Source organism: Streptomyces tatrensis, from assembly GCF_049310065.1.
Lineage (GTDB): Bacteria > Actinomycetota > Actinomycetes > Streptomycetales > Streptomycetaceae > Streptomyces.
On the sequence record NZ_JBMDLB010000003.1, the window covers coordinates 1 to 94,914 of the forward strand.

The following is a 94,914-nucleotide window of genomic DNA, read 5'->3' on the forward strand; positions in this document are numbered from 1 at the left end:
TCGCGCAGACCGCCCAGGCATGGCGGCTCGTCGGCCACCGCACCCCCATGGTCGCCGTCTGCTCCCTGGAAAACGACCCAGTCCTGAACGAGCTGGGCGTGCGCACGACGACCAACCCGATCCAGCTCGCCCTGTGGGCCGCCACCGGACCCATCATCGTCCTCGCCACATACGCCTCCCTCACCGACCGCGAAGACCCCGACGGACCCCAGGGACAACAGAAGACGCGCGGGCCCCTGGAAGCCGCCCTGACCGGCGGAGAACGCCTCTACGGACAGCAGATGACCCCATTCGACCTCGCCATCGTGGATGAGGCGCACGGTACCGCTGGTGATCTTGGGCGTCCGTGGGCGGCGATCCACGACAACACCCGCATCCCAGCGGACTACCGGCTCTACCTCACCGCGACACCCCGCATCCTCGCCGCAGCCCGCCCGCAGCGGGGCGCGGACGGCCAGGAGGCGGAGATCGCGTCGATGGCAGACGACCCGGAGGGCACATACGGGGCCTGGATCGCAGAGCTCGGGCTCTCTGAGGCGATCGAGAGGGAGATCCTGGCCGGGTTCGAGATCGACGTACTGGAGATCCGGGACCCCTCGCCCGTCCTCGGGGAGTCTGAGGAGGCGCGGCGGGGCCGGCGCTTGGCGCTCCTGCAGACCGCACTTCTGGAGCACGCCTCGGCGTACAACCTGCGTACGGTCATGACCTTCCACCAGAAGGTCGAGGAAGCCAGCGCGTTCGCGGACAAGCTCCCCGAGACCGCGGCCGAGCTGTACATGAACGACGCGTCCGACGCCGACCTAGCCGCCGCCGGCAAGCTCCCCACGTCGTCGATCGACGCGGAGTTCTACGAACTGGAGGCCGGCCGTCACGTACCCCCGGACCGGGTGTGGTCGGCCTGGCTGTGCGGCGACCACCTCGTCTCCGAGCGGCGCGAGGTCCTGCGGCAGTTCGCCAACGGCATCGACGCGAACAACCGGCGCGTACACCGGGCGTTCCTCGCCTCTGTCCGCGTCCTGGGCGAAGGCGTCGACATCACGGGCGAGCGGGGCGTCGAGGCGATCTGCTTCGCGGACACCCGCGGCTCCCAGGTCGAGATCGTCCAGAACATCGGCCGCGCGCTCCGGCTGAACCGCGACGGCAGTACGAAGGTCGCCAGGATCATCGTGCCGGTGTTCCTGGAAGCCGGGGAGGACCCGAAAGACATGGTCGCCTCCGCCAGCTACAAGCCCCTCGTCGCCGTGCTCCAGGGCCTGCGCTCCCACGACGAGCGCCTCGTCGAGCAGCTCGCCTCCCGAGCCCTCACCAGCGGGAAGCACACGGTCCACATCCAGCGGGACCATGACGGGCGGATCGTCAGCGCCGGCAGCGAGGCCGACGTGGACCAGGACGGGACCGACGCCGCCGCCGAGTCCGCGCTGCTCCACTTCTCCAGCCCGCGCGACACGGCCACCATCGCGGCGTTCCTGCGCACCCGGGTCTACCGGCCCGAGTCGCTGGTGTGGCTGGAGGGCTATCAGGCCCTGCTGCGGTGGCGGGCGGCGAACGAGATCACGGCCCTCTACGCCGTGCCGTACGACACCGAGACCGCGGTCGGCATCACCAAGGACTTCCCCCTCGGCCGATGGGTCCACCAGCAGCGCAAAGCCCTGCGCGCCGGCGAACTCGAGGAGCGGCGCAAGACCCTGCTCGACGCGCCGCAGGCCGGGATGGTCTGGGAGCCGGGCGAGGAGGCGTGGGAGGCCAAGCTCGCCGCGCTCCGGTCCTTCCGGCGGGCCACCGGGCACCTCGCACCCCGCCAGGACGCCGTCTGGGGCGAAGGTGAGGCGATGGTGCCCATCGGCCAGCACATGGCCAACCTCCGCCGCAAGGGTGCCAAGAACGGCCTCGGCAAGAACGAGGACACCGCAATGACCCGCGCGGCGCAGCTGACCGCGATCGACAAGGACTGGGACTGCCCGTGGCCGCTGGACTGGCAGCGGCACTACCGCGTGCTGGCGGACCTGGTCGACGCCGACGGCGTCCTGCCCCACATCGCTCCGGGCGTCGTCTTCGACGGCGACGACGTCGGCAAGTGGCTCCAGCATCAGAAGCAGCCGGCCACCTGGGCGCGGCTCCTGCCCGAGCAGCAGGAACGGCTGACCAAGCTCGGCGTACAGCCCGACCAGGCGCCCCCTCCCGCCCCCGCGGCCAGTCGCGGGGCTGAGGGGCCGAGCAAGGCGCAGCAGGCGTTCCAGCGGGGCCTGGCAGCCCTCACGCAGTGGGTCGAGCGCGAAGGCGCCCACCGGCCGGTCCCGAGGGCCCACGGCGAGGAGATCGCGGTCGAGGGCGAGGCGGAGCCAGTGATCGTGAAGCTCGGCGTGTGGGTCTCCAACACCAAGACCCGACGCGACAAGCTCACCGCCGACCAGCTCGCCTCGCTCGCGACGCTGGGCGTGGACTGGGCCTAGCCTGCGGCGTCGGCCTGGGCCACAGGTCCAGGCCGACACTGTCTGATGGCTTTGCTTTGAGTCAGCGGGGGCTGACGCTGAAACGCTGGGCAAGGCCCTGTGCCAGGAGGCGGTGAGCTCCATACTGCTCGCCCACGGCCTCCGGGTCGCTCCAGCTGCCCGCGTCGGCGAGCGCCTGCGTCGCCTTGCGTACAGCTTCGCTCAGTTTGGCCATGGTCTCGGTGGTGATGATGCGTGTGCCGGGAGGAGCCGCAGCGTTGTACTCCAGCGTGTTCACTCGGTGCAGAATCACAGGGGTGGCGCTGCAGGACTGGTCGTAAGTCTGCTGGAACCAGCTCATGGAGTGGGCGAGCTGCGCGACGTCGCTGCGCCAGATCTTGTCCGTGGTTGCGCCTGACTTGGCTTCCAGTACGAGGTACTTCAGGTCACCGATCGCCCACAGGACGTCCGGGCCGTTGCCCGTGGCGCGCTCGGGGCGCTGCGCTTCGAAGCCGAGGAGGTGCCCCAGGCGCTCCAGAGCCCGCTCGAAGACGGGCACCTTCTTCTGGCTCGGGTGGTAGATGAGCTCGTCGAGTAGGACGTCGATGCCGACCAGGAGCTCGTTGCGGTCTGCGTAGGCGTTGGCCAGGTAGCCGGCGGCCAGGACCGCCTGGGTGTCCGTGGGCTTGATCCGGGTGGGCTTGACTCCCCCGATGGGCCGCAGGATCGCGGGGTTGTGCACGAGTGCCTTGACCAGGGTCTGCTGAGCTTTGGGCTCGTCAGTGAAGTGCTGGTAGGCGGCGAGCTGCTCTTGGAGGAACCCGCGCTCGGTCGGGTCCTTGGCCGCGGCAACGGCCGCGCTCATGTGCGTGACGGCCTGGGCGTACTGGCCAAGCGAGGCTTGATCGAAGGCTCGGCGGACGGGAGCGGCAACCGCAGAGATGGCGCTCGTGGGGTAGGTGGCCTCGGCCAGTGCGCCGCGTGCGGCAGCGACCCAGCCCGGATCCCGGTCCAAGACCTGCGCGATCACGCCCTCGATCTTCTCGAGCGGCTGGTCAGTCAGCGTCGCAGCAACTTTGCGGGAGAACTCGATCTGGGCGCGCGTGGCAGGGCTGAAGCGAGAGCGGTACTTCGGCGCCGTGATCAGCTGTGACAGGCGGGCCCCCATCAGCAGGACCACGCAGTAGTCGTTGACCGAACGGACCCCGCGGCCCATGCCCTGCTCGATGCGCTGTAGCTGCCGGTTGACCATCTCGTCCGAGTCGCCGAGTACGACGGCTTCACGCCGGGTCTGGCCGCCGTAGGACTGGGGCAGCCCGTCCAGGACCAGCACCTCGCAGGCGGTGTGGGGCAGGTCGATTCCGTCGTACTTGTTGACCAGCACCACCAGGCCGACGTGCCGTTTGCGGAGCGCGTCGACCGCGGCCCCGATCTGTTGGGAGTCCGAGGCGGTGATCTGGGCGTGCTGCTCCCAGGTCTTGGCCCTGCGGTGGGAGGGGACCAGGACGACGACGTTGACCCGCTCGGCGAGCTTGGCCGCCATGTCGCGTACGGCGGCATCCGTGATCGAGGGGTTGATGTCCTGGGGTGCGAGGATGAGCCGGTCTCCCAGGTACCCGGCGGTCGCCGGCGTGATGGCAGTCCCGACCGTGTCCGAGTCGGCCGCGAAGTCGGTCACCAGGACGCTGTCGTCGGCCAGGGTGGCCGTCAGGTGCACGCGGCGCCGCGCTCGGGCGAGGCTGGCGATCTTGTTGATCGGCGGGCACGGCGGCTGAAGCTCCAGCGTGTCGCTGGTGAACACGGCGCGGCAGATCGGAAGGACGTCCTTGATCAGCGGCCACGACCATTTCAGTTCGTCGTCGTCCCGGAGCGTGTTCAGGATCGCGCCGACGTCCGTGATGCGGCGGGTCCATGCCCAGAAGGGCACGGGTGCCACAGCGGAGTAGTCGTTGGTCGTGAGGCCCAGGTAGGTCATCTCCGACTGCTGAGACAGGTCGGCGGCGAACAAGTCCAGCAGCTCGCCGAACTCCTTCTCGTGCTGGCTTCGGGTGAGTTTCAGGGTGAACTTCTCGCGCACCGTGGCCAGGGCCGCGTGGGCGTCGTCAACCACCAGGGTGCCGACGTCGACGACAGGCCGCCCGTCGCCCTGGAGTCCGAAGACGCTCTTTCCGTTGACGAACCGGTGGAGGCTGAGCACGCAGATCGCCTCGCCGCTCACAAAACGGCCGGATCGGGGGTCGTCAGTCACTTCCAAGCCGAGCTCGACGGCCTGCTCCATCGCCTGCGAGGCCAAGAACGGATCGGGTGCCAAGTACAGCGCCGGCCCCTCGCCCTCGTTGAGGCTCGATTGGCAGATCAGCAGGCCCACCACCGTCTTGCCGCCACCGGTGTTGAGCTTGATGACCAGGTCCTTCTCGGAGCGCCGGTCGTACCACGCCTGCAGGACCTGCCCCTGCGGATCACGAAGGAACTCATACTGCGCGGCCCGTCCGGGCAGCGCATCGAACAGCACCCGCGGGTCGATGGGTGTCGGGGCAGGCCCCGAGCCGAAGGTGGAGAAGTCGATGACCATAGAAAGGCCCCCCTGGAACTGACGCGTCGTGGGGCTCCTCGTGGCGCCGCCGCAGCCGACGCTAGCGGACCGATCATCACGCTTTCATCTGACTTGAAGTGATCTGGTGCAACCTGCTAGTACACCCGGCCCGAGGTGTCCCAACCATCGTGGAAGCGGCGACGGCGCGGTGTTGACGAGATGCTGGGCGCCGAGTCCATCGTCGACATGAAAGTCGCGGGTCGGCCCCTCGCGATCTGCAAGTTCGATCCAGGGACAGTGTCAACCCCGTACGCTCGACCACGGGCAGATCAAGGTCGGCCGCACGCACGGTTTCCTGCGGTGGGGACACGACCCATGCGAAGAGGATCACTAGTGCCGCATCAGGCAACGTTCGCCCTGCTGTGATGTGACGTGCCCTTGATCGATAGCCTTCGAGAACCTGTTCAGGCTGGTGATCTTGGAGGTGCCCTCATGGCCGTCGAGTGGGTTCGGCTCAAGCTCGACCTGGATGCGTTCGAAGATGCCCGATTCAAGCCGTACCTCCGACGCTGCCAGCAGGCTGGTATCGAGTTCACGACCATGGCAGCTGTCGGCGACACGGTTGAACATCGGCGTGCGCTTTACGACCTGAACAAGACGTGCTCCGCCGACATCCCGGAGCGAGGGGAGTTCTACACGTTCGACGAGTACCTCGCCCAGCGCATCGAGACTCCGACCTACGATCCCCAAGGTGTCGTCCTTGCCCTGGACGGTGGGTCATGGGTCGGCATGGCAACCACGTCGCTCCAACCCGAAGGGCACGCGCTCAGCGAGATGACCGGGCTGCTGGCCAGCCATCGGGGAAGGGGAATCTCGCTGGCCATGAAGCTCCTGGCCATCGGCTTCGCGCGTTCTCACGGAATGCACTGGCTGCGGACCTTCCACCACCCTGACAACGCCTCGGCCATCGGCATGAACCGACGGCTCGGCTTCGTCAACGCCGAGCCACGAGTTGCAACCACGTGATGGTCTTGCACGTCAGGCGACATTCGCCCTGCGCACAACTCTCCGCAGACGCTCGTCGGTGGCGTGCTTGTTCCGCCAGATGATGTAACGGCGGATCATGCTGCCCTGCTCCTTGTGGTCGGCGTGGTCCGTGCCGTCGAGGGTGAAGTAGCGCAGGGCCGTGAACTGGGCCTCGATGCGGTTGAGCCAGGAGCTGTTGGTCGGGGTGTAGGCCATCTCGACGTTGTTCGCCGCGGCCCAGGTGCCGACGCGCTGGCACCTTTTCGTGGTCAGGTGCGGGGAGAAGTTGTCACTGACGATCGCGATCCGGACCTCTCGCGGGTAGAGCGTGCGCAGGTAGCGGCAGAACTCCAGGAACTGTGTCCGCCTCTTGATCGGCTTGATGTGGCCGTAGAGCTTGTCCTTGGCCAGGTCGAGTGCGGCGAACAGGTGTCGTACTCCGCCGTAGCGGTTGTAGGTCGCCCGGCGCCGCCGGCGGGGCTCACGGTCGGGATCCTTGCGGTTGCCTCCGCGTTCGGCCCACTGCCGGCCCGGGTGCGGCATCAGGTTGAGGGGTCCGAACTCATCCATGCAGAAGATGACGTCGGGCTCGCCGTCCTCGGGTATGACCTCACCGTCGGCGATCGCGTAGAGGTGCTCGACGCGGGCCTTCTTGGCCGCGTAGTCCGGATCGCGGGAGGTCTTCCAGGTCTTCAGCCGTTGAAAGGAGACGCCTTCCTCGCGGAGCAGGATGCGCAGGCCCTCGTGGCTGATGTCGTCGACCACCCCCTCGGCGACCAGGAAGTCCGCCAATTTGGTCAGACTCCAGGTCGAGAACGGCAGGTCGTGTTCGGTGGGCTTGGACTTGGCGATCTTCTTGATCTCGCGGCGTTCAGGCAGTGTGAACGTCTTCGGCCGGCCGCCCTTGTACTTCGGATACAGCGAGTCGAAGCCGTCCGTGTTGAAGTTGTGGATCACGTCGCGGACCCGGTCGTCGCTGGTGAACGACACCTCGGCGATCCTCGCCACCGGCATGCCCTGCGCGGACAGCAGCACCATCTGGGCCCGCCGCCAGGTCACCACCGACCCGGTGCCCCTGCGGATGATCCGCAGCAGCCGCCGGCCCTCATCATCATCGATCTCACGGACCTGCACACGTATCGCCACCCGGACAGGGTGACCGTCACAAGCCATCCGGCACGGCACCCGGACGGCGCGTCACATCACAACAGGGCAAACGTTGCCTGATCCGGCACTAGCGCACACGGCCTTCCGGGACACTCCTCCCGGAAGGCCGCTGGTCTGCGCCGGCGCCGCACGGGTGCTCAGGAGGATGTGCTGAGCACCCTGAAGAGGTTCTCGAACCGGTCCAGCGTCTCGTCGTCGACCTGTGCGAAGAATGCATCGCGGTCGCTGGTGAGCTGGTGCGCGGCCCCGACGTGGTCGAATTTCCCGGGCTGGTTGCGCTTCTCACGCGTGATCTTCAGCCGCATCAGGATCGCGGTGGGCACCTTGGTGTCGACCAGGTCCGATTCCAGGAGGTTGCTGCTCGTGGCTTTGTTGTAGAGCCAGAGGTAGTCCTTCGTGGTGAACAGGTCCTCGATGTCGGCTGTGTCCGGTAGGCCGTCGACCCGGCCAAGGACGGTGATGTGGGCCGGGTCGACGCCGACGGCCTCCGCGGCCGCGAAGACCTTGGAGGTGAACTTGGTGCCCTCCGCCCCGTCGATGAGGGCACGGACCCCCAGGCGCCGGCCGAAAACCGCGACGAAGGCGGGCATGGTGCCGATGCCGCCGACCGGAATGATGGAGAGCCGGGGGTCGAGGCCGGTACGCCCCTGGCTGATCAAGTACTCGGACACTCGGAGCAGGAAGACGTAGTCGCTGCTGCCCTCCACCATGAGGTGCGGACCGGAGCCCAGGAAGAGGTGCTGGGCGACGGAGTAGCCGAGCGCCGCCTCGACCGGGAGGATCGTCTTGGGGTCGGCGGACAGGCTGACGGGGGTAATGACGACGCCCAGGGTCGGGTCCTCGCGGGTGGCCTGGTCGTGGATGGCGCGCATGGTCTCGTACCGGGTGGGATCGATCATGTGCTGGGAGTGCGTGGTGTAGAGGACTTGCTGCTTGGTTCCGAGCTCGCCGTAGATGTAGCGCAGGAAGTCGCCCTGTGCCTCGCCGTGAAGGCTGGTGCCGGGCTCGTCGAGCAGCACGATGACCCGCTCGGGCTTGTCCCGGTAGGCGCTGAACGCGGCGAGAAACGAGAAGAACCACTGGAAGCCGGTCGAGCGGGTGGAGAAGTTCGTCTCCACCCCGTGCCGTTCGTCGCGCAGTTCGACCTTGAGGAGTCGGTGATGGTCCACAGGCTGGCCGGTGCTCGGGTCCGGCGGCATGGGGACCAAGTCGGTGTCGAAGACCACGGTGAGCGCGTCGTTCTGCTTCCAGTACTCGAAGACCTGCTCGCTCAGGTCCATGCTGGCCGCCTGGAGCTCGGCCTTGCGGCTGTCGTAGTCGTCGTCCAGGAAGTCCTGGGGGCCTTCGCCGGCGATCCGCAGGAGCGAGAGCATGGTCTCGTCGCCCTTGACCAGCGCGCCGCTCTCCTTGCGGACAGCCAGTGCGTGGAGGTCGCACTGGCCGGGGAGCAGCTCGTAGGTGGAGAAGTAGAAGAACTTCGGCAGCAGGCTGATGACCGCCTCGTTCTGGTCGCGGTCCAGGTGGCCCTCCACGAACACCTTGTACCTGTTGAGCTCCACGGCGATCTTCTCGACCGCCTTGGCCCGCGCGGTGCTCTTCTCGTCCTTCAATTCCTTGGCGTGGGCCTTCGCCGCGGCAACTGCGGCGGCGACGGACTCGTGCTTCTCCGTCAGAGCGGTTCTGTCACCCGGGTCGTTGATCCCCGCGTCGTCGAGGACCTGGTCCAGGACGACGTCGAGGTCACACCCGAGCTGGGTAAACAGCAAGCCGCCGTAGGTACGAAGCGCCGTCACCCGGGTAGACGTCGGCGGCCGGACGCCGAGTGCGGTCTCCAGGGCGTCGAGATCTGCCTCTTCCAGTGCGAAGGTGGCCTGCACCGGCACCGCGTCCTCCAGGTCCTTCTCCCGCTTGTCCCTCGCGAGTCGACGCCTCGGGTAGTCGGTGGTCACCTGAAAGCGGTCCGGGTTGTTCGCCGGGTTCAGCCGGTGGAGGGCGGTGAGGATGGTCGTCTTGCCCGACTCGTTCTTGCCGATCAGGCACGTGACACCGGGCTCCACCGGCATGGTCTGCTTGGTGGTGAAGTTCCGGAACGTCTCGATCTCCACGGACAGCAACAGCATCGGCGCGTTCCTCTCCAAGGGCGACACTGCCCTCGGCGCTCACGACGGACCTGACCCGGACGAGGCGAGATCCCGCCGCTCGTGATGGCTTGATCCACCCAGTATGAGATCCCTCGGCAGCGGACACATCCGCTTTTCACACACCCGTCGGAACAAGACGAAACGGCTGTATCCGACTCACTCACTCACGGGTAATCGACCAGGTCAGAGGCGCAGTGCAAGGTGTGTTGCGTCCCGTATAGAAAGCCATCTTGCAGCCGATGCTCAGGCGGAGGCTCCGCTGCTGGGACCCCGACCCTCGAGTAAACCGGCCAGGGCGCGGTGCTGTTCGTCCTCGCGGGCGATCTGCCGGGCGATGATGCCGCGGCTGATGTCCGGATCGACGGCGGCGAGGACCAGGCGCTGGTGCCCGGCCTTGCTGGCCAGCCGAGATTCCAGGAGGCCACGCGGATCACCGGCCGACGTGGCTGCCGGAGTGTCGTTTCACCGGTGAATCCTGCTCCTCAATCGGGTGATCCACTCCCACGATCGGTCCGCCGGCCGGACACCTGCCGGTACAACCAGGCCCGTGATGATCACCGTGATGCGCGCGGCCGCGGCCCTGGCCCTGACCGCGCTCCCCCTTACCCTGCCCTCCTCCGCCCACGCGGCGGCGGCCGTCCCCGAGGTCCTACCGATCGGGGTCGCCGTCTCCGCGCTCCACGTCGCCGCAGAGTCCCGCGAGGGCTACCAGCGCGACGCGTTCAAGCACTGGAACTCCGGCGAGAACAAGACCGACGGCTGCGACACCCGCAAGGAAGTCCTCATCGCCGAGGCCGTTGAGGCCCCGGTCGTCGGGCCGAAGTGCACGCTGACCGGCGGGATCTGGTGGTCGTACTACGACGAGCAGACCGTCAATTCGGCCACCAGTCTGGACATCGACCACATGGTCCCCCTGGCCGAAGCCTGGGACTCCGGAGCGGCCGCCTGGACGGCGGCGCGACGGGAGGCGTACGCCAACGACCAACAGCAGGCATCCTCCCTGGTCGCCGTCACCGCCCGCTCCAACCGCCAGAAGTCCGACCAGGACCCGTTCGAGTGGCTGCCGCCGGCGTCGGAGGCCCTGTGCCGGTACGCCTCGGAGTGGACGGCTACCAAGCTCCGCTGGCAGCTCGCCGTCGACCAGGACGAGCAGGACCGCCTCTTCGACATCTCCGCCGGCTGCGGCGGCAACACCGTCACCTACACACCCGCCGCATAGCCCCTCCCCTGCCCGCTGGGTGCAACGCTCCTACCGGAAAGCCTCTGCCTCGCGGGTGAATGCGCCGGTCAGAGATGTGACACGGCGCGTTGCACCCCTTGTGCTGGAGAGCCGCGTTGCAGGCGCCGCCACTCAGGCGGTTGGGCCCCATCCCCGGCGTCGCTCTCCAGGGTGACGTTCCGGGCTCTGCGCGAGTGGCGCCACTGGCACGGGACACCACCGTGATTGGCTTCCTCCTGGACGACACTGGGCCACGCTGGTAGTCGTCTGGGATCTGAGGGATGGCGGTTTCACAGCCGCAGCGCGAAGAGCCGGTAGGCGGCCGAATCCCGGGAGTTGTGACCTGGGAGAAGCGGCAGTGTGTCCCCAAGCCCCCATAGTGCGTCACGCTCACCCGGTCGTTCAGCAGACGACCGAGACAAAGACAAGCAGGTGGTGAGCCCCGGTGCCGCGCGCGAACGGCCAGCTAGCCGCCAGCGCGTAGGAGCCGCGAAGCCCATGTGGCGGTCTTCGGCTACACGTACGAGCCGGGTCCGGTTCCTCCGATCCGTCGGGGACCGGGCCCGTGCCGTGTGCCGATTTGCTCGGCTGGTCTTCCCTCAAGTCTGCTCCGCCGCTGATCGCGAAGCAGCAGAATCAGGACGTCGATGCAGCAGGCGTACGGGAGGGCAGGGACTCATGGGAATGCAGGACGTGTGGGTGAGGGCGCAGAGCATCATCTCCGGCAGCCGGGTGGTCCGGGCCGACACCATCGTGCAGGTCAAATGGGAACGCCAGTCGTCCCAGTACCTCACGCTCGTCGTCAAAGGCGGCGACGAGGTCCACCATCAGGCGCGCCCGTACAGTTCGGACGCCCAGCCGCTCACCGAAAGGGACGGCACCGCGCTGGCCGACGGCCTGCTGTCCGCCATGACGGCGACAGCGGCTCTTCCCGGCAGCCATCTCCTTGTGCTCCAGCAGGTGGGGGACATCTCGCCGAACGGAACTGGACTCCAGTGGGCCCGTGCCGCGATGAACAGCACCGATTCGAGCTCCGCTCCATGAAAGCGCCCGCGCAGCGTTAGGCCGACGCCCCGCCCGCCCCACCCCAGCCTCGAACGAAGGAGGCCAGGGCACGGCGCTGTTCTTCCTGCCGGGTAACCTGCCGGGCCAGGATGTCGCGGTCGACGTACGGGTCGACGGCGGCGAGGACCAGGCGCCGGAGTTCCTCCGGCTCCAGCGCCTCGACCTCCCACTGCACGGGGCGCTCGATGTCGAATCCGTAGCGGCGTGCGAAGGCCGGCCACCGGGGATCGCCGCGCTTACCCTCGGTGGCGGGGAGCTCGTAGTCGTGGACGACCTGGTCGTAGGTGAGCAGCACCCGCTCGGTGTGGCTCCAGCAGGCTGTGCGCGCCGTCCAATCGCGTTCGACATCCTCACCACTACAGTCGAAATCACCGATCGACCTTGAGCACCGCTTCTCTCGTGTCGGCCGCGACGCGGTTGCGGACAACGTCGACGTAGGACTGGGAGCCGAAGCCGCGGACCACCAGGACCGGGATGCCGTACGGCGCGAGCCAGCCGGTGAGGAGCTGGCGGAGGGTGTCCTTTTCGGCGGCGACGTACAGCGCGTGCGACTGGCCAGCAGTGAGGTCCAGGCCGAACCATTCGGGGATCTCGCGCAGGAAGGCGGCGGCGTCCGGCCAGGCCGGAGGGACGTGGACTTCGCGCAGGGTGTCGATCAGGTCGGGGAAGCGGCCTTCGCGGCGGGCATGGGCGAGGTGGGAGGACAGGTGCCGGTACATCGACGGGGTGTGCGGCAGCACGCCTTCGGAGGCGAGGCGGTACATCTCCTGGCGCAGCGTGACGCCGCCCTCGTAGCTCTCCACGATCTCCCGGGCCCGGTCCACGACGGCCGGCCACCGGATCCGCTTGCGCGTCATACCGGTACATGTACCCGTTCGGAGCTGAGGATCCTCTTGGTAGAGGTCAGGAGCTGGTCTGGGCTACGGCTGCGCGGAACTCCTGCGTCATCAACGGGACCGATCCGCGCTGTACGGGGGCGGGGCCCGGCTCGCCCCACACCTTGTGCAGGGCGGCCCGCATCTTGTCGTCCATCACGGCCTCGACCACAGCTCTGTGCTCTTCGGGGAGCTCCCGGTTGTCCGAGACGACGACCATGGTGCCGTGGCGGGTCCCGATCATCCCGAGCGTGACCGCCTTCCACCCCAGCTGCCGGGCCGCCTTGCGCATCGCGGCCCGGATCAGTTCCACCCCGCCGAGCCCGATGGCCTCTTCATCGCCCAGGTTCACCTGGTATGAGCCGCCGTAGCCGCCCGCATTCTCGGGGCAGGACCGGCGCAGCAGCGGCACCAGGGCCTCGGCCATGGCGATGCATCGGGGGTCTTTCGCGTATGAAGCCACCCGGGCATCGTAGGTGCCACGGCGGGGGCGGGTGTCCGTCATTCGCGGTCGAAGCAACCGTTCGGGCGCCTTCGTCAGGCCCCCGGGCCGGACAGCCTCCGCGAAAGCCCTCGCCAACGCCGCACTCAGTGCCGTCGAGGCATGACGGCCTCGGCCACGAGGGCCGTCGAACATCGCCTAGACCCGAGCCACAGCAACGCCCGCTATGCGCAGGGCCGCATCGGCTGTCGCCTGTGCCAGCTCTGCGGTCGACCGGGTTGGATCGCAGCGACGCGTCAGGACTGCCCCTTCGACGAGGGTGAATAGGAGATCCCTGCGCATCCTGAGGGAGGCTTCGTCTGCTCCGAGTTCGCGGCCAGCTGCGGTGTCGTTCAACAGCTCAAGGTAGGCCTCGCGTAGATGATTTCGCAGGGTGTGGAAGCGCGCGTAGCGTTCGAAATTGGCTTCGGGCAGTAGGTACAGGGCACCTGGGCAGGGGTCGGCACACAGGGCGAGCACCTCCATGTGGGACAGCTCCCACAGGCGCTCCTCGGCGGACCGTTCACGCTCGCCGAGGAGCCGTCGGGCCCGGGTCAGGGAGGCGGCCGCCGTGTCTTCCAGGAGTGCTGCGAAGATCTCGTCCTTGCCGCTGAAGTAGTAGTACATGGTCGCCTGGCGTAGGCCGGCCCGCTCAGCGACATTGCGGGTGGTGGTCACTCCGTACCCCTGGGCGGTGAACAGTTCTGCCGCTACCTGCAGGAGTACCTCGCGGGGCGGACGGTCGCCGTACGGCTGGTCCTGGGCGGTGCGCGGGCGGCCGACTCTGGCATGGACAACGGGCACTTCGCCTGATCCGCGACTCATGCCGCCGATCGTCGCATAGTTCGAACAGATCAGGCCAGGCTTGAGCAGTTTCGAGCCAGCGGCTCACCTGTCTTGCTTTCTGTCCGAACCCTCCGTACGCGTCCTCGGCGAAGGCGTCGACATCACCGGCGACTGCGGCGCGGCGTCGAAGCCATCTGCTTCGCGGATACCCGCGGCTCCCAAGTCGTGATCGTCCAGGACATCGGCCGGGCGCTGAGGCTCAACCGCGACGGCGGCATCAAGGTCGCCCGCATCATCGTGCCGGGCTTCCTGGAGGCCTGCGAGGACCCCAATAGACATGCCTTACCGCGCGTCGCGGGGGCGCACGACGGCGGTCCAGTAGTCCAGGGTCGGAGGGTCCTGCCGCAGCAGGTCGATGAATCGTGCTCGGCGCTCCTCTGCGGGGAAGACAAGGCGTGCTCCGACGTCCCGTAGGAAGGCGCAGTGCGAGGAGGACTGCGGCAGCGGGTCGAAGACTCCGAGGAGGCTTCCGTCCGTGGCCACGAGCGGTATGCCGGCGGCGTATCGGCTGTCGCCGACGCTGTCGCCGATCCTGACGGCGACGCCGTGCTCCCGGGTGAGGCGGGCTATGGCCTCGCGGATGCCAGGTAGGCGGGTGGAGTGCCGGACCAGGGCTTGGCGGGTGTGATCGTTCCTCGCCAGGAGTTCCGTGAGGCGTATGTCGTCACGGGCCCCGTGGCGGCGGTCTTCGGCGGCCTGCTGCTCCTGTTCCTCGCGCTGGCGTTCCTTCTCGTCCTTCCGGTACGCCGCGCGCAGCTGTTGCAGTTCGAGGTCACGGCCTTTCCCACGCGCCCGCTCGATCGCCGCTTGTCTCTCCAGTTCCCTGCGGTCGGCTGCCTCCCGCTTCTCCTGTTCCTGGCGCTCGGCACAGGAGCGCTCGGCGGTGATGTGCGCGGTGGTCGTGAAGACCGTGGCCAGGGCGCGCGCCGGTGTAGCCATGGGGAACGTCGGCCGGTGCGGGCTGAGCTCACCAGTGCGAAGACGGGTCATGAAGCGGGTGAGCGGGATTGGTGGTGACGGTGTCCAGGTGGAGTCGGCGAAGACTCCCAGGCCTTCGACGACGGCCAGGCCCGCCGCGGCGGGCGCCAGCCGCACCGACGGGACGACTCCCAGCCAGGGAGGTCTCGGGCGGTCGGAGAACCACACTGCGGGCACTGCGTCTGCAGCCATCCGCTCCGTTCGGCCCAGTATGTGGTCGGGTGTGATGGGGGCGAGTTGTGCCTCCAACGCGACCCGGCGGTCGCCAGCGGCGGCCAAGACGTCGGCTCGCCACACGCCGCCCGGGCCGCTGACTTCCAGCTCTGCCTCCCACCCGGCATGGCGCGCCGAGGTCGCCAGCTCCAGCTTGAGGAGGTGGTGTGCCATCGACTCCTCGGCCAGGGCGCACAGGTCAGCCCCGGGGAAGTGAGCGAAGTAGCGCAGCTTGAGCGGGGAAAGTTTGGCCTGGACACGGTGCCCGCACTCGGGGCAAGTCAGCGCAGCTGGCGGTCGGCTTCGATGGATCGCCTCCCAGTGCCAGGCGCATCCTAGGTCTGGAAGGGTCGCGTCCAGACGGCCTCGATCAGGGTGCACGGCTGTCAGTCCCATCAAGGCCCCCTTCCACCGCGGCTGCCAACTCACACCCGTTCGGTCCAAGTGCCGTGGGAGAGTCCGCGCATGGACACCGCGCTGGACTTCTCGGGGATCTACGCTCCCGGGCAACCCGACGGCGCAGCGGCACTCCGCCCGTACGCAAAAGCGCGGGCCCGGCACTCCGTCATCGGAGTGCCGGGCCCGAGGGGCGGCCCGGTCGTACTGCCCCAGAGCGCGCTGGGCACCGGTCCTAACCCGCGCACCCATGTCGGCGCGGACTGAACACGACCCTAGCCCGGCCAGCACTCCCCTGATGCCCGAAGGACAGAAAGGCGACGTCGGCCGCCGGCTCCAGTCAACGACCAGTCGCCAGCACCCTGGCGTCCGCACCACCTGCAACACCGACCGGTCAGGCCGTGGTGGGTGATCGTCGCCTATGATGCGCCTCTCCGGAATCGCGGTAACAGACAGGGAGGCCAAGCCGAGGCCCCGCTGTGAACGGGCGCCCTGCGGCGGGTCCGGCGACATCCAAGCAAGCCGCCACGGTCGACACGAAGCTGTCCCCCACACGCATTTCGAGCTTGTCAGTGGCCGCCGCTACGATCCTTCTTCGCTTCCAGCAGGTCCCGACGGCCGTTCCGGGGCACGGTTGCCCGGCGGCCCTTGGGAGTACGGCCACAGAACGCGCACCGGGCACGGCCTGGCCTTTGGACACGGTTCGGCCACTCGAGACAGGGAAGAGCACTCGTTCGAGGAAGAGCCGAACGGGGGATGCGAGGTGCCTCGGGCAACGAGCACGGCCGGAGTCAGCTACGAAGTGCTGAAGCCTACGGAGCACCGCTTGAGGTATGCGGCGAGGGTCAGAACCCCTGCGCCGACGAGCTGAGTCCAGTTCGAGACTGCGTTCACTGCATCCTCCTCGAATCACAGCGACCCGGCCGGCGGCCGGTCATCGCGAGAGCATCCAGATCCTGACTACGGTGCCGTGTTGTGGCGGGCCGCGAAGGCGGTCCAGGTCAGCGTTTCCATGACGCGCCCGGGGATGGCCGTGGGTTCGCCGTCGAAGCCGGCGCCGACTTGCCGGCCTTCGAAGACGATGACCGTGTCGGTGGGTTCGGGTGCCGGGCGGGGACCGCTGAAGTAGCCGAGGAGTTCCGCGGGGGTGTCACAGCAGGAGTAGCCCCGAACGCAGTCGTCCCAACCGTCCTCGCAGTCTGGGCACTCCTCGTTGTCGGATCGGCCGGTCCCGTCACAGGTCCGGCATTCAGTGCGGGAACCGTCGTCGCTGCGCGTGGCCCCCCAGGGGGCCGACCAGGCGTTGTTGGCATTGAAGGTAGGGCAGTCGGCCCACTGCACCCGGTAGAAGACGCGGTCCACGGCTCAACCGGCCTGGGTGTCCGCGGTCAGGATGCGGTCGATCGTGGTGCGTGCCACGCCCGTGAGCCCGCTGATCTTGGCTTTGCTGACGTCCGACGCCAGGGCGAGGCGGACCACGCTGTCTCGGCTGACCGCCGGCTGGGTCATCTTCCAGGCCTCCAGCAGCCGGACGGCGGTGAAGTACCTCAGGCTGGTAGGCAGGCCCGCGGCATGGAACCGCCGTGCCCACGCGGACTCCCACTCCGCAGCGATCGGCGCCCGACTCCCCGGGTCCGGCATTGCGGCCAGCGCGGCCGTCAGCTCGCGGCCGTTCTCCACCCGGAGAGCTTCCAGGCGCTCCGCGGCCGCGGCGAACAGGTTCACGTCGTCCGCCGGCGCGGCATCGCCCAACCACCCTTTGAGGGACTGCTCGGCTTCCTTGCGGCGCTCGCGCCCCCACTGCAAGGGCTCGTCGCACGCGTCGTCGTACTCGACTACCAGGTACTCGCCCCCGCGCACCCTGGCATCCAGGTACTCGGCACGCGCGAGGTGCTCCAGCGTGCCCCGCCACGGCGCGATGCTCGCCGCTTCCTGCTCCGCGCCGTCTTTGGCGTTTCCCCAGCTAGACGCGGGCAGCTTGAGTGATCCCACCTGATGCCCCACGCAGTGCAGGTCCATCTCCACGCCCCGCTGTACCCACACCCCGCCCCCCGCCTGCGCGTCCCCGAACTGCACCTGGTCCGACAACTCCCACAGCAGGACCGCGCGAGCATCCGGCGCCACATCTTCGATGTGGCTCTCCTCGACAACCTGAATTTCGCCCATAACCCACACGCTACACATAACAGCAATCATTCGCTACGTCTCATGCGTAGCGAGCGAACTTAGCGATACGTATCGGACGCCATAGCGGCACATACTGGTAGATCTGCCCCCGTTCCCGGGGCTCTTCCTGAAGACCCCTCCGTCCCGCGCGACGGGCCTGGGATCGTGGCTGCATGGACACCACCGCCGGCCCCCGGCCGACCACCGCCCCGCGGACCCTGCCGTGGTGAGCGCGGGGCGCTCCCGCGTCTGGCTTCGCGTCGGTCTCATCCGGATCCGGGCCGACAAGGTCACCGCGGTCGCCCCCTCGGACATGGGCCTCAGCCTCCAGGTCACCGGCCACCCCGGCGGCCTGACCCTCCACCTCCCGCCCGGGGCGGAACGCATGGATCGCAGGGGTCGACCAGTCGATTGGACGGACGAGCTACTTCGTGTCATCGAGCAGGCCGCGGCGCTGCCGGTCGGGACGCTCATCACGTTCACGCCCGTCAACGACGTCCGGACCGCCGGCTTCACCGCCCGCGCGCTGAGCGGTGACGACCGGGCCCTGATCGAACCGCCGATGCACCCGGTGCCCGACATCATGCCGCCGCGCCCGATCCCCGACTCGTGGGCCCGACCGATCCCGTCCGCCGGCAGGAAGCCGGGGCCGCGCGCGCCCCACTGAGCGCTCATCAGACGGTCCAACACACACTTCCCGTTCCCGCACCTGATCAACCTCCAGCGAGAGCAGATCCGCATCTACCGGTCGGCTCGCCCTCCAGCCGGCCCTCCACACCGCGGAGCTCCGGCGCACGCTGATCCGCCTGTCCTGCCTGATCAGCGCGCACCCCTACTGGGAGCAGCGCGGCTGGAGCACCGCGGGCCGGCTGGAGCTGCGCCGGGCGGAGGAGGAAGGTCTCGATGCCGTGCGGGATCCGGGCCTCGGGGCGCGATCGGCGTGAACGAGGTGGAGGCTCCGGTGCAACCCCGGCCGGGCCCGTATCCGACCGTGCAGCATGGGGGCGGGCCGCACCGGGGCAAGCCGCCCGGGCCGACCCGCGGCGGGAGACCGGCCGCACAGCGTTGTTGGCTGGCCAGTCTCTTGCGTGTGGGCGCCGTGCTGCCCGACCGTTTGGGGATCTGTCGTGCAGCTCGGGGGGAGTACGGGTTTGGGGAACAACCGGGTGCGGCTCAGCGGCGGTGCGGCGTGGCAGACGGACTTCCGTCGCCGGACCACAGGTCGGGCCCCCAGGACCGCGATGGAGATCGCCACGGTCCGCCGCACGCTGAATCACACCTTGACCGAGCTGAAGCGGGCCGTCGACGGGTACGTGGTCGCGGTCGCCGCCGACCTGTACGCCCTGGCGTGGCAGCAGGCGGCCGGAGCTCCGCCGAGCGAGACCCGCGAGCAGCGGGCCCAGCTGAGGGACCTGAAGGAGATCCTGGGCTCCCGCCGGTGGCAGGAGGAAGAGCGCCGCCAGGCCGCCTCAGCTCCCCCGAAGTCCATTCCGCCACAGCCCCAGCGGGCAGCCGGCGTCGCGCCCAGGGTGCGGCCGGATGCTGCCCCGGCCGGCGCTTCCGTGGTCCGGCCGCCGCGCCGGAAGATCGTGCCCCCTGCGGCACCCCGGCGGTTCTCTGCACCACCCCAGGCCCCCGCCCCGGTATCGGCACCCACATCGATTCCGGCCCCGGACCTGACGCCGGTCGTGGCGCCAGTCGCGAAGGTTCGTCCGCCCCGCAGGGAACAGCCAGCACTCCTGGAGACCGGGCAGCTGTGGGAGATCGCGACCGAGTTGCGGCCGCTGCTGGAACAGACCGCCCGGGCCGGCTCCACCACCACCTGGCCCCAGATCCACAAGCGTCTGCCGGGACTGCCCCGCCTCCACGCCGACGACCAGTGCGTGCTCCTGTGGCTGGTCGACGAAGACGGCCGCAAGGAAGAACCACTCCTGTCCGCCCTCGTCACGGTCGGAGACCGCGAGATGCACCCCCGCTTCCCGGCCGTGGCCGAACAGCTCGGCTGGAGGCCCCCGCCCGGCACCCGCCCGCACAGCGCGTGGAGCTACGAGGTCCTCAAGGTCCACCAGCACTGGCGCCACCGACGCTGACCCGCCGGGCCCCCGGCCCTGAGCAAGCCCGTCGTGCGGCCGGGCTTGCTCAGAGGCCCCTTGGGCTTTCCCAGCCACCGACTCCCGAAGAGGCTGGGCGAGCCCGGGACAGCGCCCACCGGTGCTTGGTCGCCACCCACTTTATCTTCTGCTGTGGCAGCGGCTCTGGCACGTGAGGCAAGTGGTCTGATGCTCACATACCTCACGAGTATCAGATGGGTTTTCAGTGACGTTTGGCATATCTGTCCCCGACCGTTCCTACCGGGCCGAGAGGGCGCGGCTGGCAACTGGGGTGGCCCGCTGGGTCATCATCGACCAGGGCTTCCGGATCCACGAGCACTCGCTCCACTACCTCGATGGTCTCAGGGCGCGTGACTCCTCGATCAACACCGAGCGTAAGTACGCGGGCCATATCGCCCTCTACCTGTCTTACTGCGAGTTCATGGCCATCGACTGGACCCGGCCCACGATCCAGCACCTTGCCGGATACCTGCACTGGCTGGTCGAAGAACAGCTTCCTCCCAAAGGGCGGCGTCCGGATCCCGCTCCACGGCATCGCAGCCGGGCGACAGCGAACGACCATGTGAGCACGATCTGCAAGCTCCTGCAGTGGCTGGCACTCCACCGGCCGGAGGTCGTCCCCGCTTCTGTGGTCAGCCTCCTCGCCGAGCCGAAATTCCTGGTGCACCTGCCCGACGGCTTCGGCTCGGGGCCGGACCGCAGCGAGCGAGACGTGCTGGTCAGGACCATTAAGTTCAGGATCGACGTCCCGGGTTTCGAATGGCTGACCTATGAGCAGGTGGGCGAGATGATCGCCTGCGCGCGGCACGCCCGTGACCGGTTCCTCCTCGCGGTGCTTCGGGACACGGCTATCCGCATCGGCGAGGCTCTGGGGCTGCGGCGTGAGGACATGCACTTGATGCCTGACTCAAGTGCCTTCGGCTGCAGGGTTCCTGGAGCGCACATCCACATCGTCCGGCGGGACAACAACGCCAATGGAGCTCTGTCGAAGTCCCGCAGGTCCAGGTGGATTCCCGTCACCCCGGACACCGCCGGCTTCTACGCCGACTACCGATACGAGCGTGATGAGGTCCCTGCCGCGGGTGTGAGCGACCTGGTGTTCGTCAACCTGTTCGCCGCTCCGTTCGGCCATCCGATGAAGTACCCGAACGCCTACGAGTTGTTCAAGCGGCTCACCAAGCAGGCAGGTCTCCACGGGCATCCGCACATGGTCCGCCACGGCACCATCACCCGTTGGATCAAGGACAAGATGCCGCGTGACACGGCGCAGGATTTCGCCGGGCACGTCTCCGAGCACTCGATGAACAGGTATCTGCACGCGACCAACGAGGAGAAACGCGAGCACGCGCGCCGGGTGCACAACCTCCAGGTAGCGAGGAGGGAATCAGCATGAGCGCGGTCTTCGCGCCCGTACCGATCACTCAGACGCCGAGCGCGTCCTCCATGCTGCCGGGATGGACGCATTGGCTACGCAACGCTGTGGACCCCACTTGGCGTCCCGGCGAGTGGGATCGCGATCGACTGCTCTTCACCGCCGACCCGGATAACCCGCAGAGCCGGGCCTTCCGGTGCAGCACCGCCGCGTGCTCTTCGGTCAGTGCCACGAGGAAGTGTTCGACCTGTGGCATTGCCTTCAGGAAGAGTGGTCTGACCGAGGCAGAGTTCAACGCCAAGTATCAGCCGACGGGCAGAGTCAAGGTCGGCTTTCACAACGGCACCTGCACAGCCTCAGGGGGCCGATGCCGCCGGGAGAAGATATCGACCGGCCTATGCCGGGGGCACTCTGGCCTCTGGAACGAGCACCGACGGCAAGACCCGCGTCTTGTCCTGGAGGAGTGGGCCGAACTCCAGAATTCGTACGCCGAGAGACCAGAATGCCATGTCGCGGGCTGTGGGCACGAAGAGATGAGTTACGGACTCTGCCAGCACCACCGAAGGAAGTATGGAGATTCCGCGGCCGAAGCAGGAAGCCCACCTACTGCGCATCTGGCGAAGATATGGGCTGCCGGCAAGCTGCCCTATCTCGGGTCACACCAGTTCTCCCTGGCGAACCTGACCGAGACGGTACGTCTTGAATTTCTATTCACCCTGCAACAGCGCGACACCCAGGGACGGGTCCTCGAACTCGATCCCGTCCGGTTCGCAGCCATGCAGTACACCGGATGGCCAAGCCTTGCCCTCTTCACCGGAGACTTCACCGAGCACGCCACTAGCACCGCTTTCGGCGGAGCCCGAAGGGATACTCGTGACGCCCTGCTGCGAGCTCTCAAGTACGAGCTGACCCAGGCCTTATGGAAGCACCAAGGCATAGACCAAACGGATCGGCTCCAGTGGGACCTGCGTGCAACAGGCATCCGGTCCAATAACAGCGAGAGCGGGAAGATCGTGCGAGCGAGCACGATCGACTTCGGCGTCATCCGGCAGCCGTGGCTGCGGGACGCCGCGATGGAATGGGCCCGGACAACCAGGCCAACCGCACGTGCCCTCCGTGACCGGGTCAAAGGATGCGAGGTAGCGTCACGCACCCTGAGCTACCGCCCGGGAGGCGGAGCCGACCAGAGCGCGCTCGGGTTCGCCGACATGACCGCAGTTTTCGAGACCTGCACGCAGTACCGCAAGGACGACGGCGAGCTCCACACGCCCGAGGGGCGACGCCAGTTGTTCTCCTCCTTCATCGAGGTGATCGGGTTCGGCCGCCTGGCAGGCCTCCTCGACCCGCTGCCAGCGACCTTCTCCCGGCACCCGAAGCATCACTCAATCAAGAAAGCCATCAAGGACGAAGAGGACAGCGGAAAAGCACTCCCCGAATCCGTCATCACCCAGCTCGACCAGCACCTCGACCACATCGGCACTCACTACCCCTACGGCAGTCTCGGCGCCGAGGATGTACACCTGATGTTCCGGACCGTCTACGTCCTGCTCCGGGACACCGGCCGTCGGCCCCACGAGATCGCCGGCGCACGTTTCGAGTGCCTGGAACGCGACGACGACGAATGGCAGCTCATCTGGGACAACCGCAAAGCCAGAAGACTCGGGCGCAGACTGCCGATCTTCCAGGAAACGGTGGACGAGATCCTGACCTGGCGCCGTCGCCTGACGGAACTCGGCTACCCCACGGGCAAAGGAGCTTATCTGTTCCCTCCAAACCGCGGGAAAACGCACCTCCCCACTCCATACATCGCCAAGAACTTCCGGGCATGGGCGGATGGGATCCCCGAAATCCGTGCCGAGATCCCCGACACCAATGGCGTCCTGCTGCCATTCGACCGAAGCCGCATCTTCCCCTATGCACTCCGGCACACCTACTGCCAGCGGCACGCCGATGCTGGTGTCCCGCCAGAACTGCTCATGGAACTCATGGACCACGACTCCATGGATGTGACCCGCGGATATTACAAAGTGTCCCTCAAACGTCGGCGCGAGGCCGCTGACACCATGCGTCGGCACGTTCTCGACCGCACCGGCCGCGCCCAGGCCGGAGGAACGGCCTTGGGATACCAGCGCAAGTCGGTCGCCGTCCCCTACGGCAACTGCGAAGAGCCCACCAACGTGAAGGCCGGCGGGCAGGCCTGCCACATGAGGTTCCAGTGCGCCGGCTGCTCGTTCTACCGGCCCGACCCGTCCTACCTCCCAGCCATTGAGGATGAAGTTCGCCGACTCAAGGCAGGCCGTGAAATCGCCTCGATGTCTGGCGCCGCCGCCTACATCATCGACGGCATGGATGGCGAGATCGGGGACTACCGCAACGTCATCTCCGATCTCAAGAACCTGCTCACCACGCTGCCCGAGGAAGAGCGGCTCGCCATTGAAGAAGCAGCGAAGGTCCTGCGCAAGGCACGCGCCGGAGCCGGCGTCAGCACTCCCGCAAGCCGGCCGACCCTGCCCGCAGGACGCTCGCTGCTGCCCGTGAGTGTCGTCCGAGGCCAACCCACCGGAGACCCTCAGTGACCGATCCACGAACGCGCGGCGACGTGCTCCGCGCAGCCCGACAACGAGACAGCCGCGAGAAGCGGGCCAAGGTGATAGCCGCCGTCGACGACATGAAGTTCAAGGGCGACCCGATCACCATGCTCGCCGTGGCGCGCGCGGCGGGAGTCTCGAACTGGCTGGTCTACCAACCGGAAATCAAGGAATACATCCAGAACGCCCGCAAGAGCCAGACCCGTAAGGCAGCGCGTGACGCGACCAGCGGGGCACGGGCCAGCGCAGCCAGCCTGGCTGTCGACCTGGAACTCGCCAGGAACGAGCTTCGGGCAGTCCGTCAGGAACGGAACCAACTCAGGGAAGCGATGCAGCGCAACTTGGGACACCAGCTCGACCAAGCTGGCACGGTCGAGCTGACCGCACGGGTGAACGCGCTCCTGGCGGCCAAGCAGGAGCTGGAGGACCAGCTCGCCGGCATGACCGCCGAACGCGACCAGCTGGCCGCAGCCGCGGAATCCGCTGCTGAGGAGGTAGCAACGGTCCGCATGGCCATGGCACAGCTCATGCGAGACACCAACCGCGGACCATAACCTTTGCCATGAACGACTCCTTCTGCCACCGTCGGATGAGGTTGCTGGCCCTCCGCTCGACGGCGCGCAGTGTGTTCCCAGCAGACCGCCAGGCTTATGGTCAGGTCGTGCGATACGAGTCGAGCGACCCAGCGGCTCACAGCGGGGCCGTCAGCTGGGATAACGGAACCGGGCTGATCGGGATAGACAGGCCAGAGGAAGTCGATGCCGCCTTCGGTCGCGGCGAACCGCACGTTGGTGCTGCCGTCATCGGCCTGGCCCTGAACCACCCCGACCCCGAAGTCATCCTGCCGCGCGTTGCCCGCGCGCTCGGCGCGGAATCCCGAGAACTGCGCCGGCAGGGCACGGTGGCCCTCGCCCATGTGGCTCGGCTGCACCACACGGTCGATCAGGAATGCCTGGCGTTGCTGCGCGACCAGCCGCGTGGCAACGAGGCCGACGACGACCTTTGGGCCTTCGTCCCTCACCGGCGCCTGCCCTGGTGGCTCCGGCGCCACCATCTCAAGGAGCAAACGAAGTGGCATCTCTGGGAGCGCTGGCGGTACTGAGCGGACCGTGCTCCCGTCGTGCCTGTCTCAGCCGTAGTGCCTAACGTGCCGCAACCGCTCCTTCAGTGCTGACCTGCTGAGATGGGTTGACAGCACTAGAGAACCCACTCGCCGATGTACCCGCAGTGCACCGCCGGAGCCGGCATCCAGGTAGCCAGGTCTTGCGTGTCCCCCGACGATTGGTCCCTGACCGACGACCAGCCCGTCATCCAGCCCCCACACTTCCTCGTCCCCGACGTCATGCCCCAGCATCCCGTCCCCACCGCCTGGACCACGCCACTTGGTCCGACCCGAGGATCGCGGGCGTGACGGCGCGGGGTGACCTGGTAGACCCTGCGGGCGTTGGTCTTCGCATGGAAGGTCGCCTGGGATCCCACCGGCTCCTGACGTCAGAGACGACCGCGCGCGCTGGCCGCGCGCGGTGGCGGCGGTGAGCGAAAAGGACTGCGAGCCGAGCTTCGGGGGCGGTGCGTTCCGCGGACCCGGGCTTCTAGCAACCTCGGGCGAGCTTTCCGGGCGGAGAGCTCGCCCAGGGTGCCCCTCTGCTAGCCCGCTCAGTTCCGCCGGGCGAGCCCACCATCGGCGCCTGGATCAACAATGGCCTCAGTTTGACGTGCACTCGTCGGCGTGCGCGGGCACGCGGGCCGCGAAGGCCAGGGCACCCGGTCATAGCGCCTCGGCTGGCGTCAATACCGGCTATTCAAAGGGCTCTCCTCCCGCTGGTGGAACGGGTTCCCCGCAGACGATGCACCGCTGTCGTGATCGCTCCGGACTCACAAGCTCCGCCGCGCTACGGGTTCACTCTCTGAGCTTCTCGACTTTCCGGGCCGCCGTCTCCGCCCCTGCCCGCGCCTTGGCTGCCGCGCGGCTGGCGTCACGCAGGTCGGCGGCCGCGTCCGTGCTCGCCGTCCGTGCTGTCTCGAGCCGTTCCTTCGCTGCCTTTACGTCTTCCTCAGCTGCGACCACGGCAGCGGCCGCCTGGTCGGTCAACTCCTGTGCTGCAACCCGCGCCGCCGCCAGGCGGTCCGCCTCCGCCTGCGTCTGGGCCAACTCCGTCTTGGCCGCCTCCGCACGCTCGTGGCGCGCCCGCTCCGCCCGCTTGTCCGTTTCCGGTTCCGAGGCCCGAACGTGGTTCGTCGTGGATCCGGTTGATGCTTCCCGCGTCCGCCGTGGAGAAGTGGCGCCGCGCAGAGGTTCCAGGCCGGCAAACCCCGGCACCGTGTCCGGAGCCTTCGCCAGCCGGCCTCCCACCCACTGCTCAGCGACATCGGCATCGGCAAGGACCGCGTGGAGGATCTGCTCGACCTCGTGCAGCACCGGCTCGCTCACGCTCTGCTCGGCCTCGGTGGCCAGGGCGCGTGCCGTACGCGCGAGCTGACCGATCACTACATGCTGATCATGCGACAACTTCCGTAGCTGCCCAGCGTCCAAAGTCCGGTGCGCCGTACGCAGCGCCTCACCGAGCCGGACCAAGCCCTGCGCCTCCTTCGGCCGGTGGCGGGCCAGCAGGCCGGCTGCCCACGCCGCGACCGTCGGCTTGCGCAACGCACCGATCGCCGCGGCCAGCGGCCTGTCCCCAGCCTCGCGCGCCTTAGCAACGCAGGCGTTCTTGGCCGCGGTGAACTCCGACGGCCGCAACCCGTACAACTCCACCGCCACTGACTCCGCATCCATGGCCAGCAGTCTCCCGCTAACCTCCCGACCCGGCCGACACTCTGCAGGACACCGCGCGTCGGCCGGACGTGCGGCCACCCGTCGGGGACCGGCAACCCTGACGTAGATTGCATAATTGCATTTACTTATGTATGGTTAGGTGAATCGAGTCGGTTGATCCGCCCAGTTCCCCAGCGGGGCACTCCTAGGAGGGGCGGTCCTCGCGAGCCTCGCGTTGTCACCCGGCCTTCTCCCGGGCTCGCTCGGTGCCGTGATCGAGCTCCTTGGGGTTGCCCTGGGACTGCTCTTCATCGACTCCAGCCACGCCGCCCAAGGCCGCCACAACACCCGATAGTGCCCATCGCAGCCCGGCACTCCATCAAGATCTCATGTAGAGGAAAGTCCTGTGCGTAAGCCCCAGCCTCCCAGCGACTCGAAGTGGTCTCTCGTGCTGAAGCGAATCCACCTGATCGTGGTGACGTTTCGACACCTCGCCTTCAACCTCCTGATAGTCCTCCCGCTCTACTGCGTCTTTGCCATAGCGGAGAAGATCGACGAGCGCAGGCAGTGACAGCCCTGGTCCGAGGGTGCTGTCGGTGTCTCCGGACCGTGCATCCTCCCAACCGCCCGGCCCCTGTCAGTCCATGAACACCCGACACCGTAAGGAGACTCCAGCCATGCGCACTCTGCCCCTTTCCGATGGCTCCGGCGTACTCTCCCTCAACAACCGGCCGGCCGACGACGACTTCCTTCCCCTTCCCCATGGGCTCACCCTGGACGACGCCGTGGCCGTCCGCGCCCACGAGGTGCGCGCCGGTGACCTACTGGTCGCCGAGTTCTCCGACGGAACCGGCGTCCGCCCTACCGAGCACGTCCCCGCTCCGTACCCCGCCGATCCGCACGCGGTCCGTGACTGCCCGTGTAGTGGGTGCGAGGAGTGCGAGGGCCTCGAACTCTGGACGCTCGCCGGGCACGGCCGCGTCGCCGACGTCGGCGTGCGCTTCATCTGCCTGGCTCCCTCTGACGACGACGAGCCGTGCACCCTGGTCCTGCGCAATCGGCCAGTAGCCGTCATCCGTGCAGATGTCGTGGCGCGTGCCGAAGCCGCCGCTGAGACGCCGCCGGAGTCTGTCTATTCCGTCACGTGGCACAACGACTTCGAGGCGTCCAGCCCGCTGGCTGCGGCACGGCTCGCCTACGAACAGCTTCGGAGCTACGCCACAGACGCATGGCCGCCCGTACTGGAAGTCGAAGACGAACACGGTGAGCGCCTCACCATCGACCTCAACGTCGGGAACGAGGGGAGCAGGTAGCTCTCGAGCGCAGTGATTCGCTCCCGCGTCCGCCCATCGCATCCGCGCCAAGCGGCGGTGAGCTCATCGCTCACACCGGGTCGCCCATTGACTGCCTGGCCCCGCCGAAGGCGTGCGGGCCCCAGCGGCAGCCCGCAGCCGCACACCACCAACACCCCTGGGAAGGCTCACCTTGACCGCCACGATAGAAGCGTCATCCAGCGTCAGCTGTCATCTCCGGGCCGAGCTGGCTCAGCACGACATCAGGGCGCAGCACTGCGTCGACCGAGCGGACTCCTTCGTCACTCTTCTGCGCGACGACAACGCTAAGATCACGATCAGTGGCCTGACCTCCGCCGGAGACGACGTCTCGGTCTCTCACACCCCAGCAGAGCACGCCGGGTGGCTGGCCACTGTCCGCACACCGGACGGGTACGAAGCCATCTACGACAGTTACGACCAGCAGATGCCGTACGCGGCGGACACCACCACCCTGTTGGTCGCCATCTTGCGTGCCCTCCGGCAGACAGCTGCGTGAACCGCAGCAGTTTGAGGGGCGTCCGGGTCGGCCGCGACGAGGTGGTGCAGGACCATCGCGTAGCCGTCGTCGCCAGCCTCCTCGGCGTCGACCAGTGCGGCGGCCGCTGCCGACGCGCGGCCGGCGGGCATCTGCTCCAGGTCCTCGACGTTCAGGGCGGTGTTCGCTTTGACCAGTTACAGGACGGGGGCTCGCAGGGTCGGAGAGCCTGCGGGCTTCAGGCGGCGCGCTGCGTCCAGCGCCGGGCCCCAGTCCCACACCCGCGGCCAGGGCGCCAACGCCTCGGCAAGGCCGTCCACCTGGTCGGCGTCCTGCTGGAAGAACCTCTCCTCCACAGGGGCGACCGATGGCGGAGCACCGGGCGTGGTGCAGATCGCGTGCGTGAGACGGCGCGCCGCGCCATCGTCTTCGCCGGCTGGGAGGCGCGGCATCTGGTCAGTCCAGGAGACCGGCCGCCCCTGCCCCACCCGCGTGGGCAGGGACCATCGGTCTCATGCCCCTGGGGCCTCGGGCAGCCGCTCGCGCCAGGCACGTAGTTGTTCACCCACGCGGTCCAGGTCGGCCAGAACCCCGTCCAGCTCGGCGCGGGTCCGCACCGGCACGTAGTCCCTGAACAGGTCGTTCCCGTTCTGGTCCTGCACCCCGAAATCAATCCGCGTCCGCCGCCCGTGCCCCTCGAACGTCTCACTCGCGCACGTCGCGAACACCCCCGTGAGTTGCTCGCCGCTGACCAACGGCGGGAATGTCACCGCCGCCGGCCCCGAGAGATGAATGATCGTGTCCAGGCGAGCGTCCTCCCCGCTGTGATCGGCCGTGCACCACGGCGGGCAGTTTTCCCCGGTCACCGACAACTTCCAAGCGTTCGCATCCATGAGCCCAGACCCTGCCATGTGGTCCGTATGCGCCTCACAGCGGGACCAGCGCCTCGTACGGGCCGAGCAGCATTGCGACCATCAGCCGGGGGACGCTGCGGCCGGCTGACTCCGGCGGACAGTCGTTACTCCCCTGAGCTTGGGCCGGCTCACGGAAGGTGGCAGGGCACACCTTCCCCGTGGGCAAGAGGTTGTGATCGTCGTGCTGATTCGTGCGCAATTTCGATCAAGCCTCCCTTCAGGGGGCTGATCCCGTGTGAACGCCCGAGCCCAGGACCAGATGCGGCATTCTGGCCTCATGGAAGACGAGCCGCTGGCGGATTGGGCGCGCAAGCGTGACGAACGGCGGGCCCGGGCCACGGGCCGGCTGCGTGCTGTACCCCTGACCGACGGACCACTCGGCGCAGCCCATGTCGACCCGAACGCGCCTCGCGCCATTCAGGAGTTCGACGGTACGCAGTGGGTGACCTTAAGCATCGCCGTCAACCTGGCCACCGCCAAGACGGTGCTGTATCCGCCGCAGCCCAAGTCGGAACGTCCAGCGGAATGGGACCGCCCTGCGATGACGAAGGGGACAGGCCGGCATCGCCGGACTGCCCCTTCGGATAACCGTGACCGCTGAGGGGCAGGATGTGGACGAAGGTCCAGACGTGGCCACCTGCCACGGGTGTCCCGCAAGGGCACTCGTCCTTCGCGCGGCCGGTCAGCGCTGACGTCTGGACGCTCCGGGTCCGAGCCGCCCTTCATTGACCCGGAGTCCGACCACCGTTGCTGCGGCATTTGCCCGGCCCTGCGGCTGCCGCGCCACGGGTTCGTGGTTGCTGACCGTCCCAGTAGCATCGCATTGCCGTTCAACGAGAAGGACGGACACAGGTACACCCGTAACGAGGTCCCAGTCTGCGTTCACCCGGCCCGGGTGGGCCTGGTTCCGGATCTGCTGGCTCCGCCCCGCGTTCCAGATCCTCCGGCGCTGCGCCCGGCGGCCGGGCATTGGTGGTGGCGCCGGAAGCGGACATGAGGGCGAGGCGTCCGTCAGCCGAAGTCGGAGAAGGCGCGCCCTGTCTGTTCGACGCTCCGCTCAGGGGACGGTCGCAGGCCGCTCCAGTCCAGTGCCTGCCGCGCCTGAAGCTGTGCTTGCTCGGCCGCGTTCCGCGTCTCGGCCAGGACGTCGCCGCGCTCCTTGACCAGACGGTCGTAGATCGGCGGATGCTCAGGTATCTCTCCAGCGTTCATAGCGTCTGATCTTGCCCGCTCGCCGATGATCTGTCAGGTCCGCCCCAGCGGGCCTGCACGGGCCCGTCTGGGCAGCGAGGTGTCGCTTGGCGCCGGCTCGCGCCGACCATCGCCCGCCGGGCCGCTGCCGACGAGTCAGGCTGTGCGGGAGCGGAGTTGGATGACTGTGCGCTGGCCCGTGGCGCGCTCGCCGAGTCGATAGATGGGAGAGTTGGAAAGCTTGTCGACGAACTCCAGCCACCCGTCTTCGACAAGCTGGCCGCGGACGCGGGAGAACAGGCTCGGAGTCCAGCCGAGCCAGTCCTCTGCCAGTTCGCGAGCCGTTTTCCGTACCGCACCGCCCGGCTCTTTCGGCATGATGGCGTACAGCTGCAGCATGAGGCGCTGATTGGGGGTGAGGTCTTCGGAACGACGCAGGACTTCTCGCGCCAGTGCCTGCGGGTCATCGGCGTTCATCACGACACGTCCCCCCTGACAGGCCCGTTCCCGAGGCCTGGGATGTCGGGCGGGTTGTACGCCCGGATGGCTTCGCGCTGCTCGGCGGAGGACCCCTGGCTGGCGAGGTAGGGGGTCACCTTGTAGAACTTCTGGCGGCCGAACTCTTCCGCGAAGAAGAGCAGCCTGCGCTTGACAAGGGTGCGGATGATCCTGCCCAGCGCGTCGCCCGTCATCCCGTTGCGTTTGGCGATGGACGCCGTGGTCTTCATGACGGGCTGGTCGTATCCGGGCGTGGCCCCCACGAACCACTGCAGGATCCGGAACTCACGGTCGGTCAGTCCGCCGTCCTTTTTGGGCACCGCGGCCAGGGCCTCGAGCCGTGCGTTGTCGATGGTGCTGTAGGAGGCGACGTAGCCGAAGCGGGTCTGTGGCTCGCCGCGGCCGTCGTGCCGTTGGTGCGCGGAGCGCGGCATCGGGAGTCTCCGGTCCCTCGACATGTCCCATGAGTACAGGTATCACGTTACCTCGTGCAGGATCCGTGAACTAGCAGGACATGTACTCCTGGGACATCTATGCCGGTCTGGGGGTCCGGATATAGAGACTGGGCGATCTGAACTAACTGTTCGGTGAGTCCGTATGAGCCGGTCCCTCAACCGGCATATCCGATCTTGGAGCCGGTATCGAGAGCGGTAAAATGCCAGGTCAGGAGGCTTCTCGATGCAGCTCTCTCTACATGCACAAAGGACCGGCCTCACCGCTCGCCCATGCGTTCACAAAACTCCCGCGGCGTCCGGCGCGTCGCGCAGCCTTCCCCGGCGCCCAGCCATGGAGGCCCCGCCTGGGACCTCGGCCACAACCCGTGCAGGACCGCAGCGCGGCACGTTCATCTCAACCGGCGGGAGGCCGCCCAGCCGTGAGGCCGGCCACGGCCTCACGGCGATACCCGCACCGACCCCAGCCACTCTTCCGGGTTTTGTCCGTCACGGCCCGAGCCACCCGAGACTCGGCAGCGCTACTGCTGTCCACTAGCCGCACCTTCGTACGACGCCGCACGCGAAGCGAGGCCAGCCCCCTCCCCGCGCCCACAGGCCCGAGCCCGCCCAGACGCGCGGACGCACCCCGCGATCGTTCGACGCACCGATCTGCGCACGCGCCGCCGGGCGGAGCGAGACCGCATTCGTTTGTTGCGTAATTGGATTGCAAGCAGTACAGTTAGACGCATCGGAGAGGTGTACGCCACGTCTCCGAAAGCAGACGCTCCACATCCAAGAGGCCCACCTTGAACAAGAAGCTGAACAAGCAGCAGTTGATTAACGAGATCGCAGCCAACGGCAACATCTCCAAGAAGGACGCCGCCGCAGCCCTGAACGTCGTACTGGACACCCTGATCCGACGGGTCATCAGTGGCGATACCGTCTCGGTCACAGGATTCGGGACCTTCCAGACCGTCAACACCCCCGCGCACCGCGCACGCAACCCCCAGACCGGCAGCGAGATCCGGATCCCGGAGCGCAAGAACGTACGTTTCAGCCCAGGCGTGGCATTCACCGACATGGTGCGCGGCGACCGCGCAACCCCTCCGGCAGGCGAGAGTTCCGCACGCAAGCGGCCCTCGCACGGCCCTCGTGCGACCCTGGCCGCCTGAGCAGCCGACTGCCCGGGCGGGCCGTCCCTCGGCCCGCCCGGGCAGTCAAACCCCACACGTTGCATACGTCATACGTGGATGCAGATCGGCGGCTTGGGTAGTGCGGGCCGCCCCACTCCTCTCCCTTGGGTTGACGCACACCCACCCCAGCTCCCCACGGCATCTCCCACTTCCCGCTCGGACGGACCCAATCCCTCATGCCCGAAATCGATCTCCCCGACGGATCCGGTCCATCACCCCGATTCCGGATCGGTCGCGCCCGGTTCCGTGACGCCTACTCATTCGTTGACCTTCTGTCCCTGGTCAACCCCGGACACCCTCTGCCGCCCGTCGTTCTGGCAGCTCTGGCCCTAAGGCCGGGAAGGCTGACGCACGGGGACTGCCTGTGCCTGATCGCCCGAAGCGGTGACCGCATCGTCGGCGCACTCGCAGCCGGCCCGCCACACTGGACCGAGACTCATCCTCAGCGCTCGTCCCTGGTGGGCAGCGTGCTGTACATCGGGGGCGTGGCAGTGGCTAACAGCCACCGCGGCCACGGCATCGGGACCGCGCTGTTGAATATGGCGGAGCAACACGGCCGCCACGCGGGGATCCGTCTGCTGACTCTGGAACACCCACCCGCGCTGACCCCGTTCTACACGCGGCTCGGCTACACCGCTGGGCAGGAACGTCTCATCGTCGCCCTGCCAGGCCCTGCCTTGCAGGAGCGGAAGATGCCCGGCCACCTGAGCGCCATCAAGCGTCTCGATCTCGGAATCGGACTCGCTACAGTCCCCGGGGCCCCGGCGAGCATCGTCACCGATTTACTCCCCGGCTGCTCGCTGCCGACATCCGCGCGCTACCGCAACGGACGCCTGGTCACATGAACCCAGCAGTCGGCACTGAACGCGGTGGTGGCCCGCAGGCGGGCGTCCTCCGTCACTCCCACCACATCTCGCCCGACTCCGGGCCGCTGACTCCCCGCGTTTTGTAACCAGTCGCTGCCCCTTCGCATGCCGAGCACGCATCCTGCCCCTCCCAGGCCGAAGCCGTCAGCCCGCAACGGGCGGGCTGACGCCCTCTCCATTCGCCCCGGACCGAACCCGGGCCGCTCCCCGCCTCGGCCTCGCACCCCGGGCTCGTTTGGCTAGGCGACTTCCTCACCGGCCGGGTATGCCGTGTCGAACCATCCGTGGAGTTCGTGCAGGTCGAGCGGCAGGTTGGCCAGGAAGTGGAGGAACCGCTCGTTGTCACGGGGCGGCTGCCGAGGGTCCTGGGTCTGGAGCGCGGCCAGATCGGCCCGCCGAAGGGCTTCGATGCCGGAGCGGTGGCGGTCCTCGAAGTCTTGGGTTCCGATGGCACCGTCGGCAGCGGCCAGGTAGCAGGTGACGAAGGGGTCGAATGCGGCGCGGTGCGCGCCGAGGTGGCGGCGGAACTCCACGGTGTCCACAGAGCTGGTGTTCGCCTCCTCGGTGCTGAGCGTGGCGGGTGGCAGGTCTGTCCAGTCGCCGATGGTTCCGGTGAAGCTGTTGGAAAATTCGCCGTGCTCGTCGTTGCTCCAGTGCCCGTCGCTCGCGCCGGCGGTGGAGATCACCTTCCCCCAGAGGTAGGTGAGGGATTCGAGCAAGGGAATGATGCTCAGGACGTCATGTTCGTGGGCGGCGAGGATCAGGTCGGTGGTGGTCGGCGATGCGTTCGCAGCGAGAGGTTCGGGCTGGGCCAGCCGGTTGGTGCAGTCGTGTCGGAGATTCGCGTGCGTGGCCGCAGTCTCGATTGCCGCGTGTGCCTCGGTGATCTGTGTTGCGGCTCGTGCCGCCGCGGCCCTGAGGTTGCTGTCGTCGGTGACAGCCACGAGTCCCGTTGACGGCGTCACGGGCGGTGGGCTCGTTGTCGCCGCCAAGGCCCAGTCCAGCAGGTCGATGTAGGCGCTGGTTCCCCAGGAGTGCGGTACCTCGTAGGCCTCATCGCCCGTCAGTTCCTCGGGTCCCAGCTCCGTGTGGTGGGGGAGGAGAGCTATGTGCCCGAGCTCGACGACGTCGATCTGCGGTGTCATGAGCAGGGCCTCGGTCCCGGGTGGCAGTAGGTCGTCCTCGTGTGCAACGAATCCCTCGCTGCGCCGGCGCCGGCAGTTTCCAGCCCATCCTCCCCCGTCCCACACCGAGGTGTAGGAGCTGTCGGTCAGGACCGACTGGGCGATGGTCAGCGCATGGGCAGCTGCCCTCAGGGACACCTCCGCCGGTTCAAGGCCGGCCAGGTGGCACAGGGCCAGCGCCGGGTCGCTCGCAGGGCGGAGTGGCTGTGCCGCGTTGACTGCTGCGAGCACCGCGGCTCGCGGGTCGATGGTGGTGGGAGCGGGCGGAGACGGCCACAGTTCCAGGGGCAGCGACAGCGCGGACCAGAGCGGTATCACGCTGAGGGTGTGGGCGCCGGGGGATGCGTCCAGGAGGTACGTCGCACCCGCATGTTCTACCAAGAGCAGCTCGACGGTCGAGCATCGCTGGGCGACATCCCACAGCAGACCGACCCGGCGCAGTGTGGCCGACATCTGCCGGGCCAGTGCGTGGTCGAGGGGGATTCGGGCGCGGACTTCGGCAGGCGTGTTCGCTGCGACGTCCCGCCACTGCGCCTCAGAGATCTCCGTGAGTTCGATCCGAGCGCCGCGCACGGTGAGGGCGATCCCGTCGTTCGTGGCTGCCACCGGCAGGCCAGCGGCCCCGGGGAGGTCCAGCGCCGTGGCGAGGGCTCGGGCCCATCGTGGAAGCTGGCTGGTGGCAATCCGGACCGTCAGGCTGTTGGGGTGGGGCGTCACGCTGGTGATGCCGTAGGGACCTGCGGTGGTGAAGGGTCGGTGCATGCCGTACTCGGACATGATGGCGGCCATGATCTGCGCCTCGCCGGCGGCCTGGACAGCGTTGGCGTTCGGTATGAGCGGGCCAGCCGCGGGAACCTCGTTCCGAGCGATGGAGACAGGCTCGCGAGTGGCCCACCGGCGCCATGCGATTCGCTCATCCAGCGAGGGCTCGGTGTCCGACAGCTCGTAGGGGTTGGCGCGTCGGGGCGGTGGTATCAGGTCGTTGGACAACGCATCTCCTCAGTGAACGTGCTGGGTTGCCCATAGAGGTGTCGAAAGGCGAGTCCGTGTGACATACAGCGGACGCCTTTCCCAGAACGACGACTTCAATGATTGCGTAATTGCTTTTATGTCTGTAAGATTGAGTCAACGCTTCGGAGCGGCGCCACAACGCCTCGCCGGGGGCGACCCTCTCCCATACGATTGAGCAATCACCTTGCCTGTTCTGAACTTCAAGCCCCTCAGCCACAACCGCGACGAGTTCGAGCACTACCCCAGCCGTCGCATGCGCGGCGAAAACCGCCGCAACCACAACCGCAAGACCCGTCGGCTTCTCAAGAGGTGGGAGGAGCGCGCCTGGCGCTCCGAGATGGAAGGAGACTGCGTCTGAACTCCACATACCTCTTGAACGACGCAGGCCCCGTCGTCGGAGCAACAGAAGCCAACCCTGACGGAAATGCTCCACCGGGCCGTCACCTACCGCAGCAGCCCCGCGCCGTGGGCGGGGTGCGAGCCCCACGGCGCTCATGCCACCCGATCCCCAGTGACCTTCCGGCCGTTGGGGTGCCGCGCCCATGTCGCGCTGCGCGACGAGAAGCCAGGCCTCCTGGTTGCACCTCCGCCGTGTCGACGCCTGACTCGGCGTCGACTCCCCCTCTCTCCTGTTCCCACTTTCCCGGAGGCTTCCATGCATGCTCGCGCGTTGTCCGCACTCTTCACCCCCTACCGCCCGCTCCGGCCACCGATTCCCCTGACCATGAACTCGGCAGTTGAAGCCGTAGGCCTCCCGAGCCCGCTCTTGGAGACCTACGAGGCTCAGTTCAGCGGCGAGGGTGGCCCGTTCCGTGACGGACGGCCCATGCCGGCAAACGGTGTCCTGGACGTGCTCCGTCTCCATTTGCACGGGACAACTCACGGGTGCTTCGGAACGGCACTCGGACACATCCTGACCCTGCAATGCGGACCGGCGTCAGGATGGCGGATCATCCCGCTCGAGATGACGGAGACAATCGACCGCGGAGCCCACGCACTGCGGCAAGCCGGAATCCACGTACTGCTGGGTGGTGAGCCCGGAACTGGCGTACGTCTCTATGCGGTCCCCGACGACCTCAGCGCCCTTCAGGTCCGTCCTGTCGTCGATGGTGTCGAACGGCTGCCCATGGGCGGACACGCCTTCAACGCACGGCGCAGGCAGTGGGTGGACCTGATGGCCTCGGCCCGAACAGCTCTGAGCGGAAACGGATGGGAGAGCTGCGGCGAGACACCCGACGGACGCAGGTTCGCTGTCAGGCCCGAGCCGTTCGAACTCGTCGGGAACGAGCTCCTTCGGGGAGTCCCCCGCCTTGCTGCGGAGTACGAGTTGGAGACTCGCTGGCCGCATTCGGACTGGGCTACCCAGTCCCGCGTGCCAGCGCTCTCGGTCCTGAAGACCGTCGGGTTCTGTCTGCGGGAGGGCATCGCTTCCGCGGAGACCATCAGCCGAACGATCTATCTGACCAGCACCACAGCCAGCGATGTTGCCCCGTACTCGCGTTACTCCCCCGCGTCGCGTCCCAGCCCGCCCCATGCCGCCTGAGCCAAACGCGTCCCGCCCGAGACATCGGAAGCCATCGCCATGACGGCCGCCGCCTCCCGGGCGGCCCCACCCCCCAGGGGCACCCGGAGCCCACCCCCAGTCGGGCACCACGAGCCCCTGGTGCCCGGCCACCACCCCCAGTCGGCCACCAGAGACGCCACAGCGCCGCCCCATGCGCACCTACGCCCCTCAAACGCTTGAGAGAGCCGACACTTTGTTCTATTTGATGAACTGCCCCTGCTGCGGAAGCCCGACAGTCCTTGACGAACTGGAGCGGCACACCGCTCTGAGCCTCTCGATCGACCCCGAGACTGGCTTGCCGCCCGGGACCTCTCCGGATGGTCACCGCGGGGCCCCGTCGCCAGAGGCCACAGCCAGATCCCGCAGGCAACCCTTGTGCCGGTCGTGTATCGATGGTGTGGAGGCCGGTGGCGCGGTGACCTTCTCCGTACGCCTAAAGGGCGAGCAGACCGCCATGGCTCTCGCCTCCGAAATGCCCCTCTTCGACGACGAGGGACGGATGATGGCCGTTCGCTGTCCGTCCGCCGGGTGCGGCGCGGTCGTCGATCTGATGAACGGCCGACTGGAGCGTCACTCCGTGCGCGGCGTGACGTGCCAGATGTCGGACGTACAGGTGGTGGTCGGTGAGGGTTGAGTTGAACCCTGACCGCGCAGCCGGCGCCCGGACCGAAGGTGAGGCGAACCATGCCGAGTAGCAGCTTCGGCGTGTTCGGCCGTGTGGTTCGGGTCAGCGACTCGAACCACACGGACGAAGCCGTCCGCTCTCTCGTGCCCGACCGTCGATTTCGCACCGGCCTTGCCGACTTCCTGTGTTTCCTCGTTCCCCTGGCTATCGAGGAGCAGAGCCGTCTTTCCAACGCGCGGATCGACAGCATGCGAGAAGAGCTTCTCGACACCATCGCGGCACACGGAGACGATCTGCTGTTCGGTGGTGCCCACCGGAAGCCGGCGCGGGTTGCCCTGGCGAAGGCTCTCGCGCTCTTGGCCACGGCTGAAGGCGGCGTCACCATCCTGGGCGTGCACGCCTGTATAGCGATGCACGAGGGCTGCCCGGGCTTCGAGCCCGGGGAGGCCACGGCGCCCTCGTCCGACAGCGATTCGTTGTAGCTGACCCGTCGGATCCCGAATTCCATTCAACGCTGTGGCCGCCCGCCCAGGCAGTCATCACCAGAGGAGTCATTCCATGCCAGACGCCGAAACCAGCAGGGCCGCCCGCGACCGCTCCGACTCGTCGCCGGGCAGGGCTCGCTTGACGTCGGCCCGAGTCGTGGTGCGCGCCACGCGTAGCCACACCGTCGACCAGGCCCTGACGGGGCTCGGAGTCGTTCGCCTGTCGGCGTACAAGGTGAAGGACCTCCCTGCGGAGGCGCGGCCTGCTGGCTACATGTTGCACGACACACGCCACCCGTCCGGGGCCGTCGTGGCGATCCTCACCGCTTGCGGCCCTGATCGGACCACGTTGATGGCTCGACTGCGTTCCCACCTGGAGCAACCCTCGGTCGGCTACTCGGTGGAGCACCTCGAAGGACTCACCGACGACCAGGCCGTCGTCCGGCGGGCGAACGCAGACGAGCTGCGTCGGCGCAGGGCAGGTGCTCTGGCATCCTCCGCGGAACCCGCTGCAGCGGCCAGGCCCCGACAGCGCCAGAAGCCTGAGGAAGCAGGGCAGAAGGGCTTGTTTTGAAGAGGATGCACATCCATCCTGCCCGAAACATCACGCACGTCCAGCCGTACAGTATTGCTTAATTGCAATTAACGCCGTAGGCTCAGGCTACTGGCTGCGGCACTCGCCGCGCACCTCGGGGGCGCCAAGACGCCCGTCCCCCCGCAACACCACAGGACCGCCCGCATGGCTTCTCGACGCGCTCGCCCCCCGTTCCGCTTCCGCGACGCGGGACACCGCGATCTCGACGCGTTCATGACCCTGATCCGGCAAGCCGATCCCGACGACCCTTCGCCGTTCAACTCGGCCCGGTTCATGCTCGGAATGGAGCACGAACCGCCGCTGTCCCACAACCTCAACCTCTGCCTCATCGCGGAGGACCAGCGAGGCAAGCCCGTCGGCGCACTGCTGGCAGGACCGCCGGACTGGGTTGTGGAACATCCAGGCCTTCTCGGATCCCCGATGACCCTGGCCCTCGTACAGCGCATCACCATGATCCAGGGGGTGGCCGTCGACCCGAAGTACCGCGGGCGAGGTATCGGAAGCGCCCTGATCCGGCGCGCCGAACAGCGCTACCGACATGCCGGCTGGGGACTGTCCATGCTCATCCACGCCCCCGTGCTTGAGCCTTTCTATCGGCAGCTCGGGTACGTCTCCGACCCCGGTCTCCTGATGTACCTTCCGGCGCACCCTCTGATCGGTCAGGATTTCCTGAACATGCGTACGGCGCTGAAGCCGCTCGCCACCGAGGTACGTCTGGCCAACGTGTTGTTCGCGCCATGCCCCGTCATCTCGGGGCTGCTTCCCGGCACACAGGTCCCGCACCACGCATGGTTCGACGGCGCCGCGCTCCGCCACTGACCCAGCCCGCGCCGTCGGGCCGTTTACTCCCACGCCAGAAAGTCATCCATGCCCAACCGCGAAGCAATCGTGCACGTTCTGACCCAGGACGTCCTCGGCAATCAGCGCTGGAACGGCCGGACTCGTCAGTGTGAGTCCATGCCCACCAGCACCTACCACGACATGGTCGACGCCGCGGCAGCGATCGTCGAGCGCGCGGCCGGCGCCGTCGACTGGTCCCGGCTGCTGTTCGAGGCGGCGTCCCGCCACGCGTTGTTGCACCCCGCCCGCCCCGCTGAGGACGACCGGCGGTACCCCTCTCCCGTCGCCGATCTGTGCGGCGAGTGCCTCCGTGAGGCGCTTCTCGCCGACGACACCGGCGCGCAGGATTGGACGGCCCGTCCGGCATCGCCCCGTGCGCACAGCGGCGCGGACTGGCCCGCGATCGTGGCCGCCGTTTTCCCGCACCGCGCCGCGGCCTCCTGGCACCCGTTCCAGAAGTAGCCCGCGCCCGCGCCCCACCCCTCACCTCTTCTTCAGGAGCCCTTCATGCCTGTTGCTCGCTACGCACTTCAGTACGCCGCCCAGCTCGCCCAGTTGCTGGGGCCCGGCTGGAGCACGTCAGGTTGCGACTCCTCGACGGTCGCTGTCCTCGACGGTCCCGGCATCGCACTCGCTGTTTCCACCACGGCGCCGATACGGTCGCGCACCAAGGTCCGCGTGGAGATCCGTTCCCGGGGCGACCTGGTGTGGCGCAGGCGCACGGACTACGACGGGCAGGTGTTGGGAACCATAGGCGACCCGGCAGCGGTCGCCGACGCCATCCGCACGGAGATCCTTCCGGCCTGGAAGAGTCTGGTGGCGGATCTGGAAACCCGCACAGTGCAGGCCCGCTCAGCCATCCGGGAATTCACGCCCCTCGCTGCCGAGGCGGTAGGCGGGGGCGCCTCGGTCGCCTACGGTTCTCGCCCCGGAGTGGCCGACATCCGCTGGGATGGCGGCCACGCGGTGCTATGGGCAGGCGACGACGGCCTCATCTCCTCGCCGGCCATCGAGATCACCAGTGCGCGCGGTGCCGCCGCTGTGCTCGCCTTGCTCCGCACTGCAGTGGGCAATGTGCCGGACCCCAAGCGGTTCAGCGTCAGCGACATCGGGAGCGCCGCCGCCCGGCTGCTCGGCGACGGCTGGTCCTCGACGCCTTGGCAGTGGCACGACGGCGCATCCATCGAGCACCGGAACGGCCCGGCCGGCGGGTACACCCTCGCCGTCCACGACGGCCACCTGTACGTCGCGGCGAACCTCCGCGACGCAAATCGCACCTTCCTGACCGGCGTGTCCACCGCCGACAGCCTGGGGCACCTCGGCGCCGCCGTCGTCGCCGTCGTGCGCAGTATCCACAACGACGGCTGAGCGCCTCCCGGTAGACGACTTCTACACGGCCATCGGCCTGCCGGAGCGCCCCAAGCATCTCGTCCGCGCCGACCGGACACCGGCACCTCCTCCGTCCCGGATCGACGGAGCGCTTCGCGTGCTCGCCCGCGGCTCCGCCATCACCTCGCCGACGCACCGGGCGATCGGCTGGCGAGTCACCGCCGACGAAGTACGCCTCCATGTCGGGGCCGGCGGTGAGGCCCTCGTCCATCGGGAGGTCGCCGAGCTCCAGGCCGCCCTGACGGCGTGGCTCCGCCTCAACCCGGCCCCCGGCACGCCCGCGGTGCCGGCGCCGTCTTCCGGGACGGAGTCGGGCACCCGAGTCCCGTCACCGACAAGGGCTGACCGGGCACGGGTTGGGGGACGTCGGCAGGGTGGCACATCCGGCTGACGGGAGACTGATCCCACTGCCATCATCAGGCGATGGAGTACTTCGCGCTCACGTCCAAGACGACCGGGCACGACCCGGCCGATGTCACACCTGCTCTCCGGCAGGCCTGGGATGCCTGCGCCGCGGTTCCCTGCCCGAAGTGCCACGTTGCGGCGGGCCAGTACTGCCGTAACCCGATCCGGGGCGTCTGGTACGTGACCCGCTTCCACAAGCCCCGGCAGACCGCGGCGGATGTCCCGAGCGTGCTGGGGCCGGTCGGCGTCCACGGACTCAGCTGGGCCAGGGGCACCGGCGTGTTCGCGTGGGACGACCGCCTCATTCCAGAAGCACCGTGACCACCAGGTTCCAGACCCCGCCGGGCCGTCCTCCGCGAGCGTGATCCGCGGGCGACAGCGGGAGTCAGGCGGCCGGGCCGGCCGGGAGTCCTCGATCAAGGGCCTGGTGGGTCATCCCGAAGCCGAGAGGGCGAGGTCAAGGGTCGCTTGGGTTAGGTTCACCCGTATGAACGTCACCCCTATGAACTCATTGGCGCAGGTGTACGACAGGGAGTTCCGGGTGCGGGGCCTGCGTGAACAGGGCTGGGGACGGGGCCTGTTGGCCGTGGCCGTACTCATCTGGCTGTGGCTGGGGTACTTGCTCGTGTTCCCCTTCAGCGTCGACGGCCACCGCGGTGCTATCGAGTGCAAGTCCCGCGCCTTCCACGAGACCGGATATCTCCGCGAGTCCTACCGCGTGGACGAGGGAGACAGCTGCGACGGCGCGCGCGACTGGGGCCCGATCACCGCCGGCCTGCTGCTCTCTCTTCCCTTCGCTATCGGGGGCGCCGGCCTGTTCGTGTCGGGTACCTCGACGCTCCGCACCGCCGCGTACGCGGCGGACATCGCCCGCCTGAACAACGAGGAGTAGTCCTCGTGGGGATGGCAGAAGCCGAGGGACCGCCCCACCGCATGGGCCGGTGATCTAGCGTGAGGCGTCTGTCGGCCCTCAGAGCAGAGGAGTTGAAGTGGCTGAGGTCTGGATTGGTCCGCGCAGGTACGCCACGAAGAAGGCGCGCCAGGGGGCTGTGCAGGACATCCTGGCCCGCTACGGCCACGGGCAGGTCGTCGACCAGGAGGACGACGACCTGCTGCTGCGGGACCTGCTCAACATGCACCCCGACGCAACGGAGAAGGTCGGTCCAGGCGTCGACTACTTCCGTGTCATCGCCACGCCGCGCGGCAATCACAAGGGGCCCGAGGCAGTTCTGGTGAACGGGGACAAGGTCGCCTTCTCCTACCAGAAGTGCCTGGAGGCGCCCACGCACAGGCAACGCGTCCTCGCCGCGATGCGCACGGAGATCCAGCCCCAGGTGAACAGCTACTTCGAGTCCCGCAACGAGGCCAACACCCTGGTCTCCGACGAGACCGGACAGCCCTTGGACACCAGCGACACGCACGTCTCCTACTTCCGCGGCCCTCGGTTCCACGACATCGCCGTGCAGTTCGCGGGCGAAGCTGGTGGCTGGGACGCCGTCGAGCTTACTTCGGAGACCGCACGCGGCCTGGCCTTGTTCACCGATCGCAAGCTGGCGGAGCGCTGGCACGCTCACCACCGTGAGCACGCCGTGCTCGGCCTGCTGTCGTCCAAGGAGAACCTGCGCCGGCCCCACGCGTAGGTTTCCGGACCGGGGTCAGGACCGCATCGCATCGTCCCGGCCCCTCAGCTGGCCCCTACCCCTGGTGATGGAATCCGCTCAGGGCGGGACCGAGGGTGATGGTGAGCTCGACCTGATCGTGGGCAGTCAACTGCTCGATGCCGGCACTGTCGGCGAGCGCTTGGGCGTCGGAACGCAGGATGGTTGTGACCGTGGGGGCGTTTTGGTCGTCGAGGGCCAGCGCGAGGGGCCTGGCGGTGCCCATGGCGATCCAGCCGAGGCGAAGACCTTGGTACTCGACTCGGATGGCGTTTGGGTCCGCCGGGTTGTGTAGGTCTCGTACCAGGTCGAGAAGGGTTCCCGCCGGGAGGCTGGCGAGGAGCCAGACGTTGTCGGCATGCTGGACGCCGCGCAGGGGGGTGGTGAACGTTCCCCGGCCGCTGAGGATCGTCTTTTGCACGGTGCGGGGGCTGCGCCGCTCGGCGCTGCGGATGAGCAGGGCCGCGACGCTCGGGGTGGTGATGGCGGTGATCTGGTCAGTGGTCAGGTCGCAGAGCCAGCCGGTGAAGTCGGTGAAGGACGGTTCGGGAATGGGGCAGCGTGCGGCCAGATCGATCGCGGCACCGCGCTCGGTGATGCCCAGGCTCGCGGCGTAGCAGGCGGGCGCGGTGTCGACGCCGTACTTGAGCATGGCCGGCAGGGCCGCGAGCGGGCCTTCGACGGTGATGCCGTGGCGGGTCTCCAGGATCTGGAGGATCGAGGAGACGACCCAGGCGAGGTCCTGGACGATCACTTCGTCGATGTACGACGCGGTGACGGTGATGTCCTTGGCGTTGAGGACCAGCTGATAGTCGGTGTGGAGCTCATGGAGCGTCTCGCCGTTGATCCAGTCAGTGGCGAGCTGGACGACGACGTCCAACGGCCGGCCCTTGGCGGTGGCGCTACGGCGAAGTTCCTGAATCCCGGTGGCGGCGGTCAGGACGATCTCCCGCAGGGACCGCCATCCCTCGGGGGCGAGCAAGTCCGGGAACACGGTGAGGGCGAGGGCGAGTCCTTCGGCGGCGGTAACCGCTTCAAGGCCGCCTTTCAGGCTCAGCCCGGTGCGCAGGACGGCCGCACGGGCGCCCGGGTCGGGGAACTGGCGGGCGAGTGCTGCGACACGGCTGGCGGTGAACCCGACGAGCGGCTTGAGGGACCAGCCCTGGGCGCCGATCTGGTGACCGCCCAGGGTGTGCGAGAGCAGATCGTGCGCGGCGTCCTCCAGAAGCTGCTGGTCGGGGGTGTCGATGACCTCCTCGGCGAGCATCGTCAGGAGCTGGAGGTCCAGGGCCTGCGCCCAGTCGGTCAGCTCTTCCTGCTCTGATTCGGGGAGGTCGAGCTCTGGTGTGGGGAGTTCGAGATCGGTGAGGTTTTGTCCCGGGGCGGGGCGGGCACCCAGCCTCGCGACCGTGAGGCGATGGTAGAGCGCACCGATGGTGGACAGGACCGGCTCGATGTTGCCCTTGTCGAGATAGCGGCGCCGCAGGTCGCGGGCGTCCTTGGCGTTCTTCGCGATGAGGACGACGTGGCCCTCGGTCTCCTGGAAGGCGCGGCCGGCACGGCCGGCGGCGTTCCAGAATTCGCGGACGGGGATCTGTGTTTTGCTGCGCCAGGTGCTGTGTACCAGCACGGTCTTGACTGGCAGGTTCATGCCCTGGGAGAGCGTGCTGGTGGCACAGAGCACCCGCAGTGCGCCGTCGCGGTAGGCGCGCTCCAGCAGGTGACGGACGGCTTGCGGGACTGTGCCGTGGTGGTAGGCGATGCCCTGGATCACCATCGTGGTGAGGTCGTGTTCCTCGCCGAGGTGTTCGGCGATCCTCTCGGAGAGTGCCAGGCGCTGCTCGCTCAGTGTGGGCCCGTGCCAGGGCGAGGAGTCCGTGCCGAGTACGGCGTTGCCGGTCTTCCCCAGCGCCTTCTGCAGGGCGTGCGCGGTGGCCTGCGCGTACGCCGGCTGCGTCGTGGAGATCAGTACGGGGCCAAGGCGTTCGAAGTGCAGCGCGAGTGCGGCCGCGACGTCCTTGGCGTCGCGCGGGGACAGCCGGGTGCGGTTGAGGCGGCGGGTGAGTACCCGGGGCACGAAGAAGTCGTCGCCCTGGGCGGTGCCGTACTGGATACCGCCGCTCTGCCCGTCCTTCTCTTGGCCCCACCAGGAGAACACCCCTGTGCGGAGCTGGGACGGCGACCAGTCGGTCTCAGCGTGGTTGCTGCCTTCGGCGGTGGGCTCCAGCCAGCGGGCGATGTCTTCGCCGTTGGGCAGGACCGCCGACAGCAGGACGATCCGCGCGAGCGGGGTGGTCCGGCGGATTCGGGTGAGGACCATCTCCAGGCGCAGCCCGCGGGCGGACCGGTCGATGGAGTGTCCTTCGTCGACGAGGACCAACCGCAGCCGGCTCGCGAGTTCGGGGGTGTTGCGCAGCAGCAGGTCGAGTTTCTCGGTGGTGACGACGAGGACGTCGGTGAAGTCCAGGAGGTGATTCTCGTAGCGGACGTGCTCGGAGCCGCCGAAGAGGGAGGAGACGCGCAGGCCGACGAGTTCGAGGCTGGCGGCGAGGTGCCGTTCCACCTGGGCGGCCAGTGCGCGGGTGGGCACCACGTAGACGGCCAGCGGCGGGTCCATGTAGCGCAGCAGCATTCCGAGGGGGCTGTCGTCGCCCTTATCGGTGCCGGTCAGGGCGTGGAGGATGGCCCATTCGGCGATGTGGGTCTTGCCCGCGGAGGTGGGCATGGTGACCGTGAGGTTGTGGGCCCGGGCGTCGAGCAGGCCGGCGTCGAGGGCGGTGCGCTGGGAGGGCCACACCTGGGTGAGCGGGCGGTCGGAGACGATCAATGCCTTGAGGTAGCGCTCCCAGGTCCTGGACCAGCTGGAGGCGCGGCGCAGCAGGAGCCACGGGGAGGTCGCGACGATGTCCTCGACGGCGTGGGCGAGGGAGTCCACCAGGGTCCAGGTGTCCACGACGGAGGCCTGGAGCAGGATGCCCGCGGCCTGCTGCAGGTCGGTGACCGCGGCCCGGCCGGCCGTACGGTCACCGGTACGCCACAGCGCGGCCAGCGAGCGCGCCGAGCGGCCGACGAGGCCGTAGGCGGCCAACACTGCGAGGTCAGCTTGCTCGGCCCGGCCCGCGGCGATGGCGGCGGTGAGCTCACGGCCGAGTAGCGGCAGTTCGTTGACGGCGGCGGCGCCGAGCTGGGCGACCGCGTCGATGTCGCGCTGCAGGACCGCGGCGGCGGCCGCGGCGATCCGGTACGGAGCGGCCGCGGTCAGCCCTTCGGAATCGGGCATGTCCCCGTAGGCGAACAGCTCCCCGACCTCCCGCTGGAAGTCGCGGGCGATGGCGGTGGCGTTGGCCTGGTAGCCCGCCAGACCCCACATCGTCGCCGAGATCGCCAGCAGCTCGATCCGAGCCTCCGGCTCACCCGCCCGCGCGGCCAGGTCTGCGTACGCCTGGGCGATGTCCGGCAGCGGCCCCGGCTCCGCGCGGCGCTCCCGCGGGCTTCGGGCGAGCTGCCCAAGCCGGGCGAGCGAGAGGCCGCGGCGCAGCGCGTCGGGGTCGTAGGTGTACTCGGCCGTTCCCTCGGTGCTGATCTGCTTGGCCAGGACGTGGGAGCGCAGCTGGCTGCGCAGGGACGCGGACGCCTCGCCCGTGGCCAGGGCCTCTTCGCCGAGGCGCCGCACGGCCCCGCCGTCGTCCCTCACGCTGTTCCCGCCGTTCCGTTGCCCTTGCCGCTGCTGGTGGTGCTGCCGGGGGCGGTCTCGGCAGCGTCATAGACCCGGCCGATGAACTCGCGAAGAGCCTCGATCTTGACGACGGTCAGCTCGGTGCGCTGCGTCACCTTCGCGCCGAGCCCGGCCACGATGTCCTCTTTCCACGTCTTGGCGTCGTGGACGAAGAGCATGTGCCGCTCCACCTGGCGCCGTCCCGGCTCACGCAGCAGCGCGCCGAGCCGGCGCGCGAGGAACACCTGCCCGCGCTCGTTGCAGCGCGCCATGAGGAAGGTGATGCTCTCGTCCAGCCGGCCCAGCACCTTCTCCAGACTGTCGTACGCCTCTTCCCCCACCCTGTTGTCCCGGGAGGCGCGGGTCTTCACCTCCGGCACCGCGATCGCCGGGGGGTCCTGCCGGAAACGGAACGCCAGCACGTCCGTGCCCTGCACGGCCTGCGCCGGAGTCTGCTTGTAGCGCAGCTTCAGGACAGGGACGCACCAACGGCGCACCTTCCGGTAGAGCGCGCCGGTGACGATCTCCCCGAAGTCCCCGTGCCGAATCTTGCGGTCCACGGGGAACTTGTTCACCCGCAGGTAGCCCGCGACCTCTGGCGCACCCAGGTCGTCGAAAACGTTGGCGAGCTCGCCGGGGGCCAGGTAATTACGCATCACCTCGTGGCCAAGCTGTCCGATGAGCTCGTCATCGTCGAGCAGCCCACCGTCAGCGAGCAGCTGGTACTCCAGCAGCCCTTCGGGCTGGTCCACGTCCTGCGGCTTGAGCCACTTGTCGAACACGCGCCCTCTGTCCTCTGATGCAGGGCCTCAGCAGCCGTAGGATCCCAGTATCTGGGTGGACGTCGCATCGGCCGGGGTCAGCCGGTGAAGCCCACCTCGGACAGCGTGTTCGAGGACCAGCGGTTGGTGCGCCCTGTCGATCGGCGTGACGGTCATCCGCTCCAGCCCGTCGTCATAGGTGATCTGTGATGCCTTCGGGAACTCGCGTTCGCTCGCGTACGGGGTGGCGTGCAGGCAGTGCCCTGGGCCGCCGAGTTCCCGGTGATACCGGGCCATCTGGTCGGGGAAGATGTAGGCGGCGGCTTCCGGCGCCGCCGCGCCTGCGCAGCACAGCACCGCGGTGGCGAGAGCGATGTGCCACCAGTGCGCACCGAAGCGCCGGAACACCGTCCTCGCGGCGAAGAACACGGCGTACGTCGCGACGGCCGTGACGACGGCGATGACTGCGTACGCCGTCGTCCGGTGGTCGCGCCAGAGCCTGGACTCCAGCGCGAAGTATGCGGCCGCGCTGAAGGCGATCCATGCGGTGCCCATCGCGATCCCACCGGCAGGCGCGGTGTAGTCCGGTTCACCGCGGGCATCGCGGGAGACTCGAATCCGCGAACTGAACGCCACATCTCCCCCTGAGCCCGATCGGCCGCTCGCCCCTGGGCCGCCGTCGATGCACCCTACGGCACCGTACCGACCGGCGTGCCCCGTTCATTCTGACTGTGCGACCCGACCGGGCCCGTCTCCCCTTCCAATAGCTGTCGCTCGCTGCCGCACGGGGACTGGCCGGGGGCCTGGCCTAGTCCCGGTCCAGCCAGGCGACTACTCCTCGTCTGTTAGTCCCCGTAGTCGAGGGTCGCCGATCGGCCCGCCGGCCAGAGGCCGGGGCCGGCTCGGCAGGACGCCGCTGACCGCCGCCTTCCTGGGATCCAGCGCCCGCTCCACCAAGTCATGCCAGTCCGTGGCCTGAGCAAATGCCTTGTCTGCGAGATGGACTCCCCACCGCAACAGATCAGTCCACGCGCGAAGGCGATGTACCGCAATCGTGCATGCGAAGCGAGGGCCCTTTCCGCAGGCCGTATGCCGAGTCACCCAGGCCACCGGCCGTGCCCCCGGGGTGGTGCGGAACACCGCGCTCGCGTCCGCGCCGGCCCGCGCGCGCCAGCGTGACAGGGCACGCTCGGCAGCCGCGACGTCGACCTCGACCATGCCCGCCCCGTCAGGAATGGACTGCAGACAGAAATCGCATACCGCGACCAGGTCGTACTCCATCGAGCACCTCCGGCCGGATGCTTCCCTCGTTCGGTAGTCACCAAGCCGGGCCGTTGCTCGGAAGGCTTCGACTTGGCAGGGGTACGTCCTCTCCTGGGTCGGACCACCAACCTGACGGAGACGGCTCCGGAGAGTAAGAATCGCCCGCCCTTACACCCCACCGCTGTGGGACTGACGCGCCCGAGAACGGGACCGTTCGCCGGACCGAAGGCGGTCCACCCCGCATATGTCGCAGGCGCTCACGCCCGGCTGGACGAGTACCCGCCGCGCCTGGTCGCCGGTCAGGACGGTCTCGCCCCCGGCTGGGAGCCAGCAGTCCGCGTGGTGGACCAGCCGGGCGTCGGGAATCATGCCCTTCGGGCACACGACCCAGCGGTCCCCAGGGGGCGGCCACGCCGGTGCGGCAGTCGCTGGCCGGTCCGGTCCGGGTATGCCTGCTGCTGCGGCTCCCCCGGTTCTGACCGCGTGGTAGGAGACGCCGCTTACGGGCCGTACGTAGGCGGCCGGGAGGGTGACCTGCTGCTGCGCCGCTTCAACGCAGCCGCTGGCCGCCTCCTGCCACACCGTGATCGTCACCTTGCCCAACCACCCACCCGCGGGCGACCTCGACCACCCCAGCAACCCCCCGATCAAGGCCTGGCCGTCCGGCAGCACCACCCGGACGGGCGGCGGGTCATGCGAAGGGGCGTTCTTCATACCCTTATCGTATAAATGTTCGACTCAAAGGTCATGTCGAGTCTCCGATGCCCGCGCTGCAGACGACTGACCTTGATCCGCGTCGGGGTGCCCATCAGGTTGCAGTCCGGCCGGACTGCAACCCCGAACCCACCTTCCGCTGAGGCGTACTTGAGCCGTGTACGTAGGCTGCGCCCCGACACCGGGCACACGGCCCCGTGCGGCACGGACCGACCTGAGGGGCGGCCGGAAGGAGGAGTTCGTGCACGGCATCACTCTCGCGGACCGGTACCGGTTGGTCGGCCGTCTGGGAGCCGGCGGGATGGGCGAGGTGTGGCGCGCGGTCGACGAGCGGCTCGGGCGCCAGGTAGCGGTGAAGGTCCTCAGCCGTCCCGAGGACGACGTCCTGGCACTGCGGCTGGAGGGTGAGGCTCGGGCTGCGGCCGCGCTGTGCGATCCGCACGTCGTCACCGTGCACGACGTGGGCGAGGCCGTGGTGGACGGGTCCGTGGTCGTCTATCTGGTGATGGAGCTGGTCGAGGGGCCGTCTCTCGGGCAGGTCGTGGCCAGCGGACTGCCGGCGGTTGGTGATGTCGTGGCCTGGGGGGAGCAGATATCCCGCGGCCTGCAGGCCGCCCACTCCGCGGGACTGGTACACCGTGACATCAAGCCCGCGAACGTCCTGCTTTCCGCCGGCGGCCGGGTGAAGGTCTGCGACTTCGGGCTCGCCCGGCGTGCCGATGCGGTCGGCCATGCTCTGACCGGGACCGTGGCAGTGATTGGGACCCCGTCGTACATGTCTCCTGAGCAGGCCCGCGGGGACGCTGAGCTCGGCACTCGCAGCGACCTGTACTCGCTGGGGTGCCTGTTGTTCGAGCTGCTGACCGGCATTCCGCCGTTCACCGGTGATGGATGGCCGGTGTTGCTCCAGCACCTTCATCAAGCACCCGTGCCGGTCCGCTCACTGAGGCCCGAGGTCCCCGCTGACCTCGAGCTCCTCGTGGCACAACTGCTGAGCAAGGACCCCCGGCGCCGGCCCGCGAACGCGGAGGACGTCGCCCGCCGACTTCAGGCCCTTTCGGTAACCTCCCTGCGGGTCGCCGAGTCGGTCGTCGCCCTTGCCGTCGCGGCTGGAACTGACACCCGGTCCCGGACCGCTCCCGCCCCGACAGCGGTCGCGACGATTGCTGCCGCCTCTGGGCGCAGCCCCGAGAGGGGCTCACGGCCACCGTCCTGGAGGGCTGGGGCTTTATCGGCCGCGTTGGTCGCCGGGCACTGATGACGTTCACCGGCCTCTCGGCGGTGATGAGCGTCCTGGTCGGGCTGCTGGCCGGCGGCTACGTTGCGGTGGGCTCCTGGCTGGAGGCGCGGCATGAGGAGGCCCACGGGTCGGGTAGCGGCGAGAGCGTGGTCGGGGTGTTCGCGGCGTTGATGATCGCTTCGGTGATCATGGTGGTGCTCCTGGGCTGGAGTGCGGTGCCGTGGTGGGTGGCGATTCTCGTGGGCATGGGAACCGGTCCGGCGCTGGCGACGGCTGCAGCGGTCATAGAGGACTTGGTCCAGCAGGTAGTGCGCCGCGGCAGACGGGTGGCGGAACTGGCCTCTACAGCCGGTCTGCTCAGCGGGTCCCTGTCCTGCGCCCTTCTCGCCATTGGGTCCCAGATCTCGGGCATGGGGATTTTCGCAGCGGGAATCGGCGTCTGGATCGCGAGCAGCATGGCCGTCGCGGCGCTACTTCCCGCACCCAGGCCGGGACCGCCCCAGCAGTGAGCTGGCAGCACACCGGCGACAGAGAGGCGCGGCGATCCGGCGGTCTGCTAGCGGCCGGTACCGCCTGCTAGCTATCGTGATGGGATGGCGAAGCAAACGAACATCAGGTTGGACGAGAGCACCAAGGCGGCCGCGGAGGCCCGGGCCCAAGGGCGTGGCTTGAGCCTGCAGCGATACGTGGCGGATTTGATCGAGCAGGACGTGAACCAGTCCCGCGCGGCCTTCATGGGCGGCGCCTCAGCGTTCCTGGCCGCCTACGCCGGCGAATTCGATTCGGAGCTCGGTGAGGACCGGTATCCCGGCCTCCCGGACGGGCTGCCGCAGACCGCGCCGAGGGACGCCGCGTGAACCTGAAGATCGACCTCGCCTGGATCCTGGCAGTGGCCCAGCAGATTCCAGGCGACCCGCTGGTGGTCGATTACGGGGTGCCCGTGGCCGCGGAGGCACGCCACCGTGCCGAGGTCCTGGACCAGGAGGTCTACCCCGAGCCCCATCACAAGGCCGCGGCGCTGCTGTGCGAACTGGCCAGGAACCCCAGCCTGGAAATGCGCAACCTGCTGTTCGCCGCCACGGTCACCGCGGCCTACCTCTCGGCTTGCGGCCTCCCGGTCGCGGCCGGCCTGGACACCGTTCTGCCCCTGGCCCGCGAAGCCAGGGACGGGCTGCCAGTGCGGGAAGTAGCCACTCGGCTCAAAACCTGGACGAGCTGACCTCCTGCTCGTGCGCCTGTACCGGAGAGAAGCGCCCGGTGGGTCGTGCGCGTGGACCATGCAGCCCGTCCGCGACGAGGAGTCCTTGGCCCAGCCTCTGCCATCTGCATGTTCCCCCTGACCAGAGGCATACGGCCCGGCCATCTCCTCGCGGCGGAGGCGGCCTTCAGTGCTCGCCGGCGGCCTCATCGCCGTCGTCGTCAGTGTGATGGAGCCCCAGGGGCTCCATGAACTGGGGAATCAGCGCCATCCGCGCAGCGGACGTCGTGGGCCACTTCGTGCCACTGCCCTTGGTCATGCCCGTAGGAATGTCTATCCGGCCGGGCAGGAAGAGCGTCTCGTCCAGTGCAGCGGTCCCCGTTGCAGCCTCTGTGGTCTGTCTGTCCGGCGTTTCGTTGCGGTCCATTGATCCCCCTCGTTGTGGCGTCCGCGTCCGGCGGATCCGCGGTCAGTGTGTCATCCAGCGCTGCCAACGATGTGGGGCCAGGTCCGGGCACGTCCCTTCCGCGGTGTGCCATCTCATGAGATGGATGGCTTCATTCCGGGCCAGACGCACATAAGCCCCGACCGACTGCACCGGGGCTGGCCGGCCCTCCATGTCCTGTATCCCGCACCGGACCCGCCGAGCACGCTCAACTCGCGAAAGGCTGAACAGAATCCTCCTCCGGGAATGGTCTGCGGATCAGCTGTCCGGCCAGATACCGGAGGCCGTCGGGATCCGAGTACCGTGCTCCGATGGCATCGGCTGCGGCTTCGAAACGCTGCAGCCCCTTTGGCAGCGCCAGATAGCCGCTCTGGACCGACCACCGGGCTGCCGGAAGGTCACCGAGCTCCAGGTACTGGTGTGCCAACTGCTGGGCAACGTGCGCGATTGCCCGGGTCATCTCCTGGACATACGGCTCTGCCCACTCGTACCAACCCTGGCTGATGACGCCAGCGAAAGGCTGGCCGTCAACAAGATCCAAGGCAGCTCGCAGATCGCGGATACCGCCTGGTGACGCGTCATCCTGGCCGCGAGCAGCGAGTTCCTGGAATTGCTGCCAGTCGCTGGTCACCGAGGAGGCAAGAATGTACTGGCTCTCCACGGTCCACTTGGGGAAGTGAGCGGGTCCGAGCCAGGCCCGCAGGCGGCTCATGGCGGTGTTGCGGCTGTCGGCGCGGATCCTCCGGCCGGGCCACAGTGCCCCATCCAGAGCGTGGCGGTCGCTCCCCGGGTTGAGGTGCAGCCACATGGCGGACTCGGTAAGCCGGGAGATGCGCCGGGATTCGCAGGGGCCTTGAGCACCGCGGACTTGTGGAGTTCCCAGCACGACGAGCTCGATCCCGGGCGACGGCCCGGAACGGGAGGTTGACGCCCAAGCATCCATTTCGTCCTGTTGGACGGACCGACAATCCAGAGCCCGCCGGTTGGGCTCTGACCCCATCAGCGAGGGGAGCAGGCCTTGTAGTACGCCGAGTGTGATTGACCACCCCTCGGCAAAGACCTGCTCCCGATCGGTCCCCTCGGCCGTGGCGGACAGAGACCAGGGTGTTGCCGGGCGCAGCATCTGCCATGCGATGTGATCGGGCGGGCAGAGCGTCCGGATAACGATCAGTGCGGCGGCGCGCCAGCGTGCGAGGGTGGCAATCGGGCTGTTGATGTCGAGATGTTCGGCCTGCTCGAGCAGCCCTTCTACGGCGGACCTGGCACGGTGTGCGGCGCCTACTGCCGCAGGGCGGCCTTCGGCGAACAGGCCGGCGTGAGTACGTGTGGGCGCCGTGGTCATTCTGCCTCCATGATCGGAGCGGCCCGGACGGGTGCTCATGCATCCATCAAGGTGCGCACGCCCGTGTCCCGCTGGCCGATCTCCGGGCTTTACCGAGCCGTGATCACATCGTGAGGCGCATAGCGCTGACGCGGCGGGATGCCAGCCCGTTGACAGCAGCAAGGGCCTCGGGGTGCCGCCATGCGAGACACCGAGTGGCATTGCTTAATTGGCATGCATTAAGTAGAATTAGAGCAACCCGGGTGGGTGGCACACAGGGCCCCACACCGGTCTCGTGCTCCACCCCAAGGGCCAACGCCAATCCAGGAGAACCCCTTGCCGTTCCACTCCCCCACCGAGATCCAGCTCCACATCGGCGACAACCCGGTTCCGGCCAGCAGCACGTTCGACCGATTCACCGGCCGGGCCCGCTACCACCTCAACGGCCATGGGGTCCGGGGCAACTTCATCGTCATTCCCGAGACGGTGCCGGGCTCCGACAGCAGTCACGTCCGGATCGAGTACGGCGACCATCCCGTTGGCGGACCACAGAACGCTCGGATGAACGAGCCCAGGATTCGCCGCACCCGTGTACGCGGTGAATGCGGGCCGCTCTCGGTCGACGCCTCTACCCCGAACCGTCAGCTCAACGTGCGTGGCCAGTGGGTCCGGTCGGACGGAACGGTGGACGTCCTACCGTTCGCCACGCGCCACCATCTGACAGAAGTCGTACGAGCCATCGTCGCCCACTGGGCTACCCGACCGAACCGGGACGGCCTCATTCGGGCTGCCGCACGCCACGCCCAGCAGCAGCCCGACATTCCGGCCAGGGCATATCGAGAAGCGGTGGAACGTGAACTGGCCGACATCCGCGCCCAGATCGCGCCCCACTGGAGCCAGCTCCAGCGGCTGGAGGCAATCGCCCAGGCACCCGCCCCCCAGCTCCCCACGATGCCGGACACGGTTCGCATCGATTTCCACGACCCCGCCACCGGCGAGACACGGATACTCTCCGCCCGCCCCCAGCTCAATCCGCACGACGGAACAATCACGTACACCGTGACGCACGGTGCCACGGTGCGCGGCGCCTTCACGGTCGGCCCCGACCGGTTCAGCCCCGACGCACTTCCCGGCGGCGTGACCGTACTGCTCGGGACCACTCGCCGACTCGACGGGATCGGGCGGGAAGACGAGCCGACAGTCAACGGAGCTCGGGTGAGCGGCTCCTGGAACTGCGCCGATCTTCAGCAACTCACCCCGGCCCTGCCCGAGATCATCCCCGGCATTCAGAGGGCGGACGTCTCCTTGAACCGGCCCCTGACGGCCGCCTCCTCCGCACGGATCAGTGCGGTCATCCGGGCCCTGGCCATCGCTTACCGGGACCACGTCTCAGTGGAAGCACTGCGGCTGGCCGCTGGGAAAAGCCGTGTCGACCAGCTACGCCAGGCTCCAGTCGAAGCGGTGGTCGCACTGCGCCAGCGGGAGGCAGCCGCGCAGGCACGCATGAACGCCGCCCTCGAAGCCGATGCGGCCTTCGCCTCGCTGTCCGCGTAGCGACAAGGGTGCCGCGCCCCGGCGCGGCACCCTGTACAGCCCCACCAACCCACATCAGCCGTGTGAGAGCGCCGTCGTGCGCCCCGGTGAAGCCAAGGACACTCCGCCGAGATCGGACCGGCCCAGCCGGCATGTTCGCCAAGAGATCCCCGGCGGCCCCGACCTACGCGGCCCCATACGGCGCGCCCCACGCTCCGTGCTCTCCTGCACCAAGGAAGACCATGCAGACCACCTCGGCCGGCCTCACAATGCTCGGCTCCGACGTCGCCGCGCTGCTCCCCAAGCGCCACCACGCTGAATGGACCGTCAGCCCGGCTGCATTCAAGGGGTACCCAGCTACGCGCCTGAGCAACGGCCAGCGTAGCTTCGTCCTCCTGACTGACAGCGGTCACACGACCCTGACAGTTCCGGAGCCCGACTCCGTCACCTCGCTCACGATCGAGGGCACTGCCCCCACAGCGGTGGCCAGTGCGGCCATGCGTTCCCTTTTGCCGCGAATCGACCACCACATCAACAGCCGGCCCGGTCTTCGGCAACGCCAAGTCCGTCGCCAGCACCTCTCCGAGATCAAGGCTCTCCTCCGCGCCCGCGACATCGCTGCACGGGAGTTCAACCGGCCCGGCGATATCACCGGCCTGTCCTGGCAGCACTGCGACACCACCACGACAGTCACCCTGCACGCCCTGTCCGCCACCGGCACGTTGAGCTTCAGAGGCAACCTGGCGGCTCTGGAGCGGGTCATCGTCCCGTTCCTCCCACCGCACCCTGGCCCGGGCTGTGTACGGAGCCGCCCGCCGCACGGCTGCGGAGGTGTGGCACGCCGCCTCCTCGCCTCCTTCCCCCATGCCGTCGAGGCCGACCAGGACGGCCTAGTCCGTTTCGCGGACACAGACGGCGGGCCGCTCCAGGGCTGGGTGATGCCCCGCACAGTGAACAGTCCCGCCTCACCGCTGACGCCCGTCACGGCTGGCATCTGCGGTGCCGGAATCGACCTCATGCTGTCCGCGCTGTCCACCATCGCCTGAACACGAACACGAGACACCGGCTCCGTCACCGACTGGCGAGACCGTTGTGAGCCCCCTCGTGCTGCTGAATCACATCGCAGTAGCCGAACCAAGAAGGATCGCAGTGAGCACCAAAGTCATTACGAACGCATTCACCCACCTCGATGTCGTCGCCGCCCTCGGATCCGGAATCGCGCTGACCGCTGAGGAGTCGGGCCGTAGCGACACCGCCGAGCGCTTCACCTGGGTGACCGCCGCCGCGTTGACGTATCTCGACAGCCCCGGCGCGGCATGGGCGGACGTCTGCGCCCGCCACGTCGAGATTGTGGCCGCGCAGGCCGCCGCCGGCCGGGGTGAGAACGTCGAGGACACCTCCGACGTATACGAGGGCATGCGCTACAGCCGCGATCAGGTGTCCACTGCGGTGAACGCCGCCGTCGACGATTCCGCCCAGACCGTCCGACAGCAGCACGCGGACGACATCGACAATCTGGTGGTGAACGCCGTCCTGACCCTGTTGGAACACCCCGACGCTTCGTTCGCAGAGATTGTGGAGGAGTGCTACGGGGGCGAGGACGCTGATGCCGTTAGCGGGTGGCTCTCGGATGTCCCGGCCGACAGCGATGCGGAACACGATGCCCGTCTGGCGGCCCGCCTTGACGCATACCTTCGCGCCATCCGCTTCAGTCAAGCCGCGTGACACTTGGCTAACAGCCACATGCTTTGACCGGCCCGCCCTGGAGAAGTGCCGACGGTGCCGGTCGGTCGTCCGCCCACTCGGTGGTTGGGCGGACTCCTCGCGTGCACTGCCGCCGTGCTCGTGGGACGCGCGGGGTGAAACCTCGGTCTTCTTCCGGTGTTGACCGCCGGACATCCCCGATGATGGGGCAGCCCGGAACAGGCAGCGAGCAACGTGGGAGTACGCGCATGGCGGTGGAGGCCGGTACGCAGGAGGACCAGGTCACGGGGCGGGTTTGGGTGGTGCGCCTGGACCCCCACGGACGACCCTCCGCCGGCACCGTCCGGCTCACCTGCTCCCGCCCGGCCTGCTCCGAACAGCGACTTCCCAGCACCGCCGAAGGCCGAAAGGCCGCGGTCGGACACCTCAACACCCACCTCGCCCAGATCCGCACCGCTGGCGGCCCACGATCCAACGCCTGCTGCGCCTGCCGCACAGCCGACTGTTCATGGCACACCCCCGACCCAGCCACCCTCCCCCGCCGACGAGCTGAAGCTGTCCGGCCACCGACGGGACCGGGGCGCTGCGGGGGCCCGACGGTCCTGGCGGTGACCGCGGACCGTGCCGGGCGGCTGTGGCGGATCGCGGAGATGTGCGCGCGCTGCGCGGCCGCCACTCCCGACTGCCGCGTCCTCGACACCGCCCCGCCACCGCTCCGCCCCGCCTCGGGCAGCACCGAAACCTCCGCTGAAGCGCCCAAGCAGCCAGCGGCCGCGGCACCGGTGGATGCCGCGGCAGTGTTCTCCGACCACGCTGGCTCCCCCGCCTCTCTCAAGGCCGGCGGGGCGCTCGTGGGCGCCGAACGAGCTTCGGTACCCGGCGCCCGCACCGCCGCCGCGTCCAAGACGCCGCGGCGGGCCAAGCGATGGGGAAAGGTCGCCCAGCGCATCGTGCCGTACGACCTGCAGCCCGACGTTCTGCGCGTGGAGCTCATCGAGCTCGGCGACGCGTTCCGGGCCTACCAGAGCAACCCCGTGCCCGACCTCGCTCTCCTCGCCGAACTCCACGACCGCAAGGCGCGCGCGTTCTCGTCGTGGGCCGACGCCACTGGCGACGCCTCGCTGCGACACGAGGCCAAGCGCGCAGCGGGCGCCGCGCAGGCCACCCGGGACATGCACGCCAACCGCCTTGGACTCCCCGTCGGCGACGCGGATGGACCGGTGGTGGAGCGGCTGTTGACCCGCAACCACTCCGTGCACGCACGCACTGTCCTTGAGTACGTCCAGACCCACGCCCCGCGCCCCGAGCCGGACGTGCACCTCCTAGTCCTCCTGCTCACCCTGCGCGCGGCCCGGGACGGCACCGGGAACATCACCGGCCAGGACATCACCGGCTGGCTCACCCACGGCGCTGACCAGGCACTGGAGCACCTGGTCGGCGCTGGCTGGCTGTGCCTGCCCGGGACGGTTGCCGAGGCATTGGCCTCACGGCCTGAGGACTTCACCGCGTTCACCGTTCCCAGCCTGCAGCCGGAAAGCGACCGGCCGTTCTCCTTCGGCAAGGACGCCCGCGGCAGGATTTCCGGATGGGCCCAGAAGGTCGTCGGTGACCGGAAGCTTCGCAAGAAGAAGCTGGGAGCCGCCACCCGGCTCCTCGCCGTCTATACCGCCGCCCACACGCAACCCGATGGCCTCCTCGGACAACCTGGTGCGGACGGACTCTCTCTGGAGGAGGCGGCCGCGTTCTGTGGTGTGGCACCCGGGGAAGTCGGCGAGCACGCCGCACTGCTGGTCGACGCCGAGTGGCTCACCGCAGCTGGCACCGGCCAGGGCCGGCTGCGCGGACGGCTCGCCGAGCGGGTCTTCACCCTCGGCGGGCTGCTGTAGCGGGGAAGAGTCCCTGACGGGGGGGCGGAAGGCGCGCCCGGGTCCAGCTGGCAGGACGAGGAGGCTGATGCCGCCGAGCACCCGGCCGGCCGCACGAAAGGTCAGCCCTGCGGCTAAATCGAGCCGGCCGCCGGACCCCCTAGCGGTTTCCGAATGAGGTGCACAGCTCCCGCCACAGCTGGCCCAACTCTGCATCCGCGGAGAACAGGCCGGCCCAGCCCGAGTACGGAGCAGCGAAGCGCTCCATCATTTTGCGTCGCAGGAACGGGTCGTTCGTCATGGTGGTGTGGAGTACGACGTTTGCCGACGGTTCTGCAGGCCTGTCCCACCATGGCGGCGTGTTCCCTTCATCGTCGATGGGCGTCGGGTAGTGCTCAACAAGGCGCACGGGTAGGAACGGGCCGTGTCCGGTGAAGTCGACGCCGACGTGATGTTCGCGAGGGCCGACACGCAGAGCGGACAGTGCGAACAGCTCGCCCACAGCGGGGACGTCTGCGGCTCTGAACGCATGATCGCGGAAGATCGCGCCCAGCATGTTCTGGGACCGCTCCCCCATGTCGCCGACCTTGTCGTAGAACTCGATTCGTACCCCGAGGATCACCATGTCGCCGGTCCTGGCACAGCATCTGGCAGGGCGGGGCCAGATGCCGGGATCGACCGACGGCTCTCACGCAGTACCGCGCCGCTCACGTCGGCTCGGGCGCCCCGCTCCAGTTCCGGTCGTCGACCGAGGCTCGTAGCCAGCGCGGTCCCGTCTGTAGGTGTGATCGCCGCGAGGTGGAATGGGTGGTGGAGCCAACTGCCGGCCGCCAGCCCGAGGCGGGCTGGGTCTCTTTCGTTCTCCGGGTCAGTCGGGGGCTCGGAGAACGGAGTGGAGCTCGGTCTCGGAGGGCAGGTCGAGCCCTGGGGGTGGGGCAGAAGGGCGTCGGAGAAGCGCGGCCGGAGAGTCTCCGGCGGTGTGAGGGGGACCGATCGTTGGGCGCGCGGGGGTTGGGCTGGGCGTCGGGGCAAAGGGAGGGTCTTCATGGGCGTCCTGCCTTCTTGTCGAGTCGTCGTAGCAGCGCGGAAAGGGACGCTTGGTCGCCGGGGGCTATCCGGATCACGGCGTGGGCGACTGCGAAGCCGGGCCCGCTGGGGCGGGTGTCACGGTCGGAGTGGATCCAGGCGGCCACTGCGTTGGCCAGGCCGTGGCGGATCTGTGCCGGGGGGCCGTCCAGCCGGTGGATCGCAAGGGCAGCCTCGGTGGACAGGGCGGCCGCTGCGGCGAAGTCCTGGGCCATGAGCGCGAAATGTGCCTGCAGTTCGATCCCGAGTGCCACGTAGGGGTGTTGGCGTCCGTGCTCGGCAATGAGGTGTTGGGTGGCGCGGTGGGTGGCCAGCTGTGCGGCGCGCCACTGGCCGGCGCGTTGGGCTGCTCGCACGTGGTCCAGGAGCCGGGTGTCCTCCGGGATCCCCCGGCTCCATACCGGGTCGGGGACGCCATGGGCGTCGGGGCGTAGGTCTGTGGGGTGGACGGAGCCGTCGGCAGAGATCTGGTGCTGTTCGACGCGGCCATCGGCGTGACCGATGCTGAGCAGGACCGGGTGCTCCTGCCGTCGGGCTGCGGCGCGCAGAGGGTCAGACACCCGCCCGATGAGGACCTCAAGCGATTCGGTTGCGGCCTGCAAGAGGCCTTGCGCATGGACGCGGCCATCGGGGAGGACGATGATCGTCTCGTGGATTCCGGCGTTGGGTGCGTGGTCCAAAGGCACCGCGGTCTCCCTCGGTCGTAGTGGGGCGGGGCCAGTCAGGGAATGCGCAGGTCGCGGCAGAGTTCGTCGATGGCCGACCGCGTGACGTGGCCGACGGTGACCAGATGGGCGGTGTGCCCCTGGATCGCGAGGTGCCACTTGCGGATGATCCAGTCGGCGGGGCGGTCAAACGTCACGGTCAGCGAGTCGGTGGTCCGCATGGGGTGGACGCCGGCCCGGGTGAGCTGGTCGGCTGCGTACTGGGCGGTCTCCAGGCAGCGCGTGATGTGGGCGCCCAGCCCTGCGTGGCCCATGCGGCGCAGGGCGGACCAGAGCAGGAGGGGGGCGAGTCCGCTGCGGGAGCAGCCCAGGGTCCGGGCGGAGGCCATGGTGTACTCGCTGGCGATGACCGGTTCGTCGACGAGGTCCTTGCGGGTGAGTACGACGCCGCAGGGCACGGGGGATCCGATGATCTTGTGTCCGCTGATGGAGATCGAGTCGGACCCGTGCTGGAAGTTCCAGCGGGGCCTGGAGGGTGCGTGGGCCGCGATCGGTCCGCCGGAGGCGGCGTCGGCGTGGATGTAGACCTCGCCCGCCGCTGAGGCCGCCGTGCGGAGGGCGGTGACATCGTCGTAGGCGCCCCGCATCGTGGTGCCGATCGTGGCTACGACGATGGCGCCCGGGCCCCGGCCCGCGTGCGGGCGCAGCCGGCGGTGGAGGAAGGCCGTGACTCGCAGGGAGTCAGGGTCCAGGGTGCCGTCGCGGTTGCTGGGCAGGGTCACGACTTGTTGGCCGAGGAGTTTCGCGGCCCTGGCGACGCTGTAGTGGGCCTGGTCGGAGGTGTAGACCGTGGCGTGTGGCAGGTGCCGGCGTGCGGTGGCCAGTCCGAAGAGGATGCCTTCGGTGCCCCCGGTGGTGACGTAGCCGTAGGTGTCGTCGGGGTGCGCGCCAGCCATTTCCGCGAGGAAGCGGACCACCGCTTGTTCGTAGGGCTTGGTGTGGATCCCGCTCGCGTCGGTGCTGGCCGGGTCGCCAACGTTGTTGGTCAAGATGGACAGGGTGGGGCCGAGGTCGCTGAAGTCGAAGGCCAGGTTTCCGGGGAAGCCCAGGACTCTTGGTGCCTCGCCCCGCAGGGCTGAGGCGAGGTCGAGCAGCCGGGTGGTGTCCGCTTCTGGGGCCGAGGGGAGCGCCCCGATGTGGAGTTCGGGTGTGTCCGGGACGCGCTCGGGGGCCGGGTGGGGCGCCAGGGTGTCGGTCACAACTGGCCTCCGGGGCTCAGGAGAGAGGTGCCGGTCGCGCTGTGCGAGACCGCTCGAGGGGTGGGCGAGGTCTGTGCTGCGGGCAGTGGTGTCATGCCGGACTCCCGTACAGCCCGAGATTCTCGGCGGCTCGGATCACTCGGTGGTCATGGTCGATGGCCCTGCTGGCCTCGGCGACGAGGAGGAGCCACCCGGCGACCCGGCCCGCCCGTACCGGGTCGCCTGCGTGCAGTCCGGTGGTGGCGGCCACGGTCGGCAGCGTGGTGAGGGTGCGCAGCAGGTAGGGGTCGAGGAGGCCGTCGAAGTGCGGGACGAGGGCGACCTTCGTGACGTGAGCGTTCCTCGGCTGGTGGGGGATCGTCTGCCGCTGTCCGGAGGTGAGCAGCAGTGCGGTGTCGCGGATCGGGTCGTGGCCGGCGACCTGGCGCAGCAGCTCGGAGTCGACGTCGGCGTAGGGGTCGGTGCGCAGGGACAGCAGGGCCGGCCCGCGGTCGGGGATGAAGGTGACGACTGCGTGGGCGGGGCCGTAGCGCACGCCGAGGGCGGTGAGCCCGCGCATGGTGTAGAGGGCGAGGGCGCGAGCGAGCAGTCCTCGGCGGTTGAGGAGATCGAAGCGGTTGCCCTGTTGGTGGGGTGTGCGGATTTCGGACCAGATGGAGGTGATCGTGTGGTCGGTGGATCCGTCGACACTGGGCCCGGTCAGGGTGTGGATGAGGTACTGGGTGCCGGGGAGGTGTTCTCGCAGGACGAGCGGCTGGCTTCCGGAGTGGTGGGTGGCCTTCCAGGCGGAGCGGATGTCGTCCGGGGTGTGGCAGAGGGTGGCGCCCGGGTTCACGGGGTCGGGGTGTTCGAGGACGAGGTCGGGCACCTGGGTGAAGGCTGACCATTCCAGTGCTTCGGAGAGCCGGGTGGTGCGGATACTGCGCGGGGCGGTGATGCCTGCGGTGAGTAGGGCCGCGCTGGTGAGGCCGGTGTCGCGGCGGATCACGGCGGTGTCGGGGTCGTTGCCGGGCAAGTGGAGGCGGGCGGCCAGCCGTTCGGCGAGGACGGTACCTGCGGGGGATCCGGCGAGGACGGCTTGGACACCGAGGTCCGCGAGCTGTTGGGCGGTGCGTCGCACGCTGGCTCGGTGCGCGACGATGCGGGAGTAGGCGTCGGCAGTGCTGGACGGATCGGTTCCCGGCACGGTGACCGCTACCGCGCCCCAGCCGTGCTGGGCCAGCGCGGGTGCGTACAGGTCGCCGGCGCCGGTGGGGGCGACGATGGCGACCGCACCGCGTCGGTGCGCGGGCGGGGCCGCCGCGGGGGCGGGGGCGGCGAGGGCCATGGTGGGGAACTCCTGTGTCGTGTGGGGCGGGTGGCGTGGTGCGGGTCAGGCGACGCGGGCGGGGCTGGTGGCCTGGATTTGGACGCGGCTGCGCTCTTCGACCAGCTGGAGCCGCTGCTGGCAGGTGTACGGATCGGGTCCGGTGACAACAGCGAGCGCGGTCCGGTCCAGCACGGTGGCGAACGGTGGTGCGGTGACGCGGCTGCCGGGGGCGGCGATGCGCTGGAAGCGCTCGAGCCAGGAGGCGATGAGGCCTGTGTTCACGGCCATGACGTGCCCGGAGGCAGCGGGGTAGAGGAGACGGACGGCGGCACTTTGTCCCCGGCTGGGGATGAGCTCGGGGTTGTTGCCGGTGGCGAGGTCCGCGCTGATCTGCGGAAGGTTGAGTCCGGTGGCGAGGTGAACGAGGTGGGGAACGAGGTCGTCGCTCAGGTGCGCGTTGATCTCGACGACGCGGGGGCCCTGGCTGGTGAGCCGGATCTCCACGTGCACTACGCCGCTTGAAATGCCGACGGCAGTCAGGGCGCCCAATGTCACCTCTCGTATCTGCGGGGCGGCCAAGAGGCTGTCGGTGGCGTCCACCAGGTGGCCGACGTGCTGGAAGGCCACGTCGTCGCCGAGGTGGGTTCGGGTGATCGCGGCGATGTGGATGGTGTTGTGGCCGAGGACGACGCATTCGACGCTCACCTCGGGGCCGTCGAGGTACTCCTCGATCAGGACACCGGCCCTACCGGCGCGCTCGACGTCGGCCAGGGACGCGCTCTTGGCCGCATGGAAGGCGTCGCGGACCTGGTCAGGGGTGTCAGCGAGGCGGACACCGGTGCCGGCGCTCAGGTTGCGGGGCTTGATGACGACCGGCCCGCCCAGCAGTACGGCGTACTCCACGGCAGTTTCGGCGTCGGGGATCATGTACGAGCGGGCGGAGGGGATCTCGGCGGCGGCGAGCAGGGAGCGCATGAGGTGCTTGTCGCGACAGGCTTCCACTGCGGCGGGGGTATTGCCGGGCAGCCCGAAGCCGTTCGCGAGTTGCGCGGCGAGCATGATGTGGCTGTCGATGTAGGTGAGTACTCCGGCGACTCCGCGGCTGGCTTCGAGGGTGCTGACCGCGTTGGCTACGGCTTCGGTGTCCGTGAGGTCGACCGTGATGGAGAGGGTTGTGTGGGCGTGAGCCCAGCTGGGCGGCCGGCCGTCGAGCAGGGCGACGGGGTGGAGGGCGGCGATGTGCTTCAGCACGTCGCTATGCCAGGTACGGCTGCCGGCGCCCAGGATGATCAGCAGCGGTGCTGTCATGTCGGTGCTGTCCACGCGGGTGGTGCCTCTCTTCGGGTTATCAGGCCGTGTTCCAGGCCCTGAGCACGCGCTGGTTGATGCCGGTGTGCAGTGCGCCGAGGCGGCTGATGAGGTGGGGGTTGGGGTTGGTGAGGTAGACCGCGGAGGTCAGGGCGACGGGGAGCATTCCGAGGCGGGCCTTGTAGGCGTAGTTGCCGCGGCCGGCGTCCAGGACGGCGGCTCCGGTGGCGGCGGCGTAGCGAACGCTCTCGTACATCAGCCACTCGTAGGTGTGCAGGTCGTCCTGGCCGGTCTGGTCGATTGCTGCGGTCCACAGGTAGAGCGCCGAGCCGTAGCGGAAGCCGAAGAAGCCGCCGGCGAGTGTTCCGTCGTGGCGTTCGGCGAGGAGCCCGACGGCGCCGGGTACCCGGGTCAGCGGGGCGAGCATGTCGGTGCCGTAGAGGGCGGTGCCGTGGCGGTCGCCCGCGGTCGAGGTGAACGCGTTGAATGCTGGGAGGACGGGGAGGAGTTCAGCGCCTTGGGCGATCTTGAGTGTGAGCCCGGCTTCGGATCCGTGGCGGTGGTGCTGGCGGAAGGCGCGGCCGTGTTCGCTGGAGGGGATGTTCGCGACGAACTCGTCGACGGAAGCTCCCACGCGGGCACGGTGGGCCCAGGAGAGGACGACTTCGGCGTCGGGGGTGCGGGCCTGCTGCCACAGGGTACGTTCGGCGGGCGGGAGGTTCGCGATGACCAGGGCCTCGCTGCCGAGGCTGGCGGCGAGCGCGCGGCCGCGGTCGACGGCTTCGGCGAGGACAGGGACGGTCGCGCCGGGTAGGCCTCCGTACTCGGCGTAGACCGACGGGCCGTACAGGACATCAGCGTCGAAGCTGGGGCGGGTGACGCCGGCCCGGTTCTCGGCCGCGCGCCACAGGGGGCTGTTGCTGACCTGGTAGAAGGACAGGCGGTGCTGGCGCGGGCCGTCCTGGAGGAAGAGGTGGTGGCGTCCGCGTACGTGTTCGGTGCGCACTGTCTGCCAGGCGGCGGCCCATGCGCGGCTGTGGAAGGGGGTTGCCGGGCGGCGCTCGGCGGGGAGGGTGGCTACCGAGGAGTGCCAGGAGCTGTGGAGCGCGCGGGTGTTGGGGTGCAGGGTGGTCAGGCTCATGGTGATCTTCCTCGATGTCAGGTGACGGCCGGAACCGGTGTGGTGGGCGCGGTGAGGGCCGGGCGGCGGTGGGTGAGCCCGCTGAGTGGCAGGCACAGGGCGGCTCCCGCTACGCCGGAGGCGAGTGTGGTGAGCGCTGCAAGGGTGGCTCCGCCCGTGGTCAGGGATGTGGCGGTGAGAACGGGCGAGATGATCACCCCGATGGCGAGGGTCGATCCCCACAGGCCGGCGTAGAGGCCTCGGGCGTCGGCGGGCGAGATCTTGTTCAGGACGTCGGAGGCTGCGATGAAGAAGACGATCTCGCCGGGGACCGCCACCATGACGGCGAGGCTGTAACCGATCGTGCTGTCGGCGAGGCCTGCGCTGCCCATGCCCGCGCCCAGGAGGAGGGCGCTGGCGGAGAGCATTCCGAGCATGGGGCGCTGGTGTCCGCAGCGGCGGCTGAGCCAGGGGGTCAGGACTGGGGTGAGGGCGATCACCGCTGCCGCGTTGGCGAGCTGGGTCCAGCCGTAGGCCGATGGGGGGAGGTTGTCGTGTTCCATCAGGATGGGAAGGGTGGTGAACATGCCTGCCGCGCAGATCAGGGCGCCGTTGCTGGCGGCCCAGAGCAGCCAGAGGCGCGGGTCGCGCAGGGCCGAGCGGAGAGAACTACTGGCGGGATTTCTGGAGGTGGCGGTCGGGGCGTCGGCCGCGAGGTAGCGGTGGGCGATCAGTGCGCACAGGGCGCAGGCTGCCGCGTTGAACCAGAACAGGGCTTCGAATCCGAGCTGTCCGGCTAGAAGGCCGCCGACAGCGCCTGTGATCGCGGCGCCGATGTTCACCGTCCCGTGCCGCCATCCGTTGATCGCCGCGCGCTGGGCATCGTCAGGGATGAGGTCGGCGATGACAGCGGAGACCACCGGCCGCGGCGCGTCGTAGACGATGCCCGCGATCAGGGATCCGGCGTACACGGCGGTCGCGGTGTGGGCCTGCGCGAGGAGTGGCAGGCACAGCGCGGCCGTTGTCATAGCGGCCACGAGGGTGCGCCGGCGGCCGAGCCGGTCGGAGGCCCAGCCGGTGAGGACTTGACCGAGGAGCCAGCCAGTCCCGAAGACGGCGATGGCCTGGCCGACGGTCTGGGTCGTGAAGCCCAGGTGCCGGAGGTGATAACTGAGGAAGGGGTAGGCGAATCCGAAGCCCCGTGCCAGCAGCGTGGTAGCGAGCAGAGCCCAGACGGCGGCGGGCCAGCGTTGGTGTCCGGGCGGTGCGGGGGCCTTGCGGATGGTGAAGGGGGCGGTGGTGGCTGACACAGACGCTCCAGAAAGGCTGGTGGGGACGTGCCTGGCGGGCGGCCGGCGTCAGCGGTTCGTTGCGCCGGACGGGTATGGGTGGGGACACCGTCGGGGGAGACGGTGTCCCCACCGGCAGCCGGGCCCGTGCCGCGCTGAGAGGCGGCTAAGGACCGTTCGGGGGGTGTGAACGGCGGCCCGGCTGCGTCGTTCCGGTCGGCGGAGGACTGCCGACCGGAAGTCTTGGGGTCCACGAAGCCGCAGCGGGCGACGTGGAGCGAGGTACCTCAGCAAGTCGGGGCGGTTCGGACCGCCGCGACCGGGGTCGCCGAACGAGCCCTCAGCGGGCTCTTTGCGTTACCGGGGTCCGCCTCGCGCGGTGCCGGCCGAGGGCAATCAGGTCCGATCAGGTGCTGGGGGCCCGGAACATGAACACTCCGGCGGTGTCTCTGCCCGTGTCGACCATGGCCAGGTTGCCGGGGGTGTAGTCGATGATCCGGGACTGCAGCATGAGGAGGCTGTTGGGCTGCTTGACGGTACTGATCTGTGTTCGGGTGCCGTCGGCGGCCGCGTAGGCGTAGAGGGCCATGTCTTTTGCGGCCTTGCCGCCCAGTACGTACACCCTGTCGTCGTCGGCGCCGATGAAGCGGGGCTGGGTGACGGTGTCGACGGGACGGCTCCACAGGGCCGTTCCGCTGGCCATGTCGAATGCGGTGATGTGTGTGGGGGTGTTCAGGTCCAGGGGGTCGCCGGAGGTGACGTAGGCGCGGCCTGCGGCGAACTGGATGTTGTACCGCTCCGAGCGGCCGAGCAGGTTGAGCTGGCCGGCTCGGGCGGGGCCGACCGGGGTCGCGAGCTTGATGCGCCGGGCGATACCGCCGTCTTGGTTGAAGACGACGAGCTCGGGCGCTGTCTGGTGGTCGAAGTGGTCCGGCCGGACCAGAGCCGTCATCGGCGCGGCGGAGACCAGGTCGACGGCTCCGTCCTTGGGCGCCGGCAGGGGGACTGCGGCGGAGAGCTGTCGCCCGACATTGTCGAGAGTGGCGACCTCGTATGTCCAGTCGGCACCCTGCTCGGTTCCGAGCATCACCATGATCCGGTCACGGGCGACGGTCATGTCCCAGTTCAGGACGTAGGCACCGGCCTGGGCGCCAGGGTTCTGCCAGGACCATGCCGTGGACTTGTCTGGCTTCAGCCCGACGATCGTGTTGGGACTCATCACCGCCAGTACGTCGCCCATCCAGCCGAGCCGGACGGTGTCGTTGGTCAGCGGCTTTCCCCGAAGAGGGACGCCGGACACCGTGGTGGTCCAGACGATCGCGTTGCCCTTGCGGGTGTCCACGAGCGAGATCTGGTCGCAGCTGGCCCTGGGGCTCTCAGGGTCTCCCCTGAGCCAGGCGACCGCTCCGAAGCCGTCCTGGTTCAACGTGTCGGACATCCCGCAGGGAGTCATGCCGGGCTCGGGCGGTGCAATCTGGCCCAGCGACTGGCCGGTGGCCAGGTCCAGGACCTCAAGGCCACTCCCCCGACCGACGTAGTACGCCTTGCTGGTGCGCCAGGTGCCCATCAGTTTGGTGCGAAGAATGTCGCCGGTGACCACCGGCGTCTTCCACGCCTCAGCAAGGTTCCGCGGAGCGAATGGTCCCCGAGGGATCTTCACCGTCCCGGAGCTCGTCGAGGCCTCGGAATTGGCCTTGGCACCGGGGGGCGAGGATGTCTTGGACGGGTGGTCGGCGGAGTCTGCCAGAACCCAGGCCGTGGTGCCGCCGCCGGCCAGGAGCGCGGCCGCGGCGACGGCTGCAATGGCGGGTCGGATCCGCCGGCTCGTGGGCCGGTCGCCCGCGGAGGGCGGGGACGGCGAGGGCGGGGGCCAGGAGCCATCGGGCTGCTGGTGCATCAGGGTCATACCTTCCTGCCGGTGCCCGTGCGAGGTGGATGGACTGCCGTGTGGAGACGACGTCGGATCGTCTGCCGCACCCTTCGCAGGGTGCGGCGCAGTTGCTTGGTGCGTTTCGCGCGCTCAGCGCGCCTTCGGTGACGGAGCGGGGCCAACACCGCCGTGATCTGGCGCTCCTCGCCGGCCACCCGTAGCCGTTCTTGCATCTCGGCATGGGTGGCTTCCGGCGTGTGGTGGATCAAGGACATTCCGTTCTGCGCCCGTTGGCGTCGAGAACCTCCGTCGCAGGGATCGCTTCTTCGCGGTCACCGACGCGGGCAAGACGCCATGGGCGTGGTTCGCCCCCGCGGGCCGGCGACGGCCGGGCGCGATCGCGAGGAGTGAGGAAGTGTGCGGCGCGGCAGGAGCAGCTGCTGGGAGGCCGCCTGTCTCCTGCCGCGCGCCGCTCGCTCGGGGGAAGTGCTACTTCCCCGGGCGGTGGCCGCCTGCGGATCTGGTAAATCCGTGGGCAGCTCGGTCGCGCCGTCGGGCAGGGCGGTGCTAGCCGCTGAGCCCGGTGGCGATGAGGTCTCGGGTAGGGCCCGGCTCCCTGAGGGAGCATCGGTTGCCGTAGGAAGCCGTCGCGTTCGTCCGCGGTGCGGGCTTGGCCGGCAGGTGCCTGTTCATTCGTTTCGCCCCGATGGGTCGGGGGGCCTGCCAGGAGGAGACTCACGTCCGCGCTGTTGCAGCGGGTCACGCTGGTCTATCCTGGCTCCGCCGACGTGGTGCAACGTCGGCGAGACCCCGGTGGTTTCTTCGGATCTGCTGGTGGTGACTCTGCTGAGAGTCGAACTGCACAGGCCCCGGCAAGGGCCTGGTTCGTGCTGGCGGCGGGTGATCCGGTGGTGGTGGCTCCAACCACTCCCCCGGCACCCGCCTTCCGGTTTTTCTCCGGCGACCGGATCGCCGCATGCACGCCTTCGATGTCCTGCGAGCCCGCTTCCGTGCCGCACACCCCCGTGGTCCGGCACCTGCGCGAGTTTCGCTGTGGTTGCTAGACCTCGGAAAGCGGGTTTGGCTGTGCTCGCATCGGTAACGCTATGCGTATGCGGAAAGCTCCACCATTCCTCTGATGCACAAACTGATCCCTTTGGCCTAGGGTTCCTGCACCACCGGCCACACATACACATCTGCGGTGCACACGATGAAGCTCCTGCGTTGCGGAGCTGCACATCAACCCCACCTGAGGAAAGTCGGCCTCCTTTTCGTTGAGCCCTTGAGCCGTCAACTCGACGCGTTTCACCAGGTGATTGACCTTGTCACTTGCTCGATCGCGGACTGCTCTGAAATGTAGAACTTCCCGCAATTTCCAGCCAACTATTGGGAGCATTTCAGCCATACATCCATGTGGCGTCCGGGAGCGCGGAACGGGCTCAACGGTTGGCGCTACCTGGGCTGACCTGGATCGCATCCATGTAGTCCGCCACGGCCGTGACACCTGCCCGCGGCCCATCAGGTGCATTTCCGCTGCAGCGCACGGTCCACGAACGGAACGGCACGAATTTCCCGTTCTCGCGGCTGGACGCGGTGAATCTCGGCCTTGATCTATCACGTACGGACCCGTCCGTAGCTCGGCAGAGTGCTCCGCAGCCGGCGGTGCACAGGTTGAAATCCGACCGGATTTCGAGCAGCTGACGGGAATGAACCAACAGGCAGGGAACAAATCCGTGATCTGCAGCTGTCATCCGGTACTACTGCCGATATCAGGCTTGTCTGACGGGAAGGACCGTTCCGGCGATCTCCTGCGGCTCCAGTTCTGAACCGCGCCGTCTGTAGTTCGCCGTGCGGCGGCGAGACAACGCTCGTCCGCGTTCAATCCTCGACGGCTGGTGGCCAGGAGGAACTCTCCGCCAGGTCCGGCCGTGGCAGCCGTTCCGCTTGGGCGTGAGGAGCTACGACCGGGACCGCTGTCGACTCAAGCGGCTACGCACAGTTCGAGGGAGGTGTCGGGGAGCTGTGGCGCGCCCGTTATCAGGTGCAGGGCGAACAGCACGTCTCGCATACCGCTCAGGCCGGACAGGTCACGGGCGATGTAGCCCTCCAGTGCCCTGATGTGTGAGCGGACGGTCGTCTCCGACAGGCCCAGTGCGCGTGCAGTCGGTTCCAGATGCCCGTCGTAGGTGAGCCATGCCGTCGCCGTGGTGAGCAGACCGCGCCTGTCCGCGCGGGCGGATCTGAGCAGCGCCTCGGCCCAGAGGCGGATCTGCGGCACGTCGAGTAGTCCGTGGAGGGTGGAAATCTCGGTCTCTAGGCTCCCGGCGGGCGGCTCGGGCAGCTCTCGGTGCGTGACGAGCTCGAGCGCCAGGGCCACGGTGATGCGGTCCGTCAGGGACGAGAAGTCCTTGTTCAACAGCTCTGCGGCGCGAGCCACTCGCCGGGTGACGGTGTTGCGATGCAGGTCCAGACGACGCGCCGCGACTGTGTAGGGGTAGGCGAGGGCGGCGGGAAGTGTCTGGCGGAGCAGTTCCCACTGGGTGTCGATCTGCATGAGGGGGGTCAGGAGCCGGCGGGCCCACATCTGTGCGGCATGGGCCGGAAGGAGGCTGACCAGATCGGTGTCCTGCACGGAGAGGGCCACCGAGTCCGGTTGGTGGAGGGCGAAACGCTGGGCGGTCTTCGCTTCCTGGAGGGCATGGGCGAGCAGGGACAGGGAGTAAACCCCGCTGCCTCCCAGCGAGGCCTCGGCCCCGAACGCCGCAACCAGCCGGGTGAGTTCGACGGCCACCCGGTCATCTGCCTCACCGGCCTGGACCGGGTGGATCACCAGGATCCGGTCCTGGCGGCGCGAGTCGGCGACCACCAGGGCGCGGCCTGCCGTGACGGCTTCACAGCGGCGCGCAGCGGCGTCGCGCCGAGTTGGCGAGGTCTCCACGACGAAGACGCGGGCCGTCTCGGGATCGAGCAGTCCGGGATCGAGGTTCCTCATGACGCGGCGGGCCTTGGAGACCTCGCCGTCCAGGAGGAGCTCCACCGCGGCGTTGCGAGCGGCCCGGGAGGCGTCGGAGGCTGCTCTGTACTCGCGACGTGCTTGGTCCACCAGCCCCAAGAGCTTCGCGGCATGCTGCAGCAGCAACAGATCGGCGTCGTCGAATGGCGTACGCCGGGCCACGGCAAGGACCGTGTCCGCAGCGGAGGAAGGACCGAGCGAGATGAGCTGGGTGTGCGGCCCCGAGCTGGGGTCAGGGCCGTTTCCGTCGACGGATTGGCGGATGATGGCCTGCGCGAGTTCCTCGGCAGCGGTGGCCGGTGACGCTACGAGGACTCGGTCAGGTTCGCTGACCATGACCTGCACGTCGAGGGCCCGGGCGAGCCAGTCGGCGATACGCTGCATGGCCCTCTGGTCGGCGAGCTGGGCCGGCAGCTCCTGGACGAGTGAGGCGAGTTGGGCAGCTCGCCGCTCGGCGAACGTGAGCCGCAACTGCTGGATGCCTTCGTGTACGCCCCGCCACTGTTCCGCCGATGCGGTGGTGGCCAGGAGTGGGATATTCAGCCGCTCGGCCAGGTCCACGATGGCCTGAGGGTACGGCTGGCGGGAGCTGGGAGCAGCGTTGACGATGAGGCCGGCGCTGCCTTCACGGCTCATACGCTGGAGCAGCACCTCGAGCACCGTGGTCATGCGGCCGCGCAGGCGGAAGGGAACGGTGCCGGCGATCAGCACGAGAACACCGTCGGCCAGCGTGGACGGCACCCCTTCAGCGAGGAGCTTCTCCGGGGTCACGGAGAGGACGCCCTTCACTTCTGCTCTCTGAGCAGAAGCAGAGCAGTTGCTGACCAAGGTCAGTCCGAGTTCAGGCTGGCGGGTGGGCAGGGTGCCCAGGGTTGGCATCGAGCGCTCCTACCGCAGTCCGGAAGTTGTCGCGCAAGCACCCTCTGCCGAGCGCCCGGCGCTCGTCCAGGAGTGAACGGACAGCTGGTTCAGAGCGCGCCGCACACCGGAGACGGTCAGGCATGCCGGGGCGGCGCCGAGTTGCCGCTGGCACAGGTCCTCCTCGTCTCCGGAATCCACCTGCGGAGGGGTAACGAAGCCTTCCACTGCGCCGGGCAGTCCCGGCGCTTGTGGGTTCGTGTAGCACTCCAGCGCCTGGTCCCCCATCGCTCAGCATCCTTTCCCAGCAGCAGTGAACTACGTAAGGCGCACGATCACCTCAAGCCGGCAACCTCCCGTCCCGAGGACCAGTACGACTCATTGAGACTGACCGGTCCCCTTCCTGCTGGGACCTCCACGCCCTCTCGCCCCGCTACCTCACGAGGTCTCGAATCCCTTGCAGAGTAAGGCACCTGCTCAGTGGAGTACCTGAAGGTGACTCCCGGACATCTGAAGAGCCTCGCCCCCACGAGGCATCAGATGACCGACTTGCCCGAGTCTGCATGGTCCTCATGAGGACTGCTTGGTCTACCGTTTCGGCGCCCAGCATGGGACTCTAACCACGGACACGTCAAGTAACTAGCGATCACGCCGGCGCAGGGAGGCCCAATGGATGCCGATCGGCAGCAAATCGGACGGTTCGGCACCCGCCACCTCACCCCGACACCTCAACTCCGCGCCTTGCGTGAGGTGCCTGACGCATGCCTGTCCCCGGACAGTGATCCGCCGCAGCGCCCTTCCTCCCCCGCACCCGTCCCAAGGAGCTCTCCGCCCAGGAAACCAGTCAGTTCGGCACGGCGGCGCCCTCAAGGAAGAGCGCCGGCCACCGTTGGGGGCAGTTGGTAGATACCGGGTACTCCAGGCGATCTCTCAGTCTCACTGCGGAGGAAGAATGTCCCCAGACACGAACCCTTTCGACATCCACCGTCTGCTCAAGGCTGGGAGCTGGACTGCCGCGCTGCTCTCCGGATACAGGATATGTCCGGCGGAATGCGACTCCCTGGAATTTTTCGAAGCGAGAACGCCGAGCGAAATTTGTACACCTGTCACATGCTTGCACTGCGGCAGGCACCTAGAGACCGTTATCCTGCATGCAATCTTCATATAGATGCCCGCACCAGGAAAATTCGAAGCCACACTCAGCGCTCCATCAAGGGGCGTCGAAATGCCTCAGAAAGTACACCTCGTGACCGACTCCAATCCCGACACTACTTCCACCACACCCAAGACGCGCAAAATTCAGCAGCGAACAATCGACGGCCAGGCGCGCATCGCCGCAGCCGCCGCCAAACTGTTTATCAAATATGGCTACCGAGGCACCTCGGTCAACGACATCATCGCAGAGGGCGAGTCAAGCAAGAATTTCTTTTACAAATACTACCCGAACGGCAAGAAGGACGTAGCTGCAGATATTTCATTCAACTCGACCTGGGATGGACTGCGGGATCAAACCCTAATGGTTCAGGAGATGGTCGACATTGGAATGATCCTGTCCTACAGGGTGCGCACCGAGGACCGGATTCTTGCGGCACTGAGGCTCTCCTTCGAGCCAGGCGCCACGGAAGAGTACGGAACACCGTGGGGAGATTGGGTCACCTTCAACACCGGGCAGATCAGGACAGCCATCGAGAGAGGCGAAATCAGACCCCACGTCGACCCAGAGGAGCAGGCTCGACAACTCCCAGGCTTCTGGACTGGACTGATCCTGACTGCAGGCGTCCTCGACGGGAATTACGAGAACGTAGAGCGGCACGTACTGACAGGATACAAGAACCTGATGAAGGCCATTGCAACCGCCCAGGTTCTCCCCGACATTGACTTCTCCGTAAATCGCGGAGAAATGCTCTACACGCAGTTCTTGAGGGAGCGCGAAGCACAAGACAATGCCGCTGAAGAGTGAGTAAGACGACCCTGACCTCAGGACATGACCCACCTTCCCCCACCTACTCTCGCTACCGCCCCGATGGAGTAGCGGATTGGATCGAAGAGCATTTAACGAAGCACGCACATTACCAGCTGCTCTAATCCCGCCCATGACGCTCACGCCTTGGCGAAAACGGGTCGACGGCCAGCCCACACTTTCAGCCATTGGTTCGCCATACGGGCCATGCGGGACGCTCGAGCTACGCCCTCGCAAGCGTAAAATGTGATCCACGCAACATTCACAGTCGGCGTCTCTTGCATAACCACTCAACAGTGGGGGTATGCTCGCACCGCTAAAGATGTTGATCTTGCGAGAAGAGGCCACATTGGGTTCCGCCACTACTACGCCGCGTAAAAGTCAGCGGCGTGAACTTGTTTCACTCTTCTCAAAACTTCGAGAAAGTGCCGGCCAGGCGAATCCGCTCCCGATATACGCCGAGTTGAGACGGATGGGAGAGGTCATCCCCGCCCCATGGGGCGGAACGCTGGTGAATTCGTACAGCCTGGCTCAACAGGTTCTCCGCGACAAGCAGTGGACGGTCCCGGACCGCGCATGGCGGATTCAGCAGGGCGCTGCCGCACGGTGGAGCTCCCCCGCTTCGCTGCAGATGAGCCAGACGCTGCCCCTCCTGAACCCACCGGCCCACACTCAGATGCGCAGGCCGCTGGGCAACGTCTTTAACCAGAGCACACTCGCTGACCTGCACCGCGTCACCGAAGGGGCGGTGGAAGTACTCCTCGATGAGTTCACCGATCGGCTGCGGGGCGGGCCGGCCGATTTCGTCGCGCTTGTCAGCGAGAAGCTCCCCATCATGATCATCGGTGAGTGGATGGGGCTTCCCTCAAAAGATCATGAACTCCTGCGCGACTTGACCCACGACCAGGTCCATACGCAGGAGCTCTTCCCAACTGCCAGTGAAGTACGCGTTTCAGACGCTGCGACAGCGCGCCTCCAGGTGTACTTCACCAACCTCATCCAGGACCGTCGAAGGACTCCCGGCGATGATCCAGTCTCCACTTGGATCCGCACCTGGGACGACCTGGAGGGCGACCCCGTCCTTACAGACGCCGCCGTCCACTCGCTGGCCCTTTTCATGATCCTCGCCGCCCTGGAAACCACGTCACACCTGATCACCAGCACGGTGCGACTGCTGCTTGAGCACCCCACGCAGTTAGACCTCGTGCGTCAGCACCCTGATCTCGTACCGGACACCGTTGACGAAGCCCTCCGCTATGACGCCCCCATACACCTGGTCAGCCGCGTTGCGACCGCCCACACCGAACTTGGCGGAGTCGCCATAGCCCCGGGTGAGACGGTGCAAATTCTGATCGGCGCCGCGCACCACGACCCGGAACACTTCACCGACCCGCACGCCTTCGACGTTCGCCGGCGGGGCGTCGGAGCCGAGGTCGCCCCTGCAACACGCTTCTCCTCGCATCTGGCCTTCGGCGCCGGAATCCACTACTGCCTGGGCAACGCCCTTGCCCGCATGGAAGCAACCACCCTGCTCACATCGCTTCTTCGCCGACGCATTCAACTGCGTCTGAGCGCCCCCCCACAGTGGGCATCCCGGGTGGTCTTCCGCCGCATCACCTCCCTGCACCTCACCCTCGCCGTACCCCGACACGAAGCGAGCCAGCGCATTGATGCCCGCTGACTTCAAAACCCTTCATGCAACAGCCGAAGGACCCATCCTCAACATCCAACTCAACCGCCCCGAGACGGGCAACAGCATCGACGGCCAGATGCTCACCGAACTGCTGCAGGTCCTTCGTGCCATGGAGGACGACCCGGCCATACGAGTGATGGTGCTGTCCGGAGCCGGCGACGACTTCTGCAAAGGAGGCGACCGCTCCGAGTTCTCCACGCTGCTGGAGATCGACCCATCCGGATCCCAACTACGCGCACTCAACGACAAAGCACAGCGGGTGTGCTCGACACTCTCGCAGTTGGGAGTGGTGAGCATTGCCCGGCTGCACGGTGCAGTCCTAGGTGCTGGACTGGGCCTGGCAATATTTTGCGATCTGCGCGTCGGAACGGACACCTGCCGCTTCCGCATGCCGGAGGTCGGGCTCGGCCTCCCGCCGGCTTGGGGCGGCGCCCTGCCTCGCCTCGCCGTGGAGGCAGGCCAGGCACAGATACGTGAGCTGCTGCTCACCGCCGAGTCGTTCGACGCTGCCCAAGCACAGCAGCTGGCCATCTTGCACAAGGTGGTACCCGTAGACGACCTGGATGCTGCCGTCGCCCGATGGGTCAAGCCGATCGTCCGCCGCAACCCCACCACCATGCGAATCACCAAGAGCATGCTCAACGCCCGCGCCGGAGCGGCAGAACTCTCCGTCGGCGGGTACCTCGATGCTGCACTGTGGTCGGCGGCCGTGAAGAGGGACATGGGCACACGCGGCAACTGACCCCGCCGCCGACTACACCGTCCACGCCCGCACCGAAACCGGCTGGACCCAGCCCACCGACCCCGATCACCGGGAACTGCCCGGCCTGGACAACCTCCTGGCCACCAGCCGGCTCCGGCGCGCCCCAGCCCGCCGGGCGCGGGAGGAGAACCCACCCCGACACCCTGGACCTGCACGCCAGCGACGGCCGGCTCTGGCTCCGCTTCATCGCCCTCGGCGACGGCGACCTGGGCCCCCACCGAGGCTGCCGCCGACGACAGGGCACCGCAAGGGCTGTGGCGACTGCTTGCTTGGTCTCTCCGGATCCTCGCTGGTGCCGGTGTGCCGCTGCATCTCACCAACCAAACCCACCACTCCTAGGCGGCCGTGCCGCCCTGAGCCGCGCTGCTGATGGAGTGCCTCGCGACCACCGTGTAGGCCCTCGACACCGGCGTTCCCGGCGCCCGGACATCGACGAAGACTCTCCCGCAGCAAGCTGCTCACCCTCTTCGAGGCCGCCCACGCCCTTTACCGGGCCCCCACCAGACCCCGACGACCTCCTCAGCCGCCCCGAGGTTCTCCTCCTGGCCCACCTCGCCTACAACGAACCGCGACCTGATCCACCAAACGCCACCCTCTCCACGCACCAGAGAGCCGGCCCGCGCTGAGCAACGCGGACCGGGCTCTCTGCCGCTCAGACCACCGAGTGAGGATCCCGTCGGGAGTCAGCGAGCAGCTTCTCCTGCCACCCGGCCTCTTCGAGTCGGTCACGTACCTGGGCCGCCCTGCCACCGACCACTCCCCGCGGTCGGCGGCGCACAACGTCTGGGCGCCGTATGGGGCTACCGCACAGCCTCGACCCCGTGCCCACCACTTAGGACAGCCTGCCTGCGCCTTCATCCAGGTTCGCCGCCGCCCACTGGACCTCGTCGCACCCCCGACCGGCTACTCCGCGGCTTCCAAGACCTCACGCAGCACCGGCAACTCGGCCGGCGCCACCGGCCGCAGGCAAATGTGCCGGCGGCAGGCGTGGACCAGGTTCACTGCAGACCCCGCGATTCCCACTGTGACGTCCAACGCCGAGACGATGGTGACCAACCCGGAGCCCACCACCGAGTTCCGGGCTCAAGCCTGTGAGTAGATGCCAGCCGCTGGGACCCGCAAGTCTCCGCTGTTCAGACGCAGCCAAGGGCGGGCCACTTCATGGACATTGAAAGGATTCGAAGCTAGACCGGCGGCCCTCACCCGACAACATCGGCGTGTGAGGCGCTTCATCGCCGGTTGGCCGTTCATCCCTCTTGGAATTTCACGGCTCACCCGCCCACGGCCCCTCGAACAAGACGATGCGTCTCGACTGAACTCATCCTCCCTCACCTCCCGTCAACCTTCAAGAAATCGCAAAATGGCCTCTGACCTGCATGTTTCACAAAGTCACATACGTCACTCACTTACTCACTCAGGCACTCACCTGACCAGTCAAGGCGTTCCTTGCATGTTCGGCCTTCATGTAGATCGCGTGCGCAGATGAACTCCTGGTGAGTTAATCGAGCACATTCCGGCTCCGCTATAGGCGAGAAATACGGACAGTAAAGAATGATCTTGTGGGCGGCAACGCGCCGACAGGCAGGTTGATGTGACGTGACGTGACACGAGCTTGCTGCCCCGTGTATGGTCACGCCCGAACATGAAGGGACACGCGGGCCGATTGAGGATCAGAGCATCCACTGTGGGCGAGCCAGCGCGTGGTTCTCGTGACCATCTCGCGACGGCGGAGAAGCCTTGGAACTTTACGAGTACAACGAACTGCAGAGCCGCCTCGATGCGATCGCCGAGTTTGACGACATGTCGGATGACGCCATGCTCGCGACGCTCGTTGAGCAGCTACGGCCCTACCTTCGGAACGTCATCGGCTCCACTATCGGCAAGGGCGGTGAGGGAAAGACGACCTTGGCAACCAACCTGGCCTACATGTTGGCTGAGGAACAAGCCAACCGTGACAGCCAGGGGAAGTCAGCTCTGCCGGTCCTCTACATGGAGATTGATGCCAACGGAGACGGAAGGACTGATCTAGGCCTGGACGCTACGGTCTTCAACGATCACGGGAAGGCCCTGCGCGATGCGATCACTCACGACGGGCCGCTGAAGGTCGTCAAGAACGTTCGACCGTTCCTGGATGCAACGATCTCGGGTAGGCACTGCTCCGACATCGCCGGCCGCATCAACAAGCTCGCCGACACTCACGCCATCGCCGCATACCTCCTACTGGCTCTCCTTCTGGCGCAGATCTCCCACCTGTACCGCTGGATCGTGCTCGACTTCGCACCGGGCGACAAGGCCATTCAGCGAGCTGGACTGGCTGCATCCACTCATCTCGTATCGCCCATCCACAACACGGACAACGCTGCTCTGCGAGGCCTGTCCACCGTCACACGGCTCATTCGCGCCAACCGTCGTCTCAACCCTGAGGCGCAGCTCACCGCGATCGCCTTTCTGGGCTTCCGAAAAGTGAAGGGCGAGCCGACCACAGAGCTGACCAACGTTCGTGCCAAGATCGAGAAGTTGCTTACAGACGCTGGCATGGACCCTGGATTGATTCTGGACGAGTACGTACGGGACGCCCGATCCATCGCAACCTTGTGCCGCAACCACGGTCGACCAGCCCGAGAGTTCGCACTGGCGGCCACTGGCCAACTCAGTGACGCTAACGGCGAGCTGGTCCCCCGGCCACGGGACGAGAACGGGCGCTACGTGGATGCGCAATCGGCCGTAAATCTCGCGGACGACTACTCGAACCTGGCACGAGGAGTGATCACCCGGGTGCGCCAGCGCAACGCCGAACTCCGTGAAAAGCAGATGCAGGGAGCGTCATGAGTAAGTCCACCGCCGGCACGACGGCCACTGGAACCGGCCCCAGGGCGAACGCCAAACGGGGCGAGGCAGCGGACAAGAAGGAGCATCTCATCGTTCCCGACCTGGACCTCGGGGGCGACGACGATGACGAAGACGAGGACGACTTCCGCCCGGTCCGTGCCTTCGTGCCCCCGAGTGCGACCACCACCAAGGCCGTGGTCCCTCCGCAGCAGGGCGAACAGACGGAGCACAGCTCCGTTGCGGACGGGCCTGAGTCTTCGTCCGCTGCTAGCGGCGCCACCGCGCCGCCGGCTCCGGCACCTGGTCCCTCCGCTCTTCGGGGTGAGCCTGACCACCCTGACAACAATTCGGCTGAGGATGAGTGGACGGTAGTGCACGGGTCGGGAGCGCCGGGCACCGGATCAGTGAGTGAACCCCTGTCACTGGGAGGCGACTCCAGTCGGCCCGGTGCTGAAGTGCAGGAGGCGCCCGCCGAGCGATTGGCGGAGTTGGCCAGGGTTGACCGACATGCCGCGCCTGCTTTGCGCGCCTCGGCTTCCCTGTCCGGGCTCCCCGCCCGACGGCCTGGTCGACGGAGGCCCGCCGAGCCGTTCAACCCGGACGAGCCGCGCCAGCGCAATGAACAAGTGATGCTCGAGTTGGCACAGCAAGCACCGGGCTACGCTTCGCTGTTGACCGTCTACAGCGCCTCTCAGTTGAACGCAGTTCCCTTTGAGAACCGCAACATCAACCTCTACGGCCTCACGGCAGACCAGGTCGGCACCCAGCGCACCGCCGACATGGCTCTCTTGAAGATGCTGACGCTCCAGCGTCCGAAGCTCACTCCGGCGCACTACGTCGATGCCGCTCTGGAGCCGGTGCTGCGGCCGCTCGACCCGGATGGCATCGACATGGACGCCATGGAGGACGAGCGGGACTATGTGTGGCAGCTCGCCCAGAAGGGACTTGCCTACCGCAGGTACATCCTCAGTGACCCCGAGAGCGCCAACATGGACAACTACCGGCCCGTGTGCTCCCTGCGAAAAGATGTCAACGCTCGTCTTACCCGCATGATGGATCTCATGGACTCGATCCAGGGGATTCAGGCAAAGCCCTTCGAGATCGTCAGCGCCTGCCTTGCTGAGTACGTAGCCGGCCTGCCGGGAGAGCGCACGCACCTGTCGGAGTTCTTCCAGAAGCACCTGGTCACGACGATTCAGTAATCAGCGGACCCAGTCCACCTGCCACCCTTTCGGCCCCTGCCCCTAATCTGTGGGGCAGGGGCCGAGGGCTACCGGTGCACCGCCCGGGTGTGCCGCGAGTGGCACCAGGCAAGCAATCTGCTACTTAGAGTAACTTTTCCCTTTAACAGGGGCCGCACCAGGTTAAAGGAAACCGTCACACCCACGCGTCGAGTTCCGGAAGGTCCCACTTCGTGTAGGTCAGTCGGCGCTCGGCGCCGTTGATCAAGTCGAGCACGTCGGTGGCCAAGTAGGCGCGTGTCCCGCGCTCCACTTCCTTAACGTGCACGACTCCGGCCCCAGCCAGTTCCTCCAGGGCGTTCGAGGCTGCGACGAAGGAGATGCCGAGCAGCGACTGCGTAGCCCTCGCGGTCACAATCGGCACGCCGGGGAGCTGCTCCATCAATCGCACGACTGCAGAGCCCTTTCGAGGCTGTCCGCGAAGGCCTTGGCCTTCCCTGTAGTGGGCAAGTTTCGCGTACCAGGCCGTCCGCATCTGGCTTAGCTCGTCGGTGAAGCGCCGAGCTTCTGCGACGGCGTCGCGAGTAGCGGCCAGGAACACACGAATCCAGGCATCAACCCCAACGGCCGCGGCGGAGCTGTTGGGCTCACCCACGTATCGGAACGCGTTGAGGCCGGCGATGTACTCACGAGCGTGAGCCAGGAGAGACATGGAGATCGGGAGGACATGTCCAACTGCGAGGCCCTGCCTGGCGAGTGCCGTGTGAATCAGGGCTCGACCCGTTCGACCGTTGCCATCGTGGTAGGGGTGGATCGTTTCGAACTGCGCGTGGACTAGCGCGGCCTGGACGAGAGGGAGAGGGTGATCTTCAGAGATGAAGGCGGCGAGATCGTCCATGAGCGGGCCTACCGCTTCAGGGGTGGGTGGCACGTACTCCGCCCCGTGCGGCCCGTAGGCGTTGCCTCCGACCCAGTTCTGAACGGTCCTTAGGTACCCCGACGACTCGTCCTGCTCGGTTTCGACCATCAGGGCGGCTTGCAGGCCGTTGATGTCCTCAACCGTCACTGCCTCGGTCTCCGACAACGCAGTGACGGCGCGACGCAGAGCCAGGACGTTGTTGACCACCTCGCGTGCACTGTCGCTGATGCCGCGGTGAGTGCGCTGATCATCGCCGGCCTTGGTTGCAAGCATCAACTCGAGGTGGGCGATCGCTCGGGCGGAAGCCACCACGCCTTCGATGCGTGAGGACGCCACCGCCTCCGATCGGAGAAGGAAGCGGGCCAGGGACTCCAGATGAGGGCTCGTAGGCGCGGCGTCGTTGAAGGCACGAACCAGCCGGTCCACTTCGGCAACCTCTGCAGCGAGTTCGGCTGACAGGCGGAGCTGACGCCCCCGAAGTAGATCCGGCTCGTACGCGGCGAACGTCCGGAGGTCCTGATCCTCCACACCAGGCATCGCGCCAGGCTGTGACGGCCAGAGCCGTTCCGAAAACCTTGCCACTAGACACGCTCCAAAGGTTCAGCCTCAAGCAGATCCATTTAAGGATAGTGTGTGCCCCGTGATGTTTGGTGTGATGCACGGGGTGGTTCCGGAGAGTAGGGCTCGCGCTCTCCTCGCCGGATGCCGACCTGTGGAGACGCTGAACTCACGAGCTTCGGGCCAGTTCGAGGCACGCCATGCCTCGGCAAGGTCAACGCTGGGATCGTCGCCACGGTCACAGGCAAGTGGTCTTCAGGCTCGGGGCAAAAGCGAAAAGGCGACCCAACGGGTCGCCTCACCGGGTGACTTCGCCAAGTCACCCATCACCACCACTCGGGGTCGCCACCTCGAGCATTTCCATGTCTGCCACACCAAGCCGACCTGGTCGGCGCTCGCAGCCTGCGGTGCCACCCGCATGCCGCAAGGGGAGGAGAAGTCAACGGCAACCTGACCTGACCCTTCCGCCCTCGAGCGGATCTCACCTACACCCCCGCTGACCAGGACTTTTCCGTCCATTGGTCGAGCGGTCGGTCGCGTTGTGCCTTCATCCCTATGCAGTTCTGGAGCAGATCATAGCCGCCAGCCATAGGGCTAGTCCCGTATTGCCAAAAAGAGGCTTGAACGAGTCTCCTCTGGACGATGCCCAAATCGGAACAAAAAGGTCAACCGAGGGTGGTCGACGGACATCGACTCATCCTCGGTGGCCAAGCACACCCCGCTTCTCCGACAGGGAAGGACTTCCCGAGCCACTCGTAATCCGCCCGGGGATGAGACAGCGCCTCTCAAGCGCTCTCGATGCCCTTCTGTCAGAGCGGGCGCTCTACCAGCGCCCACTGACCGAGGTACTGGGAGCCGCGATCCTGCTGGCGAAGTCGCCAGCGGGGGAGTCGCGGTTGGAGTTGCGCGCGGGGGAGCTGGCCCGGTGGCTGGGGGTCTCGAAGTCCTATGTCGATCATCGCGTGCTGCCTGGTATGCGTGCTTGTGGTGCGGTGGCGACGGAGGTCGTGACGAAGGCGGTGGACGGGGTGCGTCGGGTTGACGGTCTTCGCTGGGAGCTACTACCCCTGACGGCTGCTCAGGCCCGGTGTGGGCCTCGCGCTCTGGCTCTGGAGAAGCGCGAGCTGGCGGTCCTGTTGTCGTTGTGTGAGGCGTTGTTCGCGCCGGGGTGGGCGCCGCTGGGCAAGCGGCCAACACCCGCAGGTCTGCTGGGTACTCGGCAGGGGCGGGGGGCTGCTGCGGAACGGCTTGGGTTGTTGCGGTTGGTGCTGGCTGCCCGGCCGGATGGTCGGGTGCGCCTCGTGGGCGGGGCAGTGGCGGCTGGCTGTGATCGTGCGGATGCGACGGTTGCGCGGCTGTTGGGGTGTTCCGCGGCGGAGGCGGCCCGGGTGGTGGACGGGCTGATCCGGCAAGGGGTGCTGGAAGTCCGGGGGCGCGGTGTGTCTGGGGCCCGGATTCGGATGATGGTGCCGGCGGTGGCAGCAGCCCACGGGCGGAGTGCCGGACCGGAGCTGCGGGGCGTGCCCGATCTGGCCGAGGACGAGCGGGCTGAGGATGTCGCGCAGGAGGAACAGCGGGTCTGCGTGCACTGCGCTTCGGGGCTGGACGAGGCGGGGTTGGGGGAACCCGGGGAGTTGGGAGGCGGCTGGACCCAAGAGGGGTTCTTCGAGGTCGGGAACGGCGGCCTGGCCGACGGCGGTGATGGTGCACTCAGGGATCAGGAGATTTCCGACGCCCCCGAGACCGGGCCCGAAAGTGCTTCTGACCTGGGAGAACGCGTGGACGAACAAGAGATCGGGTCGTCCGGGGAGGAGGCCGCTGGTGCACTGCTCCACGCCGACCACGCTCCGGTGGTTCCTCATAGTGGTTCTGATGCTGCTTCGTCTCGCTTTTCCGGCGAAGCCGCTTTTGAGTACCCGCCATTGCCGGAGCACGCGTACGAGCGCATGACCAAGTCCGGGCCGGGCAGTATCGGCGCCGTCGGCGAGTTCGGTCGGCGGGGTGGCCCGCTTCGCGGGGAACAGCAACCGGATCGAGCGGGGGAAGCGCAGACGTGTCCTGAGCTGATCGCGGTGAAACCGGTCCGGTTGCGGTGGTCGCTACCGCCGGAACTGGAGCAAGTACTGGACCCGGTGCGGCTGGAGTGGGCCCGGATCCGGCATGCCGGGGGGCGCACCCGCGTGAGGGTGGCGCTCAAGGCCGAGTTGCGGCGGCTGGCCGGGATCGTGGGCTCGGAGCAGGCGCCGGCGTTGCTGGCCGAGCGGCTGGAGCGGCGGCTCGCTGCTCAGCACGGTGAGCGGGTGCGCGAGCCGGTCGGCTGGCTGCTGTCGCGGGGTCTGCCGCAGCGGGCGGAGTGCTACGCGATGGCGTGCGACGACCAGGTGCGGATGGACACCAGACTGGTGTGCCCGAGCTGCGAACTGCTGATTGGGGACCGGCGGGCGTTGCGGCACCAGGTCGTCCAGGCCGTGGGCGCCGAGCTGCCACGCCTGGCGCCGGCCGAGGCCCGGGCGGAGGTCGAGCGGCGGCTAAGCCGGGAGGTCGCCCTGCGGGCCGCGCGGGACGCCGTCCGGCGCGAGCATGCCGCGGTCGAGCGGGCGCACCGCGAGGCTGCCTGGGCCCAGGACCGCGGGGACCTCGCCTCGGCAAAGGCGCAGTTGGCGGCGCGGGCGTGCTTGGATTGCGGGGTCCCGGAGGCGGGGGGCCTGTGCCTGGTGTGCTCGCAGAACCGCACGGCCCGTGAGGCTATGGAGCAGGCGGCGCAGGTAGCGGCTGCGGTGAGCGGTCCGGTGACGGACCTGGGCGTCGTGGCAGGCCGGCTGGCCGCGTGGCGGATCCGGGTAGAGGGCGAAGTCGACCGGGTGACGGGGCGGTTGCGGCGCGAGGGAATGCCGGAGGCCGCGGTGGCCTGGGAGACGCGGACCCTGGCCGAGGAGCTGCTGCGGGCGGAGCGGGCCCGCGCGATGGACGCGCTGCTGGACTCGACGGAGGCCCGGGCGGAAGCCGATCGGGCCTTCACCGTCGAGCGGGCGCGGCGCGGCGGTGAGCTGCGGGCCCGGGCGGCGGCCGAGCAGGCGCGGCAGCGCTCCGCGGAGCTTCTTCTCGCCCAGCGGCTCGGCCAGGTCCGGGCCTCGGATCGCCCGCCGGCTACCGAGCAGGTCGGCGGATGGCGGCAGCGGATGGCCGAGCTGGCGGCGCGTCCCCTCGACGATCAGATCCGCGTGCGGCAGCCGACGGGCGAGTGCCGGGAGACGGTGAGCGCTGCGTGAACGGGGGACTGGAGTCGGCCTTGCGATGCGGTGAGCGGGGGTGGTGGGTGCACCCACTACTGCCCGGGTCGAAGCGTCCGGCGGGCGACTGCCGCCGGTGCCGGCCACCATCGACCGGAGCGCGCCCGGCGTGCGGCTTCCCCGACGCAGCCGGGTGTGCGTGCCGCGACGCCGGGCGGTAATGCCACGGCGTCCGGGCGGCGACGCGGGAGCTGATGCACCGCTGCTGGAGCGGCCGGGAGTTTGGCGTCGGCGTGGCCACGGGGCCGTCCGGCCTGGTGGTGCTCGATCTCGACGACCACGACCGTCCGCCGCCGGATCAGGCGCTGTTGCTGCCGGGCATCGACCTAACGCAGCACCCAGACACGGACCTGGGGCAGGTGCGGACCGGGGCGGACGTACTGGGGCTGCTCTGCCGGGTGCGTCGGGCGGGCAGCTTGCTGGACACCCCGGCGACGCTGACCGTGCAGACCCCCTCCGGCGGACGAGCCGGTACGTGCAGGGCGCGGGGCGGCTCTGCTGGCAGGTCGACGTACGGGGCCAGCTGGTCCACCGCGGTCGCGCCCGGCACCCCCGCCGCGGCCGGGCACTGCCGGATCGCAGGCAACCAGGACAGCCCGGTACGGCTGCCGCGCTGGGGCGCGCTGGAGTTGGAGCACGTTGGACTGGGACACCACAACGCGGCTGCCGGGCCGCCCTGCCGGGGCCGGCTTCCCCGCCCCACCCGGGAGCGCGGCCTGCGGGACGACACCGCGTACGCCGCCGCGGCGCTGCGTGGCGACTCATGGCGGTGGCATCGGCCCGCACCGGCCGCAACGACCACCTCAACCGCTCCGGGTTCCGGCTCGGTCAGCTGGTCGGGGCCGAGCTGCTGAAGCACGACCAGGTTCACCAGGCGCTCACCGACGCCGCCGAGCAAGCCGATCCGCTCGAAGGCGCGGCGCTCGATCCGTACTCAGGTCCCCCGCTCTGTACGGGCCCCGAGGGAGCGGCGCTTGCGCACCACGGTGTCCCGGTCCAGGTGCACGTTCAGGCCTTGCTCCACGCGGACCAGAACCGGGTCAGCCGGCACGTGGCGCAAGTCCACAGCCGTATGCACGGAACCGATCATCAGACCTCCTCGAGCCGGGCTCCCTATCCGGGACTATTTGATCTTCGGGGTCTCGCCTCGCGGGGGCAGGAACTCGCGGGCGCCTCGGAGCTTGGACTGCAGTTTCCTCTGCGTGGCGCGGCTGTCGAGGCGGATCTCGATGCCTCCGGGGAGAGCGCTGTCGGCCCGCAGTCCCGCGGGGAGCCGGGAGACATCCAGCCCGTCGCGTCTGGCGATGAGCACGCCCAGGTCATGCCGACTCACCGCCTCGGCGCCGCCGAGATGATGGATGCCTGTCGTGTCCGCCGTGGCGAGCTCCAAGAGGGCGGCTGCCAGATCGCTCACGTGGACGGGACAGCGCACGTCGTCGGTGAACAGGACGCCTTCGCGGGTTCCGGCGACAAGGCCGTGGACGGTACGTTCGTGCTCGGACTGACCGTCGCCGATGATCAGCGACGTCCTGGCCACCACAGCGTTCGGATGAACGAGGAGGACTCCGGTCTCGGCGGCCGCCTTCGCCGCACCGTACGGGGTGATCGGGTCGGGCAGACGGGACTCGTCGTAGGGCACGGCGGCGGCGCCGGAGAACACGGCGTCGGAGGAGACCTGGATCATCCGGCTCCCGGCCTTCGCCGCCGCCATGGCCAGACGTACCGGCCCTTCGGCCGTGACCGGCCAGCGCGCGCCGCCGCTCGACGCGTTGATGATGACGCGGGGCCTGGTCTCGGCCACGACCGCTTCCATGCTGTCGGCATCGCTCAGGTCCAGAGCGTGCCAGGTCGCCTCCGGGACGGTCCCTGGTGTGGTCGCGTAGGTCCCGGCTGTCGTGCGGCCGGACAGAACGGCTTGTCGGACCAGTTCGGTCCCGAGGAACCCGGAGGCACCCACGATCAGAATCGTCACGAGGCGACACCCTAGACCCGCAGACCGCCTTCCGGACCCCGGCGCAAGCGGGTTGGCCCGACCTCAGCGGCGCTGGCCGGCCTCGCCCTGCGGTCACCCTGGTACTGCACGGGCCGCCGCGGGGGCGTTCCCGGCAGCCCGGTCAGACGCTGCTGCGAATTGGAAGGCCGTGCTCGCGGGCCGCCTCCCACTGGTTCACCTTCGTGGCGCGCCACCGGCCCCCGGTCTCTTCGGCCAGCTCGTATCGGGCCAGGCCCGCAAGGTGCTTGCGAATCGTGGGGAGGGTGTATCCGACCGCTGTCGACAGGTCCTCTGGCGTCGCTCCAGCGCTCCCGATCGCCTTCAGCCTCTTCCACGTCGCGGCGGCGTGATGCCCCAGCCCACCGACGCTGGCCTTGTTGTAGAAGACGGGGCCGTCCGGCTCGACAGGGCTCACGGACTCGGAGACATGAGCGTGCGGTGGGACGTCCTCGCCGCCCCGCTGGCGGCCGACGGCCCGCTGCCGGTCGAGGTGGACGTATCCGCCGTTCTCGTCACGCCCGACGAGTCCAGCAGCTACGAAGGCACGGAACGAGTCGAGCATGGCGGTCGGCGACCGGGTGAGGTCGCATCCGAGGTGTGCCACCGCCGTCTTGATCTCGACGGGGGCCTGCTGCAGATACGAGAAGACCGCGGCGGTCAGCAGAGCCGCCGAGTCGCCGGTGACCTCCCCGCTCACGATGCCGTAGAGGGAGGCGAGCAGGTCAAACTCCATCATCTCGTCGTCGACACGCAGCCGGGCTGTCGCGAAGTACAGGCGCCCGCTGATGTCCTGGGGGCGCTCCCGAGAAACGAGGCGGAACGGCTGCTGGGGCGCGACTTGCGACGGCCTGTGCCAGCCGATTGACGCCGGCCCCGCGGGTCGGGGCGTGCGGTTCACCGAACGGTGCCTGCGCCCCTTCTGGCTCTTACTCATGTCCCTCCAACGAACCGACCGGAACAAAGCAGTCGAACAGCTCGGCGATCCACCCAGACAGCGGCAGCACATGGACCGGGCACCGCGAGCTCGGAACGGAACACGGCAGGCGGCGCCACACACGGGGCCTTCGTACCGCTGGGCTCGCTGGCGTGGGGTCAGTGGGTGCCGGGACCGATCATGCTTTCTCGGAGCCCGCTGCACCGGCGCCTGACCGCGTTGACGAGCCATTCCCCGGGGCTCGGCCGGACTTCGCCGTGCGCTCTGCGAGGGGCAGGCGGACCCTGGAGTATGGACTCGACTCACCGCCCGGGGGAACGCGGCATCGGCCGGTGCCCGATGGCCGCCGTCATCGTGGTCACAGGTCTGCTCGTGGCTACGGCCGGTTTCGCCGGGCCCAGCGCTGCAGCCCGTCCGGCCACCGTGCTCTCGGGCCTTGCCTGGGGGCAGCCGTACACCTACGCAAACGGGCTGGCGGTCACCGTCGTACCCCCCACACCCTTCAGCCCCAGCGACACCTCCGCGGGCCACCAGGCGGGGAACCAGGCAGTGGCCTGGAAAATTACGGTGAAGAACGGGACACCAGAGCTGTTCCCCACCTCTCCCGTCAGCGTCTATGCCAAGTACGGGACGGCCGGTGAACAGGCGGAACGGGTCTACGACAGCGCCAAGGGCGCCGACTCGGACTTCGAAGGCAGTATCGCCCCCGGCCGATCCGCGACGGTCACCTACGTCTTCGACGTGCCCAGGGCGGGCCTGGCTCTCCTGGATCTGGAAGTGGTCCCCGATGCCGCCGTCTACGAGGGAACCCACTGGTCCGGCGCTCTGGCGCCCTGACGCCAAGGGGTTGGCTCCCGTCGCCCCGTAGCGGTTCCATCTGGCGCGGAGAGCGGGGATGTTGCCGCGCTGTCGATTTCGGAGGGCGAGAGGTCTCTCCGGACAGCGCTGGCGGAGACTTCGGCCACGCACACCGTCGCCGCGGTCCGCGGCCGCAAACGCCGACTCCTCACCCGCGCTCGACCAGCGCATCCACAGCCTGTACTTGCGGCTGGCTGGAGGGGATCCCGCCGAGTACGCCATCGCCCCACACCGCAGCCGCCGCGCCACCACCGCGGCCCACCACCGGGCACTGCACCGCTGACCGGGCCCCCACCGCGCTGGGTCGGCGAGGGCAGATCAGGTGGAGGATGCCCGGACGGCTGAGGACGGTGGTGCCAAGGCGTGGAGGAATTCGGCAACTGGGGTGATGCGCTGGTAGCCGGCGAATGCCGGACGGAGTTGTTCGAGCGCGCTGACGCAGCGCGGCGCGTCGATGCTCCGGGCCAGATGCAGGGCTCGCAGCGCCGAGTGGGCAGCCTGTTCGGGTTCGTCTGTACGCAGGTAGCTCTCTGCCTGGTAGGTGGTGAACACGGCGACGGACTTGCGGCGCGTGGCAGGGAGCAGGGCCATCCCGTCGTCGATGCTGCGGCGCGCGGCCCGGGTATGGCCGAGCTGGGCCAGGCACCGTCCCGTGTCGACCAGTAGATCGGCGGAGGAAAGCCAGGCGAAGAACACGGGGGCCGGATCGTGAAGCGGGGCCGCCAGGTGGGCCTCGGCCGCGTCGATGGCACGTCCGCAGGCACGGTGGTCGCCGAGGTCGGCCCGGGCCCGGGCGAGACGAAGGTGGAGTAGGGCCCGTGCCGCTGGATGGCGGGCCGAGGCCAGTGTGCCCTCAAGGAGAACCGCTGCGGTCTTCGGGTCGCCTCGCCACAGGCTCGCGTAGGCGAGATCCGATACGACGAACGCGGCCAGATCGTCGTTGCCGGATGCGTTGGCGTGGCGCAGAGAGGAGTTCCACAGCCGGATGGCGGCGGGGTGCTGGGCGGTGTCGAAGCGCTGCCAGGCCGCGCTGTGTGCGAGCCGGGCCGCCAGGTCGTGCAGGCGGGCTCCGGCCTGCGCACGGTAGGAGGCGTGGCGGATCACGGAAGTGACGCGGGCCAGGTGGGCGTCGAGTTCGGTGCGGGTCTGCTGCCGGTCGGCGGTCACCAGAGAGGTCAGCCGGCTCCCCTCGGCCTCCAGCCCGGCCAGGTCCTCCTCACCGATCGTGCTCTTGGGCAGGGCATGCGCTGGGGGTAACGGCAGTAGGGGGAGGGCGGTAGCGGCCGTGGCGAGGACGCTGCGCCGTGTCAGGTCGGACATGGGCCTCCGATCGGGAACAGGGAAGCAGTGCGCCGGATCCAACTTGCCTGTTCAGCATTGCAGTTGGTGAAGATCCTTGTGCGGGGAGAGGAGGTCGCGGCGGATGAAGCACTCCGTGCCGAGCAGTACCTCCCGCTCGGTGGCCGGAAGCTGGCTCAGTAGGGCCGGGAGCGATCTGCCACGGACGGCCTCCGAGCGGTGGGCCAAGATGGCTGCCCACTTTCGGTCGATGTGCTCTCTGATGTCGACAGCTGCGTTGATCATCTCGTCGGGAACGGTCCACAACCGCTTCCCGGCGCCGGCCAGGAGCGCGGCGAGCGGTGCGCTCGCCGCGGCGGGGTATGCCGCGAGGTAGAGGACGCGTGCCTGCCAGGTGGGTCCGGCCTCGGGGTAGAGGTCGGGGAGGGTCGGTGCCGGCACGCCGTGCAGGGCTGCGGCGAGGAGGCGTACAGCTGCGTCCGGGATACCGGGCCGGTAGCGGGCGTAGTCGCAGGCGGTCGCCCCGAAGAGCGCCTGGCCCGTGCCTGGGGGTGCCGGTTCGCTGAAGTGGCTGGTCATGTGGCGTCTCCAGGAATTGGAGGCGTGGCGGGGAGGGTCCAGGCGAGGGTGGTACAGCGGGTGGTCACCCGCTGGGTGCCGTCGGCGTCGAACTCGATGCGGTAGGCGGCGGGCGATCCGGCCGTACGCCACAGGGCGGCGAGGGTGTGGAGCTCGTCCCAGATGTCGCGGGGTCCGCCCACCGTGACCTCCCAGCGTCGGTAGCCGACCGGGCGCGCCCGCATCCACGATCCGCAGCCGGGTGAACCAATCGTCAGGTCCTCGGTGGCGAAGTTCCGGACGAGGCCGGGCCGTAGGGCGCCCAGAGCTGTCCAGAATCCTCGATCGCCGATCTCGGGCGGCTTGAGGCGGCTGACCCGGTTCGGTGCTGATCCGCTCACGGAAGGCTGCCGACAGGAAAACCTGGTCGAAGCCGGCGCCCGCCCGGTGCCCGAACTCCACCGCGCGCAGCTTGGCCTCTACTCGTCCGCCCGGGGTCCTGGTGATGACGGCGAGGCCGGGCCAGGACGGCGAAGTGCCGCTCACCGTCATCAGCGCCAGGCCACCGGGCGCGAGCTGTGCGATCAGGGCCGGCGGGACGTACGGGAGGCCGAAGGAGACGAGGATCCGGTCGTACGGTGCTCCGCCGGGCCAGCCCTGCCCGCCGTCGCCGGTGACGACCGCGGGCCGGTAGCCGAGGCCAGCCAATCGCTCTCGTACGGCGTCGCCGACGTGCGCGTCCACGTCGAGGGTGACGACACCGGCGTCTCCGCAGATGAAGCAGACTACGGCGGCGGTTACCCCGGCGCCCGTGCCCACGTCCAGGAACCGCTGGCCCGGACGGAGGTCCAGCAGGGTGAGCAAGGGCGCCGTCATGCCCATGGTGCTCGACATCGCGGTCATCGAACCCCCCGAGCGGGGGCCCGGTACCCGTCCGAGGATCACCTCGCCGGCGTGCTGGACCGGCACACTGCCACCGCTGTGGAGCAGCTCCCGCAGTTCGTCCCGGTCCCCCGGCCGCGTCCAGTCCAGCAACTCCCAGCGCGGCGGCATCTCGTCAGGGGCCGAGCGGCGCACGTACGCCTGGCTCATCAGCACCTCGCGGCGCAGCTCGAGCAGCGCGTCATGAACCGGGCCGGCCGCAAGGTCGCCAGCTTCCTCCAGTTTGTTCACCATTCGCGCTCGGCTGGCCGCGGAATCCAGGTCCACCCCCGAGGCGGCGGGCGCCGAGTCGGCGCTGTGACTGCTCGACCTGGTCATGGAGTTCCTCCGTCCATCGAGCGTTCATGGTCGGCCTCTGCTGCCCGTGCCCGCCCGGGAGCGGGCAACGCCGGGAGGAGAACATCCGGAGAGGCGGAGGCTTCGGGCATCGTCCGCAGGCCACGCAGTGGCGAACGGGCGAGCACCACGCAGGGGACGACGAGCAGCAGGGCACCGGTGACCAGGGCGGGCCGGACTCCGGCCCAGGTGCCGAGAGCTCCGGCGAGAAGGGCGCCCAATGGCCGCGCTGCCGAGGTCAGGCAGGTACTCACGGACTGCATCCGTGCCTGCATGCCACGCTCGGTGATCATTTGCCTGATCGAACGTTGAGTTGTCCCGGCCGCGCCGGCGCACGCGAGCTGGACGAACAGGGTGGCGCCGATGATGATCACCCAGCCGGTGCCAGGGGACGCGAGGAGCAGCGGGAGCTGCGTCAGCGGGGTGAGGGAGAGTGCGCCGAACATCATCGGACCGGGCCCGACGTGCCGGGCGATGGCTGGGGCGGCCAGGGCTCCGGCGGCCGCGCCGAGCGCCCCGAAGCCCAGGACCACACCGAACACGGTCGGAGCCATTGACAGAAAACGCAAAAGGTAAAGAGACCACAGCGTATTGAGGAGGGCCAGCGCCAGGGACGTGGACGCGTTCACCCACGTGAGGACCGCCAGGCGGGGGTCACTGTGAACGTACCGCCAGCCCTCCGCGATCTCCGTCCGCAGCCCGCGCCGTGCGGCCGGAGCCGGCACACTCTCGCGGGCCTGGATCCTGGCCGTGCACCAGGCACTGAACAGGTAGGAGACGATGTCGCCAAGCAGGGCCCGGGCCGGGCCGAGCAGTCCGGTCAGGGCGGCACCGAGGCTGCTGCCGCCTGTCGCCGCGAGCGCGAACAGCGCACCGATGCGGCTGTTGCTCCGCTGGATCAGCGACCGGTCGACCAGCCCCGGCAGCAGACTAATCGCCGCCGCGTCGTGCATCACCCCAGCGGCTCCCTGCACTGCAGCGACGGCCATGAGGTGGGCCAGCGTCAGCGTCCCGGTGGCCGCAGCCACCGGAACCGTCGCGAGGGCCGCGGCGCTGACCAGATCACCCGTGATCATCAGCCTGCGCTTGGCGTACCTGTCCGCGAACGCCCCCGCGTGCAACGCAAAAAGTGCCGGCGGCAGCTGGCCGAGGAACGCGATCGCGGACACCTGGGCGGGTGTAGCGCCGAGGTCGACCACGGCCAGGACCGCTAGGGCCACGGAGGTGATCGAACTGCCCGCGACGCTCGCGGTCTGCCCGGTCAGATAGCGGCGGAAGTCACGGTGCCGCCACAACGGCACGGAGGCGGCACGCGCATCAGGAGCGCTGGACACGGACCATCTCCTCCGGACTCTCCGGGCGAACACGCAGGTGCAGGAGCCCGGTCACCGTTCCCACCCCATATCGGTGTAGGCGCGGCCGGCGGCGATCCCCTCGATGGCCGCGCGGGTGTACGGAATGATCTGCTTCGGCAGATCAGCGGGGTCCCACCACTGCCAGGCCAGGCATTTGTCGATCTCGCGGACCTCCGGAATCCCTTCCCAGCGACGGGCCTGGAAGACCAGCTGCATCAGCGGCTGTCCGCCGGGAGTGTCGATGACGTGCACGACGTGCCGCAGCTCCACGTCCGCAGGATCGATGACCAGCCCCGCCTCTTCACGGGCCTCCCGAACCAGGCAGCTGAGCGCCGACTCCCGCTCGCACTTCCCCGCGAGGTAGTGCCAGGTGTTCCCCGCGTAGCGCACACCGGGGTGACGAAGGCCAAGGAGTACACGGCCCTCCTCGTTGACCAGGTGGAGGTGGACGCCGATGCCGTTGAGCACGGTCCGGCTTCCGCCGTCCCACACCGGCGGCAGACCGCCAGGCCGTACGTCCGCCAGGTGTTCGTCCGCGTGACGGCGGATGAGATCGCCGAGTCCGGAACTCAGGCGCAACCTGTCCAGTTGGTCTGGGGTGACCCAGCGCAGCAGTACGCCCTCGCGCAGCTCGAGGCTGTCGGGATTGCCGTTCCATCGGCCTGAGAAGACCCTGACGGGTACCCGCAGTCCGTCGACACTCGTGGCCTCCTCCACGGCGTACGGCTCCAGGTCTTCCAGGCGAAGCCCGGGAACCTCCTCGGCGAGCTCCCGTCGAAGGGTGTCCTCAAGGCTCCGATCACCCCTCTGGCGACCGCCCCCGATCAAGGCCATGGTCCACGGTGCCCAAATTCCGGGCACGTCATCGCGCAGATGCAGCAGGTAGGA

Annotated in this window: 86 protein-coding genes and 2 pseudogenes; 44 read left to right on the top strand and 44 right to left on the bottom strand. The window is 68.3% G+C overall.

Going from position 1 to position 94,914, the window contains the following annotated elements; genetic code table 11:
* A partial coding sequence (locus ACODT5_RS00640; RefSeq protein WP_422517157.1) for a helicase associated domain-containing protein occupies positions 1-2,450 on the top strand: 2,450 nt, incomplete at its 5' end.
* 61 nt (positions 2,451-2,511) lie between these two features.
* On the opposite strand, the gene ACODT5_RS00645 is transcribed toward ACODT5_RS00640, so the two are convergent.
* Positions 2,512-5,001, bottom strand: coding sequence for a DEAD/DEAH box helicase (locus ACODT5_RS00645; RefSeq protein ID WP_422517158.1), 2,490 nt, complete (start codon positions 4,999-5,001; stop codon positions 2,512-2,514).
* A 453-nt stretch (positions 5,002-5,454) separates the two neighbouring features.
* Here ACODT5_RS00645 and ACODT5_RS00650 point away from each other — a divergent pair, with 453 nt between their 5' ends.
* The gene (locus tag ACODT5_RS00650) at positions 5,455-5,988 is read left to right on the top strand and encodes a GNAT family N-acetyltransferase (RefSeq protein WP_422517159.1); all 534 of its coding nucleotides are present in this window, start codon (positions 5,455-5,457) and stop codon (positions 5,986-5,988) included.
* A 12-nt stretch (positions 5,989-6,000) separates the two neighbouring features.
* Here ACODT5_RS00650 and ACODT5_RS00655 read toward each other — a convergent pair whose 3' ends face one another.
* Together ACODT5_RS00655 and ACODT5_RS00660 are read right to left on the bottom strand one after the other, a co-directional pair.
* On the bottom strand, positions 6,001-7,134 hold the full coding sequence (locus ACODT5_RS00655; protein WP_422517160.1) for an IS630 family transposase: 1,134 nt from the start codon (positions 7,132-7,134) through the stop codon (positions 6,001-6,003).
* 158 nt (positions 7,135-7,292) lie between these two features.
* Entirely contained in the window at positions 7,293-9,275 is a 1,983-nt protein-coding gene (locus tag ACODT5_RS00660) for an AAA family ATPase (RefSeq protein WP_422517161.1), read from the bottom strand.
* A 568-nt stretch (positions 9,276-9,843) separates the two neighbouring features.
* Here ACODT5_RS00660 and ACODT5_RS00665 point away from each other — a divergent pair.
* Both ACODT5_RS00665 and ACODT5_RS00670 read left to right on the top strand, forming a co-directional pair.
* On the top strand, positions 9,844-10,515 hold the full coding sequence (locus ACODT5_RS00665; protein WP_422517162.1) for an HNH endonuclease family protein: 672 nt from the start codon (positions 9,844-9,846) through the stop codon (positions 10,513-10,515).
* A 678-nt stretch (positions 10,516-11,193) separates the two neighbouring features.
* Complete coding sequence (locus ACODT5_RS00670) at positions 11,194-11,559, top strand: hypothetical protein (protein ID WP_422517163.1); 366 nt, start codon at positions 11,194-11,196, stop codon at positions 11,557-11,559.
* A 16-nt stretch (positions 11,560-11,575) separates the two neighbouring features.
* On the opposite strand, the gene ACODT5_RS00675 is transcribed toward ACODT5_RS00670, so the two are convergent.
* From ACODT5_RS00675 to ACODT5_RS00690, 4 genes are all read right to left on the bottom strand, one after another.
* Complete coding sequence (locus ACODT5_RS00675; protein WP_422517164.1) at positions 11,576-11,875, bottom strand: hypothetical protein; 300 nt, start codon at positions 11,873-11,875, stop codon at positions 11,576-11,578.
* A gap of 73 nt (positions 11,876-11,948) precedes the next feature.
* Entirely contained in the window at positions 11,949-12,437 is a 489-nt protein-coding gene (locus ACODT5_RS00680; RefSeq protein ID WP_422517165.1) for a hypothetical protein, read from the bottom strand.
* A gap of 46 nt (positions 12,438-12,483) precedes the next feature.
* The gene (locus ACODT5_RS00685) at positions 12,484-12,918 is read right to left on the bottom strand and encodes a hypothetical protein (RefSeq protein WP_422517166.1); all 435 of its coding nucleotides are present in this window, start codon (positions 12,916-12,918) and stop codon (positions 12,484-12,486) included.
* Positions 12,919-13,095: 177 nt separating this feature from the next.
* On the bottom strand, positions 13,096-13,761 hold the full coding sequence (locus ACODT5_RS00690) for a TetR/AcrR family transcriptional regulator (protein WP_422517167.1): 666 nt from the start codon (positions 13,759-13,761) through the stop codon (positions 13,096-13,098).
* Between the two features lie 91 nt (positions 13,762-13,852).
* On the opposite strand from ACODT5_RS00690, the pseudogene ACODT5_RS00695 reads away from it, so the two are divergent.
* Positions 13,853-14,052 (top strand): annotated as a pseudogene (locus ACODT5_RS00695) (hypothetical protein); the annotation flags it as partial.
* 12 nt (positions 14,053-14,064) lie between these two features.
* Here the strand turns inward: ACODT5_RS00695 and ACODT5_RS00700 are convergent.
* A complete protein-coding gene (locus tag ACODT5_RS00700) occupies positions 14,065-15,147 on the bottom strand; it encodes a competence protein CoiA family protein (RefSeq protein WP_479685657.1) in 1,083 nt (360 codons plus the stop codon).
* A gap of 291 nt (positions 15,148-15,438) precedes the next feature.
* Here ACODT5_RS00700 and ACODT5_RS00705 point away from each other — a divergent pair, with 291 nt between their 5' ends.
* Complete coding sequence (locus tag ACODT5_RS00705; RefSeq protein ID WP_422517169.1) at positions 15,439-15,636, top strand: hypothetical protein; 198 nt, start codon at positions 15,439-15,441, stop codon at positions 15,634-15,636.
* Between the two features lie 693 nt (positions 15,637-16,329).
* Here the strand turns inward: ACODT5_RS00705 and ACODT5_RS00710 are convergent.
* The gene (locus ACODT5_RS00710; RefSeq protein ID WP_422517170.1) at positions 16,330-16,731 is read right to left on the bottom strand and encodes a hypothetical protein; all 402 of its coding nucleotides are present in this window, start codon (positions 16,729-16,731) and stop codon (positions 16,330-16,332) included.
* A gap of 3 nt (positions 16,732-16,734) precedes the next feature.
* Positions 16,735-17,535, bottom strand: coding sequence for a hypothetical protein (locus ACODT5_RS00715; protein WP_422517171.1), 801 nt, complete (start codon positions 17,533-17,535; stop codon positions 16,735-16,737).
* 226 nt (positions 17,536-17,761) lie between these two features.
* On the opposite strand from ACODT5_RS00715, the gene ACODT5_RS00720 reads away from it, so the two are divergent.
* The 6 genes from ACODT5_RS00720 to ACODT5_RS00745 all read left to right on the top strand — a co-directional run bounded on the left by ACODT5_RS00720 (position 17,762) and on the right by ACODT5_RS00745 (position 24,708).
* Positions 17,762-18,202, top strand: coding sequence for a hypothetical protein (locus tag ACODT5_RS00720; RefSeq protein WP_422517172.1), 441 nt, complete (start codon positions 17,762-17,764; stop codon positions 18,200-18,202).
* A gap of 574 nt (positions 18,203-18,776) precedes the next feature.
* A complete protein-coding gene (locus ACODT5_RS00725) occupies positions 18,777-19,625 on the top strand; it encodes a hypothetical protein (protein ID WP_422517173.1) in 849 nt (282 codons plus the stop codon).
* Positions 19,626-19,851: 226 nt separating this feature from the next.
* Positions 19,852-21,039: a tyrosine-type recombinase/integrase gene (locus ACODT5_RS00730; RefSeq protein WP_422517174.1), complete on the top strand. Its 1,188-nt coding sequence runs from the start codon at positions 19,852-19,854 to the stop codon at positions 21,037-21,039.
* Positions 21,036-23,594, top strand: coding sequence for a tyrosine-type recombinase/integrase (locus ACODT5_RS00735; RefSeq protein WP_422517175.1), 2,559 nt, complete (start codon positions 21,036-21,038; stop codon positions 23,592-23,594). The genes ACODT5_RS00730 and ACODT5_RS00735 overlap by 4 nt, the downstream gene beginning before the upstream one ends.
* Positions 23,591-24,160, top strand: coding sequence for a DUF6262 family protein (locus tag ACODT5_RS00740; RefSeq protein ID WP_422517176.1), 570 nt, complete (start codon positions 23,591-23,593; stop codon positions 24,158-24,160). The genes ACODT5_RS00735 and ACODT5_RS00740 overlap by 4 nt, the downstream gene beginning before the upstream one ends.
* 8 nt (positions 24,161-24,168) lie before the next feature.
* A complete protein-coding gene (locus tag ACODT5_RS00745) occupies positions 24,169-24,708 on the top strand; it encodes a hypothetical protein (protein ID WP_422517177.1) in 540 nt (179 codons plus the stop codon).
* A 798-nt stretch (positions 24,709-25,506) separates the two neighbouring features.
* Here the strand turns inward: ACODT5_RS00745 and ACODT5_RS00750 are convergent.
* Positions 25,507-26,382, bottom strand: coding sequence for a hypothetical protein (locus tag ACODT5_RS00750; protein WP_422517178.1), 876 nt, complete (start codon positions 26,380-26,382; stop codon positions 25,507-25,509).
* 427 nt (positions 26,383-26,809) lie between these two features.
* On the opposite strand from ACODT5_RS00750, the gene ACODT5_RS00755 reads away from it, so the two are divergent.
* Positions 26,810-26,932 (top strand): hypothetical protein, encoded by a 123-nt coding sequence (locus tag ACODT5_RS00755; protein WP_422517179.1) that lies wholly within the window; start codon positions 26,810-26,812, stop codon positions 26,930-26,932.
* A gap of 106 nt (positions 26,933-27,038) precedes the next feature.
* Positions 27,039-27,674: a hypothetical protein gene (locus tag ACODT5_RS00760; RefSeq protein ID WP_422517180.1), complete on the top strand. Its 636-nt coding sequence runs from the start codon at positions 27,039-27,041 to the stop codon at positions 27,672-27,674.
* A 432-nt stretch (positions 27,675-28,106) separates the two neighbouring features.
* Here the strand turns inward: ACODT5_RS00760 and ACODT5_RS00765 are convergent, their stop codons facing one another.
* From ACODT5_RS00765 to ACODT5_RS00775, 3 genes are read right to left on the bottom strand one after another with little or no spacing between them, the layout of a single operon-like run.
* Positions 28,107-28,322: a hypothetical protein gene (locus ACODT5_RS00765; protein WP_422517181.1), complete on the bottom strand. Its 216-nt coding sequence runs from the start codon at positions 28,320-28,322 to the stop codon at positions 28,107-28,109.
* 45 nt (positions 28,323-28,367) lie between these two features.
* Positions 28,368-28,622: a hypothetical protein gene (locus ACODT5_RS00770; protein WP_422517182.1), complete on the bottom strand. Its 255-nt coding sequence runs from the start codon at positions 28,620-28,622 to the stop codon at positions 28,368-28,370.
* Positions 28,623-28,682: 60 nt separating this feature from the next.
* Positions 28,683-29,063: a DUF6907 domain-containing protein gene (locus ACODT5_RS00775; protein ID WP_422517183.1), complete on the bottom strand. Its 381-nt coding sequence runs from the start codon at positions 29,061-29,063 to the stop codon at positions 28,683-28,685.
* Between the two features lie 298 nt (positions 29,064-29,361).
* On the opposite strand from ACODT5_RS00775, the gene ACODT5_RS00780 reads away from it, so the two are divergent.
* The gene (locus tag ACODT5_RS00780; RefSeq protein ID WP_422517184.1) at positions 29,362-29,685 is read left to right on the top strand and encodes a DUF6087 family protein; all 324 of its coding nucleotides are present in this window, start codon (positions 29,362-29,364) and stop codon (positions 29,683-29,685) included.
* A gap of 410 nt (positions 29,686-30,095) precedes the next feature.
* Here the strand turns inward: ACODT5_RS00780 and ACODT5_RS00785 are convergent, their stop codons facing one another.
* The 3 genes from ACODT5_RS00785 to ACODT5_RS00795 all read right to left on the bottom strand — a co-directional run bounded on the left by ACODT5_RS00785 (position 30,096) and on the right by ACODT5_RS00795 (position 31,207).
* Positions 30,096-30,296, bottom strand: a complete 201-nt coding sequence (locus ACODT5_RS00785) for a hypothetical protein (RefSeq protein ID WP_422517185.1) — start codon at positions 30,294-30,296, stop codon at positions 30,096-30,098.
* Between the two features lie 135 nt (positions 30,297-30,431).
* Positions 30,432-30,752, bottom strand: coding sequence for a replication initiation protein, RepL2 (locus tag ACODT5_RS00790; protein ID WP_422517186.1), 321 nt, complete (start codon positions 30,750-30,752; stop codon positions 30,432-30,434).
* Complete coding sequence (locus tag ACODT5_RS00795; protein WP_422517187.1) at positions 30,752-31,207, bottom strand: MarR family transcriptional regulator; 456 nt, start codon at positions 31,205-31,207, stop codon at positions 30,752-30,754. The genes ACODT5_RS00790 and ACODT5_RS00795 overlap by 1 nt, the downstream gene beginning before the upstream one ends.
* A gap of 806 nt (positions 31,208-32,013) precedes the next feature.
* Here ACODT5_RS00795 and ACODT5_RS00800 point away from each other — a divergent pair.
* Together ACODT5_RS00800 and ACODT5_RS00805 are read left to right on the top strand one after the other, a co-directional pair.
* Entirely contained in the window at positions 32,014-32,379 is a 366-nt protein-coding gene (locus ACODT5_RS00800) for an HU family DNA-binding protein (protein WP_422517188.1), read from the top strand.
* Positions 32,380-32,576: 197 nt separating this feature from the next.
* Positions 32,577-33,245, top strand: a complete 669-nt coding sequence (locus ACODT5_RS00805; RefSeq protein ID WP_422517189.1) for a GNAT family N-acetyltransferase — start codon at positions 32,577-32,579, stop codon at positions 33,243-33,245.
* A gap of 260 nt (positions 33,246-33,505) precedes the next feature.
* On the opposite strand, the gene ACODT5_RS00810 is transcribed toward ACODT5_RS00805, so the two are convergent.
* Positions 33,506-35,440 (bottom strand): hypothetical protein, encoded by a 1,935-nt coding sequence (locus tag ACODT5_RS00810; RefSeq protein WP_422517190.1) that lies wholly within the window; start codon positions 35,438-35,440, stop codon positions 33,506-33,508.
* Positions 35,441-35,645: 205 nt separating this feature from the next.
* Between ACODT5_RS00810 and ACODT5_RS00815 the strand changes: the two genes are divergently transcribed.
* From ACODT5_RS00815 to ACODT5_RS00860, 10 genes are all read left to right on the top strand, one after another.
* Positions 35,646-35,819 carry a hypothetical protein gene (locus tag ACODT5_RS00815; RefSeq protein WP_422517191.1) on the top strand — a complete coding sequence of 58 codons (174 nt, stop codon included), beginning with the start codon at positions 35,646-35,648 and terminating at the stop codon, positions 35,817-35,819.
* 1,621 nt (positions 35,820-37,440) lie between these two features.
* Positions 37,441-37,659: a hypothetical protein gene (locus tag ACODT5_RS00820; RefSeq protein WP_422517192.1), complete on the top strand. Its 219-nt coding sequence runs from the start codon at positions 37,441-37,443 to the stop codon at positions 37,657-37,659.
* A 50-nt stretch (positions 37,660-37,709) separates the two neighbouring features.
* Complete coding sequence (locus tag ACODT5_RS00825; RefSeq protein ID WP_422517193.1) at positions 37,710-38,132, top strand: hypothetical protein; 423 nt, start codon at positions 37,710-37,712, stop codon at positions 38,130-38,132.
* Between the two features lie 76 nt (positions 38,133-38,208).
* Complete coding sequence (locus ACODT5_RS00830) at positions 38,209-38,709, top strand: hypothetical protein (RefSeq protein WP_422517194.1); 501 nt, start codon at positions 38,209-38,211, stop codon at positions 38,707-38,709.
* Between the two features lie 165 nt (positions 38,710-38,874).
* Positions 38,875-39,549, top strand: coding sequence for a GNAT family N-acetyltransferase (locus ACODT5_RS00835; RefSeq protein ID WP_422517195.1), 675 nt, complete (start codon positions 38,875-38,877; stop codon positions 39,547-39,549).
* A 138-nt stretch (positions 39,550-39,687) separates the two neighbouring features.
* The gene (locus ACODT5_RS00840; protein WP_422517196.1) at positions 39,688-40,032 is read left to right on the top strand and encodes a hypothetical protein; all 345 of its coding nucleotides are present in this window, start codon (positions 39,688-39,690) and stop codon (positions 40,030-40,032) included.
* Positions 40,033-40,077: 45 nt separating this feature from the next.
* Positions 40,078-40,938, top strand: a complete 861-nt coding sequence (locus tag ACODT5_RS00845; protein WP_422517197.1) for a hypothetical protein — start codon at positions 40,078-40,080, stop codon at positions 40,936-40,938.
* 444 nt (positions 40,939-41,382) lie between these two features.
* A complete protein-coding gene (locus ACODT5_RS00850) occupies positions 41,383-41,685 on the top strand; it encodes a zinc finger domain-containing protein (protein WP_422517198.1) in 303 nt (100 codons plus the stop codon).
* 166 nt (positions 41,686-41,851) lie between these two features.
* Positions 41,852-42,256, top strand: coding sequence for a hypothetical protein (locus tag ACODT5_RS00855; protein ID WP_422517199.1), 405 nt, complete (start codon positions 41,852-41,854; stop codon positions 42,254-42,256).
* Positions 42,257-42,353: 97 nt separating this feature from the next.
* Positions 42,354-43,004, top strand: a complete 651-nt coding sequence (locus tag ACODT5_RS00860) for a DUF3223 domain-containing protein (RefSeq protein ID WP_422517200.1) — start codon at positions 42,354-42,356, stop codon at positions 43,002-43,004.
* A gap of 55 nt (positions 43,005-43,059) precedes the next feature.
* Here the strand turns inward: ACODT5_RS00860 and ACODT5_RS00865 are convergent, their stop codons facing one another.
* The 5 genes from ACODT5_RS00865 to ACODT5_RS00885 form a co-directional block, all read right to left on the bottom strand.
* Entirely contained in the window at positions 43,060-46,716 is a 3,657-nt protein-coding gene (locus ACODT5_RS00865) for a DEAD/DEAH box helicase (protein ID WP_422517201.1), read from the bottom strand.
* Positions 46,713-47,519: a Hachiman antiphage defense system protein HamA gene (locus tag ACODT5_RS00870; RefSeq protein ID WP_422517202.1), complete on the bottom strand. Its 807-nt coding sequence runs from the start codon at positions 47,517-47,519 to the stop codon at positions 46,713-46,715. The genes ACODT5_RS00865 and ACODT5_RS00870 overlap by 4 nt, the downstream gene beginning before the upstream one ends.
* A gap of 27 nt (positions 47,520-47,546) precedes the next feature.
* Positions 47,547-48,053, bottom strand: a complete 507-nt coding sequence (locus ACODT5_RS00875) for a hypothetical protein (RefSeq protein ID WP_422517203.1) — start codon at positions 48,051-48,053, stop codon at positions 47,547-47,549.
* 276 nt (positions 48,054-48,329) lie between these two features.
* Positions 48,330-48,779, bottom strand: coding sequence for a hypothetical protein (locus tag ACODT5_RS00880; protein WP_422517204.1), 450 nt, complete (start codon positions 48,777-48,779; stop codon positions 48,330-48,332).
* A 150-nt stretch (positions 48,780-48,929) separates the two neighbouring features.
* Positions 48,930-49,475: a DUF6233 domain-containing protein gene (locus ACODT5_RS00885; protein ID WP_422517205.1), complete on the bottom strand. Its 546-nt coding sequence runs from the start codon at positions 49,473-49,475 to the stop codon at positions 48,930-48,932.
* 241 nt (positions 49,476-49,716) lie between these two features.
* On the opposite strand from ACODT5_RS00885, the gene ACODT5_RS00890 reads away from it, so the two are divergent.
* From ACODT5_RS00890 to ACODT5_RS00905, 4 genes are all read left to right on the top strand, one after another.
* Positions 49,717-50,733, top strand: coding sequence for a serine/threonine-protein kinase (locus ACODT5_RS00890; protein WP_422517206.1), 1,017 nt, complete (start codon positions 49,717-49,719; stop codon positions 50,731-50,733).
* Positions 50,733-51,224 carry a hypothetical protein gene (locus tag ACODT5_RS00895; RefSeq protein ID WP_422517207.1) on the top strand — a complete coding sequence of 164 codons (492 nt, stop codon included), beginning with the start codon at positions 50,733-50,735 and terminating at the stop codon, positions 51,222-51,224. Before ACODT5_RS00890 ends, ACODT5_RS00895 begins: the two co-directional genes overlap by 1 nt.
* Before the next feature lie 84 nt (positions 51,225-51,308).
* Entirely contained in the window at positions 51,309-51,572 is a 264-nt protein-coding gene (locus ACODT5_RS00900; RefSeq protein WP_422517208.1) for a hypothetical protein, read from the top strand.
* Positions 51,569-51,934, top strand: a complete 366-nt coding sequence (locus ACODT5_RS00905; RefSeq protein ID WP_422517209.1) for a hypothetical protein — start codon at positions 51,569-51,571, stop codon at positions 51,932-51,934. The genes ACODT5_RS00900 and ACODT5_RS00905 overlap by 4 nt, the downstream gene beginning before the upstream one ends.
* A 166-nt stretch (positions 51,935-52,100) precedes the next feature.
* On the opposite strand, the gene ACODT5_RS00910 is transcribed toward ACODT5_RS00905, so the two are convergent.
* Both ACODT5_RS00910 and ACODT5_RS00915 read right to left on the bottom strand, forming a co-directional pair.
* A complete protein-coding gene (locus ACODT5_RS00910) occupies positions 52,101-52,340 on the bottom strand; it encodes a hypothetical protein (RefSeq protein ID WP_422517210.1) in 240 nt (79 codons plus the stop codon).
* 226 nt (positions 52,341-52,566) lie between these two features.
* Positions 52,567-53,700 (bottom strand): AfsR/SARP family transcriptional regulator, encoded by a 1,134-nt coding sequence (locus ACODT5_RS00915; protein ID WP_422517211.1) that lies wholly within the window; start codon positions 53,698-53,700, stop codon positions 52,567-52,569.
* A gap of 315 nt (positions 53,701-54,015) precedes the next feature.
* On the opposite strand from ACODT5_RS00915, the gene ACODT5_RS00920 reads away from it, so the two are divergent.
* From ACODT5_RS00920 to ACODT5_RS00935, 4 genes are all read left to right on the top strand, one after another.
* Positions 54,016-55,233 carry a hypothetical protein gene (locus tag ACODT5_RS00920; RefSeq protein WP_422517212.1) on the top strand — a complete coding sequence of 406 codons (1,218 nt, stop codon included), beginning with the start codon at positions 54,016-54,018 and terminating at the stop codon, positions 55,231-55,233.
* 221 nt (positions 55,234-55,454) lie between these two features.
* Positions 55,455-56,258 (top strand): hypothetical protein, encoded by an 804-nt coding sequence (locus tag ACODT5_RS00925; RefSeq protein WP_422517213.1) that lies wholly within the window; start codon positions 55,455-55,457, stop codon positions 56,256-56,258.
* 103 nt (positions 56,259-56,361) lie between these two features.
* The gene (locus ACODT5_RS00930) at positions 56,362-56,937 is read left to right on the top strand and encodes a hypothetical protein (RefSeq protein WP_422517214.1); all 576 of its coding nucleotides are present in this window, start codon (positions 56,362-56,364) and stop codon (positions 56,935-56,937) included.
* Positions 56,938-57,524: 587 nt separating this feature from the next.
* The gene (locus tag ACODT5_RS00935) at positions 57,525-58,802 is read left to right on the top strand and encodes a hypothetical protein (RefSeq protein ID WP_422517215.1); all 1,278 of its coding nucleotides are present in this window, start codon (positions 57,525-57,527) and stop codon (positions 58,800-58,802) included.
* A gap of 139 nt (positions 58,803-58,941) precedes the next feature.
* On the opposite strand, the gene ACODT5_RS00940 is transcribed toward ACODT5_RS00935, so the two are convergent.
* The 9 genes from ACODT5_RS00940 to ACODT5_RS00980 form a co-directional block, all read right to left on the bottom strand.
* Complete coding sequence (locus tag ACODT5_RS00940; RefSeq protein WP_422517216.1) at positions 58,942-59,406, bottom strand: hypothetical protein; 465 nt, start codon at positions 59,404-59,406, stop codon at positions 58,942-58,944.
* A 418-nt stretch (positions 59,407-59,824) separates the two neighbouring features.
* Positions 59,825-60,427: a hypothetical protein gene (locus ACODT5_RS00945; protein ID WP_422517217.1), complete on the bottom strand. Its 603-nt coding sequence runs from the start codon at positions 60,425-60,427 to the stop codon at positions 59,825-59,827.
* Positions 60,428-60,588: 161 nt separating this feature from the next.
* Complete coding sequence (locus ACODT5_RS00950; protein ID WP_422517218.1) at positions 60,589-61,791, bottom strand: histidine decarboxylase; 1,203 nt, start codon at positions 61,789-61,791, stop codon at positions 60,589-60,591.
* 91 nt (positions 61,792-61,882) lie between these two features.
* Positions 61,883-63,118 (bottom strand): glutathione synthetase, encoded by a 1,236-nt coding sequence (locus ACODT5_RS00955; RefSeq protein ID WP_422517219.1) that lies wholly within the window; start codon positions 63,116-63,118, stop codon positions 61,883-61,885.
* A gap of 45 nt (positions 63,119-63,163) precedes the next feature.
* The gene (locus ACODT5_RS00960) at positions 63,164-64,423 is read right to left on the bottom strand and encodes an ATP-grasp domain-containing protein (RefSeq protein ID WP_422517220.1); all 1,260 of its coding nucleotides are present in this window, start codon (positions 64,421-64,423) and stop codon (positions 63,164-63,166) included.
* Positions 64,424-64,448: 25 nt separating this feature from the next.
* Entirely contained in the window at positions 64,449-65,549 is a 1,101-nt protein-coding gene (locus tag ACODT5_RS00965; protein ID WP_422517221.1) for a GNAT family N-acetyltransferase, read from the bottom strand.
* A 17-nt stretch (positions 65,550-65,566) separates the two neighbouring features.
* Positions 65,567-66,838 (bottom strand): MFS transporter, encoded by a 1,272-nt coding sequence (locus ACODT5_RS00970; RefSeq protein ID WP_422517222.1) that lies wholly within the window; start codon positions 66,836-66,838, stop codon positions 65,567-65,569.
* A gap of 385 nt (positions 66,839-67,223) precedes the next feature.
* A complete protein-coding gene (locus tag ACODT5_RS00975) occupies positions 67,224-68,714 on the bottom strand; it encodes a hypothetical protein (protein WP_422517223.1) in 1,491 nt (496 codons plus the stop codon).
* Between the two features lie 1,954 nt (positions 68,715-70,668).
* On the bottom strand, positions 70,669-72,579 hold the full coding sequence (locus tag ACODT5_RS00980) for a PucR family transcriptional regulator (RefSeq protein ID WP_422517224.1): 1,911 nt from the start codon (positions 72,577-72,579) through the stop codon (positions 70,669-70,671).
* A gap of 1,225 nt (positions 72,580-73,804) precedes the next feature.
* On the opposite strand from ACODT5_RS00980, the gene ACODT5_RS00985 reads away from it, so the two are divergent.
* The 5 genes from ACODT5_RS00985 (at position 73,805) to ACODT5_RS01005 (ending at position 81,005) form a co-directional block, all read left to right on the top strand.
* A complete protein-coding gene (locus tag ACODT5_RS00985; protein WP_422517225.1) occupies positions 73,805-74,518 on the top strand; it encodes a TetR family transcriptional regulator in 714 nt (237 codons plus the stop codon).
* A gap of 304 nt (positions 74,519-74,822) precedes the next feature.
* Positions 74,823-76,199, top strand: coding sequence for a cytochrome P450 (locus ACODT5_RS00990; protein ID WP_422517226.1), 1,377 nt, complete (start codon positions 74,823-74,825; stop codon positions 76,197-76,199).
* The gene (locus ACODT5_RS00995; protein WP_422517227.1) at positions 76,189-76,953 is read left to right on the top strand and encodes an enoyl-CoA hydratase/isomerase family protein; all 765 of its coding nucleotides are present in this window, start codon (positions 76,189-76,191) and stop codon (positions 76,951-76,953) included. Before ACODT5_RS00990 ends, ACODT5_RS00995 begins: the two co-directional genes overlap by 11 nt.
* Before the next feature lie 1,758 nt (positions 76,954-78,711).
* A complete protein-coding gene (locus ACODT5_RS01000; RefSeq protein WP_422517228.1) occupies positions 78,712-79,803 on the top strand; it encodes a ParA family protein in 1,092 nt (363 codons plus the stop codon).
* Entirely contained in the window at positions 79,800-81,005 is a 1,206-nt protein-coding gene (locus ACODT5_RS01005) for a hypothetical protein (RefSeq protein ID WP_422517229.1), read from the top strand. The genes ACODT5_RS01000 and ACODT5_RS01005 overlap by 4 nt, the downstream gene beginning before the upstream one ends.
* A 175-nt stretch (positions 81,006-81,180) precedes the next feature.
* Here ACODT5_RS01005 and ACODT5_RS01010 read toward each other — a convergent pair whose 3' ends face one another.
* The gene (locus ACODT5_RS01010; RefSeq protein WP_422517230.1) at positions 81,181-82,440 is read right to left on the bottom strand and encodes a Fic family protein; all 1,260 of its coding nucleotides are present in this window, start codon (positions 82,438-82,440) and stop codon (positions 81,181-81,183) included.
* A 791-nt stretch (positions 82,441-83,231) separates the two neighbouring features.
* Here ACODT5_RS01010 and ACODT5_RS01015 point away from each other — a divergent pair.
* Positions 83,232-85,730, top strand: coding sequence for a hypothetical protein (locus tag ACODT5_RS01015; RefSeq protein ID WP_422517231.1), 2,499 nt, complete (start codon positions 83,232-83,234; stop codon positions 85,728-85,730).
* Positions 85,731-85,945: 215 nt separating this feature from the next.
* Positions 85,946-86,605 (top strand): bifunctional DNA primase/polymerase, encoded by a 660-nt coding sequence (locus ACODT5_RS01020; protein ID WP_422517232.1) that lies wholly within the window; start codon positions 85,946-85,948, stop codon positions 86,603-86,605.
* 80 nt (positions 86,606-86,685) lie between these two features.
* Here ACODT5_RS01020 and ACODT5_RS01025 read toward each other — a convergent pair whose 3' ends face one another.
* From ACODT5_RS01025 to ACODT5_RS01035, 3 genes are all read right to left on the bottom strand, one after another.
* A complete protein-coding gene (locus ACODT5_RS01025) occupies positions 86,686-86,841 on the bottom strand; it encodes a hypothetical protein (RefSeq protein WP_422517233.1) in 156 nt (51 codons plus the stop codon).
* Positions 86,842-86,874: 33 nt separating this feature from the next.
* Positions 86,875-87,723 (bottom strand): SDR family oxidoreductase, encoded by an 849-nt coding sequence (locus ACODT5_RS01030; RefSeq protein ID WP_422517234.1) that lies wholly within the window; start codon positions 87,721-87,723, stop codon positions 86,875-86,877.
* A 142-nt stretch (positions 87,724-87,865) separates the two neighbouring features.
* Complete coding sequence (locus tag ACODT5_RS01035) at positions 87,866-88,678, bottom strand: hypothetical protein (RefSeq protein WP_422517235.1); 813 nt, start codon at positions 88,676-88,678, stop codon at positions 87,866-87,868.
* Between the two features lie 291 nt (positions 88,679-88,969).
* On the opposite strand from ACODT5_RS01035, the gene ACODT5_RS01040 reads away from it, so the two are divergent.
* Positions 88,970-89,515: a DUF4352 domain-containing protein gene (locus ACODT5_RS01040; RefSeq protein ID WP_422517236.1), complete on the top strand. Its 546-nt coding sequence runs from the start codon at positions 88,970-88,972 to the stop codon at positions 89,513-89,515.
* 339 nt (positions 89,516-89,854) lie between these two features.
* Here ACODT5_RS01040 and ACODT5_RS01045 read toward each other — a convergent pair whose 3' ends face one another.
* From ACODT5_RS01045 to ACODT5_RS01060, 4 genes and pseudogenes are all read right to left on the bottom strand, one after another.
* Entirely contained in the window at positions 89,855-90,856 is a 1,002-nt protein-coding gene (locus ACODT5_RS01045; RefSeq protein ID WP_422517237.1) for an NsdA family TPR-like regulatory protein, read from the bottom strand.
* Between the two features lie 51 nt (positions 90,857-90,907).
* Complete coding sequence (locus ACODT5_RS01050) at positions 90,908-91,414, bottom strand: hypothetical protein (RefSeq protein ID WP_422517240.1); 507 nt, start codon at positions 91,412-91,414, stop codon at positions 90,908-90,910.
* Entirely contained in the window at positions 91,411-91,794 is a 384-nt protein-coding gene (locus tag ACODT5_RS01055; RefSeq protein WP_422517241.1) for a hypothetical protein, read from the bottom strand. Before ACODT5_RS01055 ends, ACODT5_RS01050 begins: the two co-directional genes overlap by 4 nt.
* A gap of 199 nt (positions 91,795-91,993) precedes the next feature.
* Positions 91,994-92,296 (bottom strand): annotated as a pseudogene (locus ACODT5_RS01060) (protein-L-isoaspartate O-methyltransferase); the annotation flags it as partial.
* Between ACODT5_RS01060 and ACODT5_RS01065 the strand changes: the two are divergent.
* Entirely contained in the window at positions 92,250-92,522 is a 273-nt protein-coding gene (locus ACODT5_RS01065; RefSeq protein ID WP_422517242.1) for a hypothetical protein, read from the top strand. The pseudogene ACODT5_RS01060 and the gene ACODT5_RS01065 sit on opposite strands and share 47 nt — an antisense overlap.
* 127 nt (positions 92,523-92,649) lie before the next feature.
* On the opposite strand, the gene ACODT5_RS01070 is transcribed toward ACODT5_RS01065, so the two are convergent.
* Positions 92,650-94,005: an MFS transporter gene (locus ACODT5_RS01070; protein WP_422517238.1), complete on the bottom strand. Its 1,356-nt coding sequence runs from the start codon at positions 94,003-94,005 to the stop codon at positions 92,650-92,652.
* Between the two features lie 51 nt (positions 94,006-94,056).
* Positions 94,057-94,914, bottom strand: an 858-nt coding sequence (locus ACODT5_RS01075; protein ID WP_422517239.1) for an NUDIX domain-containing protein, incomplete at its 5' end; no start/stop codon positions are given.

Excerpts from the sequence above, each read along its gene's own strand:
- ACODT5_RS00830 (WP_422517194.1), top strand. The coding sequence starts at position 38,209 with ATGCCAGACGCCGAAACCAGCAGGGCCGCCCGCGACCGCTCCGACTCG.
- ACODT5_RS00715 (WP_422517171.1), bottom strand. The coding sequence starts at position 17,535 with ATGGGCGAAATTCAGGTTGTCGAGGAGAGCCACATCGAAGATGTGGCG.
- ACODT5_RS00925 (WP_422517213.1), top strand. The coding sequence starts at position 55,455 with ATGCAGACCACCTCGGCCGGCCTCACAATGCTCGGCTCCGACGTCGCC.
- ACODT5_RS00670 (WP_422517163.1), top strand. The coding sequence starts at position 11,194 with ATGGGAATGCAGGACGTGTGGGTGAGGGCGCAGAGCATCATCTCCGGC.
- ACODT5_RS00690 (WP_422517167.1), bottom strand. The coding sequence starts at position 13,761 with ATGAGTCGCGGATCAGGCGAAGTGCCCGTTGTCCATGCCAGAGTCGGC.
- ACODT5_RS00775 (WP_422517183.1), bottom strand. The coding sequence starts at position 29,063 with ATGGATGCGAACGCTTGGAAGTTGTCGGTGACCGGGGAAAACTGCCCG.
- ACODT5_RS00975 (WP_422517223.1), bottom strand. The coding sequence starts at position 68,714 with ATGCACCAGCAGCCCGATGGCTCCTGGCCCCCGCCCTCGCCGTCCCCG.
- ACODT5_RS00980 (WP_422517224.1), bottom strand. The coding sequence starts at position 72,579 with ATGCCAACCCTGGGCACCCTGCCCACCCGCCAGCCTGAACTCGGACTG.
- ACODT5_RS00750 (WP_422517178.1), bottom strand. The coding sequence starts at position 26,382 with ATGGATGCGGAGTCAGTGGCGGTGGAGTTGTACGGGTTGCGGCCGTCG.
- ACODT5_RS00785 (WP_422517185.1), bottom strand. The coding sequence starts at position 30,296 with ATGAACGCTGGAGAGATACCTGAGCATCCGCCGATCTACGACCGTCTG.
- ACODT5_RS00955 (WP_422517219.1), bottom strand. The coding sequence starts at position 63,118 with ATGGCCCTCGCCGCCCCCGCCCCCGCGGCGGCCCCGCCCGCGCACCGA.
- ACODT5_RS00855 (WP_422517199.1), top strand. The coding sequence starts at position 41,852 with ATGAACGTCACCCCTATGAACTCATTGGCGCAGGTGTACGACAGGGAG.
- ACODT5_RS00940 (WP_422517216.1), bottom strand. The coding sequence starts at position 59,406 with ATGGTGATCCTCGGGGTACGAATCGAGTTCTACGACAAGGTCGGCGAC.
- ACODT5_RS00845 (WP_422517197.1), top strand. The coding sequence starts at position 40,078 with ATGCCTGTTGCTCGCTACGCACTTCAGTACGCCGCCCAGCTCGCCCAG.
- ACODT5_RS00790 (WP_422517186.1), bottom strand. The coding sequence starts at position 30,752 with ATGAACGCCGATGACCCGCAGGCACTGGCGCGAGAAGTCCTGCGTCGT.
- ACODT5_RS00760 (WP_422517180.1), top strand. The coding sequence starts at position 27,039 with ATGCGCACTCTGCCCCTTTCCGATGGCTCCGGCGTACTCTCCCTCAAC.
- ACODT5_RS00895 (WP_422517207.1), top strand. The coding sequence starts at position 50,733 with ATGACGTTCACCGGCCTCTCGGCGGTGATGAGCGTCCTGGTCGGGCTG.
- ACODT5_RS00880 (WP_422517204.1), bottom strand. The coding sequence starts at position 48,779 with ATGGAGTACGACCTGGTCGCGGTATGCGATTTCTGTCTGCAGTCCATT.
- ACODT5_RS00990 (WP_422517226.1), top strand. The coding sequence starts at position 74,823 with ATGCTCGCACCGCTAAAGATGTTGATCTTGCGAGAAGAGGCCACATTG.
- ACODT5_RS00825 (WP_422517193.1), top strand. The coding sequence starts at position 37,710 with ATGCCGAGTAGCAGCTTCGGCGTGTTCGGCCGTGTGGTTCGGGTCAGC.
- ACODT5_RS01050 (WP_422517240.1), bottom strand. The coding sequence starts at position 91,414 with ATGACCAGCCACTTCAGCGAACCGGCACCCCCAGGCACGGGCCAGGCG.
- ACODT5_RS00650 (WP_422517159.1), top strand. The coding sequence starts at position 5,455 with ATGGCCGTCGAGTGGGTTCGGCTCAAGCTCGACCTGGATGCGTTCGAA.
- ACODT5_RS01015 (WP_422517231.1), top strand. The coding sequence starts at position 83,232 with ATGAGACAGCGCCTCTCAAGCGCTCTCGATGCCCTTCTGTCAGAGCGG.
- ACODT5_RS00745 (WP_422517177.1), top strand. The coding sequence starts at position 24,169 with ATGAACGACTCCTTCTGCCACCGTCGGATGAGGTTGCTGGCCCTCCGC.
- ACODT5_RS01005 (WP_422517229.1), top strand. The coding sequence starts at position 79,800 with ATGAGTAAGTCCACCGCCGGCACGACGGCCACTGGAACCGGCCCCAGG.
- ACODT5_RS00700 (WP_479685657.1), bottom strand. The coding sequence starts at position 15,147 with ATGGCACACCACCTCCTCAAGCTGGAGCTGGCGACCTCGGCGCGCCAT.
- ACODT5_RS00805 (WP_422517189.1), top strand. The coding sequence starts at position 32,577 with ATGCCCGAAATCGATCTCCCCGACGGATCCGGTCCATCACCCCGATTC.
- ACODT5_RS00780 (WP_422517184.1), top strand. The coding sequence starts at position 29,362 with ATGGAAGACGAGCCGCTGGCGGATTGGGCGCGCAAGCGTGACGAACGG.
- ACODT5_RS00965 (WP_422517221.1), bottom strand. The coding sequence starts at position 65,549 with ATGAGCCTGACCACCCTGCACCCCAACACCCGCGCGCTCCACAGCTCC.
- ACODT5_RS01045 (WP_422517237.1), bottom strand. The coding sequence starts at position 90,856 with ATGTCCGACCTGACACGGCGCAGCGTCCTCGCCACGGCCGCTACCGCC.
- ACODT5_RS00875 (WP_422517203.1), bottom strand. The coding sequence starts at position 48,053 with ATGGGCACCGCATGGATCGCCTTCAGCGCGGCCGCATACTTCGCGCTG.
- ACODT5_RS00910 (WP_422517210.1), bottom strand. The coding sequence starts at position 52,340 with ATGGACCGCAACGAAACGCCGGACAGACAGACCACAGAGGCTGCAACG.
- ACODT5_RS00735 (WP_422517175.1), top strand. The coding sequence starts at position 21,036 with ATGAGCGCGGTCTTCGCGCCCGTACCGATCACTCAGACGCCGAGCGCG.
- ACODT5_RS00725 (WP_422517173.1), top strand. The coding sequence starts at position 18,777 with ATGGAGATCGCCACGGTCCGCCGCACGCTGAATCACACCTTGACCGAG.
- ACODT5_RS00915 (WP_422517211.1), bottom strand. The coding sequence starts at position 53,700 with ATGACCACGGCGCCCACACGTACTCACGCCGGCCTGTTCGCCGAAGGC.
- ACODT5_RS01020 (WP_422517232.1), top strand. The coding sequence starts at position 85,946 with ATGCACCGCTGCTGGAGCGGCCGGGAGTTTGGCGTCGGCGTGGCCACG.
- ACODT5_RS00795 (WP_422517187.1), bottom strand. The coding sequence starts at position 31,207 with ATGCCGCGCTCCGCGCACCAACGGCACGACGGCCGCGGCGAGCCACAG.
- ACODT5_RS00995 (WP_422517227.1), top strand. The coding sequence starts at position 76,189 with ATGCCCGCTGACTTCAAAACCCTTCATGCAACAGCCGAAGGACCCATC.
- ACODT5_RS01035 (WP_422517235.1), bottom strand. The coding sequence starts at position 88,678 with ATGAGTAAGAGCCAGAAGGGGCGCAGGCACCGTTCGGTGAACCGCACG.
- ACODT5_RS00840 (WP_422517196.1), top strand. The coding sequence starts at position 39,688 with ATGCCCACCAGCACCTACCACGACATGGTCGACGCCGCGGCAGCGATC.
- ACODT5_RS00900 (WP_422517208.1), top strand. The coding sequence starts at position 51,309 with ATGGCGAAGCAAACGAACATCAGGTTGGACGAGAGCACCAAGGCGGCC.
- ACODT5_RS00835 (WP_422517195.1), top strand. The coding sequence starts at position 38,875 with ATGGCTTCTCGACGCGCTCGCCCCCCGTTCCGCTTCCGCGACGCGGGA.
- ACODT5_RS00660 (WP_422517161.1), bottom strand. The coding sequence starts at position 9,275 with ATGCTGTTGCTGTCCGTGGAGATCGAGACGTTCCGGAACTTCACCACC.
- ACODT5_RS00645 (WP_422517158.1), bottom strand. The coding sequence starts at position 5,001 with ATGGTCATCGACTTCTCCACCTTCGGCTCGGGGCCTGCCCCGACACCC.
- ACODT5_RS01025 (WP_422517233.1), bottom strand. The coding sequence starts at position 86,841 with ATGATCGGTTCCGTGCATACGGCTGTGGACTTGCGCCACGTGCCGGCT.
- ACODT5_RS00885 (WP_422517205.1), bottom strand. The coding sequence starts at position 49,475 with ATGAAGAACGCCCCTTCGCATGACCCGCCGCCCGTCCGGGTGGTGCTG.
- ACODT5_RS00765 (WP_422517181.1), bottom strand. The coding sequence starts at position 28,322 with ATGCCCGCCGGCCGCGCGTCGGCAGCGGCCGCCGCACTGGTCGACGCC.
- ACODT5_RS00680 (WP_422517165.1), bottom strand. The coding sequence starts at position 12,437 with ATGACGCGCAAGCGGATCCGGTGGCCGGCCGTCGTGGACCGGGCCCGG.
- ACODT5_RS00770 (WP_422517182.1), bottom strand. The coding sequence starts at position 28,622 with ATGCCGCGCCTCCCAGCCGGCGAAGACGATGGCGCGGCGCGCCGTCTC.
- ACODT5_RS00705 (WP_422517169.1), top strand. The coding sequence starts at position 15,439 with ATGGACACCGCGCTGGACTTCTCGGGGATCTACGCTCCCGGGCAACCC.
- ACODT5_RS00850 (WP_422517198.1), top strand. The coding sequence starts at position 41,383 with ATGGAGTACTTCGCGCTCACGTCCAAGACGACCGGGCACGACCCGGCC.
- ACODT5_RS01010 (WP_422517230.1), bottom strand. The coding sequence starts at position 82,440 with ATGCCTGGTGTGGAGGATCAGGACCTCCGGACGTTCGCCGCGTACGAG.
- ACODT5_RS01040 (WP_422517236.1), top strand. The coding sequence starts at position 88,970 with ATGGACTCGACTCACCGCCCGGGGGAACGCGGCATCGGCCGGTGCCCG.